108 protein-coding genes, 1 tRNA gene and 1 other annotated feature (1 of these 110 running past the window's edge) are annotated in these 115,343 nt (G+C 54.1%); of the genes, 53 read left to right on the forward strand and 56 right to left on the reverse strand.

Features of this window, described 5'->3' with window-relative positions; genetic code table 11:
- The first annotated feature begins 464 nt into the window (after positions 1–464).
- The gene (mdtD, locus tag QMZ30_RS19745; RefSeq protein ID WP_283228673.1) at positions 465–1,868 is read left to right on the forward strand and encodes a multidrug transporter subunit MdtD; all 1,404 of its coding nucleotides are present in this window, start codon (positions 465–467) and stop codon (positions 1,866–1,868) included.
- On the opposite strand, the gene rbsR is transcribed toward mdtD, so the two are convergent.
- From rbsR to QMZ30_RS19780, 7 genes are all read right to left on the reverse strand, one after another.
- Positions 1,865–2,848: a ribose operon transcriptional repressor RbsR gene (gene rbsR / locus QMZ30_RS19750; protein WP_283228753.1), complete on the reverse strand. Its 984-nt coding sequence runs from the start codon at positions 2,846–2,848 to the stop codon at positions 1,865–1,867. The genes mdtD and rbsR overlap by 4 nt on opposite strands.
- A gap of 13 nt (positions 2,849–2,861) precedes the next feature.
- Complete coding sequence (gene rbsK, locus QMZ30_RS19755; protein ID WP_283228674.1) at positions 2,862–3,791, reverse strand: ribokinase; 930 nt, start codon at positions 3,789–3,791, stop codon at positions 2,862–2,864.
- Between the two features lie 65 nt (positions 3,792–3,856).
- The gene (rbsB, locus tag QMZ30_RS19760) at positions 3,857–4,732 is read right to left on the reverse strand and encodes a ribose ABC transporter substrate-binding protein RbsB (protein WP_039332952.1); all 876 of its coding nucleotides are present in this window, start codon (positions 4,730–4,732) and stop codon (positions 3,857–3,859) included.
- Between the two features lie 27 nt (positions 4,733–4,759).
- Entirely contained in the window at positions 4,760–5,731 is a 972-nt protein-coding gene (gene rbsC / locus QMZ30_RS19765; protein WP_283228675.1) for a ribose ABC transporter permease, read from the reverse strand.
- Positions 5,728–7,236, reverse strand: coding sequence for a ribose ABC transporter ATP-binding protein RbsA (gene rbsA / locus QMZ30_RS19770; protein WP_283228676.1), 1,509 nt, complete (start codon positions 7,234–7,236; stop codon positions 5,728–5,730). The genes rbsC and rbsA overlap by 4 nt, the downstream gene beginning before the upstream one ends.
- A gap of 7 nt (positions 7,237–7,243) precedes the next feature.
- Entirely contained in the window at positions 7,244–7,663 is a 420-nt protein-coding gene (gene rbsD / locus QMZ30_RS19775; protein ID WP_039332955.1) for a D-ribose pyranase, read from the reverse strand.
- Positions 7,664–7,833: 170 nt separating this feature from the next.
- Positions 7,834–8,229 (reverse strand): YgiW/YdeI family stress tolerance OB fold protein, encoded by a 396-nt coding sequence (locus QMZ30_RS19780; RefSeq protein WP_283228677.1) that lies wholly within the window; start codon positions 8,227–8,229, stop codon positions 7,834–7,836.
- A 160-nt stretch (positions 8,230–8,389) separates the two neighbouring features.
- Here QMZ30_RS19780 and qseB point away from each other — a divergent pair, with 160 nt between their 5' ends.
- Together qseB and qseC are read left to right on the forward strand one after the other, a co-directional pair.
- Complete coding sequence (gene qseB / locus QMZ30_RS19785) at positions 8,390–9,052, forward strand: quorum sensing response regulator transcription factor QseB (protein WP_283228678.1); 663 nt, start codon at positions 8,390–8,392, stop codon at positions 9,050–9,052.
- Positions 9,049–10,380 (forward strand): quorum sensing histidine kinase QseC, encoded by a 1,332-nt coding sequence (qseC, locus tag QMZ30_RS19790; RefSeq protein WP_283228679.1) that lies wholly within the window; start codon positions 9,049–9,051, stop codon positions 10,378–10,380. The genes qseB and qseC overlap by 4 nt, the downstream gene beginning before the upstream one ends.
- A gap of 12 nt (positions 10,381–10,392) precedes the next feature.
- Here qseC and kup read toward each other — a convergent pair whose 3' ends face one another.
- The gene (gene kup, locus QMZ30_RS19795) at positions 10,393–12,261 is read right to left on the reverse strand and encodes a low affinity potassium transporter Kup (protein WP_058973924.1); all 1,869 of its coding nucleotides are present in this window, start codon (positions 12,259–12,261) and stop codon (positions 10,393–10,395) included.
- 299 nt (positions 12,262–12,560) lie between these two features.
- On the opposite strand from kup, the gene ravA reads away from it, so the two are divergent.
- From ravA to QMZ30_RS19915, 24 genes are all read left to right on the forward strand, one after another.
- Positions 12,561–14,057 (forward strand): ATPase RavA, encoded by a 1,497-nt coding sequence (gene ravA / locus QMZ30_RS19800; protein ID WP_283228680.1) that lies wholly within the window; start codon positions 12,561–12,563, stop codon positions 14,055–14,057.
- Positions 14,054–15,514: an ATPase RavA stimulator ViaA gene (viaA, locus tag QMZ30_RS19805; RefSeq protein ID WP_283228681.1), complete on the forward strand. Its 1,461-nt coding sequence runs from the start codon at positions 14,054–14,056 to the stop codon at positions 15,512–15,514. Before ravA ends, viaA begins: the two co-directional genes overlap by 4 nt.
- Before the next feature lie 66 nt (positions 15,515–15,580).
- On the forward strand, positions 15,581–17,707 hold the full coding sequence (ovoA, locus tag QMZ30_RS19810; protein WP_283228682.1) for a 5-histidylcysteine sulfoxide synthase: 2,127 nt from the start codon (positions 15,581–15,583) through the stop codon (positions 17,705–17,707).
- Between the two features lie 108 nt (positions 17,708–17,815).
- Positions 17,816–18,277, forward strand: coding sequence for a transcriptional regulator AsnC (asnC, locus tag QMZ30_RS19815; RefSeq protein ID WP_034830053.1), 462 nt, complete (start codon positions 17,816–17,818; stop codon positions 18,275–18,277).
- A gap of 154 nt (positions 18,278–18,431) precedes the next feature.
- A complete protein-coding gene (mioC, locus tag QMZ30_RS19820; protein ID WP_039332970.1) occupies positions 18,432–18,872 on the forward strand; it encodes an FMN-binding protein MioC in 441 nt (146 codons plus the stop codon).
- A 441-nt stretch (positions 18,873–19,313) separates the two neighbouring features.
- The gene (mnmG, locus tag QMZ30_RS19825; protein WP_058973701.1) at positions 19,314–21,203 is read left to right on the forward strand and encodes a tRNA uridine-5-carboxymethylaminomethyl(34) synthesis enzyme MnmG; all 1,890 of its coding nucleotides are present in this window, start codon (positions 19,314–19,316) and stop codon (positions 21,201–21,203) included.
- Between the two features lie 47 nt (positions 21,204–21,250).
- Complete coding sequence (rsmG, locus tag QMZ30_RS19830; protein WP_039332975.1) at positions 21,251–21,868, forward strand: 16S rRNA (guanine(527)-N(7))-methyltransferase RsmG; 618 nt, start codon at positions 21,251–21,253, stop codon at positions 21,866–21,868.
- 713 nt (positions 21,869–22,581) lie between these two features.
- A complete protein-coding gene (gene atpI, locus QMZ30_RS19835; RefSeq protein ID WP_039332977.1) occupies positions 22,582–22,962 on the forward strand; it encodes a F0F1 ATP synthase subunit I in 381 nt (126 codons plus the stop codon).
- Between the two features lie 8 nt (positions 22,963–22,970).
- Positions 22,971–23,789 (forward strand): F0F1 ATP synthase subunit A, encoded by an 819-nt coding sequence (gene atpB / locus QMZ30_RS19840; protein WP_039332979.1) that lies wholly within the window; start codon positions 22,971–22,973, stop codon positions 23,787–23,789.
- Between the two features lie 48 nt (positions 23,790–23,837).
- Positions 23,838–24,077 carry a F0F1 ATP synthase subunit C gene (gene atpE / locus QMZ30_RS19845; protein WP_003849523.1) on the forward strand — a complete coding sequence of 80 codons (240 nt, stop codon included), beginning with the start codon at positions 23,838–23,840 and terminating at the stop codon, positions 24,075–24,077.
- Positions 24,078–24,184: 107 nt separating this feature from the next.
- Positions 24,185–24,655 (forward strand): F0F1 ATP synthase subunit B, encoded by a 471-nt coding sequence (atpF, locus tag QMZ30_RS19850; RefSeq protein WP_007893603.1) that lies wholly within the window; start codon positions 24,185–24,187, stop codon positions 24,653–24,655.
- 14 nt (positions 24,656–24,669) lie between these two features.
- Entirely contained in the window at positions 24,670–25,203 is a 534-nt protein-coding gene (atpH, locus tag QMZ30_RS19855) for a F0F1 ATP synthase subunit delta (RefSeq protein ID WP_039332998.1), read from the forward strand.
- A gap of 14 nt (positions 25,204–25,217) precedes the next feature.
- Entirely contained in the window at positions 25,218–26,759 is a 1,542-nt protein-coding gene (gene atpA / locus QMZ30_RS19860; RefSeq protein ID WP_039333000.1) for a F0F1 ATP synthase subunit alpha, read from the forward strand.
- Positions 26,760–26,811: 52 nt separating this feature from the next.
- On the forward strand, positions 26,812–27,678 hold the full coding sequence (atpG, locus tag QMZ30_RS19865) for a F0F1 ATP synthase subunit gamma (RefSeq protein WP_283228683.1): 867 nt from the start codon (positions 26,812–26,814) through the stop codon (positions 27,676–27,678).
- 63 nt (positions 27,679–27,741) lie between these two features.
- Entirely contained in the window at positions 27,742–29,139 is a 1,398-nt protein-coding gene (atpD, locus tag QMZ30_RS19870) for a F0F1 ATP synthase subunit beta (protein ID WP_039333004.1), read from the forward strand.
- Between the two features lie 24 nt (positions 29,140–29,163).
- The gene (locus tag QMZ30_RS19875) at positions 29,164–29,583 is read left to right on the forward strand and encodes a F0F1 ATP synthase subunit epsilon (RefSeq protein WP_034830038.1); all 420 of its coding nucleotides are present in this window, start codon (positions 29,164–29,166) and stop codon (positions 29,581–29,583) included.
- 270 nt (positions 29,584–29,853) lie between these two features.
- Positions 29,854–31,224 carry a bifunctional UDP-N-acetylglucosamine diphosphorylase/glucosamine-1-phosphate N-acetyltransferase GlmU gene (gene glmU, locus QMZ30_RS19880; RefSeq protein WP_283228684.1) on the forward strand — a complete coding sequence of 457 codons (1,371 nt, stop codon included), beginning with the start codon at positions 29,854–29,856 and terminating at the stop codon, positions 31,222–31,224.
- Between the two features lie 270 nt (positions 31,225–31,494).
- Entirely contained in the window at positions 31,495–33,324 is a 1,830-nt protein-coding gene (gene glmS / locus QMZ30_RS19885; protein ID WP_283228685.1) for a glutamine--fructose-6-phosphate transaminase (isomerizing), read from the forward strand.
- A 178-nt stretch (positions 33,325–33,502) separates the two neighbouring features.
- Positions 33,503–34,546, forward strand: coding sequence for a phosphate ABC transporter substrate-binding protein PstS (gene pstS, locus QMZ30_RS19890; RefSeq protein ID WP_283228686.1), 1,044 nt, complete (start codon positions 33,503–33,505; stop codon positions 34,544–34,546).
- A 90-nt stretch (positions 34,547–34,636) separates the two neighbouring features.
- Positions 34,637–35,599 (forward strand): phosphate ABC transporter permease PstC, encoded by a 963-nt coding sequence (gene pstC / locus QMZ30_RS19895; RefSeq protein WP_283228687.1) that lies wholly within the window; start codon positions 34,637–34,639, stop codon positions 35,597–35,599.
- Positions 35,596–36,483: a phosphate ABC transporter permease PstA gene (gene pstA / locus QMZ30_RS19900; RefSeq protein ID WP_283228688.1), complete on the forward strand. Its 888-nt coding sequence runs from the start codon at positions 35,596–35,598 to the stop codon at positions 36,481–36,483. Before pstC ends, pstA begins: the two co-directional genes overlap by 4 nt.
- Before the next feature lie 44 nt (positions 36,484–36,527).
- Positions 36,528–37,301, forward strand: a complete 774-nt coding sequence (pstB, locus tag QMZ30_RS19905; protein WP_034830029.1) for a phosphate ABC transporter ATP-binding protein PstB — start codon at positions 36,528–36,530, stop codon at positions 37,299–37,301.
- Between the two features lie 14 nt (positions 37,302–37,315).
- Positions 37,316–38,050 (forward strand): phosphate signaling complex protein PhoU, encoded by a 735-nt coding sequence (gene phoU / locus QMZ30_RS19910; protein ID WP_038643963.1) that lies wholly within the window; start codon positions 37,316–37,318, stop codon positions 38,048–38,050.
- A gap of 119 nt (positions 38,051–38,169) precedes the next feature.
- Positions 38,170–39,408 (forward strand): MFS transporter, encoded by a 1,239-nt coding sequence (locus QMZ30_RS19915; RefSeq protein WP_283228689.1) that lies wholly within the window; start codon positions 38,170–38,172, stop codon positions 39,406–39,408.
- A 114-nt stretch (positions 39,409–39,522) separates the two neighbouring features.
- On the opposite strand, the gene yieH is transcribed toward QMZ30_RS19915, so the two are convergent.
- Positions 39,523–40,182: a 6-phosphogluconate phosphatase gene (gene yieH, locus QMZ30_RS19920; RefSeq protein ID WP_283228690.1), complete on the reverse strand. Its 660-nt coding sequence runs from the start codon at positions 40,180–40,182 to the stop codon at positions 39,523–39,525.
- A 151-nt stretch (positions 40,183–40,333) separates the two neighbouring features.
- On the opposite strand from yieH, the gene QMZ30_RS19925 reads away from it, so the two are divergent.
- Positions 40,334–41,647, forward strand: a complete 1,314-nt coding sequence (locus tag QMZ30_RS19925; RefSeq protein WP_039331991.1) for an NCS2 family permease — start codon at positions 40,334–40,336, stop codon at positions 41,645–41,647.
- Positions 41,648–41,678: 31 nt separating this feature from the next.
- Here the strand turns inward: QMZ30_RS19925 and QMZ30_RS19930 are convergent, their stop codons facing one another.
- Positions 41,679–42,428 (reverse strand): 4'-phosphopantetheinyl transferase family protein, encoded by a 750-nt coding sequence (locus QMZ30_RS19930; protein ID WP_058973185.1) that lies wholly within the window; start codon positions 42,426–42,428, stop codon positions 41,679–41,681.
- Between the two features lie 291 nt (positions 42,429–42,719).
- Here QMZ30_RS19930 and QMZ30_RS19935 point away from each other — a divergent pair, with 291 nt between their 5' ends.
- Positions 42,720–43,232 (forward strand): flavin reductase family protein, encoded by a 513-nt coding sequence (locus QMZ30_RS19935; protein WP_283228691.1) that lies wholly within the window; start codon positions 42,720–42,722, stop codon positions 43,230–43,232.
- On the opposite strand, the gene QMZ30_RS19940 is transcribed toward QMZ30_RS19935, so the two are convergent.
- The 8 genes from QMZ30_RS19940 to QMZ30_RS19975 all read right to left on the reverse strand — a co-directional run bounded on the left by QMZ30_RS19940 (position 43,214) and on the right by QMZ30_RS19975 (position 49,700).
- Positions 43,214–44,263 (reverse strand): methyl-accepting chemotaxis protein, encoded by a 1,050-nt coding sequence (locus QMZ30_RS19940; protein WP_283228692.1) that lies wholly within the window; start codon positions 44,261–44,263, stop codon positions 43,214–43,216. The two genes, QMZ30_RS19935 and QMZ30_RS19940, sit on opposite strands and share 19 nt — an antisense overlap.
- A 412-nt stretch (positions 44,264–44,675) precedes the next feature.
- Positions 44,676–45,266, reverse strand: coding sequence for a malonic semialdehyde reductase (locus QMZ30_RS19945; RefSeq protein WP_283228693.1), 591 nt, complete (start codon positions 45,264–45,266; stop codon positions 44,676–44,678).
- Between the two features lie 226 nt (positions 45,267–45,492).
- Positions 45,493–46,863 carry a tRNA uridine-5-carboxymethylaminomethyl(34) synthesis GTPase MnmE gene (gene mnmE / locus QMZ30_RS19950; RefSeq protein WP_283228694.1) on the reverse strand — a complete coding sequence of 457 codons (1,371 nt, stop codon included), beginning with the start codon at positions 46,861–46,863 and terminating at the stop codon, positions 45,493–45,495.
- Between the two features lie 83 nt (positions 46,864–46,946).
- Positions 46,947–48,593 (reverse strand): membrane protein insertase YidC, encoded by a 1,647-nt coding sequence (gene yidC / locus QMZ30_RS19955; protein WP_039332001.1) that lies wholly within the window; start codon positions 48,591–48,593, stop codon positions 46,947–46,949.
- Positions 48,594–48,595: 2 nt separating this feature from the next.
- Entirely contained in the window at positions 48,596–48,853 is a 258-nt protein-coding gene (yidD, locus tag QMZ30_RS19960) for a membrane protein insertion efficiency factor YidD (RefSeq protein ID WP_007893564.1), read from the reverse strand.
- Entirely contained in the window at positions 48,817–49,176 is a 360-nt protein-coding gene (rnpA, locus tag QMZ30_RS19965) for a ribonuclease P protein component (protein WP_034830013.1), read from the reverse strand. Before rnpA ends, yidD begins: the two co-directional genes overlap by 37 nt.
- Before the next feature lie 14 nt (positions 49,177–49,190).
- Complete coding sequence (rpmH, locus tag QMZ30_RS19970; RefSeq protein WP_000831330.1) at positions 49,191–49,331, reverse strand: 50S ribosomal protein L34; 141 nt, start codon at positions 49,329–49,331, stop codon at positions 49,191–49,193.
- 192 nt (positions 49,332–49,523) lie between these two features.
- Complete coding sequence (locus QMZ30_RS19975; protein WP_167347684.1) at positions 49,524–49,700, reverse strand: hypothetical protein; 177 nt, start codon at positions 49,698–49,700, stop codon at positions 49,524–49,526.
- Positions 49,701–49,933: 233 nt separating this feature from the next.
- Here QMZ30_RS19975 and dnaA point away from each other — a divergent pair, with 233 nt between their 5' ends.
- The 4 genes from dnaA (at position 49,934) to gyrB (ending at position 56,124) form a co-directional block, all read left to right on the forward strand.
- Positions 49,934–51,334, forward strand: a complete 1,401-nt coding sequence (gene dnaA, locus QMZ30_RS19980; protein ID WP_058973181.1) for a chromosomal replication initiator protein DnaA — start codon at positions 49,934–49,936, stop codon at positions 51,332–51,334.
- A gap of 5 nt (positions 51,335–51,339) precedes the next feature.
- On the forward strand, positions 51,340–52,440 hold the full coding sequence (gene dnaN / locus QMZ30_RS19985) for a DNA polymerase III subunit beta (RefSeq protein ID WP_039332006.1): 1,101 nt from the start codon (positions 51,340–51,342) through the stop codon (positions 52,438–52,440).
- 172 nt (positions 52,441–52,612) lie between these two features.
- A complete protein-coding gene (gene recF, locus QMZ30_RS19990) occupies positions 52,613–53,698 on the forward strand; it encodes a DNA replication/repair protein RecF (protein WP_283228695.1) in 1,086 nt (361 codons plus the stop codon).
- Positions 53,699–53,715: 17 nt separating this feature from the next.
- Positions 53,716–56,124 (forward strand): DNA topoisomerase (ATP-hydrolyzing) subunit B, encoded by a 2,409-nt coding sequence (gene gyrB / locus QMZ30_RS19995; RefSeq protein WP_283228696.1) that lies wholly within the window; start codon positions 53,716–53,718, stop codon positions 56,122–56,124.
- A gap of 48 nt (positions 56,125–56,172) precedes the next feature.
- Here the strand turns inward: gyrB and QMZ30_RS20000 are convergent, their stop codons facing one another.
- Positions 56,173–56,478, reverse strand: coding sequence for a helix-turn-helix domain-containing protein (locus QMZ30_RS20000; protein WP_058973180.1), 306 nt, complete (start codon positions 56,476–56,478; stop codon positions 56,173–56,175).
- A 227-nt stretch (positions 56,479–56,705) separates the two neighbouring features.
- Between QMZ30_RS20000 and yidA the strand changes: the two genes are divergently transcribed.
- The 7 genes from yidA (at position 56,706) to QMZ30_RS20035 (ending at position 64,100) form a co-directional block, all read left to right on the forward strand.
- Positions 56,706–57,515, forward strand: coding sequence for a sugar-phosphatase (gene yidA, locus QMZ30_RS20005; RefSeq protein WP_283228697.1), 810 nt, complete (start codon positions 56,706–56,708; stop codon positions 57,513–57,515).
- Between the two features lie 257 nt (positions 57,516–57,772).
- Entirely contained in the window at positions 57,773–58,471 is a 699-nt protein-coding gene (locus tag QMZ30_RS20010) for a FadR/GntR family transcriptional regulator (protein WP_039332021.1), read from the forward strand.
- On the forward strand, positions 58,468–59,343 hold the full coding sequence (locus tag QMZ30_RS20015) for a 2-dehydro-3-deoxygalactonokinase (protein WP_283228698.1): 876 nt from the start codon (positions 58,468–58,470) through the stop codon (positions 59,341–59,343). Before QMZ30_RS20010 ends, QMZ30_RS20015 begins: the two co-directional genes overlap by 4 nt.
- Positions 59,327–59,944: a 2-dehydro-3-deoxy-6-phosphogalactonate aldolase gene (locus QMZ30_RS20020; protein WP_283228699.1), complete on the forward strand. Its 618-nt coding sequence runs from the start codon at positions 59,327–59,329 to the stop codon at positions 59,942–59,944. The genes QMZ30_RS20015 and QMZ30_RS20020 overlap by 17 nt, the downstream gene beginning before the upstream one ends.
- Complete coding sequence (gene dgoD, locus QMZ30_RS20025) at positions 59,941–61,089, forward strand: galactonate dehydratase (protein ID WP_039332030.1); 1,149 nt, start codon at positions 59,941–59,943, stop codon at positions 61,087–61,089. Before QMZ30_RS20020 ends, dgoD begins: the two co-directional genes overlap by 4 nt.
- Before the next feature lie 237 nt (positions 61,090–61,326).
- Positions 61,327–62,619, forward strand: coding sequence for an MFS transporter (locus tag QMZ30_RS20030; RefSeq protein ID WP_058973176.1), 1,293 nt, complete (start codon positions 61,327–61,329; stop codon positions 62,617–62,619).
- A 218-nt stretch (positions 62,620–62,837) separates the two neighbouring features.
- Entirely contained in the window at positions 62,838–64,100 is a 1,263-nt protein-coding gene (locus QMZ30_RS20035; protein WP_283228700.1) for a YidR family protein, read from the forward strand.
- Here the strand turns inward: QMZ30_RS20035 and QMZ30_RS20040 are convergent.
- Entirely contained in the window at positions 64,078–64,425 is a 348-nt protein-coding gene (locus tag QMZ30_RS20040; protein WP_039332087.1) for a YceK/YidQ family lipoprotein, read from the reverse strand. The two genes, QMZ30_RS20035 and QMZ30_RS20040, sit on opposite strands and share 23 nt — an antisense overlap.
- 213 nt (positions 64,426–64,638) lie before the next feature.
- Positions 64,639–64,710, forward strand: a sequence feature (ROSE (Repression Of Heat Shock gene Expression) occurs in the 5'-region of heat shock genes and acts as an RNA thermometer to modulate expression.).
- Here QMZ30_RS20040 and ibpA point away from each other — a divergent pair.
- Positions 64,704–65,120 (forward strand): small heat shock chaperone IbpA, encoded by a 417-nt coding sequence (gene ibpA, locus QMZ30_RS20045; RefSeq protein ID WP_039332036.1) that lies wholly within the window; start codon positions 64,704–64,706, stop codon positions 65,118–65,120. Its footprint overlaps the feature before it by 7 nt.
- 48 nt (positions 65,121–65,168) lie before the next feature.
- Here the strand turns inward: ibpA and QMZ30_RS20050 are convergent, their stop codons facing one another.
- Genes QMZ30_RS20050 through QMZ30_RS20075 form a run of 6 tightly spaced genes read right to left on the reverse strand, consistent with a single transcriptional unit; the run spans position 65,169 to position 70,888 of the window.
- Positions 65,169–66,074, reverse strand: a complete 906-nt coding sequence (locus QMZ30_RS20050; protein ID WP_039332039.1) for an EamA family transporter — start codon at positions 66,072–66,074, stop codon at positions 65,169–65,171.
- A gap of 20 nt (positions 66,075–66,094) precedes the next feature.
- A complete protein-coding gene (locus tag QMZ30_RS20055; RefSeq protein WP_283228701.1) occupies positions 66,095–66,595 on the reverse strand; it encodes a YbaK/EbsC family protein in 501 nt (166 codons plus the stop codon).
- Positions 66,596–66,622: 27 nt separating this feature from the next.
- Positions 66,623–67,423 carry a 2OG-Fe(II)-dependent halogenase WelO5 family protein gene (locus QMZ30_RS20060; protein WP_039332088.1) on the reverse strand — a complete coding sequence of 267 codons (801 nt, stop codon included), beginning with the start codon at positions 67,421–67,423 and terminating at the stop codon, positions 66,623–66,625.
- 5 nt (positions 67,424–67,428) lie between these two features.
- Positions 67,429–68,139 carry a class II glutamine amidotransferase gene (locus QMZ30_RS20065; protein ID WP_283228702.1) on the reverse strand — a complete coding sequence of 237 codons (711 nt, stop codon included), beginning with the start codon at positions 68,137–68,139 and terminating at the stop codon, positions 67,429–67,431.
- Positions 68,127–69,404 (reverse strand): ATP-grasp domain-containing protein, encoded by a 1,278-nt coding sequence (locus QMZ30_RS20070; RefSeq protein ID WP_283228703.1) that lies wholly within the window; start codon positions 69,402–69,404, stop codon positions 68,127–68,129. The genes QMZ30_RS20065 and QMZ30_RS20070 overlap by 13 nt, the downstream gene beginning before the upstream one ends.
- A gap of 17 nt (positions 69,405–69,421) precedes the next feature.
- The gene (locus tag QMZ30_RS20075) at positions 69,422–70,888 is read right to left on the reverse strand and encodes a hypothetical protein (RefSeq protein ID WP_283228704.1); all 1,467 of its coding nucleotides are present in this window, start codon (positions 70,886–70,888) and stop codon (positions 69,422–69,424) included.
- Between the two features lie 170 nt (positions 70,889–71,058).
- Here QMZ30_RS20075 and QMZ30_RS20080 point away from each other — a divergent pair, with 170 nt between their 5' ends.
- Positions 71,059–72,507, forward strand: coding sequence for an aminotransferase-like domain-containing protein (locus tag QMZ30_RS20080; RefSeq protein ID WP_283228705.1), 1,449 nt, complete (start codon positions 71,059–71,061; stop codon positions 72,505–72,507).
- Positions 72,508–72,514: 7 nt separating this feature from the next.
- Here QMZ30_RS20080 and QMZ30_RS20085 read toward each other — a convergent pair whose 3' ends face one another.
- The 9 genes from QMZ30_RS20085 to QMZ30_RS20125 all read right to left on the reverse strand — a co-directional run bounded on the left by QMZ30_RS20085 (position 72,515) and on the right by QMZ30_RS20125 (position 81,941).
- Entirely contained in the window at positions 72,515–73,753 is a 1,239-nt protein-coding gene (locus QMZ30_RS20085) for a valine--pyruvate transaminase (protein ID WP_283228706.1), read from the reverse strand.
- An 82-nt stretch (positions 73,754–73,835) separates the two neighbouring features.
- The gene (gene ghrB / locus QMZ30_RS20090; RefSeq protein ID WP_283228707.1) at positions 73,836–74,810 is read right to left on the reverse strand and encodes a glyoxylate/hydroxypyruvate reductase GhrB; all 975 of its coding nucleotides are present in this window, start codon (positions 74,808–74,810) and stop codon (positions 73,836–73,838) included.
- A 71-nt stretch (positions 74,811–74,881) separates the two neighbouring features.
- Positions 74,882–76,162: an MFS transporter gene (locus QMZ30_RS20095; protein WP_058973190.1), complete on the reverse strand. Its 1,281-nt coding sequence runs from the start codon at positions 76,160–76,162 to the stop codon at positions 74,882–74,884.
- A 354-nt stretch (positions 76,163–76,516) separates the two neighbouring features.
- A complete protein-coding gene (locus QMZ30_RS20100; RefSeq protein ID WP_283228708.1) occupies positions 76,517–77,455 on the reverse strand; it encodes a sugar kinase in 939 nt (312 codons plus the stop codon).
- A 10-nt stretch (positions 77,456–77,465) separates the two neighbouring features.
- A complete protein-coding gene (locus QMZ30_RS20105; protein ID WP_283228709.1) occupies positions 77,466–78,215 on the reverse strand; it encodes a sugar phosphate isomerase/epimerase family protein in 750 nt (249 codons plus the stop codon).
- A gap of 143 nt (positions 78,216–78,358) precedes the next feature.
- On the reverse strand, positions 78,359–79,384 hold the full coding sequence (locus QMZ30_RS20110) for a LacI family DNA-binding transcriptional regulator (protein WP_283228710.1): 1,026 nt from the start codon (positions 79,382–79,384) through the stop codon (positions 78,359–78,361).
- 58 nt (positions 79,385–79,442) lie between these two features.
- Positions 79,443–80,447, reverse strand: coding sequence for a LacI family DNA-binding transcriptional regulator (locus QMZ30_RS20115; protein ID WP_283228711.1), 1,005 nt, complete (start codon positions 80,445–80,447; stop codon positions 79,443–79,445).
- Positions 80,448–80,607: 160 nt separating this feature from the next.
- Entirely contained in the window at positions 80,608–81,270 is a 663-nt protein-coding gene (locus QMZ30_RS20120; protein WP_283228712.1) for an OmpA family lipoprotein, read from the reverse strand.
- 110 nt (positions 81,271–81,380) lie between these two features.
- Entirely contained in the window at positions 81,381–81,941 is a 561-nt protein-coding gene (locus QMZ30_RS20125; protein WP_283228713.1) for a DNA-3-methyladenine glycosylase I, read from the reverse strand.
- A 195-nt stretch (positions 81,942–82,136) separates the two neighbouring features.
- Here QMZ30_RS20125 and QMZ30_RS20130 point away from each other — a divergent pair, with 195 nt between their 5' ends.
- The 4 genes from QMZ30_RS20130 (at position 82,137) to QMZ30_RS20145 (ending at position 85,437) form a co-directional block, all read left to right on the forward strand.
- Entirely contained in the window at positions 82,137–82,829 is a 693-nt protein-coding gene (locus tag QMZ30_RS20130) for an autotransporter domain-containing protein (protein WP_283228714.1), read from the forward strand.
- Between the two features lie 182 nt (positions 82,830–83,011).
- Positions 83,012–83,548: a primosomal protein DnaT gene (dnaT, locus tag QMZ30_RS20135; protein ID WP_283228715.1), complete on the forward strand. Its 537-nt coding sequence runs from the start codon at positions 83,012–83,014 to the stop codon at positions 83,546–83,548.
- Entirely contained in the window at positions 83,548–84,288 is a 741-nt protein-coding gene (gene dnaC, locus QMZ30_RS20140; protein WP_034829969.1) for a replicative helicase loader DnaC, read from the forward strand. Before dnaT ends, dnaC begins: the two co-directional genes overlap by 1 nt.
- Positions 84,289–84,303: 15 nt before the next feature.
- A complete protein-coding gene (locus tag QMZ30_RS20145; protein WP_283228716.1) occupies positions 84,304–85,437 on the forward strand; it encodes an ROK family protein in 1,134 nt (377 codons plus the stop codon).
- A gap of 298 nt (positions 85,438–85,735) precedes the next feature.
- On the opposite strand, the gene QMZ30_RS20150 is transcribed toward QMZ30_RS20145, so the two are convergent.
- Positions 85,736–87,199 carry a sugar porter family MFS transporter gene (locus QMZ30_RS20150; protein WP_283228717.1) on the reverse strand — a complete coding sequence of 488 codons (1,464 nt, stop codon included), beginning with the start codon at positions 87,197–87,199 and terminating at the stop codon, positions 85,736–85,738.
- Between the two features lie 403 nt (positions 87,200–87,602).
- Between QMZ30_RS20150 and QMZ30_RS20155 the strand changes: the two genes are divergently transcribed.
- Positions 87,603–88,595, forward strand: a complete 993-nt coding sequence (locus tag QMZ30_RS20155; protein ID WP_283228718.1) for a LacI family DNA-binding transcriptional regulator — start codon at positions 87,603–87,605, stop codon at positions 88,593–88,595.
- Positions 88,596–88,683: 88 nt separating this feature from the next.
- Here the strand turns inward: QMZ30_RS20155 and QMZ30_RS20160 are convergent, their stop codons facing one another.
- The 3 genes from QMZ30_RS20160 to QMZ30_RS20170 form a co-directional block, all read right to left on the reverse strand.
- Complete coding sequence (locus tag QMZ30_RS20160; RefSeq protein WP_283228719.1) at positions 88,684–88,848, reverse strand: hypothetical protein; 165 nt, start codon at positions 88,846–88,848, stop codon at positions 88,684–88,686.
- 108 nt (positions 88,849–88,956) lie between these two features.
- Complete coding sequence (locus QMZ30_RS20165; protein ID WP_283228720.1) at positions 88,957–89,997, reverse strand: acyltransferase family protein; 1,041 nt, start codon at positions 89,995–89,997, stop codon at positions 88,957–88,959.
- Positions 89,998–90,237: 240 nt separating this feature from the next.
- Positions 90,238–91,365 carry an EpsG family protein gene (locus QMZ30_RS20170; protein WP_283228754.1) on the reverse strand — a complete coding sequence of 376 codons (1,128 nt, stop codon included), beginning with the start codon at positions 91,363–91,365 and terminating at the stop codon, positions 90,238–90,240.
- 423 nt (positions 91,366–91,788) lie between these two features.
- Between QMZ30_RS20170 and QMZ30_RS20175 the strand changes: the two genes are divergently transcribed.
- A complete protein-coding gene (locus QMZ30_RS20175; RefSeq protein ID WP_349306837.1) occupies positions 91,789–92,538 on the forward strand; it encodes an alpha/beta hydrolase in 750 nt (249 codons plus the stop codon).
- 55 nt (positions 92,539–92,593) lie between these two features.
- Entirely contained in the window at positions 92,594–93,058 is a 465-nt protein-coding gene (locus tag QMZ30_RS20180) for an Rrf2 family transcriptional regulator (protein WP_283228721.1), read from the forward strand.
- A 3-nt stretch (positions 93,059–93,061) separates the two neighbouring features.
- Here the strand turns inward: QMZ30_RS20180 and QMZ30_RS20185 are convergent, their stop codons facing one another.
- Positions 93,062–93,439: a DUF1360 domain-containing protein gene (locus QMZ30_RS20185; RefSeq protein WP_283228722.1), complete on the reverse strand. Its 378-nt coding sequence runs from the start codon at positions 93,437–93,439 to the stop codon at positions 93,062–93,064.
- 192 nt (positions 93,440–93,631) lie between these two features.
- On the opposite strand from QMZ30_RS20185, the gene QMZ30_RS20190 reads away from it, so the two are divergent.
- Positions 93,632–94,030 (forward strand): helix-turn-helix domain-containing protein, encoded by a 399-nt coding sequence (locus QMZ30_RS20190; RefSeq protein WP_283228723.1) that lies wholly within the window; start codon positions 93,632–93,634, stop codon positions 94,028–94,030.
- On the opposite strand, the gene QMZ30_RS20195 is transcribed toward QMZ30_RS20190, so the two are convergent.
- The 9 genes from QMZ30_RS20195 to xylF all read right to left on the reverse strand — a co-directional run bounded on the left by QMZ30_RS20195 (position 93,984) and on the right by xylF (position 103,811).
- The gene (locus QMZ30_RS20195; protein WP_283228724.1) at positions 93,984–94,835 is read right to left on the reverse strand and encodes an AraC family transcriptional regulator; all 852 of its coding nucleotides are present in this window, start codon (positions 94,833–94,835) and stop codon (positions 93,984–93,986) included. The genes QMZ30_RS20190 and QMZ30_RS20195 overlap by 47 nt on opposite strands.
- A gap of 6 nt (positions 94,836–94,841) precedes the next feature.
- Positions 94,842–95,879, reverse strand: a complete 1,038-nt coding sequence (locus QMZ30_RS20200) for a virulence RhuM family protein (RefSeq protein WP_283228725.1) — start codon at positions 95,877–95,879, stop codon at positions 94,842–94,844.
- A gap of 286 nt (positions 95,880–96,165) precedes the next feature.
- Positions 96,166–96,906, reverse strand: coding sequence for a hypothetical protein (locus QMZ30_RS20205; protein ID WP_283228726.1), 741 nt, complete (start codon positions 96,904–96,906; stop codon positions 96,166–96,168).
- Positions 96,893–98,107 (reverse strand): AAA family ATPase, encoded by a 1,215-nt coding sequence (locus QMZ30_RS20210; protein ID WP_283228727.1) that lies wholly within the window; start codon positions 98,105–98,107, stop codon positions 96,893–96,895. The genes QMZ30_RS20205 and QMZ30_RS20210 overlap by 14 nt, the downstream gene beginning before the upstream one ends.
- Positions 98,108–98,680: 573 nt before the next feature.
- Positions 98,681–98,775, reverse strand: a tRNA-Sec gene (locus QMZ30_RS20215).
- 61 nt (positions 98,776–98,836) lie between these two features.
- The gene (xylR, locus tag QMZ30_RS20220; protein WP_283228728.1) at positions 98,837–100,015 is read right to left on the reverse strand and encodes a D-xylose utilization transcriptional activator XylR; all 1,179 of its coding nucleotides are present in this window, start codon (positions 100,013–100,015) and stop codon (positions 98,837–98,839) included.
- Positions 100,016–100,108: 93 nt separating this feature from the next.
- The gene (gene xylH / locus QMZ30_RS20225) at positions 100,109–101,281 is read right to left on the reverse strand and encodes a xylose ABC transporter permease XylH (protein WP_283228729.1); all 1,173 of its coding nucleotides are present in this window, start codon (positions 101,279–101,281) and stop codon (positions 100,109–100,111) included.
- Entirely contained in the window at positions 101,274–102,794 is a 1,521-nt protein-coding gene (locus QMZ30_RS20230) for a xylose ABC transporter ATP-binding protein (protein ID WP_283228730.1), read from the reverse strand. The genes xylH and QMZ30_RS20230 overlap by 8 nt, the downstream gene beginning before the upstream one ends.
- Before the next feature lie 24 nt (positions 102,795–102,818).
- On the reverse strand, positions 102,819–103,811 hold the full coding sequence (gene xylF, locus QMZ30_RS20235; protein WP_283228756.1) for a D-xylose ABC transporter substrate-binding protein: 993 nt from the start codon (positions 103,809–103,811) through the stop codon (positions 102,819–102,821).
- A gap of 296 nt (positions 103,812–104,107) precedes the next feature.
- Here xylF and xylA point away from each other — a divergent pair, with 296 nt between their 5' ends.
- The 3 genes from xylA to QMZ30_RS20250 all read left to right on the forward strand — a co-directional run bounded on the left by xylA (position 104,108) and on the right by QMZ30_RS20250 (position 108,134).
- Positions 104,108–105,430, forward strand: a complete 1,323-nt coding sequence (gene xylA, locus QMZ30_RS20240) for a xylose isomerase (protein ID WP_283228731.1) — start codon at positions 104,108–104,110, stop codon at positions 105,428–105,430.
- Between the two features lie 18 nt (positions 105,431–105,448).
- Positions 105,449–106,891 carry a xylulokinase gene (gene xylB, locus QMZ30_RS20245; protein WP_283228732.1) on the forward strand — a complete coding sequence of 481 codons (1,443 nt, stop codon included), beginning with the start codon at positions 105,449–105,451 and terminating at the stop codon, positions 106,889–106,891.
- A gap of 310 nt (positions 106,892–107,201) precedes the next feature.
- Positions 107,202–108,134, forward strand: a complete 933-nt coding sequence (locus QMZ30_RS20250; protein ID WP_283228733.1) for a GlxA family transcriptional regulator — start codon at positions 107,202–107,204, stop codon at positions 108,132–108,134.
- Here the strand turns inward: QMZ30_RS20250 and QMZ30_RS20255 are convergent.
- From QMZ30_RS20255 to QMZ30_RS20285, 7 genes are all read right to left on the reverse strand, one after another.
- Positions 108,119–109,114, reverse strand: coding sequence for an acyltransferase (locus QMZ30_RS20255; RefSeq protein ID WP_283228734.1), 996 nt, complete (start codon positions 109,112–109,114; stop codon positions 108,119–108,121). The two genes, QMZ30_RS20250 and QMZ30_RS20255, sit on opposite strands and share 16 nt — an antisense overlap.
- Before the next feature lie 165 nt (positions 109,115–109,279).
- Positions 109,280–110,395 (reverse strand): mandelate racemase/muconate lactonizing enzyme family protein, encoded by a 1,116-nt coding sequence (locus QMZ30_RS20260; RefSeq protein WP_283228735.1) that lies wholly within the window; start codon positions 110,393–110,395, stop codon positions 109,280–109,282.
- Between the two features lie 36 nt (positions 110,396–110,431).
- On the reverse strand, positions 110,432–111,193 hold the full coding sequence (locus QMZ30_RS20265; RefSeq protein ID WP_283228736.1) for a GntR family transcriptional regulator: 762 nt from the start codon (positions 111,191–111,193) through the stop codon (positions 110,432–110,434).
- A gap of 2 nt (positions 111,194–111,195) precedes the next feature.
- Positions 111,196–112,584, reverse strand: coding sequence for a dihydroorotase (locus tag QMZ30_RS20270; protein WP_283228737.1), 1,389 nt, complete (start codon positions 112,582–112,584; stop codon positions 111,196–111,198).
- Positions 112,584–113,507 (reverse strand): ABC transporter substrate-binding protein, encoded by a 924-nt coding sequence (locus QMZ30_RS20275; protein ID WP_283228738.1) that lies wholly within the window; start codon positions 113,505–113,507, stop codon positions 112,584–112,586. Before QMZ30_RS20275 ends, QMZ30_RS20270 begins: the two co-directional genes overlap by 1 nt.
- Entirely contained in the window at positions 113,507–114,547 is a 1,041-nt protein-coding gene (locus QMZ30_RS20280) for an alpha-hydroxy acid oxidase (protein ID WP_283228739.1), read from the reverse strand. Before QMZ30_RS20280 ends, QMZ30_RS20275 begins: the two co-directional genes overlap by 1 nt.
- A protein-coding gene (locus QMZ30_RS20285; protein WP_283228740.1) for an amino acid ABC transporter permease/ATP-binding protein crosses the window boundary here: on the reverse strand, positions 114,534–115,343 show its 3' portion. 717 nt of this gene lie beyond the right edge of the window; only the last 810 of its 1,527 coding nucleotides appear in the window; its start codon lies beyond the right edge, outside the window — the gene reads right to left on this strand; the stop codon is at positions 114,534–114,536. Before QMZ30_RS20285 ends, QMZ30_RS20280 begins: the two co-directional genes overlap by 14 nt.

Consider the following 115,343-nt stretch of genomic DNA (forward strand, 5'->3'; position numbering starts at 1 on the left):
TTTTACGTCCGGAGACGTTGATATCAATCCTGCGAGTGCCCACACAGATTGTCTGATAAATTGTTAAAGAGCGGTGCAATCAGCGCCTTAAGCTGCTGTTGCGAGGTGGCGTATATTACGCTTTCCTCCTTCAGAGTCAAACACTTTTTTCAGCGTTTTTTCTCCGGCGGGGTGAATCACTTCACTCCCTGCTGAGCCGTCTGCGTTGCCGCTTTGCCGTCTCAGTGGTGGCGCATTATAGGGAGTTAATTCTGGCTGACAAGGGTTTATTGCAAAAAATTGACTGAGCGCTACTTTTTTATACGAACAGGCTAAAAACAGACATTTCTCGATCAATAATCAGTCAAAAGCGCCGCTTTGGCGGCACAAATCAGCGCCACCGGCTCAAACAGCAATGCTATTCTGTTGGCTAAACGCCGCTCTCTTTGTTGCAGACTGAACAAATTATTAAAGAAGGACTTTCAATGATTCGCTCCGCGCGCAGTATGGCCGGCTTGCCCTGGATCGCCGCCATGGCGTTTTTCATGCAAGCCCTCGACGCTACCATCCTGAATACTGCGCTCCCTGCTATCGCCACCAGCCTTGAACGTTCCCCCCTTGCTATGCAGTCTGCCGTTATCAGCTATACGCTGACCGTGGCGATGCTGATCCCCGTCAGCGGCTGGCTGGCCGATCGCTTTGGCACGCGTAAAGTGTTCATTGTGGCGGTTTCCCTGTTTACCTTAGGCTCGCTGGCTTGCGCCCTGTCCGGCTCATTGAGCATGTTGGTTGTCTCACGCGTGATACAAGGTGTGGGTGGCGCGATGATGATGCCAGTGGCACGTCTGGCACTGTTGCGCGCTTATCCGCGCAGCGAGTTACTGCCCGTACTCAATTTTGTCACTATGCCGGGATTGGTGGGACCGATTCTTGGACCGATGCTGGGCGGCCTGCTGGTGACCTACGCCAGCTGGCACTGGATATTCCTCATCAACATTCCCATTGGTATCGCGGGTATCTTCTATGCACGTAAGTTCATGCCGGATTTCACCACCCCCAAGCGTCGCTTTGATTTTGCCGGCTTCATTCTGTTCGGATTGGGCCTGGTACTGATATCTATCGGCATTGAGCTTTTCGGCGAACGCATTGTGTCGCCGTGGCAGGCTGTGCTGGTGCTGATGACCGGTGTCGCGTTACTGCTTCTTTATATAGTGCATGCGCGCCGTCACCCTGCACCACTCATTAACTTGCCGATGTTTAAAACCCGCACCTTCTCGGTAGGCATCATCGGGAATATCGCGGCTCGTCTCGGCACAGGCTGTATTCCGTTCCTGATGCCGTTGATGCTGCAGGTCGGTTTTGGTTACCCCGCGCTGATCGCCGGTTGCATGATGGGGCCAACAGCAATTGGCTCGCTGCTGGCCAAATCCACCGTGACGCAAGTCCTGCGTCGTTTCGGCTATCGCAAAACGTTGGTCGGCATCACCATCATCATTGGGATTTTGGTGGCCAGCTTCTCGCTGCAAACACCAGGTGAAAGTGTATTAATGCTGCTGGCAGCGCTGTTTGTACTAGGAATGGCGATGTCGACGCAATTCACCGCGATGAATACCATCACGTTGGCCGACTTGAATGATGAGAATGCCAGCGGCGGAAACAGCGTGCTGGCGGTGACCCAACAGGTGTCGATCAGTTTTGGGGTGGCCGTGAGCGCCGCCGTGCTGCGCTTCTGGCAGGATATTGAGAGCACCACCGTACAACAATTTCACGCCACCTTCCTGACGATGGGGATAATCACGGTGCTATCTGCGTTTGCCTTCTTAATGTTGCGTCCTGGCGATGGCCGCAATCTGATTGCCAATCGCGAGAAAAAGAAGAAAACCGCTTAAACCGAGCCGCGATCCACCAGCTCCGGCGTCAATACCAGCGTTTGCTGGCTGGCGTCGGGGTCACGCATGCGATGAATCAGCGTATCAATCGCCAGTTCGCCCAGTTCATCTTTCGGTTGATGAATGGTGCTGAGCGGTGGCGTGAGATAACGAGCCAGTTCGATATTGTCATAACCCATCACGGCAATATCTTGCGGCACACGCAATCCCGCCTGAAATAGCGCATGGTAAACCCCCACCGCCATGGCATCGTTGCTGGTGAATACTGCATCTGGCAGCGAATCTAATGTCAGTAACTGATTCATCGCGTTGAAACCGCCCTGAAACTCGAAATCACCGTCAACCACATAACCCGGCAATACCGGCAATCCACTGCTGGCCATCGCTTTGTGGAAACCCTCCAGACGCAAACGCGCCGGGGTTTTATCTTGTGGCCCAGCAATACAGGCAATCCGCGTGTAGCCACGATCGATAAGATGCTGTGTCGCCAGTTCCCCCCCCAGCAGCGCATTGTCCTGAATAATGTCGCCACGCCCTTCAAACGGAGCCCAGTCCATCATCACCATCGGTACCGAGGGATAACGATTGAGGATCTCGGCAGAGGGAAGATGCGTTTCAGTGCACATCATCAGCAAGCCATCGACGCGCTTTTGCATCAGCGTTTCGAGGCTGCGATTCATACGCTCCTCGTCACCTTCGGTATTGCACAGAATCAGGCTATAACCGCGTTCGTAGCAGCTATTCTCCACGCCGCGTACCACTTCGGAGTAGAACGGGTTACTGCTGGCTGTCAGAAGCATGCCAATGGTGCGGGTTTGATTGATCTTCAGGCTACGTGCCAGCGCCGACGGCGCGTAGTTCAGTTCACGAATCGCCTGATCGACCTTTTCCCGCACCTGTTCGCTGACAAAGCGATTGTTATTAATGACGTGGGATACGGTCGAGGTAGAGACGCCCGCCAGGCGGGCGACATCTTTCATGGTCGCCAAAGGCTTAACCCTGTTGTTGCAGGAAGGTATCGATCTCAGTGCGCCACGGCACTGAGGGCTGCGCACCCGGACGCGTTACCGCAATGGCGGCAGCGGCATGGGCAAAACGCACTGCATCATGCATCGCAACCCCTTCCAGACGCGCGGTAATAAAGGCACCGTTGAAGGTATCGCCAGCGGCAATGGTATCAATCGCCTGCACGCTAAAGCCCGGAATGCGTACACCCTTGCCTTGCTCACTCAGCCACACACCACGGCGACCCAAGGTGATCAGTACCGTGTGAATCCCTTTGTCATGCAACGCCTGCGCGGCACGCGCCGCGTCTTCATCACTCTTCACCGCGATACCGGTCAAAATTTCGGCCTCGGTTTCATTCGGTGTAATGATGTCAATCAACGCCAGCAACTCATCAGACAAATGCGTTGCCGGTGCGGGATTCAAAATGACCTGCGTGGCGTTGGCACGCGCAATTTTTGCCGCTGCGAATACGCTTTCCAGCGGAGACTCCAGCTGCATCAACAGCGCTTCTGCCTGGGCAATCACCTGCTGATGACGATCCACACACTCCGGAGTGAGTGCTGCGTTGGCACCAGAATAGATGCCGATATTATTTTCACCTTCGCCATTCACGAAGATCATCGCCACACCGGTGGCTTCATCGGCAACGGTTTCAACCGGTGCCGTATCAATGCGGTCCTGCTGCAACTGCTGACGGATACGTTCGCCGATATCATCAGCGCCAACACAGGCAATAAAAGCAATGTCAGCACCGGCACGACCGGCTGCCACGGCCTGGTTCGCCCCTTTCCCCCCAAAAGCAATCTGATACTGTTTTCCGATCACCGTTTCACCGGGACGAGGAAAATGGGTGAGGTTTAGGATGTGGTCAGCATTAATGCTGCCAAGTACCGCCAGTTTTGCGTTTGTGTTCATCGGGTTTGATCCAGAAAATTGCGCCACCGGGAAGGTGGCGCGTTGCCATGCTTTTCTTTGCTTTTTTATTTGGTAACCAGCTTCAGGTCTACTGGGTTAACCGCCTGCACTTTCTCGCCTTTCAGCACTTTATCTGCAGTATCAACGCCAATCACGCCAATTTTATCAGGCATCTGCGCGACAGTAGCGGTCAGTTTACCGGATTCTACTGCTTTCACACCGTCAGCGGTGCCGTCGAAGCCGACCACCAGCACATCGGTTTTACCTGCAGTCTGCAGTGCACGCAGTGCGCCCAGCGCCATCTCATCGTTCTGTGCAAATACCGCCTGCACGTCTGGATGCGCTTGCAGCAGGTTCTGCATCACGTTCAGACCTTTAGTACGGTCGAAGTCTGCAGGCTGGCTCGCCAGGATGTTAAATTTGTGTGCATCAGCGGCCTGTTTGAAACCTTCACCACGCTCACGCGCCGCGGAAGTACCGGCAATGCCCTGCAGTTCAATGATTTTAGCGCCATCGCCCAGTTTCTTCGCGATGAAGTCACCGGCCATTTTGCCGCCGAAGCGGTTGTCAGACGCCACGTGGCTCACCACGGTACCTTGAGCAGCCACACGGTCCAGGGTGATCACCGGAATGTTCGCCTGGTTTGCCATTTTCACGGCGTTACCCACGGCATCAGAGTCCGTTGGGTTGATCAGCATCAGCTTGGTGCCGCGCACAGTCAGATCCTGCACGTTCGCCAGCTCTTTTGCCGGGTTGTTCTGTGAATCCAACACCACCAGGTTATAACCCAGTTTGTCGGCTTCTTTCTGTGCGCCATCTTTCAGTGACACAAAGAACGGATTATTCAGAGTCGATACCACCAACGCAATGGTGTCCTTTGCCATCGCGCCAGCACTGAGGGTGGCGCCAAGGATGACGGCCAATGCAGTTAACTTTTTCATTTATATAATCCTGTGTGAAGGTCAGAGTTACTTACTGCTTTTGTTATCCACCAGCACCGCCAGCAGAATGACTACGGCTTTAACAATCATTTGGTAGTAAGAAGACACACCCATCAGATTCAGGCCGTTGTTCAGGAAGCCAAGGATCAGCGCACCAATCAACGTGCCCATAATGCGACCCTTACCGCCTGCCAGACTGGTTCCGCCCAATACAACGGCAGCAATCGCATCCAGTTCATAGCCAGTGCCCGCCGTCGGTTGGGCAGACGAGAGGCGCGCCACTTCAATGGTGCCGGCCAACGCTGCCAGCAAACCACATAATGAATAAACGATGATTTTTACGCGGTTAACGTTGATGCCTGACAGGCGCGTTGCCGCTTCGTTACCACCCAACGCATAGATGTAGCGACCCAGACGTGTGTGATGCAGCATGTACCACGCCAGCGCGAACACCACCGCCATCAGCCATACCGGTGTTGGGATCCCCAGCGGACGCCCAATCCCGAACCAGCCAAAGACATCAGCGTTATCACTGAAGCCGGTGTTAATCGGGCTGCCGTTGGTGTACACCATGGTGACACCGCGCAGCAGCAGCATCATGACTAAGGTGGCGATAAAAGCCTGCACCTTGCCACGCGCGACAATCACGCCGGTAATACCGCCAATCGCCGCACCCAATGCCAGTGAAGCGGCGACCGCCACCAGCGCATTCACTTCCAGACCCACAATCGAGGCTGCGACCGCTCCGGTCAGCGCCAGCAGCGACCCCACGGACAGATCGATACCCGAGGTCAAAATCACCAGCGTCATGCCAACCGCCATAATGGCGTTGACCGACGTCTGCTGCAGGATGTTGAACATATTGGCGACGGTGAAGAAGTTTGGACTTTGACTCGCCACCACGGCAATCAGCACGATCAGCGCAATCAGCGATTTCTGCTCCAGCAGCCAGGCTTTGCTGAACCAGCGACGGCTGGCGGGTAAGGTTTGGGTGCTCATACAACTAATTCCTCGCTGTGTTGCTTACCGACTGCCGCCGCCATCAGGGATTCCTGGGTAGCCTGCTCACGGGAAAATTCGCCACTCAGGTGGCCTTCATGCATTACCAGGATGCGATCGCTCATGCCCAACACTTCCGGCATTTCCGACGACACCAAAATGATGCTTAGCCCTTCGGCTTTGAACTGGTTAATTAACTGATAAATCTCTTTTTTTGCGCCTACGTCTACCCCACGCGTTGGTTCATCAAGAATCAACACGTCTGGACGCGTCATCAATCCGCGCGCAATCGCCACTTTCTGTTGGTTTCCGCCAGACAGCAGGCCAATCGGCTGCTCCATCGAAGGGGTTTTGACGTTGAACAGGCGGATAAAATCACCCACCGCTAACTGTTCTTCGCTGTGTTTGAGGTTGCCCGCAGCCCGGCTGAAATAGCGCAGTGCCGTCAGCGACATGTTCTCTTTCACCGACATGCCGAGTACCAGGCCATCACGCTTGCGGTCTTCTGAGATATAAACGATGCCGTTGGCCAAACCGTCCTGCGGGGAGCGGGTGATAATTTCGCGCCCGTTCAGCGTGACCTTACCGTGCGTGCGCGGCAGCGCGCCGTAGAGCACTTTCATCAGTTCAGTACGTCCCGCGCCCATCAGGCCGGAAATACCCAGAATTTCGCCTTTACGTAAAGTGAAGCTGACGTCATCCACACCCGGACCGCTGAGGTGCTCCACCTTCAGGCGAACCTCCCCCGGGGCTTGATCGATATGCGGATATTGATCTTCCAGCTTACGGCCAACCATCATCTCGATCAGACTCTCTTCACTGAGATCGTTGACCGCGCGCTCGGCAATAAACTGGCCGTCACGGAAGACGGTCACGTCATCGCAAATTTCGAAGATCTCTTTCATGCGGTGCGAGATGTACACGATGCCGCAGCCTTGCGCTTTCAGCTCGTTGATCACGCGGAACAGCGACAAGGTCTCGGTATCGGTCAGGGCATCGGTGGGTTCATCCATAATGATGACCTGTGACTCGAAGCTCAGCACTTTGGCAATCTCAACCATTTGCTGATCGCCAATCGATAAATCGCCCACCAGCTTATGGCTGTTGAAGCGTAAGTTGAGGCGATGTAATAAAGCATCCGCCTCGGCATACATCCGTTGCCACTGGATACGGCCAAAGCGGTTAACAAATTCGCGACCGAGGAAAATATTCTCCGCCACGGTCAATTGCGGAATCAGGTTCAGTTCCTGATGGATGATACCAATGCCCGCTTCCTGCGACGCTTTCGGTCCAGAAAAAGCCACATCCTTACCCAGCCACTGCAGCGAACCGGCATCCATGCTGTAAATGCCAGTCAGCACTTTCATCATGGTGGATTTACCCGCACCGTTTTCCCCGACCAGTGCCATCACGCGGCCCGGATAAACGGCCAGCGAGGCACCATTCAGCGCTTTTACACCAGGAAACGACTTTTCAATCCCTTTGAGTTGCAATAACGGTTGCATAACGGCCTCAGAAGGTCACGCCAGCGCTCAGGATGACATTCGCATACGGAGAGCACTCTCCGCTGCGAATGACCGCCTGACTACGCTGAGTCTGTTGTTTGAACTGTTCATGGCTGGTGTAACGAATGGTGATGATATTCCCCTGGTGCTGTTGCAAGGCATCGAGCACGGCGAGCAGTGCGCTGTGAAGCTGCGGATTGTGCTGCTTGATCTCCTCCGCCATCAGGGCGCTTTCGACTTGCATCTCCTGCGTGACAACATCAACCACCTGCAAAAATTCGGGGGTTCCCGGCGTCAACGCCAGATCGATACGCTGCGGACCGGCCGGGATCGGCAAGCCTGCATCAGCAATCGTCAGCGTGTCGGTGTGCCCCAGGCGGGCAATCACATGAGAGACTTCAGCGTTTAACAAGCGACCTTTTTTCATTTCTTCCACTCCACAGCGAAACGTTTCGCTGATCGGGAGTGTATTAAATGCGCAGGGCAACTCAATGGAGATATCACGGAAATGTGATCGCCATCGAAACGTTTCGCTTGTACCGGATAAAATTTGAGTTTGGAAATAGAAAAGAGCCGCTGAAGCGGCTCTGGAGGGTGTTATGGCAGTTTGCGAACCTGTTTAACGTCCAACTCAATGGAGTTGAAGTCTTTATCCAGTTCACCCGTCAGTTCGACCTGATCTTTCGGCGTGATGGTCTGACCATGCCAGCGCTTGTGGTCGATCTCCACCTTCATCGTGCCGCTGCTGTCACGGAACAAATAGTCCTCATCACCAATTTGCTTATCAAGATTACCGCGCACGGTGATCCAGCTATCGTCTTTCATCTCTTCGGCTTGTTTCACCGTCACTACGCTGGTGTTGTCAGCCTGGAATCCACCGGCGTGAACCTGGGTTTTCGGCGCATTGGGGTCCACAAACCCACCTTGTTGCGCGGCCAGAACGGGCGTGGCGGCCAACATCACAATGGCTAAGATCGCTGCACTCTTTTTCATTTTTCACCTCTTTTCCATGAATGTGCGGAAGTCAGGGGCCATTTCACCATAAGGTTCTTAACAGGATCTTAAAGAGAAAAAATAGGTAATTTGCAGCGATTTGCGCTGTACAAGCGGGGTTCTGCTTCGTATAACCACCCAAGCAGAAGAGGAGAAGGGCATGCGCATTTTATTGATAGAGGATGACACGCTGATCGGTGATGGCCTGAAAGTGGGCTTAACTAAACTCGGTTTCAGCGTGGACTGGTTCGTGTCCGGCGAAGCAGGTTATCAGGCGCTGGCGGCCGCGCCGTGGGATGCGGTGGTGTTGGATCTTTCGCTGCCGGAACGTGATGGGCTGGAGATCCTGCGTCAGTGGCGTGAGCAAGGTGCAGATGTGCCGGTACTGATCCTCACCGCTCGTGACGCCCTCGATCAACGTGTTCAGGGGTTACAGCTTGGCGCAGACGACTATCTCTGCAAACCCTTTGCCCTCAGCGAAGTCGCCGCACGTTTGCAGGCGCTGATTCGCCGCCGCCATGGGCAGCTGCAGCCTGAATTGAAACACGGCAAAGTGGTGCTGGCGCCTGCCAGCCACAGTGTCTGGCTTGAGGGTGAAGCCATCAGTTTGAAAAGTCGCGAACTGGCGTTGCTTGAGCTGTTTATGCGTAACCCTGGCCGGGTGTTAACGCGCAGTCAGCTGGAGGAAAAACTCTACAATTGGGATGACGATGTCTCCAGCAATGCGGTGGAAGTGCATATTCATCATCTACGTAAAAAGCTGGGCAGTGCATTTATCCGCACCGTACATGGCGTGGGTTATATGCTTGGTACGGCAGAATGAGCCTGTTTATTCGGCTGGCGATCGGCTTTGTGCTGCTGATCGTGCTGTGTGGTGGTGTCGCTAGCTACAGCGCCTGGTATCAGACCCGCGACACCGTGAATGAGTTATTCGATACCCAGCAAATGCTGTTTGCTAAACGCCTGCTGGCACTGGATCCCACCAGCTTGCACGCCGCTTCACTACCCAAAACGAAATCCATTCTGCGACATCATCGTGGCGATCAAGATGATGACGCGCTGGCTTTCGCCATCTTCCGTGCAGACGGTCAGCCACTGTTGAATGACGGTGAAAACGGGCGCGATTTGCAGTTTGATGATAAGCGCGACGGCTTCCGCGATGGCCGCTTACGTGGCGATAAGGACAGTTGGCGGCTGTTGTGGCTAACTTCTGAAGATAAAAGCTATCGCGTTGTCGTCGGCCAGGAGTGGGAATACCGTGACGACATGACGCGCGATCTGGCTCTGGCGAGTTTAATGCCATGGTTATACGCCATGCCTTTCATGCTTCTGATGCTGCTGGTGCTGGTTTGGTTTGAACTACGTCCGCTCAAGCGCCTCACCGCATCACTCAAGCAGCGAGCCCCCGATGACGCAACACCACTCGCCGATACGCGTTTACCCAAAGAGGTAAAGCCGCTGGTCATTGCATTGAATGGACTGTTTCGGCGCATGGCAGAGCTGGTGCAACGCGAGCGCCGTTTTACCTCTGATGCCGCACACGAGTTGCGCAGCCCGCTGGCCGCCTTGCGTGTGCAGAGCGAAGTGATTCAACTCGCTGATGATGACGAAGTGATGCGCCAACACGCTTTACAGCAACTCGACAGCGGCATCCTGCGCGCCACGCGGCTGGTGGATCAGCTGTTAACGCTATCCCGCGTGGAAGCTGACGATCTGCGCAGCGAATTTCAGCCGGTTGCACTGGCACCTTTGCTACAAAATTTACTCGCCGAACATTTCCCTCAGGCTGAGGCGCAGCAGATGGATGTGCAACTGCATACCGAGGCTGAACCGGTGATGAACGGTCATCCGCTGCTGTTGAGTTTGTTGGTGCGCAATCTACTGGATAACGCGCTGCGCTATGCACCGCCGGGGAGTCGGATTCAGTTCACCCTCCAGCCGCGCGCCATCATCATTGAAGATAATGGTCCAGGCGTTAGCGATGAACAGCTAGCCCGTCTCGGGGAACGCTTCTGGCGACCACCGGGGCAAGCGCAAACGGGGAGCGGGTTGGGCTTGTCGATAGTGAAGAATATTGCGCAGTTACATGGCATCCGCATTGCGTTTAGCCATGCCACGCCACAAGGCTTGCGCGTCACCCTGAGCTGGTGACGCGCGGTATCCTTAAATCTCGACCTGGGTGCCCAGCTCAATAACGCGGTTAGGTGGGATCTCAAACTGATCCGGCGCACGCAGCGCATTGCGTTGCAGTGCGAGGAACAGCTTGCCGCGCAAGCGCAGATACCAAGGGCGATCGCCGATTATCAGCGACTCATGCGACATGAAGAACGAGGTTTCCATCATGCGGCAATTCAGGCCTTCCAGACCGCAGCGGTGGAAGATCTCCTCCACGTTAGGGGTTTCGCGCCAGCCATAACTGGCCACCACACGCCAGAACGTTGGCGAGAGCTGCTCAATGGTCACACGTCGCACATTGTGCACGTACGGCGCATCTTCAGTACGCAACGTCAGCAGCACCACGCGTTCATGCAACACTTTGTTGTGCTTCAGGTTATGCAGCATAGCGAACGGGATCACGTTCAACGCTCGTGACATATACACCGCCGTACCCGGCACGCGCACTGGCGGAGATTTCTCCAGTGAGGCGATCATCGCTTCCAGCGAATTACCGTGCTCATGCATGCGACGCAGCAGACGGAAGCGCTCGCTTTTCCACGTGGTCATCACAATAAACATCATCAGCGCCAACGTCAGCGGCAACCAGCCACCGGAGAACACTTTTACCAGGTTGGCAGAGAACAGCGAGACGTCGATGCACAGCATGCCGATCAGGATCAGCACCACCAGATAGCGGTTCCAGTGCCAGTTCTGAATTGCCACTGTCGAGCAGAGGATGGCGGTCAACACCATGGTGCCGGTTACCGCAATGCCGTAGGCCGCCGCCAGGTTGCTGGAATGCTCGAAACCTACAATCACGATCACCACGGAGAAGTAGAGCAGCCAGTTAATCACCGGAATGTAGATCTGGCCCGACTCCTCTTCTGAGGTATGCACAATGCGCATTGGCGGCAGATAGCCTAAACGCACCGCCTGGCGCGTTAACGAGAACACGCCGGAAATCACCGCTTGTGAAGCGATTACCGTCGCCAGCGTCGCCAGAATCAGCATCGGAATAAGCATCCAGTCCGGCGCCAGCAGGAAGAAGGGGTTTTTGATCGCCTCAGGATTTTTCAGCAACAACGCACCCTGACCAAAGTAGTTGAGCACCAGTGAAGGCAGCACAACAATAAACCATGCCAGACGGATGGGGAATTTGCCGAAGTGACCCATATCGGCATACAGCGCTTCAACACCAGTGATGGCCAGCACTACCGCGCCCAGCGCGAAGAATGACACTGTTTTGTACTGGATAAAGAAGTGCATCGCCCAATACGGGTTCATGGCGTGAAGCACGTCAGGATTATTGATAATACTGCGCGCGCCCAGCACGGCCAGGATGATAAACCACAGCAGCATCACCGGCGCAAACAGCTTACCGACAATACCGGTACCGTGTTTTTGAATCACAAACAGCAGCGTCAGCACTGCAATCGCCAGGGGGACGATGTAGGTATCCAGACTCGGTGCGGCAATTTCCAGACCTTCAATCGCCGATAACACCGAAACCGCAGGCGTGATCACCACTTCACCGTAGAAGAAGCTGCCGCCAATCAGGCCCATAATGACGAGAATCGCCGTGGCGCGTGCGCCAGTATTGCGTCCGGCCAGAGACATTAATGTCAGGATACCGCCTTCACCGGCGTTATCGGCCCGCATCACGTAACTGATGTATTTCAGTGACACCACTAAAATCAGCAGCCAGAAGATCAGCGACAAAAAGCCAAATACCGCTTCACGTTCCACGCCAAAGCCGAACTGGCCAGAGAGACATTCACGCAAAGTATAGAGCGGGCTGGTACCGATATCGCCATACACCACGCCAATCGCGGCGAGTGTGACTGCGCCAAGGGACTGCTTCTTATCCGAGCTCATAAGTTGTCTTTTGTTGGAGCTGATAAGGCATCTGCCTACCGCTCAGGCCATCAAAAAGCGCACAGTATGCACATATTCCCAAAAAAAACTAATCTTACAAAGTGTCACCATCACGTCAGCGACACGGTTTTTCGCCGAAATTTGGCCAAAAAAACCGCCTGAAGCAGCGAGTTGCCTCGCTTCAACCTTCTGAAACAAAAAAGCTGACGGCTATCAACGCAATCCAGCATGATAATCAGTAGAGTATTGCGCTCGCCAAAATATGTCGGCACCAGGATCAAAAGGATAATGATGTGATTATGGCTCAACCCCATCTTTTGGCAGAAAGAATTTCTCGCCTGAGTAACGCCCTGGAAAAAGGGCTGTACGAGCGACACCACGCGATTCGTCTCTGCCTGCTGGCCGCGTTAAGTGGCGAAAGTGTGTTTTTGCTCGGTCCGCCAGGCATTGCCAAGAGCCTGATTGCCCGCCGCCTAAAATATGCCTTCCAGCACGCCCGCGCCTTTGAATACCTGATGACCCGCTTTTCGACGCCTGAAGAGGTGTTTGGCCCCTTATCGATTCAGGCGCTGAAAGATGAAGGGCGCTATCAGCGATTGACCAAAGGCTACCTGCCAGATGCTGAGATTGTTTTCCTCGATGAGATCTGGAAAGCCGGCCCGGCTATTTTGAACACGCTGCTGACCGCCATCAACGAGCGCCGCTTCCGCAACGGTGACAGCGAAGAAAAAATTCCGATGCGCTTGTTGGTCACCGCCTCTAACGAACTGCCCGAAACCGATAGCGGACTGGAAGCGTTGTATGACCGTATGCTGATCCGTCTGTGGCTGGATAACGTGCATGAGAAGCAAAACTTCCGCAGCATGCTGACCCACCAGCAGGATGAAAACGATAATCCCGTGACGGAAGCGCTGCGTATCAGCGATGAAGAGTATCATCAGTGGCAGAAAGGCATCAGTCAGGTCAGCTTGCCCGACCACGTTTTTGAACTGATTTATCAGCTGCGTCAGCAGCTGGAGAATTTACCCAGCGCGCCTTACATCTCTGACCGTCGCTGGAAAAAAGCCATTCATCTGCTGCAGGCCAGTGCGTTTTACAGCGGCCGCGTGAGCATCGCCCCGATCGATCTCATCCTGTTGAAGGATTGCCTGTGGCATGACGTAGCGTCGATGCAACTGCTGGATCGCGAAATTGACGCGCTGATGACCCAACACGCGTGGCAGCAGCAACCGATGTTGCATAAGCTCCAGCAAATCAAAGCTCGCCGCCTGGCGTTGCAACAGCAGCAGAGCGTGGCACAGGCACTGACGCTGGAAAAACACAGCGGCATGTTCAGCCGTAAACCGCATTACGAATTGCCCGCTTCGATTGGCGATGAACAACTCACCTTAATGCTGCAACAACCGCTGACGCTGCACGATATGCAGGTGACGCACGTCCTGATTGCGCGTGAAGCGCTGAATCAATGGTTGATGAAAGGTGGCGAAATTCGCGGCAAGTTGAATGGCATTGGCTTTGGGCAAACGCTTGATTTGCTGGTGGATGCGCATTATTGCCTGACACTGCGTGATGTCAGCCTGCAATCAACACGCCTGACGCTGCCCGGCGCCAGCAGCAGCAGTGAAATACCGCAGGAAATCGTCGAAGAGTATGACGCGCTGGATGCGCAATTACGTGCACAGCGTACGCTGTTTAGCCAACATCAACGTTGCTTGTTTATTAGTGATGACTGGCTGGCACGCATCGAGACCAGCTTGCAGGATGTGGCGGAACAGCTGAAACAGGCGAAAAAATGATTTCACTGGAGACGCTGAGCGCGCTGCTGTCGATTGGCGAAACAGAGTTAATCGAAGAATTGATTATCGCGCTGCTCGCGTCACCCCAACTGGCCCTGTTTTTTGAGAAATTCCCGCGCCTGAAGCAGGCAATGATGCGCGACTTGCCGCGCTGGCGCAGCGAAATCGCCGAACAGATGAAAACCACGCCGGTGCCCGAAGCGCTGGCGCAGGAGTTCCAGCTCTTCCAGCAAATGCAGTTACTCAGTACGCGGGATTTCACCCAACAGCTTCCCCATATCATCACGCAGCTTAAAAGCCTGCCATCGCCGTTTATCGAAGAAGCCAGCAAACTGCTGCTGCACAATGAAAATGAGCAGCTGAGCAATGCGCAACATACGTTGTTTTTACAACGCTGGCGTCTGAGTCTGACGCTGCAAACCCTGACGCTCAACGAAACCATCCTGGAAGAGCAGCGCGAACGCCTGATGGCCGAACTGCAACAGCGAATGGCGATCAGCGGCCAACTGGCACCGATTCTGACAGATGATGACGAAGCCGCCGCCGGACGTTTATGGGACATGAGCAAAGCGCCGCTGCAGCACGGTGATTACGAGCTGATCGTGCAATATGGCGATTTTCTCGCCCAGCAGCCGGAGTTAATGAAACTGGCGCAGCAGTTGGGGCGCAGCCGTGAGGCGAAATCGGTACCTTCTCAGGATGCCCCGCTGGAAGAATTTCACCAGTGGGTACGTGAGCCAGACAACGTACCGGAAGAAGTGAGCGGCATTCATCAAAGCGATGATGTGCTGCGCCTGCTGCCGCCCGAACTGGCGGCACTGAGCATCAGTGAACTGGAGCTGGAGTTCTATCGCCGCCTGGTTGAGAAACGTCTGCTGACTTACCAGTTGCAAGGCGATGCCTGGCACGAAAAAGTCACGCTGCGTCCCGTCAGCCACCAGCAGCATGAAGAACAACCGCGTGGGCCTTTTATCGTCTGCGTCGATACCTCCGGTTCCATGGGCGGATTCAATGAACGCTGTGCGAAAGCCTTCTGCCTGGCGCTGCTGAAAGTGGCATTAGCCGATAAACGCCGCTGCTATATCATGCTGTTCGCCCATGAGGTGATCGGCTACGAACTGACGGCCGATAGCGGTATTGAGCAGGCTATCCGTTTTCTCAGCCAACGTTTTCGTGGCGGTACCGATCTCGCCGCCTGCCTCGCCGCAGTGGTGAAACGTATGGAAGGCCCCATATGGGACGAAGCCGATGCGGTGATCGTGTCAGACTTTATCGCCCAACGTTTGCCCGATGAGACAATTAACGCCATCAAGCAACGTCAGCGCCAGCATCAACAACGTTTTCATGCGGTGGCGATGTCGCTCCATGGTAAGCCGGGTATTCTGCGCATCTTCGATCATATCTGGCGCTTTGATACCGGCCTGAAAAGCCGCCTGCTGCGCCGCTGGAAACGCTAATTCATCTGGCAGAAATGCTTATTTGCTATAGTGATTAATTCGCACACTGAGCATCTGGAGCATTTTGTGACTACCGCCCAACTTCCTGCACCCACCCGCACGTTGCAGCTCTCCGGTCAAAACACCGAACAAAAACGGAGCGAGTTGCTGACGTATTTCACCCAAACCTGGGATCTCTACGAAAGCCTGTTTGATTGCCTTGCTGACGATCGCGCCTTCTTCAATAAAGCCATCTCCTTGCGCCATCCACTGATCTTCTACTTTGGCCACACCGCCACTTTCTATATGAATAAGCTCATGGCGGGGCGCTATCTGGAGGATCGCGTAGACGATCGCATCGAATCGATGATGGCGATTGGCGTGGATGAGATGAGCTGGGATGACCTCAACGACAGCCATTATGCGTGGCCAACCATTGAAGAAGTCCGCGATTATCGTGGCAAAGTGAAAAGCCTGGTGAGTGAGTTTATTCGCACGATGCCGCTGGAACTGCCTATAACCTGGGATAGCCCAGCATGGGTGATTTTGATGGGCATCGAACACGAGCGTATTCACCTGGAAACCTCCAGCGTGCTAATCCGTCAGTTGCCGATTGACTGGGTAAAACCGCAGCCGCACTGGCCCGTTTGCCCGCAGGCACGGCACGATCGCAGCTCGGTTCCGGCGAATTCGCTGATCGCAATGCCCGGTGGTCACGTCCAGCAGGGAAAAACGGACGACACCTACGGTTGGGATAATGAATACGGCAACCAGGTGGTCGATCTCAAACCGTTTAAAGCCAGTAAGATGCTGGTCAGTAACGCCGAGTTTTACCGTTTTATCGCGGCGAATGGCTACAACGAGCGCCGCTGGTGGGATGACGAAGGCTGGGGCTGGCGCGAATTTTCTGGCGCACAGATGCCAACCTTTTGGGTTGGTGATATTTCACAACCCGATCAGCTAAAACTGCGTTTGATGACTGAAGAAGTGACCATGCCATGGGATTGGCCCGCTGAAGTTAATCAACTGGAAGCCGCTGCGTTCTGTCGGTGGTTAGCGGAAGAAACCGGCAAATCAATCCAGCTACCTTGCGAAGCTGAATGGGCACAACTGCGTGAACAAGTCAGCGGCGACCAACCTGACTGGCATGAGGCGCCGGGCAATATCAATCTCGCGTACTGGGCCTCCTCCAATCCGGTGGATGGTTTTGCTCAGGGCGAATTTTACGACATCGTCGGCAATGTCTGGCAATGGACCACCACACCCACCAACGGATTTGAAGGCTTTAAGGTTCATCCGCTGTACGATGATTTCTCTACGCCGACCTTTGATGGCAAACATGCACTGATTAAAGGTGGCAGTTGGATCTCCACCGGTAACGAGGCGTTGAAATCTGCGCGCTATGCGTTCCGCCGTCATTTCTTCCAGCATGCAGGTTTCCGCTATGTGGTGTCTTCACACCAGGAAACCATGGCACTCAATCCGTATGAAACTGACAGCATGGTGTCGCAGTACCTCGATTTTCAGTACGGTCCCAGCTATTACAATGTGCCTAATTATGCCACGGCGCTGGTGGAAAAACTGTTACCACACTGCCCGGTACGCGGTCAGGCGTTGGATATCGGCTGCGCCACCGGCCGTGCCAGTTTTGAGCTGGCGCGCCATTTTGATGCCGTAACGGGTATGGATTATTCCGCGCGCTTCATTGATGTGGCGCTGCAGCTAACATCCGGTGAAGATTTCCGCTACGTAGTGCCGGAAGAGGGGGATCTGGTGGAGTATCGTCAGGTGCGCCTGAAAGATTTCAACCTCGATAGCGAGCAGGCACAACGTATTCAGTTTGTGCAGGGTGATGCCTGTAACCTTAAACCTCAGCCGGATCGTTACGATCTGGTATTGGCGTCCAACTTGATTGATCGTCTGCGCCAACCCCAACGTTTCCTGCAAGACATTACCCCGATGATCCGTTCTGGCGGACTGCTGGTGCTCTCTTCGCCCTACACGTGGTTAGAAGAGTTTACGCCAAAAGAAAATTGGCTGGGTGGCGTCCGCGAGAACGGCGAGGCACTGACAACCTACCAGGCTCTACAGCGTTTATTGCGTGATAAGTTCGAAGAAGTGGGCACGCCACAGGATGTGCCTTTCGTTATCCGCGAGACAGCGCGTAAGTTTCAACATACTCAAGCGCAGCTAACAATCTGGCGTAAGCGTTAAAAAAAGCGTGCAGACTGCGTCACGTGCGTGGTCTGCATCTTGCCTGCACTGCTAATTTGCTGCACATTCTCCACTGTTCATAGAAGAAGAACTCAAAGAGGATGGATGATGGCGGAACAACTGCAACTGGATAACCTTGATCGCGGCATTCTCAATGCGCTACTTGAGAACGCGCGTACCGCTTATGCCGAACTCGCCAAGCAGTTCAACGTCAGCCCCGGCACCATTCATGTGCGCGTAGAGAAAATGCGACAAGCGGGAATTATTTTGGGCACGCGCGTGGAAATCGATCCGCGTCAGCTTGGCTTTGATGTGTGCTGCTTTATCGGCATTATTTTGAAGAGTGCGCGTGATTATCCCGCCGCCCTGAGCAAACTGGAAGCGCTGGATGAAGTCGTCGAAGCCTGGTACACCACCGGCCACTACAGCATCTTTATTAAAGTGATGTGTCGATCCATCGATGCCTTACAACAGGTGCTGATCAATAAGATCCAGACCATTGATGAAATCCAGTCCACTGAAACGCTGATCTCGCTGCAAAACCCGATCATGCGCACCATCAAGCCTTAAAATCCCTTTTTATTGTGCACAACCTTATCCCAGGCGGATCGCACGCGTGATGCGCCTTGTCGCCTGATGCTTTCTGGTATTAACCCTGTTTTCCACAGGTGGATCACGGCTTGATCACAGCGTACAATGCTCGCCTTTAGTGCGGGAGATCATCATGGCCGATATTACCTTAATCAGTGGAAGTACCCTTGGCAGCGCCGAATATGTTGCCGAACATCTGGAAGAAAAACTGCAGGAAGCGGGCTTCTCAACCGAGGTGCTGCATGGCCCAGAGCTGGATGAACTGCCGCAGGAAGGGATTTGGCTGATTGTCACCTCGACGCACGGTGCAGGGGAACTGCCTGACAACTTGCTTCCTTTATATGAAGCACTGCAAGAGACACAACCGGATCTGTCTGGCGTCCGATATGGCGCAGTGGGTATCGGTAATCATGAATATGATCTTTTCTGCGGCGCGATCAAGCTACTGGAAGAGCAGTTAAACCAACTCGGTGCCACTCGCATTGGCGATCGCCTGGAGATCGACGTGCTGGAGCATGAGATTCCAGAAGATCCGGCAGAAGTGTGGGTCACCACCTGGAAAACGCAGATTTAAGACAATCTCAGACGGTTGGGGATCGGGAAAAAAGAACGATCCCCAGATTAATGCACTGTTTTATCCTTTTTTTTACGCCACAGACTGTGGATAACATAGCCTTAATCTTGCGTATAACCGGTAGTTATCCCAAGAACAACCGATGATGCTTTTTTAATCTGTGCATAAGTGGCCTATTTGATCCCAGCTTATACGGATCAGGATCACCGATCATTAACAGCAAGTGATCCTCTCTAATTCTCTGTAAAAGATAGGCTTTTCTGTGTTATCAACAGCCAGCCGCGATCCTAATAAGAGATCTAACAGAGAGATCATATAAAAGAATAAAGATCCTTTCTTTTAAACCGCAGGATCCCGCGGCTTTCGCAGCAGACAGAATTTCAGTAGAATCCACCGCCCAGGGCTACGATCCCTGTCCGAACACTAACGAGGACCCACTTCATGTTTTATCCAGAACCCTTTGACGTCATCGTAATCGGTGGTGGTCATGCGGGCACAGAAGCCGCGATGGCCGCTGCCCGAATGGGTCAGCAAACGCTGTTACTCACCCATAACATTGATACGCTTGGACAAATGTCCTGCAACCCAGCGATCGGTGGTATCGGAAAGGGACATCTGGTGAAGGAAGTGGATGCCTTAGGCGGTTTGATGGCCACAGCAATTGACCAGGCCGGCATCCAGTTTAGGATACTAAACGCGAGCAAAGGTCCTGCGGTACGTGCTACACGTGCTCAGGCAGACCGTGTACTGTATCGTCAGGCCGTTCGTACCGCACTGGAAAACCAACCGAACCTGATGATCTTCCAGCAGGCGGTTGATGATCTGATCGTCGAGAACGATCGGGTGGTCGGTGCCGTGACGCAAATGGGATTAAAATTCCGGGCGAAGAGCGTGGTGCTGACTGTCGGAACATTCCTCGACGGCAAAATTCATATTGGTCTGGATAATTACAGCGGTGGCCGTGCAGGCGACCCGCCATCCATCCCATTGGCTAAACGTCTGCGTGCATTACCGCTGCGTGTTAATCGCCTGAAAACCGGTACGCCACCGCGTATTGACGCGCGTACTATCGATTTTTCCGTGCTGACCCCTCAGCATGGTGATACACCGATGCCGGTGTTCTCGTTTATGGGCAACGTTTCTCAGCATCCACAGCAAGTACCGTGCTGGATCACCTACACCAACGAACAGACCCATGATGTGATCCGTAACAACCTCGATCGTAGCCCGATGTATGCAGGGATCATCGAAGGGATCGGCCCACGTTACTGCCCATCGATCGAAGACAAAGTGATGCGCTTTGCCGATCGTAACGCCCATCAGATCTTCCTTGAGCCGGAAGGCCTGACCAGCAACGAAATCTATCCGAACGGTATCTCGACCAGCCTGCCATTTGATGTGCAGATGCAGATCGTCCGCTCGATGAAAGGATTGGAGAATGCGAAGATCGTACGTCCTGGCTATGCCATTGAGTACGATTTCTTCGATCCGCGTGATTTGAAGCCGACGCTGGAAAGCAAATTTATTCACGGCTTGTTCTTTGCCGGCCAAATCAACGGCACGACCGGTTATGAAGAGGCCGCAGCGCAAGGTCTGCTGGCGGGCTTGAACGCCGCACGTGCATCAGCAGACAAAGAGGGCTGGGCGCCACGCCGCGATCAGGCTTACCTTGGCGTGTTGGTCGACGATCTTTGCACTTTGGGTACCAAAGAGCCGTACCGCATGTTCACCTCGCGCGCGGAATACCGCTTGATGCTGCGCGAAGATAACGCCGACCTGCGCCTGACCGAGGCGGGCCGTGAACTGGGCTTAGTTGATGACGCGCGTTGGGCACGCTTCAACCAGAAGCTGGAGACGATTGAACAAGAACGTCAGCGTCTGCGCGATCTGTGGGTACACCCAAAATCTGACAACGTGGCTGAAGTAAATACGGTGATCAGCGCGCCACTGACCAAAGAGGCCAGCGGTGAAGACCTGCTTCGTCGTCCGGAAATGACCTACGATGTGCTGATGACGTTACCGAGCTATGGCCCGGCGCTGACCGACGTTCAGGCGGCAGAGCAGGTTGAGATTCAGGTGAAGTACGAAGGCTATATTGCGCGCCAGCAGGAAGAGATTGATCGCCAGCAGCGCAATGAAAACACTTTGCTGCCAGTCGATCTCGATTATCGTCAGGTCAATGGCCTGTCAAATGAAGTGATCGCGAAACTGAACGATCATAAGCCAACCTCAATTGGCCAGGCTTCGCGCATTTCAGGTATTACACCAGCGGCCATCTCCATTCTGCTGATCTACCTGAAAAAACAAGGCCTGCTGCGTAAAAGCGCCTGACAGACTTCGGGGCGAGATGACTCGCCCCCGTTAATGGAATTATCCTTGTGATTAACAAACTCTCCCAGCTGCTTGCTGCAGCAAACATTTCCCTTACCGATCAACAAAAACAGCAACTGGTTGGCTACGTTGAGTTGCTGCATAAGTGGAACAAAGCCTACAACCTGACATCGGTACGCGACCCGCAGCAGATGCTGGTGCGCCATATTCTCGACAGCGTGGTGGTCGAACCGCATTTACAGGGTGAGCGCTTTATTGATGTGGGAACCGGTCCTGGGCTACCGGGCATTCCTTTGGCCATTGTGCGCCCGCAAGCGCATTTCACCTTACTGGATAGCTTAGGTAAGCGAATCCGTTTCCTGCGTCAGGTGCAGCATGAGTTAGGGCTTACTAACATCACCCCTGTACAGAGCCGTGTGGAGGAGTTCCCCGCTGAGCCACCGTTTGATGGCGTGATCAGCCGGGCGTTTGCTTCGCTGGAAGATATGTTGACCTGGTGTCACCATCTGCCAGGCCCTTCAGGTTGTTTCTACGCGCTGAAGGGTGTGCGTCCTGATGATGAAATAGCGGCCTTACCTGCGGGCTTTACGGTCGAGAAAATCGAGTCGCTGCGCGTACCTGAACTGGATGGTGAACGCCATCTGGTGGTGATTAAACGCCAATAGCCTTAAAAAGGGTACGGATTTAAGACAATCAGTACCCTTTGTCTTCGAAAACCGGCTGAATAAAAAAACAGCATTTAAACACTTTCAGTCAAAAGCTTTTATTCGGTAGGGCAGGGGATAGCCGTTAACATCCGCCACGGAAATTATCTGAAAAAACTTGTTACATTTAACGAATAATTCACATTTCATTATCAGATAGATCACTTTATTGCCTGTATTTACCTGGCCAAATAGTCACGCTTGAAAATATAACTCTGCAATAAATCGGCGTGCGTAATATCAGTTTTACGTTTTTATTGCGGCCTATGATGTCAATAGAGTGTTTTTATCGTAAATCATAGCGTGATGTTGGATGAATTATTCTATGTTTATGAATTATAAAAATATTTAGTGTCTTTGAAATCTTGGAATTCACGTTTAATACAAATTAAATCGCTGGTGTTTTGCTTATAATGTGATCTAAAGCACGCTTTAAAAGCAAGCAATCACGGCAATTTCAGACTTTTGGCCGAGTCATCGCGGAAGGTGATGTTTTGAAAAATAGCCCTCCAGAAAGAAATTTAAATAATTGTTCACCTTTTCGCTACTTACCGATTGAAATCGCAGGTGGCGCCCGTATAATTTGCACGGCTTTTGCTGCTTGACTCAAATGAGTAAAGGCAGTCTTATACGACACGCGACATACCCCGTTCGGGGCAGGAGAGTTCAACGCCATGTCAGTGTCACTTTACAGTGTGAAATTAGCCCGGACCGTGCTGGTCATCCAGCTGGTGACTTTTGTCATTATCGGCGCACTCTTTACTCTGAAAGATGTCACCTGGGGCGCCTCCGCCATCGCGGGTGGAGCGGCAGCCTGGCTGCCGAATGTGTTGTTTATGTTTTTAGCCTGGCGCCTGCAGGATCAAACGCCTGCCAAAGGTCGTGTGGCCTGGAGCTTCGCCCTTGGTGAAGTGTTGAAGGTGTTCACGACGGTCATTCTTCTCATGGTGGCGTTAGGTGTGTTTGGAGCGGTCTTCTGGCCACTCGCAATCACTTGGTTATCGGTGCTGGTGGTGCAGATCGTCGCGCCGGCTGTAATTAACAACAAAGGGTAAGAGGCATCATGGCTGCTGGAGAAATCTCTACTCCGCAAGAATACATAGGTCACCACCTGAATAACCTTCAGTTGGACCTGCGTACTTTCGAGTTGGTGAATCCGCACGACGCTCCTGCGACGTTCTGGGTATTAAATATCGATTCCATGTTTTTCTCTGTGGTACTGGGACTGATTTTCCTGGTGTTGTTCCGTAAAGTGGCAAAAAGCGCCACCAGCGGTGTTCCAGGGAAATTACAAGCGGCTATCGAGCTGGTTGTCGGTTTCGTTGATAACAACGTGCGCGACATGTACCACGGCAAAAGCAAACTTATCGCCCCGCTGGCTCTGACGATTTTTGTCTGGGTCTTCCTGATGAACTTCATGGATCTGCTGCCTATCGACCTGCTGCCGTTTATCGGTGAGCACTATTTAGGCCTGCCAGCGCTGCGCGTTGTGCCGTCTGCAGATGTGAACATCACGCTGTCTATGGCGTTGGGCGTCTTTATTTTGATTCTGTTCTACAGCATCAAAATGAAAGGCATTGGCGGCTTCACCAAAGAACTGACGCTGCAGCCTTTTAATCACCCGATCTTCATCCCAATCAACCTGATTCTCGAAGGTGTTAGCCTGCTGTCTAAACCGGTTTCACTCGGTCTGCGACTGTTCGGCAACATGTATGCGGGTGAGCTGATCTTTATCCTGATTGCCGGCTTGCTGCCGTGGTGGTCGCAGTGGGTGTTGAATGTGCCATGGGCCATTTTCCACATCCTGATCATTTCGCTGCAGGCTTTCATTTTCATGGTCCTCACGATTGTCTATCTGTCGATGGCATCTGAAGAACATTGATTTTTATCTCAACACTAAGCTTTTAACTGAAACAAACTGGAGACTGTCATGGAAAACCTGAATATGGATCTGCTGTACATGGCTGCCGCTGTGATGATGGGCCTGGCGGCAATCGGTGCTGCGATCGGTATCGGCATCCTCGGGGGCAAATTCCTGGAAGGCGCAGCGCGTCAGCCGGATCTGATTCCTCTGCTGCGTACGCAGTTCTTTGTTGTAATGGGTCTGGTGGATGCAATCCCAATGATCGCTGTAGGTCTGGGTCTCTACGTGATGTTTGCTGTCGCCTAAACCTGGTAGCCTTGTTCACTCATGGCACCCGGTGTGATGAGGAACGGATTCTGCCGTCTATCGCCGATAGCGGCAGAGCAAGTTAACTTAATAAGAGGCATTGTGCTGTGAACATTAATGCAACAATCCTCGGCCAGGCCATCGCGTTCATTCTGTTTGTCGCGTTCTGCATGAAGTACGTATGGCCGCCGATTATGGCTGCCATCGAAAAGCGCCAGAAAGAAATTGCTGAAGGCCTTGCTTCTGCTGAGCGCGCGAAGAAAGATTTAGATCTCGCGCAGGCCAATGCGACCGACCAGCTGAAGAAAGCGAAAGAAGACGCTCAAGTCATTATCGAGCAGGCGAACAAACGCCGTGCCCAGATTCTGGATGAAGCGAAAACCGAAGCTGAGACTGAACGTAACCGCATCGTGGCACAAGCGCAGGCAGAAATTGATGCCGAGCGTTCACGTGCCCGTGAAGAGCTGCGTAAGCAAGTCGCGTTGCTGGCATTAGCTGGCGCCGAGAAAATCATCGAACGTTCCGTGGATGAAGCTGCTAACAGCGACATCGTTGATAAACTGGTCGCTGAACTGTAAGGAGGGAGGGGCTGATGTCTGATCTGATTACTGTAGCTCGCCCCTACGCCAAAGCAGCTTTTGACTTTGCTGTTGAGCATCAAAGCATCGATCGCTGGCAGACTATGCTGGCGTTTGCCGCAGAAGTGGCTCGCAACGAACAGATGGCAGATCTTCTTTCCGGTGCAATCGCGCCGGAAGCTTTGTCTGCATCTTTCAATGCAGTGTGTGGCGATCAACTTGATGAACCCGCTCAGAACCTGATTAAGGTGATGGCGGAAAACGGACGTTTGACAGCACTTCCAGCGGTACTGGAACAGTACATTCAACTGCGCGACGCTTATGAAGCGACCGCCGAAGTTGATGTGATTTCTGCCAGTACCCTGAGTGACAGCCAGCTGACGAAAATCAGCGCCGCGATGGAAAAACGTCTGTCACGCAAAGTTAAGCTGAATTGCAAAATTGACAAGTCTGTAATGGCAGGTGTGGTTATCCGTGCGGGTGACCTGGTCATTGATGGTAGCGTACGCGGCCGTCTTGATCGTCTGGCAGACGTCTTGCAGTCTTAAGGGGACTGGAGCATATGCAACTGAATTCCACCGAAATCAGCGAACTGATCAAGCAGCGCATTGCTCAGTTCAATGTAGTGAGCGAAGCTCACAACGAAGGTACTATTGTTTCTGTAAGTGACGGTATCATCCGCGTACACGGCTTGGCCGATGTGATGCAGGGTGAGATGATTGCCCTGCCGGGTAACCGTTACGCTATCGCACTGAACCTCGAGCGTGACTCGGTTGGTGCAGTAGTGATGGGCCCGTACGCTGACCTCGCCGAAGGCATGAAGGTTAAATGTACTGGCCGTATTCTTGAAGTTCCAGTTGGCCGTGGCCTGCTGGGCCGTGTGGTGAACACCCTGGGTGCACCGATCGACGGTAAAGGCGCAATCGACAACGACGGCTTCTCGCCTGTTGAAGTGATTGCACCGGGCGTTATCGACCGTCAATCAGTAGATCAGCCTGTTCAGACCGGTTACAAATCTGTCGATGCGATGATTCCAATCGGCCGTGGCCAGCGTGAGCTGATCATCGGTGACCGTCAGACCGGTAAAACCGCAATGGCAATCGACGCCATCATCAACCAGCGCGATTCAGGCATCAAGTGTGTCTACGTTGCGATTGGTCAGAAAGCGTCAACCATTTCTAACGTGGTACGTAAGCTGGAAGAGCACGGTGCGCTGTCTAACACCATCGTGGTTGTCGCTTCTGCTTCTGAATCCGCTGCACTGCAATACCTGGCGCCATACGCCGGTTGCGCAATGGGTGAATACTTCCGTGACCGCGGTGAAGATGCACTGATCGTGTACGATGACCTGTCTAAGCAGGCTGTTGCTTACCGTCAGATTTCTCTGCTGCTGCGCCGTCCACCAGGCCGTGAAGCATTCCCAGGCGACGTGTTCTATCTCCACTCACGTCTGCTGGAGCGTGCATCACGCGTGAGCGCTGACTACGTTGAGCGTTTCACTAACGGTGCGGTGAAAGGCCAGACCGGTTCTCTGACCGCATTGCCGATCATTGAAACCCAGGCGGGTGATGTTTCTGCGTTCGTTCCGACTAACGTAATCTCGATTACCGATGGTCAGATCTTCCTGGAATCAAACCTGTTCAACTCCGGTATTCGTCCGGCCGTTAACCCGGGTATCTCTGTATCCCGTGTTGGTGGTGCTGCACAGACCAAGATCATCAAGAAACTGTCCGGTGGTATCCGTACCGCTCTGGCACAGTATCGTGAACTGGCTGCGTTCTCTCAGTTCGCATCTGATCTGGATGATGCAACGCGTAAACAGCTGAGCCACGGTCAGAAAGTGACCGAGCTGCTGAAACAGAAACAGTATGCGCCGATGTCTGTCGCGCAACAGGGTCTGGTGCTGTTTGCTGCTGAGCGCGGCTTCCTGAACGACGTTGAACTGGCGAAAATCGGTAGCTTCGAAGCCGCTCTGCTGGCGTTCGCGGATCGCGATCACGCTGAGCTGATGGCTGAAATCAACCAAGCGGGCAACTTTAATAACGAAATCGAAGAGAAGCTGAAAGGCCTCCTCGAAACGTTTAAAGCAACCCAGTCCTGGTAATGTCTGGCGGCTTGTCTGAAAAGGCAGGCCGCAAGGCTTTGAGGAGAAGCTAATGGCCGGTGCAAAAGAAATACGTACCAAGATTGGAAGCGTAAAAAATACGCAGAAGATCACCAAAGCGATGGAAATGGTCGCCGCCTCCAAAATGCGTAAAACGCAGGAACGCATGGCGGCCAGCCGTCCGTATGCAGATACTATGCGCAAAGTGATTGGTCACCTTGCGTTGGGTAATCTGGAATACAAGCACCCTTACCTGGATGAGCGTGACGTTAAGCGCGTCGGCTACCTGGTCGTTTCGACTGACCGCGGGCTTTGTGGTGGTTTGAACATTAACCTGTTCAAAAAATTGCTGGCAGATATGAAGAGCTGGACGGATAAAGGTGTACAGAGCGATCTGGCCGTTATCGGTTCTAAAGGCAATTCATTCTTCGGCTCTGTCGGTGGCAACATCGTGGCACAGGTCACTGGTATGGGCGACAAGCCTGCACTGTCTGATCTTATCGGCCCAGTAAAAGTGATGTTGCAGGCCTATGATGAAGGTCGCATCGACAAGCTGTATATCGTCGGCAACAAGTTTAATAACACCATGTCTCAGACTCCGACCATTACCCAACTGCTGCCGTTACCGCCAGCGGAAGGTGAAGAAGAGATGAAGGCGAAGACCTGGGATTACCTGTACGAACCCGATCCGAAAGCGCTGCTGGATACTCTGCTGCGCCGTTATGTCGAATCGCAGGTTTATCAGGGTGTGGTGGAAAACCTGGCCAGTGAGCAGGCCGCACGTATGGTGGCAATGAAAGCTGCAACCGATAACGGCGGAAACCTGATCAAAGAGCTGCAGTTGGTTTACAACAAAGCTCGTCAGGCCAGCATCACCCAGGAACTTACCGAGATCGTCTCGGGAGCCTCCGCGGTTTAACCAGGCATATATCCTGTCGCGCGAGCGCGGCCGGATATTCTCGTATTAGGTAGAGGATTCAAGATGGCAGCTGGAAAGATTGTCCAGATTATCGGCGCCGTAGTTGACGTCGAATTCCCTCAGGACGCAGTACCGCAGGTATATAGCGCTCTTGAGGTTCAAAATGGTGACGCTCGTCTGGTGCTGGAAGTTCAGCAGCAGCTGGGTGGTGGCGTGGTGCGTACCATCGCCATGGGTACTTCTGATGGCCTGAAGCGCGGCCTGCAAGTAACCGACCTGAAAAAACCGATCCAGGTACCGGTTGGTAAAGCAACCCTCGGCCGTATCATGAACGTATTGGGTGAACCAATCGACATGAAAGGCGACCTGCAGAATGAAGACGGCACCACTGTAGAGGTTTCCTCTATTCACCGTGCTGCGCCTTCTTATGAAGATCAGTCTAACTCGCAAGAGCTGCTGGAAACCGGCATCAAGGTTATCGACCTGATGTGTCCGTTCGCTAAGGGCGGTAAAGTCGGTCTGTTCGGTGGTGCGGGTGTAGGTAAAACCGTAAACATGATGGAGCTGATCCGTAACATCGCGGCTGAGCACTCAGGTTATTCGGTATTTGCTGGTGTGGGTGAGCGTACTCGTGAGGGTAACGACTTCTACCACGAAATGACTGACTCCAACGTTATCGACAAAGTAGCGCTGGTGTATGGCCAGATGAACGAGCCGCCGGGTAACCGTCTGCGCGTAGCACTGACCGGCTTGACCATGGCGGAAAAATTCCGTGATGAAGGCCGTGACGTTCTGCTGTTCATCGACAACATCTATCGTTACACCCTGGCCGGTACTGAAGTATCAGCACTGCTGGGTCGTATGCCATCTGCGGTAGGCTACCAGCCAACGCTGGCAGAAGAGATGGGTGTGTTGCAGGAGCGTATTACCTCCACTAAGACCGGTTCAATCACCTCTGTGCAGGCCGTTTACGTTCCTGCGGATGACTTGACTGACCCGTCACCAGCAACCACCTTTGCTCACCTGGACTCAACCGTTACGCTGAGCCGTCAGATCGCCTCTCTGGGTATCTACCCAGCCGTTGACCCGCTGGATTCAACCAGCCGTCAGCTGGATCCACTGATCGTGGGTCAGGAGCACTATGATGTTGCGCGTGGCGTGCAGTCTCTGTTGCAGCGTTACCAGGAACTGAAAGACATCATCGCCATCCTGGGTATGGACGAGCTGTCTGAAGAAGACAAACTGTTGGTGGCACGTGCGCGTAAGATTCAGCGCTTCCTGTCTCAGCCGTTCTTCGTTGCTGAAGTCTTCACCGGTTCTCCAGGTAAGTACGTGACCCTGAAAGACACTATCCGTGGCTTCAAAGGCATCATGGAAGGCGAATTCGACCACCTGCCAGAGCAGGCGTTCTACATGGTCGGCGCTATCGACGAAGCTGTAGAAAAAGCGAAGAAACTGTAATAACGGTTTCCCAGGAGGAAGAGTATGGCTATGACTTATCATCTGGACGTTGTCAGCGCGGAGCAGCAAATGTTCTCCGGTCTGGTAGAGCGTATCCAGGTGTCAGGTAGCGAAGGTGAGCTGGGTATTTACCCTGGTCACGCCCCGCTGCTGACAGCCATCAAGCCTGGTATGATTCGCATCGTGAAACAGCACGGCGAAGAGGAGTATATCTACCTCTCTGGCGGCGTGCTGGAAGTACAGCCGGGTAGCACGACCGTTCTGGCCGACACTGCGATTCGCGGTGAAGACCTCGACGAAGCGCGCGCGCTGGAAGCGAAACGTAAAGCAGAAGAGCACATGAACAGCAGCCACGGTGACGTGGACTATGCTCAGGCTTCTGCGGAACTGGCGAAAGCCATCGCAAAACTGCGTGTCATCGAGCTGACCAAAAAAGCGATGTAATCAGGCTTTATGCGTCACGAAATGCCAGCCCAATGGGCTGGCATTTTTTTTGCCCGCTGCGCCGCACGACAAATTGCACTGAGTAAGTATCGGCTCGGGCATTTAACCCTACAAAGATCGTGCAACAGTGTTGTCGGATTGCCCTTTTGGGCAACCACCAGCACGGACTCGCCCCTTTCATCTTTATCCGCTAATTTCGCCCCGAGAAAAATGTAGTAATCTCAGAGGTAAACCTTACACTTTCGAAAGATAAATTGAGTCTGGATAGTTATGTCTACAAGCGCAATGAGTGTGGTGATCCTGGCCGCTGGCAAAGGCACCCGAATGTATTCCGATCTGCCAAAAGTGTTGCATACCCTGGCAGGTAAACCGATGGTTCAGCACGTGATCGATGCAGCAACCGGCCTTGGCGCTCAGCATGTGCATCTGGTCTATGGCCACGGTGGCGATCTGCTACAAGAGAAACTGGCACACAACAGCCTGAACTGGGTACTGCAGGCAGAGCAACTCGGTACGGGCCATGCGATGCAACAGGCGGCTCCGTTCTTTGCCGATGACGAAGATATCCTGATGTTGTATGGCGATGTGCCGCTGATCTCCCAGCCGACATTACAGCGCCTGCGCGAGGCTAAACCGGAAGGCGGTATTGGTCTGCTGACGGTGGTGCTGGATAACCCAACGGGCTATGGCCGCATCGTGCGTGAAAACGGCACCGTCACCGGGATTGTCGAGCAGAAAGATGCTTCAGCCGAACAGCTGAAAATCCCTGAGATCAACACCGGCATCCTGATTGCCAATGGCGGGGATCTCAAGCGCTGGTTGGCCAAGCTCGATAATAATAATGCACAGGGTGAATTCTACATCACCGATATCATTGCCATGGCGCACCACGAAGGTCGCGTGATCAATGCGGTCCATCCGGCTCGCATCAGTGAAACCGATGGCGTGAATAACCGCCTGCAACTGGCGACGCTGGAACGCGCCTACCAAAGCGAGCAGGCAGAAAAACTGCTGCTGGCGGGCGTGATGCTGCGCGATCCAGCCCGTTTCGATTTGCGTGGCACCCTGCAACATGGTCGTGATGTGGAGATCGATACCAACGTCATCATTGAAGGCCGTGTCACGCTGGGCAACCGCGTCAAGATAGGCGCTGGGTGCATCATCAAAAACAGCACGCTCGCTGATGACTGCGAAATCAGCCCCTATTCCGTCATCGAAGATGCCACGCTGGCCGCCGCTTGTACGGTTGGACCCTTTGCGCGTCTGCGCCCTGGCTGCGAGTTGGCGGAAGAGGCACACGTCGGCAATTTCGTTGAGATGAAAAAAGCCACCTTGGGCAAAGGCTCTAAAGCGGGTCATCTTTCTTATCTCGGTGACGCTGAGATCGGCGCGGGCGTGAATATCGGGGCGGGCACCATTACCTGCAACTACGATGGCGCGAACAAATCGAAAACCATTATCGGCGACAACGTGTTTGTGGGTTCTGATACTCAGCTGGTGGCACCGGTCACGGTGGCGGCGGGCGCGACTATCGCAGCGGGCACCACCGTCATGAAAGACGTGTTAGCGGATGATCTGGTCTACAACCGCAAAGAACAGAACCAAAAATCGGGCTGGCAGCGCCCGGTTAAGAAAAAATAAATTTAAAAGGGCCGGCAAAGATCGGCCCAATAGCAATAAATACCCAAAATAATTCGAGTCCCCTCATGGGGCCTACTTTTGGTTCAGGAAGGCGGCAAGTGCATGAATCCTCAGGAGCTTACTGAAGTAAGTGACTGAGGTGAATGCACGTAGCCAACGCACCTGCAACTCGAAGTATGAAGGGTATATCCCCAACTCTCTACAAGGCTCGGGGAACGTCAGCTCAAAAGACAACGCAATGGCCGAAAGCCATGAAGTCAGGAAATTATTATGTGTGGAATTGTTGGTGCAGTAGCGCAGCGTGACATCGCAGAAATTCTGCTGGAAGGTCTGCGTCGTCTTGAATATCGCGGTTATGACTCTGCTGGTCTGGCAGTGGTTGACCGCCAGGGCCATATGACGCGTCTGCGTCGTCTGGGTAAAGTGGCGAATCTGGCGGAAGCGGCTGAACAGCAACCGCTGATTGGTGGAACCGGTATCGCGCACACGCGTTGGGCAACCCACGGTGAGCCGTCAGAGGCCAATGCGCATCCGCATATCTCTGAGCACATCATCATTGTTCATAACGGCATCATTGAGAACCATGAGCCACTGCGCGCCCAGATGATCGAACGTGGCTACAGCTTCGCTTCAGAAACCGATACCGAAGTGGTCGCGCATCTGGTGCATTGGGAGCAGAAGCAGGGCGGCACACTGCGCGAAGTGGTGTTGCGCGTTATCCCGCAACTGCGCGGTGCTTATGGCATGGTGATCATGGACAGCCGCGATCCCTCCGTGCTGGTGGCCGCCCGTTCCGGCAGCCCGCTGGTCATTGGCCGCGGCGTGGGTGAAAACTTTATCGCTTCCGATCAGCTGGCCCTGCTACCGGTGACCCGCCGCTTTATGTATCTGGAAGAGGGCGATATCGCCGAGATTACCCGTCGCGAGGTCACCATTATCGATCGTGATGGTAAACCCGCTAAGCGCGCGGAAATCGAATCCACCGCGCAGTACGATGCCGGTGATAAAGGTGCCTATCGCCACTACATGCAGAAAGAGATCTACGAGCAACCAAACGCGATTAAAAACACCATCACCGGTCGTTTTAATCACGGGCAAATCGATCTCAGCGAGCTGGGTGCCAATGCCGAAGCGTTGCTGAGCCAGGTCGAGCACATCCAGATTATCGCCTGCGGCACCTCGTATAACTCCGGAATGGTGTCACGCTACTGGTTTGAGTCGCTGGCCAACATTCCTTGCGACGTGGAAATCGCCTCTGAATTCCGCTATCGCAAATCTGCCGTGCGTAAAAACAGCCTGCTGATCACCCTGTCGCAATCGGGTGAGACGGCTGACACGCTGGCTGCACTGCGCCTGTCAAAAGAGCTGGGTTATCTTGGCTCGCTGGCTATCTGTAACGTTGCCGGTTCTTCCCTGGTGCGTGAATCGGATCTGGCGCTGATGACCAAAGCCGGTACTGAAATCGGTGTCGCCTCGACCAAAGCGTTCACCACGCAGTTAGCGGTATTGCTGATGCTGGTGGCGAAACTCGGCCGTCTGCACGGCATGAAGCCAGAAACCGAGCATGAGATTGTGCATGCGCTGCAGGCATTGCCGAGCCGTATCGAGCAGATGCTGGCACAGGATAAGGTGATTGAGAGCCTGGCTGAAGGGTTCTCCGACAAGCATCACGCACTGTTCCTTGGCCGTGGCGATCAGTACCCAATCGCCATGGAGGGCGCGCTGAAGCTGAAAGAGATCTCCTATATTCATGCTGAAGCCTACGCGGCCGGAGAGCTGAAACACGGCCCGCTGGCGCTGATTGATGCCGATATGCCGGTGATCGTCGTTGCGCCTAACAACGAACTGCTGGAGAAGCTGAAATCCAACATCGAAGAGGTACGCGCACGCGGCGGTCTGCTGTATGTGTTTGCCGATCAGGATGCCGGCTTTACGGACAGTGATGGCATGAAAATTATCTCTCTGCCGCACGTTGAAGAAGTGATTGCTCCGATCTTCTATACTGTTCCTTTACAGCTGCTTTCATACCATGTTGCGCTGATTAAAGGCACCGACGTTGATCAGCCGCGTAACCTGGCGAAATCGGTTACCGTTGAATAATCAGTAAAAATAGCGGGTCTGCAATGGGCCCGCTTGAATTTTCAACGCTGTCACATAACTGTCATATTTCGTACATTTCACTGTCATCAAACTGTCCTATTTTCCCTCCAGCAGCAATCACTGACTCCTACTAAAAAAGGCATTGAGCCTGATTTTTTTTAAATCCCCTGGAGGGAACATGACACTGATGCGTACATCCGTAGCCCGAATCCTCGCCGCCACCTTCGCAGTAAGCGCGGTATCTGCTTTTGCAGCCACCGATCTGACTGGCGCTGGCGGTACATTCCCGGCACCGGTTTATGCCAAGTGGGCAGCAGAATACCAGCAAGCCACCGGTAGCAAAATCAACTATCAGGGTATTGGTTCTTCAGGCGGCGTGAAGCAAATCATCGCTAAAACCGTTGATTTCGGTGCGTCTGATGCGCCGATGGCTGATGCCGATCTGGAAAAAAATGGTCTGTTCCAGTTCCCTACCGTTATCGGTGGTGTGGTGCTGGCCGTTAACATCCCAGGCGTGAAATCAGGTGAATTGACCCTCGACGGCAAAACCGTCGGTGACATCTACCTGGGCAACATCAAAAAGTGGAACGACCCGGCGATCACTAAACTGAACCCAGGCGTAAAACTGCCAGACACCAACATCAACGTGGTTCGCCGTGCTGATGGTTCAGGTACCTCTTTCGTGTTCACCAGCTACCTGTCTAAAGTCAACGCAGACTGGAACAGCAAAATTGGTAAAGGCAACACCGTTAACTGGCCTACCGGTCTGGGCGGCAAAGGTAATGATGGCGTTGCCGCCTTCGTACAGCGTCTGCCGGGTTCAATTGGCTACGTTGAGTATGCTTACGCGAAGCAAAACAACCTGACTTACACCAAACTGGTTGATGCAGACGGTAAAGCTGTTGCACCAAGCGAAGCCAGCTTTGCGAATGCTGCGAAAGGCGCAAACTGGAGCGAATCTTTCGCTCAAGACCTGACCTTCCAGAAAGGCAACGACGCATGGCCGATCACCTCAACCACGTTCATCCTGATTTACAAAGATCAGGCGAATGCTGAGAAGGGTGCTGAAGTGCTGAAGTTCTTCGACTGGGCTTACAAAGGCGGCAGCAAAACTGCAACCTCACTGGACTACGCTGCACTGCCAGAAAGCGTGGCTAACCAGATTCGTACTGCCTGGAAAGCGAACATCAAAGACAGCGCCGGCAAAGCGATTTACAAGTAAGCGAATGACCCGGTCAGCCCACCAGGCTGGCCCACCCCGATGGGCGGCATAACATGCCGCCCTGAACTTCCTCTGAGAACCGAGAAACTTATGGCTGCCACTAAGCCGACGTTCAAAGCCCCAGGTAAACAAGGTGACATGATTTTTGGCGCGCTGGTGAAACTTTCCGCGCTAATCGTCTTGTTGTTGATGGGTGGCATTATCGTCTCCCTGATTTTCTCCTCTTGGCCAAGCATCCAGAAATTTGGTTTTTCCTTCTTATGGACCAAAACCTGGGATGCGCCAAATGAACAATTTGGTGCGCTGGTACCGATTTACGGCACCCTCGTCACCTCTCTTATTGCCCTGATCATCGCTGTCCCGGTGAGCTTCGGCATTGCGCTGTTCCTGACGGAACTGGCGCCCAACTGGTTGCGTCGCCCGCTGGGCACGGCGATTGAGCTGCTGGCCGCGATCCCCAGTATCGTTTACGGCATGTGGGGCCTGTTTATCTTCGCCCCGCTGTTCGCAGAGTACTTCCAGACGCCGGTCGGCAATATCATGTCGAACATTCCGATTGTGGGGACCCTGTTCTCAGGCCCGGCGTTCGGTATCGGTATTCTGGCTGCTGGCGTGATCCTCGCCATCATGATCATCCCGTACATCGCATCGGTGATGCGTGATGTGTTTGAGCAGACGCCGGTGATGATGAAAGAGTCCGCCTACGGCATTGGTTGCACCACCTGGGAAGTGATCTGGCGCATCGTGCTGCCGTTCACCAAAAACGGGGTCATCGGTGGCGTGATGTTGGGTCTGGGTCGTGCACTGGGTGAAACCATGGCCGTGACCTTTATCATCGGTAACACCTACCAGCTCGACAGCGCCTCGCTGTTTATGCCGGGCAACAGTATTACTTCCGCGCTGGCGAACGAGTTTGCAGAAGCCGAATCGGGCGTGCACGTGGCGGCACTGATGGAACTGGGTCTGATCCTGTTCGTGATTACCTTTATCGTGCTGGCGATCTCCAAACTGATGATCCTGCGTCTGGCGAAGAGTGAAGGAGCCCGTTCATGACAGCGATTGAAATGCAGTCTCGTGCTGAGCTGGAAGCGTCTCGCCGCAAAATGCAGGCGTGGCGGAGCACCAAAAACAAAATCGCGTTGACGTTATCCATGCTGACCATGGCCTTTGGCCTGTTCTGGCTGATTTGGATTCTGTTCACCACCGTCACCAAAGGTATTGATGGCCTGAGCTGGTCGCTGTTTACAGAATCAACGCCGCCACCGAACACCGCAGGCGGTGGTTTAGCCAACGCCCTGGCCGGCAGTGGATTACTGATTCTGTGGTCAACGGTGATTGGTACGCCACTGGGCATTATGGCGGGTATCTATCTGGCCGAATATGGCCGCAAGCACTGGTTAGCAGAAGTGATTCGCTTCATTAACGACATCCTGTTGTCAGCGCCCTCGATTGTGGTTGGTTTGTTCGTTTACACCATCGTCGTCGCGCAGATGCAGCACTTCTCTGGTTGGGCGGGCGTGGTGGCATTGGCACTGTTGCAGATTCCAATCGTTATCCGTACGTCAGAAAACATGCTGCGTCTGGTGCCAGACAGCATGCGTGAAGCGGCTTATGCGCTGGGTACGCCAAAGTGGAAGATGATTTCCGCCATTACGCTGAAAGCCTCGGTATCCGGCATCATTACCGGTGTCCTGCTGGCCGTCGCGCGTATTGCGGGTGAAACGGCACCGCTGCTGTTTACCGCGCTGTCGAACCAGTTCTGGAGCACCGACATGATGCAGCCCATCGCGAACTTGCCGGTGACCATCTTCAAATTCGCCATGAGCCCGTTTGCCGAATGGCAAAGTCTGGCGTGGGCGGGTGTGTTGATTATCACCCTGTGCGTGCTGCTGCTGAACATTGTCGCGCGTGTTGTTTTCGCCAAGGGCAAACATTAATTCCCCGGCGCGGCTTCGGCGGCGCTGCACAAGAGAGATGAGCAATGAGTATGGCAACGACTTCTGCCGGTAAAATTCAGGTTCGCAATCTGAACTTCTATTACGGTAAGTTTCACGCTCTGAAGAACATTAACCTGGATATCGCGAAGAACCAGGTCACCGCCTTCATTGGACCGTCAGGCTGTGGTAAATCGACCCTGCTGCGCACCTTCAACAAAATGTACTCGCTCTATCCAGAGCAGCGTGCGGAAGGTGACATTCTGTTGGATGGCGACAACATTCTGGCTTCCCATCAGGACATCGCCCTGCTGCGTGCACGTGTGGGTATGGTGTTCCAGAAGCCCACGCCGTTCCCGATGTCGATTTATGACAACATCGCCTTCGGTGTGCGTCTGTTTGAAAAACTGTCACGTGCCGATATGGACGAACGCGTGCAGTGGGCGCTGACCAAAGCCGCACTGTGGAATGAAACCAAAGACAAGCTGCATCAGAGCGGTTACAGTCTCTCCGGCGGCCAGCAGCAGCGTCTGTGTATTGCACGCGGCATCGCGATTCGCCCGGAAGTGCTGTTGCTGGATGAGCCATGCTCGGCACTTGACCCAATCTCAACCGGTCGTATTGAAGAGCTGATAACTGAGCTGAAGCAGGATTACACCGTGGTGATCGTGACGCACAACATGCAGCAAGCCGCGCGTTGTTCTGACCATACCGCTTTCATGTATCTGGGCGAACTGATTGAGTTCAGCGACACCGATACACTGTTTACCAAGCCCGCACAGAAGCAGACCGAAGATTACATCACCGGTCGTTACGGCTGATTCAGGAGACGCACATGGACAATTTGAATCTGAACAAACACATCTCCGGTCAGTTCAACGCGGAGCTGGAACACATTCGCACTCAGGTGATGATCATGGGTGGCATGGTGGAGCAGCAGCTCACCGATGCCATTACCGCGATGCATAATCAGGATGGCGAGCTGGCACGTCGCGTGATCGACGGTGACCAGAAGGTCAACATGATGGAAGTGGAGATTGATGAAGCCTGCGTGCGCATCATCGCCAAACGTCAGCCTACCGCCAGCGATTTACGCCTGGTGATGGCGATCATCAAGACCATCTCTGAGCTGGAGCGTATTGGTGACGTGGCTGAAAAAATCAGCCGCACGGCGCTGGAGAAGTTCAGCCAGCAGCATCTGCCGTTGCTGGTCAGCCTGGAGTCTCTGGGCCGCCACACCGTGCAAATGCTGCATGACGTGCTGGATGCGTTTGCGCGTATGGATCTGAATGAAGCCATTAAGATCTACCGCGAAGACAAGAAAGTGGATAAAGAGTATGAAGGCATCGTGCGCCAGCTGATGACCTACATGATGGAAGACCCACGCACCATCCCCAGCGTACTCACAGCTCTGTTCTGCGCCCGTGCGATTGAGCGTATCGGCGACCGTTGCCAGAACATCTGCGAAATTATCTTCTATTTCGTGAAAGGTCAGGATTTCCGTCACGTGGGCGGCGACAAGCTGGATGAACTGCTGTCCGGCGATGACGGCAGCAACAAACCCTCTTAATTGCCGTTTCGGCTGCCTGTTGCCACTGTGGCACTCAGGCAGCTATCTTCATTTCTGATTGGTCTCCGCGATTTCCTCTCTTTATACTTGGCGCACTTTTCTCTGCCAGGTGCTGTTACATGTCTTCCGCAAAACCAAAAAAAAATGCCGTCACACCGGCTAAAGCGATGCTGGCCGCCATCAGTGGCTACGCGATGGACGGATTTGATCTGCTTATTCTGGGCTTTATGTTACCGGCGATCAGCGTTTCGCTGGCGCTCGATCCTTCTCAGGCCGGTTCGCTGGTCACCTGGACACTGATTGGTGCGGTGATAGGCGGCATTGTGTTTGGCCATCTCAGCGATCGCTATGGCCGCATTCGCATCCTCACCGTCACGATTCTGATGTTCTCCGTATTTACCGGACTCTGTGCGGTGGCGCAGGGGTACTGGGATTTACTGGCTTACCGCACGCTGGCGGGCGTGGGCTTGGGCGGTGAGTTTGGTATCGGCATGGCTTTGATTGCCGAAGCCTGGCCGAAAGAGAAGCGCAACCGCGCCTCCGCCTGGGTGGGCATTGGCTGGCAGCTCGGCGTGTTGCTGGCGGCGTTTATCACTCCGCCGCTGTTGAGCGTGATTGGCTGGCGCGGCATGTTCCTGGTGGGCTTGCTGCCTGCGCTGGTGTCATTTGTGATTCGTCGCAGCATGGGCGAGCCTGAGGGCTTTACTCAACACGTAGAGAAAACCCCACAGCTGTCGTTTGCTGCGCGCATCAAACTGCTGTTTGCCGATCGCGCCACCAGCAAAGCCAGCCTTGGCATCTTTATTCTTTGCTCGGTGCAAAACTTTGGTTATTACGGCTTGATGATTTGGATGCCAAGCTATCTGTCATCCAGCTTTGGCTTTAGCCTGACCAAATCGGGTCTCTGGACAGCGGTCACCGTGGTCGGCATGACCTTTGGTATCTGGCTGTTTGGCGTGCTGGCCGATCGCTTTGCGCGCTGGAAAATTTTCCTGCTGTATCAGTTCGGTGCGGTGGCCATGGTGGTAGTGTATGCGCAACTGCGTGACCCGACGGTGATGCTGTTTACCGGGGCCATCATGGGGATGTTTGTGAATGGCATGATTGGCGGCTACGGTGCCCTGATCTCTGACACCTTCCCGCCACAGGCACGCGCCACTGCGCAGAACGTTTTGTTCAATCTGGGACGCGGTGTGGGTGGCTTTGGCCCGTTAGTTATCGGCTTGCTGGCGGCAAAAATCTCGTTTACCGCCGCCATCACGCTGCTGGCGCTGATTTATCTGCTGGATATTGTCGCCACACTGTTCCTGTTGCCGAAGAAGCAGAGTAACGAAGATTCGCTGGGCGCGATTGGTTAAAATTTCCTGGTGCGCATGAATGCGCACCCTACGAAATCATGTGTGGATCTTACCTGTGCACTGATAAAAATCGTACGTCGGTTTCTGTAGGGGTGGCATTCATGCCGCCCTGGTTTACACCAAATCCCATCCTCTGGCGCGCCACAGATCTGGCAATTGCGCCATATCCTCGAAGCGCGTCACCAGCGGGTGGTCCAGTTCAGGATTGTGCGCATCAGCGCAGTAGTAAAACACCGGAATACCCGCCGCAATGCCGGCTCGCGCACCCGCTTCTGAATCATCCACCAGAATGCATTTCTCAATCGGCACCTGCATCTGTTCCGCGGCGTGGTACATCAGTTCGGGATCGGGCTTCCAGTGATTGATGTCATAACCGCTATACAGGCGGCCATCGAGATACGGCAGCATGCCGGTTAAACCCAGTGAATGCTGCATCTTTTTCACCGTGCCGTTCGACACCACGCACATCGGCACTTTTACCTGCTCAATAAGCGGTTTTGCGCCGGCAATCGGCTGCAAATCGAGGTCAAACAGACGCGCCACTTCAGCGCGATAAGCGGTTTCAAACTCGTCGATGGGTACCGCTTTCTGATGCTGTGCGAGCACGTCACGCACGATGTCGTAAAGCTTCACGCCTTTGTACTGCTCAAACATCTGCTGCAAAGAGAGTTCAATACCGTAGCGGGCAAAGGTGTTGACGTAAGACTGCGTACAGATCACTTCACTATCGACCAGCGTACCGTCGCAATCGAAAAAAACACATTCAACTGACATCGCACATCATCCTTTTAGTAAACAACCAGCTGACACTGTATCGCACTGAGCGCAGAAAGCGACCCTGAGCCAACCGGTTGCGAATAATCAGTGTTTTGCCGGGCTAAAATCTATAGGATACGCGGCGATTAATTTTTTTCGGGACAGTTGAATGAACAATCAGGGCTTGTTGCAGCGCATGTTTAAGCTGCAGGAACACGGCACAACCGCGCGCACGGAAGTGATCGCCGGTTTCACGACTTTCCTGACGATGGTGTACATCGTCTTCGTTAACCCACAGATCCTTGGCGCAGCGGGCATGGATACCCAGGCGGTGTTCGTTACCACCTGTTTGATTGCTGCGTTTGGCAGCATCCTAATGGGGCTGGTGGCAAACCTGCCCGTCGCGTTGGCACCGGCGATGGGCCTAAATGCGTTTTTCGCCTTTGTGGTGGTTGGCGCCATGGGATATTCATGGCAGGTCGGCATGGGCGCGATTTTCTGGGGCGCACTGGGCTTGCTGATCCTGACGCTGCTGCGCGTACGCTACTGGATGATTGCTAACATCCCGATGAGCCTGCGTGTGGGTATCACAGCCGGTATTGGGCTGTTTATTGCGATGATGGGGCTGAAAAACGCCGGAATCATCGTGCCGAATGCCGACACCATTGTGACGGTCGGCAATCTGACCTCACACAGCGTGCTACTCGGCGCACTCGGCTTCTTCATCATTGCGATTTTGGCCTCACGCAATATTCATGCGGCGGTGCTGGTTTCGATTGTGGTGACCACGGTGATTGGCTTGGTGATTGGCGATGTGAAGTTCAGCGGTGTGTTTGCCGCGCCTCCAGCCGTGACGTCCGTGGTGGGCCAGGTCGATATCAAAGGCGCGTTTAACATCGGTATGGCGGGCGTGATCTTCTCCTTTATGTTGGTCAACCTGTTCGACTCTTCCGGTACGCTGATTGGCGTGACCGATAAAGCCGGACTTACCGATGAGAAAGGCACCTTCCCGCGTATGAAGCAGGCGCTGTATGTGGATAGCATCAGCTCGGTCACCGGCTCGTTGATTGGCACCTCTTCCGTGACTGCCTACATTGAGAGTTCATCGGGTGTGGCGATTGGCGGCCGCACGGGCTTGATGGCGGTGATCACCGGGATTCTGTTCCTGCTGGTGATGTTCCTGTCGCCGCTGGCCGCGATGGTGCCGTCCTATGCCGCTGCAGGTGCGTTGATCTATGTCGGCGTGCTGATGACTGCGTCGTTGTCGCGTGTGCGCTGGGATGACCTCACCGAAGCGGTGCCGGCATTTGTTACCGCCGCCATGATGCCGTTTAGCTTCTCGATCACCGAAGGTATCGCGCTGGGCTTCATCTCGTACTGTGTGATGAAGCTTGGCACAGGACGCTGGCGTGAAATTAGCCCGTGCGTGGTGATTGTTGCCCTGCTGTTTGTGCTGAAAATCGCGTTTATCGACGCGCATTAAAAGAAACAGGCCGCGATTGCGGCCTGTTTTGTTATGGATGGCTGATTTCTTGTGGCGTGCTCACCAAACTGGTGAGGCGCAGTGATCGCGGACCGATATTCGGTTTGTTCATTTCCACGTCTCGCAGCGGCTGCCACTGGTGCTGGGCATCAATTTCCCACAGACACAGACGCTCGGTGCCGGGAGAAAGCGCGCACGACCACACCAGCATCGGTTCGGCATCACACACCGCCTGAATATCGGGGAATACGCTGGAACGCAGGCGGCCCGCAGCCGGATGTAACTGCAAGGTACCGATGCCGCTCTCCGCTTCTCCGGTCAACTTGAGAATACTTTGGCGCAGGGTCCAGATTTGCGTCACCGCTTCCATAAAATCCTGCTGCGCATTAATCCAGGCTTTCTCACCCGAGGAGAGATCCTGTGTTAAGGCATCCTGCGTCTGGCGGCTGTGAGCGCGCACAATCTCCATATCCAACCCGGCACGTCCACCTTCCTCTGCCAGTAGCACGCCAACCATATTGCCCGCATAGGCAATACTAAAGTCAGGAAGGTTGGGATCGGCAAAACAGGGGCGGCCACTGCTGGTGGTGGTGAGCAGCGGCAGTTCACGAATGCCATAAACGCGTAGCATCAGCTGCGCCAGCAATTCGCGTGCGGCAAGAAAGCGGCTGCGGCGCTTATCAGGGAAGCGCTCAGCGCTGTTAATCACATCCTGTGGAACTCGCAGTCGCTCTGAAGAGAGCGGCGAATTTCCCATCCAACGTACAAAATGACTAGCCATCTGTCGCTCCGTGAAAATGGTCAGATAATCATCAAATCTATTGTAAGAATTTTCTCATGGGTTTGCATCCGGCATAACATCTAATGACCAAAAATTCAGATAACACCGAAGCGGCAGCTAATCCCAATCTACGACTTTGTATATAACGCTTTTGCTGATTCTGTCCGTAAAGGATGCCGTACAGCCTGATGTGGTGTAGGATTTGGACAGCAAAACAGCACATCGAAGTGCGCAAACAATCCACCTTAAGTAATCGTGCTCATCGCAGCCGCACGCACGTTGGAGTTTTTTATGTCACTAGCCTCACTTACTCGCCAGGAATCGATCTCTCTGGATGAATTTCGTCATGGTATGCGTCGCTTAACCGCGGGCGTGTCATTGGTTACCACCGAGTTTGAGGGCGAAAAGCTGGGGCTGATTGCCACGTCAGTTAGCTCACTGGCTGCCGAGCCACCAAGTTTGCTGGTGTGCGTTAATCGTAGCGCATCCAGCCACGATGCATTCGTCAATGCGGGCCACTTTGCCGTGAACGTATTGCGTGAGCAGCACGACGATTTATGCGCCCAGTTCAGTCAGTCTGCACGTCGTGCTGAACGCTTCCAGAGCGGCGAATGGCAAACGCTGAATACCGGTGCACCGGTATTGGCTGATGCGCTGGTGAGTTTTGACTGTCAGCTGGAAAAAGTGGTGGAGTGGAACACGCATAGCGTACTGCTGGCGCGTATCGTCGGCATCTCGCTGCCGGGCGAAGCGGCAGAGCCAATGATTTACTTCAACAGCGGTTTTCATCGCTTGGGTGATTGAGCCTCACGCTGTTCAATCACGCCGTACCAACCTAATCCCTGATAGCTCTCGTAACCGGGCGTCAGGGCAAAAGCGACCTGGCGTCCATTTTCAGGCTGCCAGCTGCCTGAGTTTTGCCCCTGTGTGTTCAAGCGAAAAGCCTCGCCAGGCTGCGCGTTTGCATCGGAACTGGCGATGACGCGATGTTTTGAATCAAGAATCATACAGCGTGAGCGTGTCCACTCCTCTTTGCTCAGGCGGACATTATTCACTACGGCGGCGGCTTGTGGCGCCCAGTCAAAGAATATCAGTAGACTGCCCAGCACGCGTCCTGTGTTGCTTCCACCCTCTCGGATCGCAGTGCCATAGGTCGCCACTGCGGCATGATGCAATTGCGGTAGTGTCATGATGTCTGCGGCGACATAATCAGCACCGCTGCGGGTGTTAATGGCCTGGCGGAAGGCGTCAAGGTGACGAACATTCTGTTGGCGCAGTGGATAACGGTCACCACGCCCGTTGGCGAGAATATTGCCTTGTGCATCGGTTATCCAGATATCGAGATAAACCGTATAGCTATCCAGAATCACCGATAACCGCTCGGCCGCATGTTGGCATGCATCCACATCGCCGTTCAGTGCACAATTAACTACCGCGGCATCTGTCGCCCACCAGCGCACATCGCAAGAACGTTCATAGAGATTGCGATCAATAATGTCGATCATATTGAGCGCCAAATCGATACAGCGTTGACTTTCATGGCGCTGGATCTGCTGAATCATCACATCTCCAAGCGAGGTCAGCTCTGACAGCGAACCAGATAACTCTTTGGTCAGACTTTGCGTGATGTCCCCAATATTGGTTGATACTTGTTTGACTTGATTTGCCACTACGGCAAAGCCGCGGCCCGCCTCTCCCGCTCGTGCGGCTTCAATTAACGCATTAAGAGCCAGTATGGTGGTTTCTCGATTAATATCATTAATGTCTTCAATTTTGGCATCCGCCATTTTTCGAATGGCATAGCTGAGTTCAACAATTTCACGCGGATCAGTCATGGGATATTCAGCCCTCGAAGTCATAAGAGGAATGCAGCCGAATCTATGGCGTGGGTAATAGGATTACAACGCCACAGGCAGTTTGTTTGTCATTTATTGTAAGCATGGAAATTTAATGCTGTCATTATTATGAAATAAGCTGAATATGCCATTTGGCTTAAGTTTCAATGAGTTTGTTTTAATTTGTTCAGTATCAATAAATTAACTGTCATATGAAAATCATATGATGGAAGAGGTAAAGGTGATGTATGCGCTGCAGGTTTAAAAGGTAAGAATAATTAATTTTGGTGTATCGTGGGAAATTCGTGGTGAAGAGAAATACGATATGTGGCAATTTGCCCTAAGAACACGATATTAAATATCGATACTCAAACTTAATTTGCGCCGAAATTTATCCCGGCGCGGCACTTTATCAGGCAAATTTGCTGGCTTCATCAAAGCCCAAACGCGGTAAACGCGAATGTAATTTACTGGCTTCGCCGTAGCCGAGATTGATCAGTAAATTCACCTGCCATTTGCTTTCGCTGAAGAAGGCTTCGTTCACTTTTGCGGGATCAAATCCAGACATTGGACCGGCATCCAGCCCTAGCGAGCGCGCGGCCATAATCAAGTAGCCAGCCTGCAGGCTGCTATTACGGAATGCGGTCTCTTTGGCCAGATCTGGGCTGCTGGTGAACCAGCTACGCGCATCGCCGTGCGGGAAGAGCTTGGGTAACGCTTCGTAGAACTCAGGATCCCACGCCACAATTACCGTTGCCGGTGCCGCCATGGTTTTATCCACATTGCCAGAGGAGAGTGCGGGCTTCAGCTTCTCTTTGCCTTCCTGAGACGTGACAAACACGAAACGACCCGGCGAGCAGTTGGCCGACGTCGGGCCAAGCGCGGTCAGACTGTACAGCTGCTGCAACACATCGTGAGAGATCGGTTTGTCCTGCCAGTAGCTGTGCGTGCGGGCTTCATTGAACAGCGCGTTTAGCGCCACGCTGTCGAGCGGTGTACTCATGTTTCTCTCCTGTTCAGGTCGCATCCGCGCCTGATTTTTAGCATGAATAGTCGATAGAACGGGTGCGCTTTAGCGCAGACCCGCGATCGTTATACTGCAAAGGAGAGGGGGAGCCAAATAACAAAGATGCATGTTTACCGAGATCCCAGTGCGCATAAATGCGCACTCTACAGAATCTCGTAAACTGATTGTTGGCTCGCCATTTATAGCGACCGAACGGCAGGAATTACTTACCAATACAGAAACTGGAGAAAATTCGGCCCAACAGATCGTCGGAGGTGAATTCCCCGGTGATTTCGCTCAATGACTGCTGTGCCAGGCGCAACTCTTCCGCCAGCAGTTCGCCTGCTCGGGCACCCAACAGCTGATCCTGACCCTGCTGTAAGTGAGTGGCGGCTAACTCCAGCGCCTGCAAGTGGCGGCGGCGCGCCAGGAATCCACCTTCCATATTGCCCGAGAAGCCCATGCTCTGTTTAAGATGGTCACGCAGCGCATCAACACCCTCGCCAGTACGCGCGGAGAGGCGAATCAGTGAGTGGTCATTCACTTCGGTTAAACCCAGCACTTCACCGGTCATATCGGCTTTGTTACGCACGACGGTAATCGGCAGCTGCGCAGGCAAACGCGCGACGAAATCGGGCCAGATTGCGGCCGCTTCCGTGGCATCGGTGGTGGTGCCATCGACCATAAACAGCACGCGGTCAGCCTGCTCGATTTCCTGCCACGCACGCTCAATACCGATGCGTTCAACTTCATCGCTGGCTTCACGCAATCCGGCGGTATCAATGATGTGCAGCGGCATGCCGTCGATATGGATATGCTCGCGCAGGACATCGCGTGTAGTGCCGGCGATATCCGTCACGATTGCTGCTTCGCGGCCAGCCAGCGCGTTGAGCAAGCTGGATTTACCGGCATTGGGACGACCGGCAATCACCACTTTCATCCCTTCACGCAGCAGGCTGCCCTGACGCGCTTCGGCGCGCACGCCATTCAGATCGCCGATCACCGCATTCAACTGCGCTTCAATTTTGCCGTCAGAGAGGAAGTCGATCTCCTCGTCAGGGAAATCAATGGCCGCTTCCACGTAGATGCGCAGGTGAGTAAGTGCTTCCACAAGTGCATTAACACGCAGGGAAAATGCGCCTTGCAGTGAGTTTACGGCAGAACGTGCCGCCTGCTCTGAGCTGGCATCGATTAAGTCAGCGATGGCTTCTGCCTGCGCCAGATCGAGTTTGTCGTTCAGGAACGCGCGCTCTGAGAATTCACCAGGTTGTGCGATACGCACGCCGGGTAGCGCCACGATGCGTTTCAGCAGCAGGTCGAGGATGACCGGGCCGCCGTGGCCTTGCAATTCCAGCACATCTTCGCCGGTAAAAGAGTTCGGGCCGGGAAACCACAGCGCAATACCCTGATCCAGCACACTGCCATCCGCATCATTAAACGGCAGATAGTCGGCGTAACGCGGTTTCGGCAGCTTGCCCAACACGGCTTGCGCAATGTCAGCGGCTTTCGCGCCAGAAATACGCAAAATACCCACGCCGCCACGGCCGGGAGGCGTGGCCTGGGCAACGATGGTGTCGCTGTGGCTATGGCTCATGATTGACCTTCTTTTTAAACAAAAAAACAGGGCGACATAAATGCCGCCCTTTGAGTATACGCTGCTGCTGTTGCAGTCAGACGTTACGCTTTCTTCTTGTCGCGGCTGTGCAGACCACGTTTTTCCAGGCCGCGATAAATCAGCTGCTGCTGGAGGATGGTGACCAGGTTACTGACGATGTAGTACAGCACCAGACCAGCAGGGAACCACAGGAAGAACACGGTAAAGATGACCGGCATGTACGTCATGATCTTCTGCTGCATCGGATCGGTCACGGTGGTCGGTGACATCTTCTGAATGAAGAACATGGTGATACCCATGATGACCGGCAGAATGTAGTACGGGTCCTGCGCTGAGAGGTCATGAATCCACAGAATGAACGGTGCATGACGCAGCTCAATCGAACCTGACAGCATGTAGTACAAGGCCAGGAAGATAGGCATCTGGATAACCAGCGGCAGGCAGCCACCCAGCGGGTTCACTTTCTCTGCTTTGTACAGCGCCATCATTTCCTGGCTCTGCTTCTGCTTGTCATCGCCCAGACGCTCACGCATTGCCTGAATCTTCGGCTGCAGCATGCGCATCTTCGCCATGGAGGTGTACTGCGCTTTAGTCAGCGGGTACATGATGCCACGAACGATGAAGGTGATAACGATAATGGAGAAGCCCCAGTTACCGATAAAGCTGTGGATGAACTTCAGCAGCTTAAACAGTGGCTGCGAGATGAACCACAACCAGCCGTAATCCACGGTCAAGTCCAGGTGTGGCGCGATAGCGGCCATCTTGTCCTGGATTTCTGGTCCTAACCACAGGGTTGCGCCGAGGTCTTGCTGTGCGCCTGCTGCAATGGTGACCGGTGCAGATTTATAACCGATGGCTGCAATGCCGTTGCCGAGGTTGCTGGTATACAGGGTGTTGTTACCCTGGGTACGTGGCACCCAAGCGGTGGCAAAGTACTGCTGCAGCATGGCTACCCAACCATTGCTGGTGGTGGTGTTCAGGTTCTCGTTATCCGCGATGGTATCGAATTTGTATTTTTCGTATTTCGCATCACTGGTCGAGTACGCTGCGCCACGGAAGGTATGCAGTGCAAAGTTATTGCTGCCGGTATCACGGTGCTTAGGCAGATCAATAGTCTGCTTCAACTGACCAAACATCGACACTTCCAGCGGCTGCTGTGAGGCGTTGTGGATGTTGTAGTCGACATTCACCGCAAAGTCGCCGCGCTTGAAGACGAAGGTTTTGGTGTAAACCACACCTTTCTCATCGGTCCAGGTCAGCGGCACGCGCAGTTCGCTCTGGCCATCGGCCATTTCGAAGTGATCTTGTGTCGTGGTGAACAGCGGACGTGCGCCATTGTTCGGGTTATCCGGACCGTTACGGCCGGTTAAGCCACTCTGTGCCTGATAAGTGAAGGCTGGCGTGGTTTCCAGCAGCTGGAACGGCGCGTCTGAACCCAGTTTATCCGGGTAAGTCAGCAGCTGTGCCTGCTCAATATCGCCACCGCGAGTATTGATGCTGAGTGACAGGACATCAGTCTTAACGGTGATCGTTTGGCCCTGACCGCTAGCCGGCACGCCGGAAGAGGCGGCATCACCCGCTGCGCTGCTTGTGTTCTGCGTGGTCTGAGTCTGCTGTGGCTGCGGAGCGTGGTCCGTCTGCCAGGCTTGCCAGATCATAAAAGACACGAACAGAAAAGCGATGAGAAAGAGATTGCGTTGCGAATCCATCGTTAATGTTCTCTGGTATCAAAGGTTTTTGGCGGCACAGGATCGTCACCACCCGGGTTCAAAGGGTGGCATTTTAATACGCGTTTAATCGTCAACCAACTGCCTTTTACAACACCAAAGCGCCGTAAGGCCTCAATCCCATACTGCGAACAGGTGGGATGGAACCGACAATGAGGTCCCAGCAGTGGGCTGATGGCGCGTTGATAAACGCGTATCAGGGCGATCAGGAGCCGCGAGCCAGGCGACAGTGACGACGCCATAATTTCTCCAACGCTTCCGTTAACGCACGGTTATCGAGGTCAGCAATCCCTTTTTTCGCCACGATGACAAAATCCATCGCGGGCAGTTCATGTTGACGCAGACGAAAGCTTTCGCGGGTCAATCGCTTGATCCGGTTGCGTTCATGGGCGCGTTTAACATGTTTTTTAGCGACGGTAAGACCGATGCGGGGATGCCCCAGCGAGTTAAGTCGGCCGAGGATGGTAATTTGCGGCGTACCGGCTCTTTGTGGCTGCTGGAAGACGAAAGTGAAATGAGTGGGAGTTAACAAACGTAACTCCCTGGGAAATGCGAGCTTAACCACTAGGGTTAGCTTTATTACTTAGAAACGGTCAAACGAGCACGGCCTTTAGCACGACGACGTGCCAGAACCTGACGACCATTTTTTGTTGCCATACGAGCACGGAAACCGTGTGAACGGTTGCGCTTCAGTACGGACGGTTGAAAAGTGCGTTTCATGGCGATTTCTACCTAAACTTGAAAATTTTCACTGGGTGACGCGTTTTCGGGCCAGTAAATCGACCAACGCCTCAATGTGTCTTTAATAAAGAGGCGGGATTGTAATAATTGTACAGTCCAGAGTCAATTTACTTCGCTGGTCGCGGCACCTGGAAACCCAGATACAGCCCGCTGATTCCGGGCATCAAGGCTTCACGCAATAATGCCGGGTGGGGAATTATACGGGCTATAGGGTAAAGCGCAAGGATCGCGCAGGATCTTCTTGCGATCAATTTGCAGATTTATTGCGCGGAAACGAGAGGCGACCAGAAAAATTGCAGCTTTCAGCCAGATCCCCGCTCGTTTTTTCCGCAGAAAGCGTAAACTCATTAGCGCTTCTGTAGCCTGTGGATAAATTGGATCAAAACTGTGTAGAAAGGGAAGATCTCTGTGTCGCTTTACGCTATGATCCGCCCTTCCGCTGACGATCCTCAAATGCGATCGCCAGGGATGACTACCGCGGATAGCGGTCGCAGGCGCTTTCTGATCGCCTGTGTCAAAAAAGACAGTTTCTATTATTAGCGCCTGAAATTCTTATCGATTTTGTACGAGTGGAGTCCGCCGTGTCACTTACGCTTTGGCAACAGTGTCTTGCCCGTTTGCAGGATGAGCTTCCTGCCACCGAATTCAGCATGTGGATTCGTCCGCTGCAGGCTGAATTAAACGACAATACGCTGACCTTGTATGCACCAAATCGGTTTGTACTCGACTGGGTTCGGGATAAATATCTCAATAGTATCAATGGGCTGCTGAATGAATTCTGCGGTGCGAATGTGCCGTTGCTGCGTTTTGAAGTAGGCACTCGCCCGGCTGCTCAGGTGGCAGCCAGCCAGCCCGCGATGGCGACGTACAGCACCCCGGCGCCGGTTGAAAGCCGTCCCGCTCCGGCGCAAATTCTGCGCCCAAGTTGGGATTCCGTGCCTGCGCCAGCGGATGTCACCTACCGTTCCAATGTGAATAACCGCCATAACTTCGACAACTTCGTTGAAGGTAAATCTAACCAACTGGCGCGCGCGGCGGCACGTCAGGTGGCGGATAACCCAGGCGGCGCTTACAACCCGCTTTTCCTTTATGGCGGCACTGGTTTAGGTAAAACCCACCTTTTACATGCGGTTGGTAATGGCATTATTGCGCGCAAGCCCAATGCCAAAGTGGTTTACATGCACTCTGAGCGTTTTGTGCAGGACATGGTTAAAGCACTGCAAAATAACGCGATTGAAGAGTTTAAGCGCTATTACCGCTCTGTCGATGCGTTGCTGATCGATGACATCCAATTCTTTGCCAACAAAGAGCGCTCACAGGAAGAGTTTTTCCATACCTTCAATGCGCTGTTGGAAGGTAATCAACAGATCATTCTGACGTCGGATCGCTATCCTAAAGAGATCAACGGCGTAGAAGATCGTCTGAAATCGCGCTTTGGCTGGGGATTGACCGTCGCGATCGAGCCTCCCGAGCTGGAAACACGCGTTGCGATCCTGATGAAGAAAGCGGACGAAAATGATATTCGCCTGCCAGGTGAAGTCGCCTTCTTTATTGCTAAGCGTCTGCGTTCGAATGTGCGTGAGTTAGAAGGGGCGCTGAACCGCGTCATCGCCAATGCCAATTTTACTGGCCGCGCGATTACCATCGATTTCGTCCGTGAAGCGCTGCGTGATTTATTAGCGCTGCAGGAAAAGCTGGTCACCATCGACAACATTCAGAAGACGGTGGCCGAGTACTACAAAATTAAAGTGGCGGATTTACTGTCGAAGCGCCGTTCGCGCTCGGTGGCACGTCCGCGTCAGATGGCGATGGCAATGGCGAAAGAGCTGACTAACCATAGCCTGCCAGAAATTGGTGATGCGTTTGGTGGGCGTGACCATACCACCGTGCTCCACGCCTGCCGTAAAATCGAGCAGTTGCGTGAAGAGAGCCACGACATCAAAGAAGATTTCTCTAACCTAATTCGAACCCTATCTTCCTGACGCATATGAAATTTATTGTAGAACGTGAGCAGTTGCTGAAACCACTGCAACAGGTTAGCGGCCCACTGGGTGGACGCCCGACCTTACCGATCCTCGGAAATTTACTGTTGCAGGTGAGTGAAGGCGTACTGCGTCTGACCGGCACCGATTTAGAAATGGAGATGGTGGCTCGCGTTGCCCTGACGCAGCCCCACGAGCCCGGCGCCACTACGGTGCCAGCGCGTAAATTCCTCGATATTTGCCGCGGTTTGCCGGAAGGGGCTGAAATCAGCCTGACGCTGGAAGGTGACAGAATGCTGGTGCGTTCTGGCCGCAGCCGTTTCTCTTTATCGACGCTGCCCGCCAGTGACTTCCCGAATCTGGATGACTGGCAGAGTGAGGTGGAATTCACCTTACCGCAGGCGACGTTGAAACGTTTGATCGAAGCCACTCAGTTCTCGATGGCGCATCAGGATGTGCGTTACTACCTTAACGGCATGCTGTTTGAAACCGAAGGTGAAGAGCTGCGCACGGTCGCCACTGATGGTCACCGTTTGGCGGTATGTTCGATGCCGATTGGTCAGGCGTTGCCGAACCATTCGGTTATCGTCCCACGTAAGGGTGTGATTGAGCTGGTGCGTTTGCTGGACGGTGGCGAAACGCCACTGCAAGTGCAGATTGGTAGCAGCAACATTCGTGCTCACGTGGGTGACTTTATCTTCACATCCAAGCTGGTTGATGGCCGTTTCCCGGATTATCGCCGCGTATTGCCGAAGAATCCGGATAAAGTGCTGGAAGCGGGCTGCGATCTGTTGAAGCAGGCATTCGCTCGCGCGGCGATTCTCTCCAATGAGAAATTCCGCGGTGTTCGCATCTATATCACCGAAAATCAACTCAAAATCACCGCGAATAACCCTGAACAGGAAGAAGCGGAAGAGATGCTGGATGTGTCATACAGCGGCACCGAGCTGGAGATTGGTTTTAACGTCAGTTACGTGCTGGATGTGCTGAATGCATTGAAGTGCGAGAACGTGCGTTTGCTGCTGACGGATGGGGTTTCGAGCGTGCAGATTGAAGATGTCGCCAGCCCAGCCGCGGCATACGTAGTCATGCCCATGCGCTTGTAGTAGAACATATCGGCCTGGCTTGCTTGCCATTCTGGTCCCGGGCAGTGCTCGTCCCTGGTCACATACTTCAGTATGCTCCCAGGGCCTGCGCGCTGGCCGTGACCAGACTGCCTGCGCCGCCGACGGCCTGGATTGTTAATGTTAGGCAACCCCCTTCTGGTTGGAATGATTCATGGCTTTAACCCGCCTCCTTATTAAAGATTTCCGAAATATTGAGCAGGCCGATCTGACGTTGGCGCCGGGCTTTAATTTTCTCGTGGGCGCTAACGGCAGTGGAAAAACCAGCGTGCTGGAGGCGATCTATACCTTGGGGCATGGCCGAGCGTTTCGCAGTTTGCAGGCCGGGCGTGTGATTCGTCACGATCAGGATGCGTTTGTCCTGCATGGTCGAATCGAAGGCAGTGAGCGTGAGTTGGCGGTGGGGCTGACCAAAAATCGTGCCGGTGACAGCAAGGTGCGTATCGACGGCAGTGATGGCCACAAAGTCGCTGAACTGGCGCAGTTACTGCCGATGCAGTTGATTACGCCCGAAGGGTTTACTTTGCTCAACGGCGGCCCCAAATACCGTAGAGCCTACATTGACTGGGGTTGCTTCCACTCTGCGCCCGGTTTTTTCAATGCGTGGAACAACTTGCGACGCTTGATGAAACAGCGCAATGCGGCGCTGCGTCAGGCCTCTCGCTACAGCCAGATTCGCCCGTGGGATCAAGAATTAGTGCCATTGGCCGAGCAAATCAGCCAATGGCGCGCCGAATACAGTGCGGCGATCGCTAAAGAGATCATCGCCACCTGTGGTCAGTTTTTACCGGAGTTTGAGCTGTCGTTTTCGTTCCAGCGCGGCTGGGATAAAGAGAGCGATTACGCCGAACTCCTGGAACGCAATTTCGAGCGCGATCGTGCGCTCACCTATACCGCCAGCGGCCCGCACAAAGCGGATTTTCGCATTCGTGCAGAGGGTACGCCGGTAGAAGATTTACTCTCACGCGGTCAATTAAAGCTGCTGATGTGTGCACTGCGCCTGGCGCAGGGGGAATATCTGACGCGCAGCAGCGGACGTCGTTGTTTGTACCTGATTGATGACTTTGCCTCGGAGCTGGATGACACCCGTCGTCGTTTGCTGGCCGAGCGCCTGAAAGCCACGCAGGCTCAGGTATTTGTCAGTGCCATTGGTGTCGAACATGTAATCGACATGAGTGACGAAAAGGGCAAGATGTTCCGCGTGGAACAGGGTAAAATAGCGGTTCAACCTGAAGATTAAATGAGCGAGAAACGTTGATGTCGAATTCTTATGACTCCTCAAGTATCAAAGTTCTTAAAGGGCTTGATGCGGTACGCAAACGCCCGGGCATGTACATCGGCGATACGGATGACGGCACCGGTCTGCATCACATGGTATTCGAGGTCGTGGATAACGCAATCGACGAAGCGCTCGCCGGTCACTGTAGTGACATCGTTGTCACCATCCATGCAGATAATTCCGTTTCTGTTCAGGATGATGGCCGTGGTATTCCGACAGGCATTCACCCGGAAGAGGGGGTGTCTGCGGCGGAAGTGATCATGACCGTCCTGCACGCCGGCGGTAAGTTCGACGACAACTCGTACAAAGTATCCGGTGGTCTGCACGGCGTAGGCGTCTCAGTGGTCAACGCCCTGTCCCAGAAGCTGGAGCTGACCATCCGTCGCGAAGGCAAAGTGCATCAGCAAATTTATCAGCACGGCGTGCCACAGGCACCGCTGGCCGTATCCGGTGATACTGACGCAACCGGTACCCGTGTACGCTTCTGGCCGAGCTACGAAACCTTCACCAACGTGGTGGAGTTTGAGTACGACATCCTGGCGAAACGCCTGCGCGAATTGTCGTTCCTGAACTCTGGCGTTTCAATTCGTCTGGAAGACAAGCGTGACGGCAAGGCTGACCACTTCCATTACGAAGGTGGTATCAAGGCATTCGTTGAGTATCTCAACAAGAACAAAACCCCGATTCACCCCACTGTGTTCTATTTCTCTAACGAGAAAGATGGCATTGGCGTGGAAGTGGCGTTGCAGTGGAATGATGGCTTCCAGGAAAACATTTACTGCTTCACCAACAACATTCCACAGCGTGATGGCGGTACGCACCTGGCCGGTTTCCGTGCTGCGATGACGCGTACGTTGAACGCTTACATGGATAAAGAAGGCTACAGCAAAAAAGCCAAAGTCAGCGCAACCGGCGATGATGCGCGTGAAGGTCTGATTGCTGTGGTATCGGTGAAAGTGCCAGATCCGAAGTTCTCCTCACAGACCAAGGACAAGCTGGTTTCTTCTGAAGTGAAATCTGCAGTTGAACAGCAGATGAACGAGCTGTTGAGCGAATACCTGCTGGAGAACCCATCAGACGCTAAAATCGTGGTCGGCAAAATTATCGATGCCGCACGTGCGCGTGAAGCGGCACGCCGTGCGCGTGAAATGACACGTCGTAAAGGCGCGCTGGATCTGGCAGGTCTGCCAGGCAAACTGGCTGATTGCCAGGAACGCGACCCTGCACTGTCTGAAATCTACTTAGTGGAAGGGGACTCAGCGGGCGGCTCTGCGAAGCAGGGACGTAACCGTAAGAACCAGGCGATTCTTCCGCTGAAGGGTAAAATCCTGAACGTGGAGAAAGCGCGTTTCGACAAGATGCTCTCTTCACAGGAAGTGGCGACCCTGATCACCGCACTCGGTTGTGGTATCGGTCGTGACGAATACAACCCGGACAAACTGCGTTATCACAGCATTATCATCATGACCGATGCGGACGTCGATGGCTCGCACATCCGTACGCTGCTGTTGACCTTCTTCTATCGTCAGATGCCGGAAATTGTCGAGCGTGGTCATGTCTACATTGCTCAGCCTCCACTGTATAAAGTGAAGAAAGGCAAGCAAGAACAGTACATTAAAGATGATGAAGCGATGGACCAGTACCAGATCGCTATCGCACTGGACGGTGCAACGCTGCACACCAATGCCAGCGCACCGGCACTGGGCGGCCAGCCGCTGGAAAACCTGGTGGGTGATTTCAACAGCAACCAGCGCATGATTAAACGCATGGAGCGCCGTTTCCCATCGGCGATGCTGCGCGGCCTGATCTATCATCCAACCTTGAGCGACCTCAGTGATGAAGCCGCCGTTAAAAGTTGGATTGATGGTTTAGTTGCTTACCTGACTGAACGTGAAGCGCATGGCAGCAGCTATATGGCCCACGTGCGTGCTAATCGCGAGCAGAACCTGTTCGAGCCGGTGTTGCGTGTGCGTACTCACGGTGTGGATACAGATTACCCAATGGACAGCGAGTTCATTGATGGACCGGAATATCGCAAAATCTGTGGTCTGGGCGAGCAACTGCGCGGCCTGATCGAAGAAGATGCGTTTATTGAACGTGGCGATCGCCGTCAGCCAGTCACCAGCTTCGAGCAGGCGATTGAGTGGCTGGTGAAAGAGTCGCGCCGTGGTCTGTCAGTACAGCGCTATAAAGGACTGGGCGAGATGAACCCAGAGCAGCTATGGGAAACCACCATGGACCCTGACAGCCGCCGCATGCTGCGCGTCACCATTAAAGACGCCATCGCTGCTGACCAGCTGTTCACCACGCTGATGGGCGATGCGGTTGAACCGCGCCGCGCCTTCATTGAAGAGAATGCGCTGAAAGCGGCCAATATCGATATCTGATGTGACTCAACCCTTCCCAAGCGGGAAGGGTTTTTTTATTCGTTCTGTTTATACCCGAATAGTCCTACCCACGGATCCATCTGGCATTTCAATCAGTAAACTCAGTTTGCCACCCATCGCCTCAATGTAACGTTTGATGGTGATTAGGCGTTGGTCAGCGCCACCTTGTTCAATCTGCGTGATACGGGGTTGCTTCACTCCCATCGCTTCAGCAACTGTCTTTTGAGAGAGTTCAAGCTCCTCACGCAACAGCTGAAGCCCGGTTTCGAGGATCAGTTCATCTGCCATTTGCTGGATATCAGCACGTTCAGAGGCCGAGAATTCATCCTTCAAGAAATCATTTAATTCAGTCATTTTTTTTACCTTCCAGAGATGAATTTTCTCAGTTTGACCGTTTTCATCATGCAATATATTTATAAGCAATAGCTTATATAATCAAGCCGACAGCTTTTTGTAAAACACCAAACTGTCTAACTGGAAGCGACTTAGCATAGGTTCAGTGCCGTCCTCTGTCGATTAACTGGTCAATGTGAGCTGAATCGCGCTAGCATTAAACAAACTCTGACTTAACCGAGGATGTTATGGCGATAAAATTGATTGCGATCGATATGGACGGCACGCTGCTCAACCCGCAGCACGAGGTCACGGCAGCAGTGAAATCAGCGATTAGCCGCGCGCGCGACAAAGGGGTGTCCATTGTGCTGGCGACCGGTCGTCCGTTCGTGGGCGTCGAGCGCTATCTGATGGAACTTGATATGCAGCAGCCCGGCCAGTATTGCATCAGCAACAACGGTGCGCTGGTGCACAGTGCGGATAACGGCGATGTGGTCGCGGAAAAGACCTTAAATTTTGATGACTTCCTCTACCTGGAACAGCTGGCGCGTGACCTCGGCGTGCATTTCCAGGCATTCGATAAATCCTTCCTTTATACGCCGAACAAAGACATCAGCGAATACACCATCCATGAAGCCAGCCTGACCGGTATTCCGGTGCGTTACCGCGCGGTAGAAGAGATGGACCCGGCCACGCGTTTCCCGAAACTGATGATGATCGACAAGCCACACTTGCTGGATAAAGCGATTGCGGGTCTGCCGTCGCGTGCTCGTGACAGCTACACCATTCTGAAAAGCGCGCCTTACTACCTGGAAATCCTCAATCCGCTGGTTAACAAAGGCTACGGCGTGAAAATGCTGGCGGACAAACTGGGCCTGCAGCAGTCGGAAGTGATGGCGATTGGCGATCAGGAGAATGACCTGGCGATGATCGAATATGCCGGAACCGGTGTGGCGATGGGCAATGCCATTGATTCGGTTAAAAATATCGCGCAGTTTATCACCAAAACCAATATGGAAGATGGCGTAGCGCACGCCATCGAAGAGTTAGTGCTGTAATCCTTTCCTTTGCGGACGGCGTGCTGCTGTCCGCACTTCTGCCTGAACCTTCCTTCGCTCCTGGTCGCCATAAATGGCAATCCTACATTGATCGCGCACTCGTTCATGCGCTTGAATTGTCTGTTTTGTGATCCAGATTGTAGTACAACTTTAGTTGTTAGTACTACAATCTGCGTCGCAGACCCAGGCGTTTGTTAGGTTTCACACCGCGAAAGCAGTAATCTGATGGGCTACCGCCTTTCATTGAATGGAACATCATGACGCAAGAACAATTAAGTAAAACCGAGCGCATCATCCTGACGCTGGGTGAAGAGATTGTCGCAGGGAAGTTTGTGCCGGGGGCCGCGTTGCCTGCCGAAGCGGAGTTGTGTGAGCGCTTTGGCACCTCACGCAACATTATTCGCGAGGTGTTTCGCTCGCTAATGGCCAAGCGGTTAATGGAGATGAAACGCTATCGTGGCGCGTTTGTTACCCCGCGCAATCAGTGGAATTACCTGGATAGCGATGTACTGCAATGGGCACTGGCGCACGATCAGGACCCGCGTCTGATTGCTGCCATGAGTGAAGTGCGTGTGCTGGTGGAGCCACAGATTGCGCGCTGGTCGGCGGAACGCGCCACCTCAACCGATTTGGCGGCGATTGAGCAGGCCTACAACGATATGGTTGCCCATCATCTCGATCGAGAAGCTTTTAATGAGGCGGATATTCGTTATCACGAAGCGGTACTGGCTTCGGTGCACAATCCGGTATTGCAGCAGCTTAACGTAGCGATCAGCCAGTTACAGAAAGCGGTGTTTGCGAAAACCTACATGGCGGATGCTGGCAACATGCCGCGCACCCTGGCCGAACATAAAGCGCTATTTGATGCCATCCGACATCAGGATGGTGATGCAGCGGAGCAAGCGGCAAAAGCGATGATCGCTAGCTCCACGGCTCGACTCAAGGAGATTTTGTGAGCAGCTATATCGCGATTGACTGGGGTTCAACCAACTTGCGTGCCTGGCATTATCAGCAAGGCAGCTGTGTGGATGAACGTCGCTCGGAAGCGGGTGTGACACGCCTTGGCGGACGCACGCCGGCTGAAGTCTTTGCCCAGATTACCGACGGTTGGCCCGTCAACGATGTGCCGGTGGTGATGGCTGGGATGGTTGGCAGCAATGCCGGATGGCTTTCCGTTCCTTATCTGGCTTGTCCGGTAGCGCTGGATCAACTGAGTAGCCGCCTGACGCGCGTCGAAGATAAAGCGTGGATCGTGCCGGGATTGAGCGTCGAACGTGATGACAACTACAACGTGATGCGCGGTGAAGAGACGCAGCTGTTAGGCGCAATGGCGCTGCAACCTGCGCAACGCTATGTGATGCCAGGCACGCACGCCAAATGGGTCGAGGTCGAGCAAAACGGCGTGCGTGATTTTCGCACCGTCATGACGGGTGAGCTTCATCATTTGCTGTTGAACCAGTCCCTGATTGGCGCCGGTTTACCTGAGCAGGAAGCCAGCCCGGTTGCCTTCAATGAAGGGTTGCAGGTGGGCAGTCACGACGCATCGATTCTCGCCAGACTGTTTGAGGTGCGTGCATCTCATGTGCTGGGCGCGCGCGATCGTCGCCATATCAGCGACTTTTTGTCTGGCTTGTTGATTGGTCACGAGGTCGCGTTGATGACGCAGAAAGCAGCCAGCAGTCAACCGGTCATCATTATTGCCAGCAGTGGGCTGGCGCAGCGATATCAACAGGCGTTGCAGTTTATCGGCGTGGATTCAGTCACCCTGGAAGGCGACCGCGCGTTCCAGCATGGAATAAGGAGTATTGCAGATGACCTGGCAAACTAAATTACCGTTGATAGCCATTCTGCGCGGCATCACCCCGGATGAAGCCGAAGCCCATGTGGGGGCGCTGATTGAATCCGGATTCGACGCCATCGAAATCCCGCTCAATTCCCCGCAATGGGAAAAAAGTATCGGCGCGATGGTGCAGACCTTCGGTGATAAAGCGCTAATTGGTGCCGGAACGGTGCTGAATCCGGCTCAGGTCGATGTCCTGAGCACGCTGAACAGCAAGCTGGTGGTGACACCCAATACCGATGCGGCGGTGATCCGCCAGGCCGTCGCCAAAGGCATGACGGTGGCCGCCGGTTGTGCCACTGCCACCGAAGCTTTCGCGGCACTGCAAGCCGGTGCGCAGGCGCTGAAAATCTTCCCGTCATCCGCCTTTGGCCCCGCTTACATCAAGGCGTTAAAAGCGGTGCTTCCGCCAGAGGTACCGGTGTTTGCGGTAGGTGGCGTGACGCCGGAAAACCTACATGAATTTATCGCCGCAGGGTGCATTGGTGCAGGGTTAGGCAGCGATCTCTATCGCGCGGGCCAACCGCTGTCGCGCACTGTGGAGCAGGCTCGCGCATTTATTGCTGCATATAAGGACGCTGTTAAATGAAAATTACCAAACTGACCACCTATCGGCTGCCGCCGCGCTGGATGTTCCTGAAAATTGAGACCGATGAAGGCATTGTCGGTTGGGGCGAGCCGGTGATTGAAGGGCGCGCACGCAGTGTGGAAGCGGCGGTGCATGAACTGTCGGAATATTTGATTGGCCAAGACCCGGCGCGCATCAACGATTTATGGCAGGTGATGTATCGTGGTGGCTTCTATCGCGGCGGCCCGATTCTGATGAGTGCTATCGCCGGAATTGACCAGGCATTGTGGGATATTAAAGGCAAAGCGCTGGGTGTGCCGGTGTATCAGTTGCTGGGTGGTCTGGTGCGTGACAGCATCAAAGCTTACAGCTGGGTGGGGGGCGATCGACCTGAAGAGGTGGTGGACGGCATCAAAAAGCTGCGTTCCATTGGCTTCGACACCTTCAAACTCAATGGCTGTGAAGAGATGGGTATCATCGATAACTCACGCAAAGTCGATGCCGCAGTGAACACCGTGGCGCAGATCCGCGAAGCCTTCGGTAACCAGATTGAGTTCGGCCTCGATTTCCACGGGCGTGTCAGTGCGCCAATGGCCAAAGTGCTGATCAAAGAGCTGGAACCTTATCGCCCGCTGTTTATTGAAGAGCCGGTGCTGGCGGAACAAGCGGAATATTATCCGCGTCTGGCGGCGCAAACCCATATCCCGATTGCGGCGGGCGAACGTATGTTCTCGCGCTTCGAGTTTAAACGCGTGCTGGAAGCGGGTGGCCTGGCGATTCTGCAACCGGATCTGTCGCATGCCGGGGGTATTACCGAGTGCTACAAGATTGCCGCGATGGCCGAATCCTACGATGTCGCGCTGGCTCCGCACTGCCCATTAGGTCCGATTGCGCTGGCGGCCTGCCTGCATGTGGATTTCGTGTCTCGCAATGCGGTGTTCCAGGAGCAGAGCATGGGCATTCACTATAATCAGGGTGCTGAGTTGCTGGATTACGTCATCAATAAAGATGACTTCAAAATGGACGATGGTCACTTCTATCCTCTGAATAAACCAGGCCTCGGCGTGGAAATTAATGAAGAGCTGGTGATTGAACGCAGTAAAAATGCGCCAGACTGGCGTAACCCATTATGGCGTTTCCCAGATGGCTCGGTGGCTGAATGGTAATACCCGTCATGCTTAACGCTGAAGGTTGAATTATTTAGAGTATAAGAATTTATAAAATCTTTTAGATAAAGATATGCCATTGAAATAAAGCATAGGGCCTCGCTCACCCTTTTTTCTGGCACCAACATTAACCGCTAACACGGTTTTACTTACCCCTATACCCGTCGCGGCGCGATTTATCGCGCATCATTCAAGGATGTGCAATGTATTGCGCCGCGACATTAACGGAGAAACACCATGGATCTCTCTGCTGTTCAGGCTAAACCGACGCGGCGTCGCTATATTACGTTGCTGATGATTTTTATTACGGTGGTGATTTGCTACGTCGATCGTGCCAATTTAGCCGTTGCCTCTGCGCATATTCAGGAAGAGTTTGGCATCAGCAAAGCGGAAATGGGTTATGTGTTTTCTGCCTTTGCCTGGTTATATACCTTGTGCCAGATTCCCGGCGGTTGGTTCCTCGATCGCGTGGGTTCACGCTTGACCTATTTTATTGCCATTTTCGGTTGGTCTGTTGCGACCTTATTCCAGGGCTTTGCCAGCGGATTATTATCGCTGATTGGATTACGTGCCATTACCGGCGTATTTGAGGCCCCGGCTTTCCCGACCAATAACCGTCTGGTCACCAGCTGGTTCCCGGAGCAGGAGCGCGCATCAGCAGTAGGTTTTTACACCTCAGGACAGTTTGTCGGCCTCGCGTTTTTAACGCCGTTGCTGATCTGGATTCAGGAGTTGCTGAGCTGGCACTGGGTATTCATTATCACGGGTGGCATCGGCATTATCTGGTCACTGGTGTGGATCAAGGTGTATCAGGCACCCAGTCAAAGTAAAGGCATCAACCAGGCTGAAATGGATTACATCCGTGAAGGTGGGGCGATGGTGGATGGCGATGCGCCCGCAGCGAAAAAAACGCGCACCAAACTGACGGCCGCTGACTGGAAACTGGTGTTTCACCGTAAGCTGTGTGGTGTATACCTCGGCCAGTTCGCCGTAACCTCCACGCTGTGGTTCTTCCTGACCTGGTTCCCGAACTACCTGACGCAGGAAAAACACATTTCTGCCCTGACAGCCGGCTTTATGACCACCGTGCCGTTCCTGGCTGCCTTTGTCGGTGTGATTCTGTCTGGCATCGTGGCGGACCGGCTGGTGCGCAGTGGTCGTTCGCTCGGCTTTGCACGTAAAACCCCAATCATCTGCGGATTGCTGATCTCCACCTGCATCATGGGTGCGAACTACACCAACGATCCGGTATGGATTATGACGCTGATGGCGATCGCCTTCTTCGGTAACGGCTTTGCTTCCATCACCTGGTCGCTGGTGTCATCGCTCGCTCCGGTGCGGCTGATTGGGTTAACCGGGGGGATGTTCAACTTTATCGGCGGATTGGGTGGCATCACGGTGCCGCTGGTAGTGGGTTATCTGGCGCAGGATTACGGCTTTGCGCCTGCACTGGTGTACATCTCTGCTGTCGCATTGATCGGTGCGCTGTCGTACATTCTGCTGGTGGGGGATGTGAAGCGCGTGGGTTAATAACGCGCGATGAATCGCGCCGCTACGGCGGGAGTAGCGGCGCGCCTGATGACGACCGATGGTGAAGGCCGCACCCTACAAGATATTGGCGTACGTGAGCGATTTGTAGCGGCGCAATTCATTGCGCGGTCTGTTAGCAAATTATTGCGCTATGCCTGCTGCACCTCATCCCATATTCGCGTACTTTGTTCGGCAACAGTTGGATGTAAGGTTGCCTCATGTCAGAAAAACAACTCACCTTTGCACAGCGTCATCATCAGCTCACCAATATCAACGTCTGGACTGCCGACAGCCAGTGGCTGGCCTTTGACGTACGGCCCTCCGGTGCATCATTTACCAGCTTAACCATCGAGCGCGTCAACGTAGTGAATGGCGCGGTAGAAGTGCTGTATCAGGCACGCAATGGGGCACACGTCGGTGTGGTGACGGTCAGCCCGGATCTGCCACCGCGCTATGTCTGCATTCATGGCCCTGAACATCCCGATGCGCACTGGCACTACGATTTCCATCATCGCCGAGGCGTCATTGTGCAGCAGGGCAATGCCGAAAATCTCGATGCCTGTGATATCACCGCACCCTTCACGCCAGGCGCTTTGCGCGGCGGTTCCCATGTTCATGTGTTTAGCCCTGATGGATCGCGCCTCAGCTTCACTTACAACGATCACGTGATGCATGAGAAAGATGCGCGTGAAGACCTGCGCAACGTGGGCGTTGCCGTGCCGCTGCATCCGGTATGCCCACCCAAACAGCACCCACGTGAATATGATGGCAGTCATTACTGCGTGCTGGTGAGCCAGACCACGCGCGATCCCCTGCCGGGCAGCGATCACATCGATCGTGCTTATGAAGAGTGCTGGATTGGCGATCGCGGCTATCAGAAAGCGGATGGCAGCTGGCAGCGCTGGGCGCTGGCCTTTATTGGCGATACGCGTGCCGCTAATGGCGACAAAGTGCCAGAGGTGTTTGTGGTGGATCTGCCAGAGGCATCAGGCGATTACGCTAAAGCAGGCTCGGCGCCGTTGCAGGGCACCACAGACACGCTACCTGCGCCACCGGCGGGGGTGCAGCAGCGGCGCATCACTCACAGCAAAGGGCTGGCATTACAGCCACGCCACTGGCTGCGTGCCGCTCCCGATGGCAGTGCGATTGCCTTCTTGCTGGCAGACGATGCGGGCGTTGTGCAGCTGTGGAGTGTGTCACCCAATGGCGGCACACCGCGCCAAATCACGCAGTTGAGCAGCAGCATTCAGTCTGCTTTTAGCTGGCAACCCTCTGGTGAAGCTATCACTTTTATCTGTGATAACAGCGTCATGCGTTGTGAAGTGGCGACAGGCCAGTGCACACGCTTAACCGCACGCAGCGCGCAGCCGCCATCAGGTGATGCTGTGGTCTGGTCACCCGATGGGAAGCAGATCGCGTATATGCGAGAAGTTGAAGGCTGGCGACAGCTGTTCTGCGTCAGTGCGACGTCGGCGGCATAGACGCTGCCGTCGCCAGGCTGGCCTCGGTGCCAGCCATTTTTTCACTCTGCAGCACACGCTCATGCGCTGAATCATGGTCAGTGCGGAAGTAATCCCACGGCAAAAGGACGGTATCCAGCACGGCGGAGAAGGGCAGATCGATGGCGGCCAGTGGCTTGATCACCCAACTGGTATTGTCATCGGCAATTAAGTCCGCACTGGCACGTGTGCCGGGATAATAGCCCTGACTGGCGCCCGTGTGAGACATGACGCTGGAGCAACCTGAGGTAGTCAAAACACCGCAGACCAGCAAGCCTGTCAGTGGAAAGCATTTCATCATTTTCATCATCATCATCCCTACAGCCAGGTCTCTGGCTGGAGTGTGTCTCTTGTTGGCAGCATGGCTCTATGGCGATGTCGTGTCAGACAAGGGAAGAACTCCTGAGTGTATGCTATTTCGACAGAATTGCTGCAAAAAAATACCGATGCCCCTTGAAAGCTCCCTCAGCGCACCCATTTTTACACTACGGTCGTGCTGCTGTCGCCGATAGGGACAGCCGCAGGCCACACAACCTGTCCATGGTGGAAGGTTGCCAAAACTTGCTGATTTTCAGGAGTCTTTTTATGCGTAACTTTGATCTCTCTCCGCTTTATCGTTCGGCTATTGGTTTCGACCGTTTGTTTAGCCTGCTTGAGTCCAATCAAAACCAGGCCAATGGTGGCTATCCTCCGTATAACGTCGAGTTGGTGGATGAAAACCACTACCGCATCACCATTGCCGTCGCGGGCTTTGCTCAGAGTGAACTGGACATCACGGCGCACGATAATGTGCTGGTGATCCGCGGGGCACATGCAGAAGAGCAACAGGAACGTAAGTACCTGTATCAGGGCATCGCTGAGCGTAACTTTGAGCGTAAATTCCAGCTGGCAGACCACATTGTAGTGCGCGATGCGCGCCTCGAACTGGGTCTTTTAAGCATCGATCTGGAACGCATCGTCCCGGAAGAGGCGAAACCGCGTCGGATTGAAATCCTGAATTAATCACCGATAACGCGAAGGGCGGCCCTCAGGCCGCCCACATGTTTTCCGTCAGGTCCGCACCCATAATCGTTGACTTACCATCCCGCCAAATACGTTCACCAGCAGGCCGAGAATGATCACTAATGCCCCGATGATCTCCTGCGGGGAGAGGGTTTCGTCGAGCACCAACGCCGCACTGAGAATGCCCACCACTGGCACAAGCAATGAGAGCGGTGCAACGCGCCAGGTTTCATAACGGCTGAGCAGGTTACCCCAAATCGCATAACCAACAATGGTGGCCACAAAAGCGAGATAAATCAGCGCCAGCACCGTCTGCAATGAGATGTTGAGCAGGCTGGTGACGATCTCCGCTTCTCCATCAAACCACCAGGAGCAGGCGAAAAAGGGCACTACCGGCACCAGCGCACTCCATACCACCAGAGACATCACCGGTACATTGCGATTACGCAAAATGATTTTGTTGGTGATATTGCCCAAACCCCATGAGAGCGCCGCCGCTAAGGTCAGCATCATGGTGGTCAGGGTAATGCCCGCCGTGGTTTGCCCCTCCATGCCTGCGGTTGCCAGCATAAACATGCCGAGTGTCGCCACGAAAATGCCGGCGATATGGTTCCAGCGCAGCTTTTCTGCCAGAAACAGCGCCCCAAGCAGCAGAGTAAAGAACGCTTGCGCTTGCAACACCAGTGAGGCCAGGCCCGCAGGCATGCCGAGTTTAATGGCGAGGAACAGGAAGGCGAACTGACCAAAGCTGATGGTCATGCCGTACACCACCAGCCAGCGCAGCGGGATCTGCGGCCGCTTAACAAAGAAGATCGCCGGGAAGGCCACTAAGGCAAAGCGCAGCCCCGCCAGCAAGAACGGCGGCATATCGTGCAGACCCAGCTTGATCACCACAAAATTCACCCCCCATGCCACCACCACACACAGCGCTAACATCATATCTTTTACTGACATACAGGTTCCTTACAGCCGCTTCAGGCGGTCGCCGTCACCGGAGTGGCGATGTCTGCACAACAGTCATCACCAACAACACCAAAGAAATCATTCACATTCAGCGCCACAGAGCGCTCCAGCGCCCCGGCGTTAAACCACAAGGTGCCGACATCGCGCAGGCGCGTATCAACCCGCAGCGCCAGTCGGTCATCAAAACTAAACGGAGGGACCGCGCCCATTACACACTCTGTCAGTGCCTGCGCCTGTTCTGGCGCGGCGAAAGTGGATTTCTTGCCGCCAATGGCACGCGCGGCACTTTTGAAATTGATTTTGCAGTCACCCGGCACGATTGCCAGCAGGTAGCGTGCTTCCGCCCCCTCTGGCATGGTGACCTCCAGCACCATCGCTTTGGCCGCTTGATTAAGATCGTTACCGCGAATCGCACTGATCACGTCGGTCTGGCCGATGGCTTCATGCTCCACCACGCGGTAATCGGCGCGATGCTCATCCAGTAGGGCAATCACTTTCTCATAGGTATTCATACTCTTTTCCTCGTCGAAGGCCTGGCGTTAACTCCAGGCAATGGCGTGCTTCATTTTTTTGTCGGTCAGGCCAAAGAAGAAGCCCATGGTGATTCGCGTGTCGCCTTCCACGCGATCAATCTCGTGATAAAACGCCGGGTTAAACAGATAGATATCGCCGCTGCGCGGAGAGAATTCGCACACTTCGCTGTCTTCTACCACGCCGCTTTGATAGCCAAGTTCGCCCTGGGTTTTGAAACGTTCATCAACCGGCTGCCACTTCTTGTTGAAGATGCGCAGTTCACCGCCCGCGTTGCACTCCTGCAAACAGACCACACAGCTCAGCTGATGCAGAATCTGCGTCACCGCCAGACCACTGCCAGCGGCATCGCGCACGATGTTGTCGTTATGCAGTGGATTGGCGACGCCGTTGGCGTGGAAGCGCACGATGGAACCGGCATAGTGGCCCAGATCGGGTTCGCTGGCGGTTTGCAGGCTATCCAGGCGCAATGAATGCTTAACCCAGTTGTAAACCTGGTCGCGCAGGCAGTGCAGTGATGGCGGCAACGCAGGCTGAATATCGCGTAGCTCGGTGAAGTAGTTTTCCGGCTCGCGGGTGTGTTTGGCCAGATAAGGGCCAAGTGTGGTCAGCGCGCCGTTGGGATAGTGCGATACGCGAACCTGCTCGCGGCACTGCTGCAAATCATCCACTACCGCTTCACGCACGTCTGGCGTGAGAAAATTGCGCAACACCAGCAGTGGCACACGAGCGGTGACGATGTCATCCAGCCAGGCGCTTTCGACAAACATCTTCGGATTGATAACGCGTATCTGATTGAAAATGGCCATGCTGATCACTCCCCCAATGGAAATTCATAAAGTTCATGGTTGTGCATACGACGCCAGTCAGACGCCGCGCCCAGTGCTGGAATAGGTTCAGAAGCGATAATTGTGGTGTTGTTGTGATGCAGGTGGTGCAGCGTGAAATAGTTGGGATAAGGCGTATCTTCAGGATGCCACTGCCACGCCCAGGCTTTCTCTCGCGTAACGAAAATCGCATTGGCGGCGCTGCCACCTGGTGCGACGCGCGCCATTTTTTCGCGCAGGTAGTCGCGGGTGAAATCGGCTGGCGTGGCCTGTTCGACCATGTACTCAAGGTATTCGGCGGAGTCGAAGCGGGATTCCGCCATGCCAAGCTGGGCATACACCGTGGGCAAAAAACCGTTATGCATCATGTACCACTGTGTGGCGCCACTGGTTCGCCACAGCGGATGAGAGAACTCGATGCCCTGATTTTTGCTCAACGTGGCATGGCGCACATGCACCGCCAGAAAACGGCAGTGGCGCAGGCGATCAACATCAATGCCCGGTAAGGCATCGGCGAAGGTGCCGGTGCCGTGCAGGGTGCGAATGTGCCCCTGTTCCAGCCATAAACAGCCCCAGCCGTTGGGATGCTGCTTAATCGGGCCTTCATGCGTGGCGGTTTCCCCACAACTCATGGCGCGCGCGGCATCCAGCACTGCGGCGGCGTCAAACTGGCCGTGAGCCACAATCATTCTGCACATAGTAAATCTCTCCGTGTGGCTAAGGTCGGCACCGCGAGAATATGGTTGAACACTGCCAACACCTCATCACGGCTGCTGGCGGCGAGACGGAAGGTGGCAAGAATTCCGGCATGGCGGGTGAGATCGGCATACAGCGAAGAGCGGGGCGACACCTCCAGCACCGGCAGATTCAATGGCGGCAGGAGTTGACCGCGCTGATGCTGTGCGATCCAGCGCTCGGCGGCGTCATGCTGGAGACGCTGGCGCAAACGCAAACGTCCAATCGCTAGCGGCTGTGGCGGGAAGTGCAAAGCAGGTAAACCGCGCCCGGCTTCAATCTGGAACGCCACTTCTGCCCAGTTGATGCCGGTAACCTCTTCCACCAGATTCACCACCCCCATGCCCGATAAGCGGAAGCCCATTTCGAGGAAGTGCGGCTCACCGTTCACCATGATGAAGTCGATGTGGAATGCGCCCTGGCGATAGCCAAAGGTTTCGCAGCAGAAACTCATCAGGCTGGCAAACGCGGCAGGCAGCTGTTGCGCTGCCATAGCAACATGGCCGGATTCGTAGAAGCTGATACTGCCTTCCTCATCAATCTGGTGCTCGATCACCTTCTGACAGCAGGTCAGCGCCACCGCATGGCCGTTATCCACCACACCCTGTAGCGAGTATTCATCGCCCGCCAGCCAGCTCTCGACAATAAAGCCGCTAAAGCCGCGTCCGCCGTAGTTCATGGTTTCCACCAGCTTGGCGACGGCGGCATCCAGCTGGCAGGGTTCTTCTACTAACCAGATACCCAGCCCGCCGCCCCCATCAACCGGTTTGATCACGCAGGGGTAGAGCAACGCATCACGCGCGTCACGGATACTGAGCGGCGAGGCGAAGAAGCGGAACTCCGGCTGGGGAAAGCGCGGCCAGGCTTTGCGTAACGCCATGCGCTGCGCATATTTGTCCGGTGGAATAAAACAGGGACCGGCATCCGGCCCGGCCAGCAACTCACGCACGCGACCAGCGCTGGCGTTGTAGGCTTCGAAGCCTGCCAGCACCACCTGAGGGTGTTCCAGTAACCCGGCCCGCAGGCATGCCTGTAACACATCCCACGGATTTTCCGGGCGATCGAGACGCACAATCAGATCGAACGGAAGCTGAAGGCTAAGGCTTTGGTAGTCGACGAAGTCGCCCATCTCTGCCAGCACGGTAAAATAGCCTTCACGTTTCGCCACCGCGCAATAGGGATTTTGTCCGTCACGGGTGGCACCAAGCTGCAGGAAAATCTTTCTCATCGCGTCGCCTTACCGGGTTAACGCCCGGAGATCACTTCCGTAACGATGTCTTGCAAGGCACCGTTGTTGACCTGAATCACGGCTTTATGCGGATCGAAACGCAGCACGCGCGACAGCGCATCACCACGCGTTCCGTCCAGCAAGGTGTTGACCTGTGCGCTGCGCCAGCACTGGCGCATTTGCGCAATCGTCAGACCCGAAAGCCGTTCCAACTGCTGAGCCAGCAGCACGTCATCACTGTCACTGCTGAGCAGCGCACGTACCGCCTGCTCATCTGGTGCATCGGTTAACTGCTGTAACCAGGTGTTGAGCTGGTGGCCCTGCGCGATAAACGGCGAATAGATCATGCACACCAACTGTGTCTCATTCAGACCAAAAGCCTGTTCAGCAAAGCGGGCGGCATGCTCACGTGCCCGTTCTATCGCTGTATCGTCTTGATAACGCGCGGCCATTTCGCTGATCAGCTGCGGTGGGAAATCTTTTTTCTCCATCAAGCCGAGGGCAAAGCGCACATATTCGCGAATGCCTTCGGCGTAGCTGCGCTGCATCAGCGTCTCCGCACGCAGACCGCGAATATGTGCCATTAACGTCGGGTTGCCGCAGTCCGATTCGGAGAAGCTGAACATCAGTTCATCAAAGCGGAAATGCATGAATTCAGTGAGCAGTGCCCAGTGCGCACCGGCTTCATAGGCGGTGTCCTGGTAGATATTGAAGAACAGGGGATCGCGCTCAAGCTGCCAGGTAATGCGATGCGCTGGCGTGACCTGATCGGCACCGTAGATATCGGCAAAATAGCGCTCTGCCACGCCATCCAGCGTTTGCAGGAAACCGCTAAAGCCGCGTGATTTATCCGCCACAGGCGCATCAAAAAGGCGTGACAGGTGGCGTGCCCAGGCGAGGTAGGCGGTCTGCTCCTGTGGGGAATCACCGGTGATGATCACATCGACGCCGCCCGCGTAGTGCGCCGCCAGGCCAAAGGAGTTCACCATGCTGAGGTTGCAGGCGTTGCAGAAGGTGGAACGTGCATCGGCGCGAAAACGGTGGCCATTCATCAGCACATCGTTGCGATTCTGCTGGCGCACGCTGTCGGGCATCGGTAAGTGGCGATCAAAAGCGCGGATCTGCAAGCCATCGGTCACCAGGCACTCGGTAAAATCATCGTTGTGGATGCGCAAAGCGCGGTACACGCGGTCAATATTCTCCATCACGCTGTCATTCATCGCCGCGTGACGGTTAGTGCTGATACGGAGCTGGAAGGTGCTGCCCTGCTGTTGCCAGATCAGCCCCTGAATGTAACGCACATAGGCCACCATGTAGCTGCTGTCTTTTCCGCCGCCATACGCAAGCAGCACGCGGTTGCGAGCAGGATTTTCACTATCGGGTAGGGCATCGAGTAAACGGCGAGAGCAGCGTTGAGCAGAGTCGATAATGGCGGGTGTCAGGTAGCCTTCTATTTCTCTCATCATGGTGGACAGATTATTCATTTTTTGACTTCATCCTTTGGCGATTAAAAACGCGTTTGCCGTGCTGGCGGCAAACCACGGGAAAAGGAAACGCAATGAATGTCTGAAGCTGAATTAACAGATGCAACCTAAAGTACTTTGAATGTAATCTGAGGGATACGCACAGATGTGCACGATATGGGGTGGAACAGATGGCGGCTGGAGCGAGTGAACAGGAGAGTCAGAGTAGTCGTTACCGTCAGATTGCAGAGCAGATAAAACAAGCCATTCACAGCGGATCGCTGCCGCCGGATAGCCGTTTACCTTCAGTGCGTACGCTGGCCACACAGTACAGTGTCAGCATGACCACCGCGTTGAAAACATTACGCACACTGGAGGATGAGCACTACGCTGTGGCGCGTCCTAAGTCCGGTTTTTTTGTCGCGCCGCGTAAGGTGGAAAAGTCACTGCCTGTGCCACTTAACAGCGAACAGCCGCGCGAAGTGGCGCCGCTGGATGAGCAGACCGAACTGCATCTGGCGATGCTGGGCTCCGATTGTCGCGTCAGGCTGGATCTGGCGAACGGCGATATTTCCCTCTATCCGGTGAAGAAAATTGGCCTGCTGATGCGTCAGATGGGTTACAGCAAACCGGCACTGTTGGGTAACACGGTGAAAGGCACCGGCTATGCGCCACTCAAGGCAGAAATTGCCCGACGCGCAGTGGATTATGGCTGCAATATCAGCGCGGATGACATCCTGATCACCAATGGCTGCATCGAAGCCATTTCACTCGCTTTGCGCGCCACCACGCGTCCTGGTGACATCGTGGCGGTGGAGTCACCTTGCTACTTTGTGCTGTTACAGATGCTGCACAACCTCAACCTGCGGGTGATTGAAGTTGAGGCGGGTCCTGAGGGCTACGTTAACGTCGCCAAGCTCACCGCGCTGTTCCAGCGCAAAGCGGTGCAGGCGTATCTCACCATCAACAACATCAATAATCCGCTGGGCAAAAGCATTCCCAACGAGCAGAAGGCCTACATCGCGCGTCAGGCTGATGAAAACGATGTGGTGATTATCGAGGACGATATCTTTGGTGACACCGCGTTTGGCGAGCGGCGTCCGTTCCCGATGCGCGCCTTCAGCCCAAATGCCATTCTGTGTAGCGGCTTTTCAAAAACCGTGGCGCCCGGCATTCGCATTGGCTGGGTGCACAGCAGCAACTACATGCGCAAGATTGCCTCACTGAAGTACACCACCAGCATGGGCACCTCGGTACTTTCACAGGCGGCGATTGCCGAACTGCTGCGCAGTGGCGGCTACGATGCGCACCTGCGCAAACTGCGCCGTGAGCTGAAGAATCAAATCCACCATATGCGCCAGGCAGTACTGCGCTATTTCCCGGCGGGTACGCGCGTGTCGGAACCGGAGGGGGGTTACGTGTTGTGGGTGGAGATGCCGATGCAGGCGTTAAACGTGCGCGCCCTGTTTCTTCAGGCGCGCAATGCGGGGATCGGCATTGCGCCCGGTCACATCTTCGCCACTGACCACCGCTACGATCACTGTTTCCGACTCAACGCCGGCTTCGGCTGGAATGCCGAAGTGGAGGAAGCAATTAAACAGCTGGCACAGTGGTGCCAGCTGTCGTTAACGGCGGATTAGGCAGCCTTCAAATCTTATCCAGCTCTTCCGCCAGAATCTGTACCGCGCGTTCAATCTTCTCCGCATCCGGCACATAGTTCATGCGCATACACTGATGGGTATGCGGCCACTCTTGCTCCAGACCAGGGAAGAAGAAGTGACCTGGCACCATCAACACGCCGCGTGCCTTCAGGCGTTGATACAGCGCTTCGGTGCTGATCGGCAAATCGCGGAACCACAGCCAGAGGAAAATTGCCCCTTCGGGTTTGTGGATCAGGCAACGGTCTTCTGGCAGATAGCGACGCAGAATCGCAATCGTCTCGCTCACCTTGGCGTGATAGAACGGCTTGATCACCTCTTCTGACAGACGCAGCAAATCACCACGCGCAATCATCTCATTAGCGATCGCCGGACCAATGCTGCCTGGCGCCAGGCTGATAATGCCGTTCATGTTGCCAATGGCGCTGATGGTGTTCTCATCGGCGACGATAATGCCGCAACGTGCGCCAGGCAGGCCGAGTTTTGACAGGCTCATGCACAGAATGGTATTTGGGTTCCACAGCGGACGCGCTTCACTGAAGATGATGCCGGGGAAAGGCACACCGTAGGCGTTATCAATCAGTAGCGGCACGCCGTGCTGCTGCGCCAGCGCATCCAGTTGCATCAGTTCGTCATCGGTGATCACGTTGCCGGTCGGGTTGGTCGGACGCGACACGCAAATCAAGCCCACATCATCATTCAGCGGCAGGTGCTCGAAATCAACGTGATACTTAAACTGGCCTTCTGGCAACAGCTCAATATTCGGTTTGGCGGAAACGAACAGGTCCTCTTCTAACCCGGCATCGGCATATCCGAGATATTCCGGCGCCAATGGGAACAGCACGCGCTTCTTACTGCCGTCAGCGCGACGCCCCGCGAACAGGTTAAACAGGTAGAAAAATGCACTCTGGCTGCCGTTGGTGAGCGCAATGTTCTGTGCCGTAATCGGCCAGCCCAGCTCTTCCCGCAGCATCTTCGCCAGTGAATCCAGCAGCAACGCTTTGCCACGCGGGCCATCGTAATTGCACAGCGCTTCGCTCAGCTTGCCGTCCTGATGCATCTGCTGGAGCAGCTGATTAAAGTAGTCATTGATGGCCGGGATCTGCGCCGGGTTGCCGCCGCCAAGCATGATGGTGCCAGGCGTGCGCAGGCCTTCACCCATGTCTTCCATCAGACGTGAGATGCCGGAATGTTGAGTAAATTTGTCGCCGAACTGAGAAAAGGACATAGGAAGTTAAAACATTGTGATCGGGAATGGGCAACCACCATAGCGCCCGCAGCGGGCAGGCGCAATGGCTAAAGCAGCGGGCTTAACCTTGGATCTGTGGGTTAACGCAGTTTTTCTCGACTTTGCCGCTCAGTGCGGCAATCAGGTTATCCACCGCATCACGTGCCATACCGTAGCGCGTTTCATGGGTGGCAGAACCGATGTGCGGCAGGGCCACCACGTTCGGCAGCTTGAGCAGTTCCGCATTGGCGGGAACCGGCTCCACTTCAAACACGTCCAGACCCGCAGCATGAATGGTGCCGTCCTTCAGTGCGGCGGTCAGCGCCTGTTCATCCACCACTGGACCACGACCTGCGTTAATCAGAATCGCGCTGGATTTCATCTGCTTAAGCTGTGCTGCGCCGATCATGTGGTGTGTCTGTTCGGTCAGCGGCAGGCTGATGCAGACAAAATCGCTCTCTTTCAGTAGCGTGTCCAGGTCGCAGGCGCGCGCGCCGAAACGCGTTTCCGCCTCTTCATGCTGACGGCGGGCGTTGTAGAGAATCTTCATGCCGAAGCCGAAGTGCGCACGCTGTGCCAGCGCCAGACCGATTCGGCCCATGCCGAGAATGCCGAGGGTTTTATGATGCACATCGGTGCCGTAATATTCCGGGCCAATGCTCTTCTTCCACTCACCCGCTTTGACCCATGAGTCCAACTCTGTCACACGGCGGGCGGTGCTCAGCACCAGCGCCATCATGGTATCGGCCACGGTTTCGGTCAGCACGGTCGGGGTGTGCATCAGCAGAACTTTACGTTGGTTCAGTGCCTCGACGTCAAAGTTGTCGTAGCCTACGGACACCGTCGAGCAGGCACGCAGCGCGGGCATCGCCGCCAGCAGGTCGCCATTCACTTTCCCGCCGGAACCCAACAAACCCTGCGCTTCAGCAAACTGTGCCGCGTGTTGCTGCACGGTTTCAGGCGCAACGTTATTCACTTCGGTCACGGTAAAATGGGCATCGAGCTTCGCGCGCAGATCATCGGGCAGGCTCTTATACAGAATCACAGCAGGTTTCATCGTATCTCCCTTAAAATGTGTCGGGGAGGCTTTCAGGCCTCCCGTGTCAATGGACGCGCTCAGGCACATCCCTACGCGTGCTTTGCGCCGTGAATCGGCGATGTTTTGTTCTCAGCTGGTTTGACAATCAACGTCAGCCATACCGAAACCAGCAGCGCGGCACCCATGAAAATGTAGGAAGCGGCAGGGCTGCCGGTCGCGCCATTAAGATAGCCCACAATCCAGGAACCGATGAAGGAACCGAGCGCACCCATGCTGTTGATCAGGGCCATGGCACCGCCTGAGACGTTACGTGGCAGCATCTCAGGAATGATGGCAAAGAACGGACCGTAAGGCGCGTACATGGCACCCCCGGCAATCACCAGTAGAGTATAGGAGAGCCAGAAGTTGCTGGAACCCACCAGATACGAACCGAGGAACGCCAGCGCACCAATCAGCAGCAGCGGCCAGACAAACAGCTTACGATTTTGTGTTTTATCCGATGCCCAGGACACCACCACCATCGCGACAGTGGCGACCAGATACGGCACCGCAGAAAGCCAACCAGCTTCCACCATACCCATCTGCGTACCGTTACGCAAAATGGACGGCAGCCACAGCACGAAACCGTACACGCCGATGCTCCAGGCAAAATATTGCATGCACAGAATAATCACGTTGCGATTACGGAACGCTTCACCATAGTTGCGGACCGCTTTGATGTTCTCCTGCTCTTTCTGCAACTGCGCCTGCAGGGCAGATTTCTCTTCGTCGCTCATCCATTTGGCTTGTGCGGGTTTGTCCTGCACCAGGAACCACCAGGCCACCGCCCAAATCACCGCGGGAATGCCCTCGAAGATGAACATCTCGCGCCAACCGAAAGAATTGATCAGATAGCCAGACACCACCGACATCCACAGTACGGTGACGGGGTTGCCGAGGATCAGGAAAGTATTGGCGCGTGAACGTTCCGATTTAGTGAACCAGTTGCTGATGTAAATCAGCATCGCCGGCATCACCGCCGCCTCGACTACACCAAGCACAAAACGGATGGCAGCCAGCATCGGGATATTACTCACCACGCCAGTTAATGAGGCGCAGCCGCCCCACAAAATCAGGCACCAGAAGATCAGCTTCTTCACGCTGCGGCGTTCGGCATACATCGCGCCGGGGATTTGGAAGAAGAAGTAGCCAAGGAAGAACAGGGCACCCAGCAGCGATGACATGCCTTTGGTGATGCCGAGATCGTCATTAATCCCTGCGGCAGAGGCGAAACTAAAGTTCGCCCGGTCCAGATACGCCAGACTGTAGGTGATAAACACGATGGGCATGATAAACCACCAGCGTTTTGGCGCGATTGTCTGCGATTTCATGGGTGACTCCTCTGTTTTGAGGCGGGCATATTCAGTGGATATGCCTCGGAATAGTGTTGTATACCCTTCATACTTCAAATTTCAGGTGCGTTGGCTACGTGCATTCACCTCAGTCACTTACTTGAGTAAGCTCCTGAGGATTCATGCACTTGCCGCCTTCCTGAAACTCGAATTATTTTGGGTATACCCTTCATACCTCAAATTGCAGGTGCGTTGGCTACGTGTATTCACCTCAGTCACTTACTTCAGTAAGCTCCTGAGGATTCATGCACTTGCCGCCTTCCTGAAATTCGAATTATTTTGGGTATAGAGACAGGAGGATTAGCCAGGTACGCACTTATGGCGACCGATGATTTAATAATCCCCCAGAGCCGCGCGCGTGGGCAGCCCTTCGCTGTCGCCCGCGACCTGAATCGCCAGCGAGCCGATTTTATTGCCACGCAGAATCGCCTGCGGCAGTGATTGACCTTCCAGCAATGCGCTAATTAGCCCGACGGCAAAACCATCGCCCGCACCGACGGTATCCACCACGTTCTCGACCAGAATTGGCGCGACCTTGCCTTTCTCGCCCTCAGCGGTTTTATACCAGGCACCGTCACAGCCGGTTTTGATCACCACGGCACGCACGCCTTTATCCAGATAGAAATCAGCAATGGCTTCTGGCTGGCGATAACCGGTGAGGATCAGTCCCTCTTTCTCGCCCGGTAGCACCCAATCCGCGTACTCTGCCAGCCCATTCAGCTGCTTGCGCATCTCCTCTTCACTGCGCCACAGCACCGGGCGCAGATTGGGATCAAAGGAGATGGTTTTGCCGCGTACGCGCATCTCCTTGGCAGCATGTTTGATCAGTTCCAGTGAACTGGCGGAGATTGCGGCGGCTACGCCACTCAGATGCAGATGGCGTGCACCCCCGAAGTAATCGGCGTTGAAATCATCGGGTGACAGATGGCTGGCGGCAGAGCCCTGGCGGAAATACTCCACTTCAGGGTCTGAACCGTCATCGACGCGCGACTTGAGCTGAAAACCGGTGCGGTAGCGCGCATCCGTGGTCACACAGTGATGATCGACATTCTCTTTCGCCAACTGCTGCAAGGTAAAGCGTCCGAAGCTGTCGTCGCCGACGCGGCTGACCCAACCGACCTGCAAGCCCAATCGCGCAAGCCCGATCGCGACATTCAATTCAGCGCCGGCAATGCGTTTAACGAAGTGGTCAGCCGCCGCGAGATCGCCCGCCTGTTGCGCGATAAACATCGCCATCGCTTCGCCTATCGTCACCACATCAAGTCGCTTCATGGTCGACTCCTTACACCGCACGCAGCAGATCAACGTAGTGACGGGTTACCGCCAGCAGATCTGCGCCTTCCAGCGGGAATTCAATGCCACGCGGCGCATCTTTTGGCAGCGCGCTGAGCAGCGGGCGCCAGCTTCCATCGGTTTCATCCAGCGCGATGGCGCGGAACGTCTCACCGTGCGGTACGGCGGCCTTAACATGGATGTAGCTGACGTAGCGGCTCAGCTGTTCTGCGGCTTGCAGAGCGTCTTCACCGGTCCACACCCAGTTAGCCATGTCGAAAGTCATATCCAGCGGTAACGCCGCATCACAGGCGCGATGGAAGAAGTTCACCATCGGCGCGAGTTTGCTGTCAGGCGTTTGATCATTCTCGACCACCAGCGTCACCGGCGACGCCGCCAGCACCTCAACCAACTGCGGATCAGAGAGGTCAACGAAATGGCCGAGGGCGATTTTAAGCCGTTTGGCACCGATCTGTTCGGCTTCTAACAAGAACTGGGCCAGGCGCGGGTTCAACGTGCCATCTTCTAACCACAACGCCTCGGGTACCGAGTAACTGGCGCTGAGCTGCTGCTCAGCCAGTGCCTTGTTCAGCGAGTGCAAACGCAGCAAATCGTCTTCGCTAAACAGTTCGCGACGGATTTCTACGCCATCTGCGCCCGCGGCTTTAATCATCGGCAGTAGCGCCATTTGCCCGCCCAGTTCCGCGACTTTCTGTGTGCCGTAAGCGGCGGTGACCACGATAATTTCCGGATGTGCCATTTTCGATTCTCCTTGAGGCCGTTGCGTATGAACACGCACCCAACAAACATCATGATAAAAACCTAAATGGAACCGGTTCCAAAAGAAAGCCACAGAGTGTGGATTTATGATCCTGCTCACGAAGTGAGCCAAAGGGAGGGGATTTAGCGTAACGGCTGGCTGGAGCCGCGCACAATCAATTCGCCGGAGAAAACCTGCTCGCTAATCGGCTTTTCGTTGCCATCAATACGCGCAATCACTTGTTCCAGCGCAGCATAGCCAATTTGCCAGGTGGGCTGTTTCAGGGTGGTAATCCCGACACCCGCCAGTGCGGCCCACTCCAGCTCATCAAAGCCCAGCAGCCCGATGGTTTCGCCCCAGCGCAGTTCAAGGCGCTGTAAAGCGCGCGCCACCTGCAGCGTCAATGCGCCGTTGGCGGCAATGACGGCGCAGCGCTTCTCTTGATTACGTTGCTGGAAGGCGCGCAATACGCTTTCCATTTGTTCTGGTTGATGTAACGGAACTTCAGCGTTTTCAGCCAGCACGTGCGCGCGTGTTTTGCAGGTGTCATGAAAAGCGGCCAGACGTTCACGACGGGTGTTAACGCTACCGAGTGGTTCGCTGAGGAACAGCAGAGCATCATAGCCATTATCCAACAGATGCTGCGTGGCAATATGCGACGCTTCAGGGTTATTCAGGCCCACCACATCGCAGGCAAAGTCTGGGATTTTGCGGTCAATCAGCACCATGGGTAGCATCGACTGCTGCAGGCGTTTCAGCACTTCTTCGTGCATACCGACGGCATTCACCACAATCCCCTCGACCTGATAGCTGCTCAGCAGTTGCAGGTAATACTGCTCGCGATCGACTTCGTTGTTGGTGTTACACATCAGCAGGGTGAAGCCCTGCGCACGGCAGGCTGCTTCAATGCCGCTCAACACATCCACCGAGTAAGGATTAGTGATATCCGCAATGATCAGGCCGATCAGACGCGTGCGTCCGCGCTTCAGGCCGCGTGCCATCTGGCTTGGACGATAATCAAGATCGGCGATGGCCTGTTCAATACGTGCTTTGAGATCGGGCGAGAGCACATTCACTTCGCCATTGAGGTAGCGGGAAACGCTGGTTTTACCGGTTTTTGCCGTACGGGCAACGTCACTGATTGTGGCTCGTGGCGGCCTGGTTTTCATTGCGGATACCTGAATAATTCAATCAGGCGAAGACTACCACAGCGCAGGCGTCACGCAATCATTGTGCGTCAGAAGTGAGGCGCAGCATCGGTTGCCACAGTGTTTGCAGGGTCTCGAGAGGCGCACCTTCGAGCAGTTGCAGCACCATCTCTGCCACGCGTTCGCCAATGCGCTGTTGCGATAATTGCAGAATGGCATTCACGGGCTCGTCAATAATCGAGTCGTGCGGCAGGCCATCATAAACAAACAGTGGAATCGCTCGTGAGCCGCTCAGGCGTCCGGCCTGTTGAAGCGCAATCGCCGCGCCTTCGCCAAGAGGCGCACAATCGGTGATGATCGCTTGCGGTGCGATGTCCTGCGACAGCCAGCGCTGCGTTTGCTGATAACCAGATCGTCGGGTGACGGGCAGCGCCGCCAGCATGGTGGGCGCAATGGAGGGCTGGTGCTGGGTGAGCGCATCCACAAAGCCCTGGCGACGATCGATAATGTAGGTACAGGGTTCGTCGCCCCCGAGATAGGCGAGACGCGTCCATCCCTGCTGCAGGCAGTGTTCGGCAGCTAACAGGGTGCCTGCATGGTTGTCGTAATCGAACCATGCGTAAGGCTGTGGGAGTTGGCTACGGCCCAACGTCAGAAAGCGAAATCCTTTCTGCTGCAGGCGTTGTAAGCGAAGATCGTGCGGCAAGGTATGCGTCAAAATCAGCGCATCCAGCGAGCCGGTGCGCAGCATACGCATGACAGTTCGGTGCTGATCGTGCGGCTTGTCCGGCAGAATCATCAGGTCGATTTCATGCATTGCCAGGCGCTGATCGAGCGTTTGCAGCATTTCGCTGTAGTAGCTGTCATTGAGGGAGGCGGTGCTGACGGGAAAGACCAGGCCAATGGCATTGGCTCGGCCAGTTTTTAAGCGACGGGCAGCATCATTAGGGCGATAGCCGCGCGAGGTGGCTTCATCTTCAATCCGTTTGCGCGTGGCTTCCGCCACATCATCATAGCCATTTAGCGCACGACTCACGGTAGTAACAGAGAGGCCGAGGGCCGCAGCAATGGCTTTTAGCGACATGATGAGATGTTCCACTGATCAATTTTTGATCACGCTAGCATAAAGTATTTTTCGGCTCTATCGGTTGACGATTATTGAGCGTTTTCTTACACAAAAAGCGCTAAATACCGCGCAAAAAAGTGCACAAACGCCGATCTGCAGTAGCAGACCGGCGACAGAATTAGCTCAGCGGACTGAGCGTAATCTCTACACGACGGTTTTGTGCTTTACCGGCTTCGGTGCTGTTGCTGGCAACTGGATTATCCGGGCCCATGCCTTGCGTACGCAGACGGTTCTGCGCCACACCTTGCAGAATCAGACCGCTGGCCACGCTTTCCGCACGCTGCTGTGACAGTTTCATATTCAGCGCACGTGTGCCGGTGCTGTCGGTGAAGCCCACCACATTCACGGCGGTTTTTGGATACTCTTTTAGGACCATCGCCACGCCCGTCAGGGTGTTGGCGCCTGCCGGTTTTAAGTTGCTGCTGTTCGAGTCAAAAGTCACGTTGTTCGGCATATTCAGCACGATATTATCGCCCTGGCGCGTCACGCTGACGCCAGTACCGCGCATTTTATCGCGCAGTTTCGCTTCCTGCACATCCATGTAATAGCCGACACCGCCGCCTAATGCTGCACCGGATGCGGCACCAATCAGTGCCCCTTTACCGCGATCTTTCTTCGAGGATGACAACACACCCACGCCCGCACCCAGCACAGCGCCTAAGCCCGCGCCGATGCCCGATTTACCGGCCTGTGATTCGCCGGTATAAGGATTGGTGGTACAACCCGACAGCGCCACGCTGCCGCTCAGTAACAAGGCCAGCGCCAAAACACGCTTATTCATTGGAAATCCCTCACAAAGTCACACGGGGAAAATGCCCCCAAACGGAACTATTATGCCGTTCAATAATGGGGAAATGCGTGAGGGTCAGTCTTAAAATGTAAAGATTTGCGTTAAAGATTATCGGGATGGCAGAAACAGCTGGTTTGATGATCGTTGATCAAGCCACAGGCCTGTAAAAAAGAGTGGCAGGTTGTGGGACCGACGAATTTAAAACCTCGCTTCTTTAGCGCTTTAGACAGCGCAATGGCAGGCTCAGAGGTGGTCGGAGCCAGTTTATAATCCGCGAAACGGTGTAAAATCGGCTGGTTATCGACAAATCCCCAGATAAAGCCGGAAAAGTCTACGCCCTCTGCCTCCAGCGCCAGCATTGCACGCGCATTATTGATTATCGCTTCCAGTTTGCCGCGATGGCGAATCAACCCGCTATCCTGCAGCAAACGTTGCATGTCAGCCTCATCCATCCGGGCGACAGCATGAGGATCAAACTCATGGAAGGCGCGGCGGTAGTTTTCACGTTTTTTCAGCACGGTGATCCAGGACAATCCAGCCTGTTGTCCCTCAAGGCAGATCATCTCAAATAAGGCACGCTTATCAGTTTGCGGTACGCCCCACTCGTTATCGTGGTACGCCAGATAGAGCGGATCCTGTGTTACCCAGCCACAACGTTGCATTGCATCACTCCTTTAGCATGAGGAAAAAGCCGTTAATCCCTTGACGTATTGTGGAATCGATTAATAGTTAATCAAAGGGTGCCGATAATATACCTGTCATCTTTCGTGCAGCAGCTGCGTTAGCTGCATGGCAGAGAGTGTCAGGTATCCATAACCTTAAAACCCGATCCCTTTCTGGCTCGTCAGGAGTCTTTCATGTTGCAGAAAAGTCAGCGGACAGGCCAGCACATTCGCATGCTGGCTTTTGGCGGTGTGTGGCTGTTATTTACGGCCATGTCGGCCAACGCCTGGGGCCAGGCCAGCGGGGATAATGTGCCGGATTACAACGCGATACTGGCGGAAAAGATTTCCAGTAATCGCCTGATGTTGACAGAAAATAACGACATCAGCTTGATGGATGCCGTGCTGAATTCACCGGATGAGGGCGCAATGGTGCTGCACAGTGAAACGGCCAGCGTCGGTAATGCGCCTTTGGCTAATCGCTATTCAGCGGGCTGGCAAATGCCGATGAGCCAGACGGTCAGCACCGGACCGGTGGCGCAATTTGCTGTGGACGACTCCCATTTGAGTTGCCCGAAGTGCGAATTTGTTGATGGCAATAACGCCGGGCATGTGGCGTCACTGGGCTGGCGCGTTGATTCCACACTTGGCTGGATTTCACCCTGGGCACAGGTTAGCTATAGCCATCAATTGAACTACGATAGCCCGCTAGCCACGCGCGATCGCCCTGAAGAAATCAATCAGGAGAGCCGCTGGGTGGATGTGAGCGTGGGCGCGAATGTCCCGTTAGGGCAAAATCTGGCGGCCTTTGCCTCTTTCTCTCAGACCGGTGCGGTGATCAGCGGTGAACAGTTTATTTACAGCCTCGGCGTCAGCGCCAGCTTCTAATTCCTGCGCGATCCGTCGCATTAAAACAGGTACACTGGCCGCTTAGTGCCGAAGCTATACACTAAATATTTCGAGTCCCCTCATGGGGCCTACTCTTGGTGCAGGAAGGCAGCCAACGCCCTTGCGGCTTGAAGTATGACGGGTATATCGGCGCATCGGGTTAGTCAACGTCAGGTTTCTTCATGTCAGTTAAAATCTTATCTTCAACGCTGGTGGGGCTGGATGGCTTTTGCCAGGATCCACTTGCCGTGTTGCAGCAGGCCGATAGCGGCGTGCTGGCGGTGTTGCACAACAATACGCCGGCATTTTATGCCATTACGCCGCAGCGCCTGGCGCACTTGCTGGCGCTGGAAGCCGCCGCGCAGCAGCCGAATGATGTCACCCTGGATGACAGCCTGTTCCATACCGATGCCGCGCCGATCAGCACGCCGGTGGGGAAATTCGCCTTGTATCAGGGTTGGCAGCCCGATCAGGATTTTCAGCGCCAGGCCGCCATTTGGGGCATCGCACTCAGCGAACCGGTGACCGCTGCCGAGTTGGCGACTTTTGTTGCTTACTGGCAGGCGGAAGGCCGACTGTTTCATCATGTGCAGTGGCAGCAGAAACTGGCGCGCAGCGTGCAGATGAACCGTGCGGCCAACGGCGGACAGCCGAAGCGTGACGTAACTCAGGTCAGCAATACCAATTACGATATTCCCGATGGATTCCGAGGTGAGTGATGAAAACGCCGAACGATCTTTTCAGTCGCCTGAAAAAATTTATGCCTGCGGATGTGCAACCGAAATTTAAAAACGGTGAAGAGCTGCTGGCGTGGAATCAGGAGCAAGGCCGTCTGCGATCTGAAGCCATCGTGCGGGAAAACCGCGCCATGAAAATGCAGCGTATCATGGGGCGTTCCGGTATCCGTGAACTGCATATGAACTGCTCGTTCGACAACTACCGCGTTGAGAACGATGGTCAGCGTAAGGCGCTGGCTTTGGCGCGTGAGTATGCCGCCGGATTCGACAACAGCATCGCCAGCTTTGTGTTCTCTGGCCGCCCTGGCACCGGTAAAAACCATCTGGCGGCGGCCATTGGTAACGATCTCATCCTGCGTGGCAAAAGCGTGCTGATTGTTACCGTGGCCGATTTGATGTCGAGCATGAAAGGCACCTTCAGTGGCGGCAGTGATATTACTGAAGAGCGTCTGCTGCAGGATCTCAGCCATGTGGATCTGCTGGTGATCGATGAGATCGGCATGCAGAGTGAATCACGCTATGAAAAAGTGATCATCAACCAGATTGTTGATCGCCGCTCCTCTTCAAAACGACCCACCGGCATGCTGTCCAACCTGGATCCTGCTGGGATGAACGGATTACTGGGCGAACGCGTGATGGACCGTATGCGCCTTGGCACCAGTTTGTGGGTACGTTTCGACTGGGAAAGCTACCGTAGCCGCGTGCGCGGCGATGAGTATTGATTAGGTAAGCGCGCAATGAAAGCAGCCGGTAAAGGTCCCGCGTTACTACGACTCAACAATCTCAAGCGGGTGATGACGCAACTGCGTACCACCCGCATCACCTCTCGCCAGGATCTGGCTCTCGCGCTCCAGCTCAGCAAAAACACGGTTTCCCTGATTGTCGATGATTTATTGGCGCAAGGACTGATCAATGAGCTCGGTCCGGTGAGCGTGGCTGCCGCCGGGCGGCCAAAAATCGAGATAGAGCTGCGTGCTGACAAGCTGAAAAATGCCGGCATCATGGTGGAACGCAACGCCATTCACTGGCGGGTTTGCGATTACTACTCTCAGGTGATTGCCGAACAGACCTGGCACACCAACACGGCCGACCCCGCGCTGCTGCTGCAGGAGCTGGTGGAAGTGTGCCAGACACTGCACGCTGCCCATCCCGAGTTGTTGGGTATCGCCGTGGGTTTTCCCGGCATCATCGACCCACAGCGTGGCTGGGTGCATTTCTCGGCCCACCTTGGCTGGCAGGATGTTGATGTCCTCACTCCGCTGAGCAGTGCCACCCCTTTGCCGCTGCGCATTATGCACAACGTGAAAGCTGCTGCGCTGCTCTCGGTGCAACAGCTTGATCTGGATAAATCACAAAGCCATTTCTACCTGCGCATTGGCGAAGGTGTCGGTGGCGCATTGGTTGAGCAAGGGGAAGTGTTTGTCGGTGGCAGCTGGACCGCCGGAGAGATTGGCCACATGCAGGTGCAGCCACAAGGTCTGCGTTGTAGCTGTGGTCGGTTAGGCTGTCTGGAAACGCTGGTCAGCCATCCGGCGATCCAGCAGCAGTTGGGGCAACGTAAAACCGGTTTGCGCTGGCAAAACGCGGCGAGTGAACCGCAGATCGTTAATGAGGTGATGGCGTTAACCGGTCATCATGTGGGTCACGCACTCAGCCATGTGATGCAACTGGTGAATCCGGCCAGCATCATTATTGATGGGCCGTGGAATGCGCATCCTGCTTTTGTGCAGGCGGTGCAGCAAGCGGCACAGAATGGCACATTGGCATTTACCTTTAGCCATACTCAGCTGCATTTCCTGCCGCAGCGTATTGATCCCGCCAACGGTTTAGCGCTGGCGGTGATCGAGCAGTATGAGCGCGCGGTGAATTAAGCGGATTGCGCAATACATCGCACCACTACCGATGAACAAACCTTCGTAGGGTGCGCATTGATGCGCACTTTTTGCAGGGGTTGCTGTGAATCTCGTGCATGGCCCCATAAAGGCCAGCCCGATCGCAAAGAAATCTCGCATCCATGCAGATCGGCCGCCGCATCCCAGCGGCGGACGCTTTGCTCTTCGGGCTGGCCTTTACGGGGCTTTAAGCATGATCGCTGCTGTTGTCCGTGATGGCATCAATATTCCCTTCAGGATTCGCTTCCTTCGTGAACATCAAGCCGTCACGGCGCAATCAATGCCGTGGGATATCAAACGACTCGCTGGCCTTGCTGCTGGTGGTGCTCTGCGGCAACTCCGCATCGACGTTAAACTTCTCCAGCACTAAACCATGGATTTTCTCCAGCGATACACCGGCTGTTTCTGGCAGATAGCGGAAGGTGAAGAAGTACATACCCAGCGAGAAAATCGCGAACAGCAGCAGCGGGAAGCCGCCGTGGAACAGATCCAGTAACATCGGGCTGCTGTTCATGATTGGGAAGGTGCTGCTGATGACAAAGTTCGCCAGCGACATCGCACAGATGGAAATTCCCACGCAAATCGAACGAATCTCCGTTGGGAATATTTCGCCCAGCACCGTCCAGACAATCTGGCCCCACGTCATGCCAAAGAAAATCATGTAAGCGAACAGACCCACCACCGCCAGTAATCCCGGCAGATGATAGAAGAAGGCGATAAACGAGTAAGCAAGGCAGACACAAGAGGTGATCGCGCCCAACAACAGCAGTTTACGACGACCTATCTTATCAATCAGCATCATGCCCGCCAGCACGCCAATAAACTGACAAATCGACAGCCAGAAGGTTTGCAGCAGGGCCGAATCAGTACTGCCCGCGACGTTTTTCAGCAGCGTTGGACCAAAATACTGAATCACGTTGATGCCGCTGATCTGGTTACCCACGGCCAGACCAATTCCGATCACCAGTAATGGGATGGTGGTTTTATCCAGACGCAGGCGCGCTTTATGCTGCTGCGCGGTCTTCTCAGAGAAGGAGTGTTTAATTTCATTGAACACGCTTTCGGCATGTTCGCGGTTGGAGATTTTGGTCAGGGTATCCAGTGCTTCATTGTATTTTCCCTTCAGCACGTTCCAGCGTGGTGACTCTGGAATAAAAGCGATGAAGAAAATAAACAGCGCACAAGGTACCAATGCTGTGGCGAGGATGTAACGCCAGCCCATGGCGATCATCGCTTCTGGCAGCATGGACTTGGTGATGAAGTAGTTCGTCAGCAACACTACCGACTGGCCACCCACACAGCACACCGCATAGAGCGCGGTGGTGCGGCCACGAAATTTCGACGGTGACAGCTCAGCCAGATAGATGGGGGAGATCACCGAAGCCAGACCAATGGCTAATCCACCGATTATTCGGAATAGCACGAACACGGTGAAGTTGTGCGCGATAGCGGTGCCGATCACCGAAACGGTAAACAGTAATGCGGTGATAGCGAGGGACTTTTTACGGCCTAATTTATCGCTCAGGCGCGGGGCGATAAAACAGCCCACCAAACTGCCGAGCAGAATGTTCGAAACGGCCCAACCGGTCTCTGCAGGCGTCAGCTGGAAGTATTCACTTAATGGTTCAATTGCACCGGAGATGATGGAAGAGTCATAGCCCATTAGCAGTCCGCCAAATGCCGCGACGGTACAGCAAAGAATGACGTACTTCATGTTGTAGCGTTTTTGCCTGGTATCCATTGTTATAGCCCCTTGTCTCTACAGCCTGAACGTTACGTGTCCAGAAAGAGGAGTGGTGTAGGTTATCGATGTTCAGCGTTATTCACTCGAGGTAATCATCATGGAATATATGTTCTAAATGATGGTTTTTGGATCATTTTTTCCAGAAAGTGTGAAGGAGGTTGCGAAAATTGCTGTTGGCCGTAATCTCAATAGGGCCATAAATGGCTGAAATGATGGGTTTCTTATCAAGTCGCCATAAAACAACATTGCATTTTTTGTTTTCTATTGAAAATGTCTGAAATTTTCATTCTGCAATTTCACGATGATTTTTCCTCATCATTGATACTGTGTGTTCGTTTCATTTTTTGGCGGGCAACGGGCATAATACGTTGATTGACAGGCCATCTTTGCGGACGTCGCAATGAAAACGCAGCGCATCACTCTGGACGATATTGCTACCCTGGCGGGCGTCACCAAAATGACGGTTAGCCGCTATTTACGCACGCCGGAAAAGGTCAAAACGGAAACGGCGGAGAAAATCGCTGGCGTGATTGCCGAAATCGGCTACATCCCCGATCCTGAGAACGCCGCCGTGGCGAACCAAAGCCAGCCGCGCATCGGTGTATTGATCCCTTCATTTAATAACCAAATCTTTGCCGATTTGCTGGCAGGCATTGAGTCCGTAACCAGTGCGCACGGTTATCAGACACTGGTGGTCAACTACGACTACAACGCTCAACGCGAAGAAGAGCAGATCGCTACCGTGCTGGCGTTCAATATTAAAGGGCTGATTCTGACGGAATCGGTGCACACCGTGCGCGCTGAGAAATACCTCAATGCCGCCAACATCCCAGTGGCAGAAGTGATGGGCCTTACCGAGGCAACCGGGCGCATTAACGTGGGGTTTGATAATTATCGCGCAGGCTATGACATGACATCTATGTTGCTGGCCAGCGGCAAGCAGCGCGTCATCTACTTTGGTTCAATGTCCGATCGCCGTGATGAGCAGCGCTATGCGGGTTATCGTGATGCGGTAGAAGCGGCAGGTTTCCCGGCAGGGCGCATTGTGCCGAACAAGGTCTCTTCAGTATCGATTGGTACGGGCATGATGACGCTGGCGCGCCAGCTCTATCCGGAGATGGATGCCATTCTGTGTACCAATGACGATCTGGCGGTTGGGGTATTGCAGGAGTGCCAGGCTTCAGGTATTGCGGTCCCTCAGGCCATGGCGATTGCCGGTTTCCATGGACTCGATATCGGTCAGGCGACCACGCCACGCTTAGCCAGCGTCATCACCCCGCGATTTGAGATGGGAAAAGTGGCGACCGAAATCGTGTTGAAAAAGATTAATCAGCAACCCACCATCGAACAGGTCAACCTGCATTACCGGCTTTCCATGGGTGCGACCATCTGAAATGAAACCGATGCGCATTAATGCGCACCCTACAAAAACCGCGCAGCATCATCGTAGAGTCGCCATTTATGGCGTAATGCTCGTCAGCTCAGCGACTGACGATAACGCCGTCTGGGGCCGCACCGGGGCAGGCGGTCCTCGCGCCGCTACGCGGTGCCTTCACTTCATTCGTCTGCCTTAACGGACCGGTGCCGATGGAACATCCATGTTCCAGCGCCACCTTTCGCCCGCGTCCTGCGGGCTCTCCTGGCATACTCACTCCGTTCAGCGCTGCGGATGCCTGCCCCGGTGCGGCCCCAGCCGGCTCATTAGCTTCAGTGCGGGTTGTCAAAAAGGGCACATTGCCCAAGGCCTCGCGGGATTAATCCCGCGCAATATTGGTCGGTGGCGCAATCGAAGGCTGTTTGTGATGCGCACGCTTCAGGAAGCGGCTCTCCAGCACATTCCAAGAGGTGTAAGCCAGTGCCAGCGTGATCACGATGGTTAACCCGAGGCCGATAAAGGCGTTGGTGGCAAACAAACCAAAGTGCTGCAGCACCTGGATAATCGGCCAGTGATACAGATACATGCCGTAAGACAGGTCACCGTATTGGCTGATCTTGACCTCTTTGCACAGGTTGGTGCAGAACAGAATCACCACGGACGAGAAGGCGATCGGCTCAATAATGAAGGAATACTGGGTATTCTTGAACAGCAGGAACACCACCAGAGACACAATCGTAATCTCCTTCAGGCGATCGAAGGTCGGCTGATGTATCGCCAACAGACTGCCAAAGAAGAAGAAAGAAGAGAGTGAAACAAACTGTTTTGCCAGCGTGTCAGCTTTCGGCCCGGTATACAGCGAGGTGAAGTAGAAGAACCACGCGCAGGAGATAATGAAAATGATACTCCAGACTTTAAGCGGGCTTTTCTTCATCAGCGGAACGATAAACGGCAGCAGCACGTAGAGCGTCAGCTCCGCTTTGATCGTCCATAGTGAGCCATCCATCGGCTGGTTGGGGTTGCTGGTAAACACACCTGGCAGTGAAGGCTGAATGAAGTTCAGGAAAGAGAAGTTAGCGATCAGATATTTGATGGTCTCTTTATTTTTCAGGAAATCCATCAGCGGCAGCGTCGTCAGACACATGCCAATTACGAAGCAGAGAACAATGACGAATATATAAGCGGGCAGAATACGTTGAGCACGCTTAATAAAATAGGACGTGAGTGATTTACTTCTTAAGTAACTTTTCGCAATAAGGAATCCACTTATTGCGAAAAACCCTCGTACGGCAAAGTCACTATTTAAAAATTGAGACAGGAACCGAATATCGGCACTTCTGGTGACTTCAGCGGCATGCACCAGCATGACGATAAAGGCGAGAGAGAACCTGACGATATCAAAATTATTTTTTTCGTTCATATCTGCATTCTTTCATTGAGTGACTTGGCGCCAGTGAGTCTTGAATAGTCTGGTTTAAAATTGCTAAGAATATTCCTAACTCTGTTGGCACAGATGTGAGTCTATTAGAGGTTCAAGGAAAGAAAAATGCAAGCGATGACCAGTACCACTAAAACATTCAGAATTTCCTTATGCGTCTATCGGCTTTATCTGAGAAATAAAAAAACGCTAGCCCGGAGGCTAGCGTTTAGGTGTTGGGTATTACAGCTTAAATGTTTGCGAAACTTCGTAACCGGTTATCGACTGTTTACTGGAAATGGTATTGTAATAAAGATAATAGAGTACCATTAAAACGGTAATCGCGACGGCCGCAACTTTCTTGAGTTTTTTGGTTTCCCAAATACAGAGGGAAATAAGCACCGGTTCAACTTGCAGCAAGTAGTTCGCCAGTCGGCCACCGGAGGCGTAGTCCTGCAGCGCCATCCTGATACCTGCACCAATCGCGAACGTGATGACCAGGATGTAATAAGTATTAAACTTCACCGGGTCGAAGTTTTTGATTCTGTCGCTCAACAGCATAAAGCTAAAGATAAATACAAAGCCGATATTCTTCAGGTTTGAGAGCGTCAGGATACCCTGATCCTGGGTCGATTCCTGGTTAGCGTAACCCATTGCCCTGTCACCCAATCCACCAAGGTGGCTGGAAAGCACAGCAATCAACGCCGAGCTGCCCATAAAGGCGAGGGGCAAGCTGGCCACCACTATCAAAATAGGAATATATTTGTTTTTCCTCACAATCATCGCCATGGGAATGAGCAGGGCAATAATCCCGGTTGCGTGGCTGATAAAGGAGAGAATAAAGGTGGTGATCATCCCGGATTTACTGCGGCGGGACATATGATAAACAAAGCCCATTAAGAACGCGGAACATAAACCAAATCGAATCTGGTTCATGTCTTTGTTAATAAACAGGTGAGCAGAGTAGACGGCCAGAGCCACAATCGGCAGCGGTGTCAGCTTGCGGAAATACCAGGCATTGACGCAGACCGCGATCACCGTAAAGAAATAGATAAAGATATCGGGATTGGCGGTAAATACACGTGTGAGACCTGCTATGGCGTAGATCGCGGGTTCGTAGCGGAATTCTTCTGCGGTACGCCAGAATCCTTCAATAACAATTTTATCGACGAAGTGAACAAAGAAATCACGATACTGGAAATCATCCAGACCTGTTCCCAGACCACGAATTCCGCCGAAAGTAAATAACACGACAACGGCAACAAAATAAACGTATGATCTGATTTGTGCTGTGTTTTCATTTTTACTTAACATGACTTCGACAAGCGCGACAAAAGTCAGGCTAAGACTTATGATCCAGTAAATTCCCATGGTCACAGATTCTTATAGTTTAAAATTTACTTATAACATATGGCCTTGTTAACGTAAACATGAGAAAAGTCTAATTTTTCTTGGCCCAGTATTATAGTGGGTGCAGGTGAGTAATATTATTTGTTACTTTATCAGGGTTATTCATTTGATTTGATTCTCTCTGGGACAGGCGTTGGGCAGCGAAGCCTTATGGAAACTTTTGGTTTTGTCATTTGTTACTGATTTTACTCAGAATTTGGAGTCATAGAGATGAAGTTCCCTCATTTATCGGCTGTGCTTTTCTTGTTGTATCTTCCGGCTGCTTTTGCCAATAAGGAAATTCCTATCTGGCCAAATGAAGTGTCAGGAAATAATAAATTCATTAATTTTAGTAAAAACCCAGCCAACAATAATCGCGCTGTCACAAATGTCGATTCTCCAGAAATGATTTATGTTCCACCGGTCGGGAAAAATAATCACTCGGCTGTGCTAATCATTCCCGGTGGGGGTTTTTCTTATATTATGCAGGACGCTGAAGGACTCGATGTGGCAAAGGTGCTGAGCCAAAAAGGGTATTCCTCGTTTGTATTAATTTATCGTATGCCGCGCGGGGGGTCAGAGGTTAACCGGAATAATGCATTTTCTGATGTGCAGCGCGCGATGCGCATGATTCGCGGCCATGCGGCAGACTATCGCATTGCCTCCAATCAGATTGGCGTGATGGGGTTTTCAGCCGGAGCATTCCTGGCGGCCAACATCAGTAACAGCCCAGATGCCAACAACTACCCCGCAGCAGATACGCAAGATCAGGTTTCTGCACGGCCCGATTTCACCGCACTGATCTATCCAGTGCTGTCGCTGAAAAATGGCGTGACGCATGTGGGCACACGCACGGCGATGTACGGCAAAGATATCAGCCAGGCTGACATTGATCAGTATTCACAGGAAGACCGTGTTAGCGGCAACACTCCGCCGACGTTTCTGGCACAAGCGCTGGATGATGGCACGGCTTCGCCCAGAAACACGTTACAGATGTTTGATGCCCTGCGTAAAAACCATGTGAAGGTGGAGATGCATCTTTTCCAGCAGGGTGGGCACGGTTTCGGCACCGCGCTGAAAAAGAATATTCCGGCCAAAAACTGGCTGACTCTGTTCAGTGACTGGCAAGCGAGTCTGGTGCAGAAAGCGGGATAAATTGTTGCAGCCTGGCGCGTTTGCTAGAGTGTCGTGAACTTTAGAGGAACCCTCCATGCCCCGCGACAACCGAATGTCCCGCTCCCTGCACGCGCTGATTCATCTCGATCGGCATGTAAAACGCGCCACGTCTGAAGCCATGGCCAAAATGTTGGGCACCAATCCGGTGGTGGTACGCCGCATGATGTCCGGGCTGCGCGAAAAAGGCTATGTGGTGTCGGAGAAAGGACACGGCGGTGGCTGGGAGCTACGAGTTGAGCTAAACGCGATAACGCTGCTCGATGTTTATCAGGCCATTGGTTCACCGGCGCTGTTCAGCATCGGGCCTGCTGCCGATCCCTCGCCGTGTCTGGTGGAGCATGCGGTTGATGAGCGTCTCGACCAGGCACTCAACGAAGCGGAAGTGATGCTGCTCAATCGCTTTAGCCAAATCACCGTGGCCGATATCGCTGATGATTACCTCAACAAAATGGCAAAACTGGGGCTGGAATCCGAGCCCCATCCGCTGTGCAGCGAGTAATTTTTAATCCTGCTTCTGTAAGGTGATCTGCGCGTTATGTTTCATCACGTGCGTGGTCACTGCTGCCTGGAATACCTTGAACATCAGACCGTTGATAAAGGTGGTCAGGGTTAAGGTAATAAACGCCGTCATCACCCAATCAATCACCGCCATATCGCTGTGCAGCAGATAAGGGCGATAAATCAGCATGCCGACCAGCACTGTCCAGTGACTCATGCAGTAAAAGCAGTGAAACAAGTGGCCAAGTAGCGCGTGCTTTTTGGCCGTCCAGGCACGTAGTCCGGCAAACAATTCGGTTTGGGTGATGGTCATCGCGATGCTGGCCGCCGCCAGTGCAATCGCTACACATGTCCATACGTCCGGGGTGATCACGCTGTTCATTATCTCTCCTGCTATAGGTTATTCATGTAACTTACAATATTACATGAAAGGTAAAGTCGCAAGCATCCAACTTTGGCAACCTGTGCGCCACATTGGCGAGATTTCGTTATTTATTGGCTTTAACACTAAACATAGCCAGAGGCGGCTTTTTTATAATGCTGCTGACGTGTTTAACCGCCCGCAGGAGGAAAGATGGATATTCACGCAGCCTGTATGCATCAACTGATGCAGTGGATCGAAGACAACATTGAACAGCGATTGATTCTGGAAACCGTGGCGCGACGCGTCGGCTATTCGCAGTGGCACTTGCAGCGTTTGTTCCGCAGCCACACCGGCATTGCGTTAGGGACTTATATTCGAGAGCGCAAACTCACGGCCTCGGCGATAGCCTTAGTGAATAGCAACATGCCGCTGATGGAGATAGCGATCAAATATGGTTTTGAGTCGCAGCAGACGTGGTGTCGCACCTTCCGCCGCATGTACCATCTGCCGCCCGGCGCGTTTCGCCGCAAATATCAGCAAAGTCTGCCGGAGATTAATGGGCCTACGAGTCTTCTGGTGCTGCAAGCGCAGACGCGGCAGGCGGCGTAAGGTATTTGCCCGGCGTCGAACCAAATGCGCTGCGAAATGCGCTGATATAACTGCTGACGCTATCAAAGCCAACCTGCCAGGCCACCTGCTGCACGCTTTTACCCGCAGCCAGCCCTTCCAGTGATTTCAGTAGCCGCGAGACCTGGCGATAACGCGACAAGCTCATGCCCACCGCACTGGCCCAGTGGCGACTCAGGCTGCGCGGACTGAGCCCAGCCCACTGTGCCAGTTCCGGCCCGGTGCGCGCATCTCCGGGATCGTCCATTAACAGACGTGCAATCTGCCGTAGTCGCGGCTCTTCAGGCAGCGGCAGCGTTAAGGCGTGCTCGGTAGATTCGTATAGTTCATCCAGGAACACATCGCACAGGCGGTTATAGCGCTCGCTGCCCCAGCCATCAGGGGATAAGCTAGCCAGCCGCTCGGCCAAGGGTTCCAGCACCGATGGGCAGGAGAGTAGCACCGGACGCTTGGGCAGCGGTGCGGTCAGCGCTTCATCCACCAACACCGTCCAGCCCAGTACCCGGCCAGGCCCGATAATCGCGTGTTCAAAGTGCGGCGGAATCCAACCCACCAGACGCGGCGGATTGGCAAAAATCCCCGACGGCGTGTTCACCGTCATCATCCCCTGTTTCAGGCAGTAAAGCTGGCCCGCCGCGTGGCGATGGGTGCGGCTTTCCCGATCCAACTGCTTGGATAACGACGCCGCAATCACTTTGGGCGCGTCCGGCTGTTGCAACCGCTGGCGCAACTCTTCCGCACGCGGATCGCCGCAGAAGGTGAGCTTATCGTTGGGATGGATGAGCATGGGGGATTAGCCTTTGGTGTCCTGTTGCCACTTTAGCAACGTCATAATGTTCTTTTCACCCTCTGTTTCTTTAAGGCGACGTTGCTGCTCGGCGAACTGGCTGTATTCGTTATGGGCTTTTTCATCGGCCATTTTCTTGCTGACCGACCCTGTGCCCTGAAGTACATCGCGATCGTTAAACTGGAGAAACTGGTCGAGTTTGTCTTGCCAGTCATGCAGGAATATCTGCTGGCGTCGGCGCGCCTGATCCTCGGCAAAATCCAGCCACATGTTGACCACGCGGTTGAGTTCGCTGACTTCCTCCGTGCTGAGGTAGTTCTTCGCCACGGTCACATCGCTTTTGCGCACTTCTTCATTTTTAAAGCTTGTCAAACCCATATTGGGTTGGGCTGCATCAGCGCGTTGATGAATAAGCTCGGCGGCAGTGTGCCCGGTGCAGGCGAAATGCAGTTTGTTCTGGATGGTTTGAAAAAATTGCGTGGTCTCTTTCAGCGACGGGAGGTAGTCCGCAGCAAGAGCGAAAATCTCACGAACACGTAAGTAAACGCGGCGTTCGCTGGCACGGATATCACGGATGCGTTCCAGCATCTCGTCGAAGTAATCCGGCACCGATGATGTCCCAACCGGCGGATTTTTCAGCCGCTGGTCATCCATCACAAAACCTTTCAGCAGAAATTCCTGCAGCGTCTGCGTTGCCCACTGGCGGAACTGCGTGCCGCGCGGGGAGCGGACGCGGTAGCCGATGGCGAGAATGACGGGCAGGCTATAGTGAAGCGTATTTCGGTTAACCTGCCGAGAACCTTCTAAACGAACCTGTAAGTAAGCCTTACAGGTTGCGTTTTGTTCGATTTCGTCTTCTTCATAAATGGCTTTGATGTGCTGAGTGATAGCTTGAGGCGTGACTTGATAGAGTCCGGCGATAGTGGCCTGAGGCAACCATAGCGTTTCATTTTCAAAGCGGCATTCAATACGCACGGCTCCATCATCACTGGCAAACATAATGAATTCACCCGCCGGGGATGGGATGGCGTGATCTTCTGACATGCTTCCTCCGCTTTGCTCTGCCTCAGGATTGATGACTTAGTATGCCAGAGGTGGGCTGGGTGGTTCATTAGCGAAATGGGTAAGGGGAGGGAAGGGGCGGAAGATCCCAGGAGGTGGACTCGTTAGTAAAGTATATACTTATGTTGAATTCACCCCCAACATATCCCCATGCTACAAGTTCAAAGTAAGTCGTTGCTTAAGTTATCAAGTTCTGGCGGCATAGGTAAAAACGAACAATTCCCTGATGGTCTGATGAAGGTTATCTAACGTGTTGATTTTGTTGTTTTTATTTTTCAAGGAATGAGCAGAAGTTTTCGCATTCAACACACCGCTGCCTAACGATGTCAATTTTTTCAATAATTTTTTCACTATAATTTTTATATAGCTTGGGCTCTTTTCTCAACCGAGGTTTTCCTTTAATGTTTTTCTTTGAATAGCCAAGAGATATCAATCTATCTTCAACATCTTGAATATCTTCGTAATTAACGCAAATCGCTGGTTCATGTGTGGCTAATAACCAAACTTCACTAGAATAAGTCGAAAGTAGGTAATATATTTCTTCAGGAGCAGATTGCTCGTTTAACCAAATATTTACAGCACTTTCACAAAAAGCTTTACGATCATCATTTACAGGATCGAAAGCTAGATGGTTCATCTCTTCTGCAATATCTGTATCAATCTGTAGAATTATACCATCGGCTCCGGAAAACTTTATTAAGGTATCCCATCGAAAAGATTGTTTGGCTTGCAAAAGTTTTTTTTGCCAATCCTGTAAAGCAGGGTCTATAACGATCCCTTTATCTAGTGAATATTTTTCGCACCATGATTTTACTGCTGTCCATCCATGACTAGGATAATTACCAGTGGTCATGTCTTTCGTTGGGCTAAGCTCTCTTATATCTATCTCAGCTCCGATTTTTTCGGAGATATGGTTGGATATACCTCTTATTATCTCAATGTCAGTTGGCCCTTCACAAACTAACAAGTATATTTTTTTCTTTTTTTCAACTTGTTCAGGCAAATCCATGCGGTATACCTCCTATTGCACCAGATAACCAAATTTCAGAGAGCTTCATTCCAAAGTATTTTTCTTCCCATTCTTTTTTTGTTGTTCCAGAGGGTGGGTTAATTCTCCTGACTTTCGTTAATCCTTCCCTGTCACGTTCAACAACAAAAAGACGATGCTCGTCGTTAAATAAGTCAATGCCATCAAGTGTAATTGGGTTGTGTGTTGTTAAGAAAATTTGTTTTTGCTTTTTTTCTTCAACAATTTCAACAATTTGAGACATTAGGGTTCTTATTAACCCAGGGTTCAAAGCACTATCTATATTATCTATGGCAACTATATCCGGTGAATCTTCATGAATAAGTAATAGGAGTGTAAATAGTATATAGAGTGCTCCCTCACTGACATCATAAGCATAAAGACTATTAAAATTTTTCTTCATGTACTTATCAGTATATTCAAGGACACTGCGACCCAAGCTGATATGTTCAGATGCCAGTTTTTCATCAATGTCAGATGTTGAGGATATGTACTGAAACCAATCCATTAATTTAAAAAATCTTCTTAACTCATCAATATGTCGCTTACGCTTATCAACATTCATCAGAATTTCTTTTAAAGCCTCTGCCAATCTTCCACCATACAGCCCTAATGGTGCTTTGTTACTACCATCAGAACTCACACCTCTCAAAATGGGAGTAGAAGGAGAATAGATTGCAAAGTTTTTTATGCCATCAAGTTCATTAAATTCATTATGTAAAGTATTGTATAAAGAAACTATACTTGATTCTCGATCAATTTTAGCTGGAACAGCAATGCCATCTAAACGTGCCCCATTATTAGATCTTCCAGCTAATTGCTTTTCGGTTTTTTTTTCTTTCAAAGATTCTGAATGATATGCAAAACCTTCTTTAGGGCTAATTCCCATTGAGTATAAATATGATTCAGTCTCAATTGCTATCCTAAATAGAGCTTTTCTTGTTTTATTTTTAAAAGAACTGCGAAATATCTCAGGCGCAGATAGTCTTGCTCCTCTGCGCGCTAGCCTTTCATAATCCACACTACCTTCAATAGAGGCAGATGCTACGGCTATAGACTCAAGAAGATTGCTTTTGCCTGCACCATTATTACCAATAAATACATTAATACGGCCAAACTCGATATCTTCCTCGAGTATTGATTTAAAACCACTAATTTTTATACTTTTTAAGATTGAACTCATAACATTCCTCAAATGTTCATACCCATCCACTGGAATTCTTGAAACGGCCAAGTGAACTCACATTCCCTACAGTACTCTATTATAAATAAAATTTTTTTCAATTTGATGTTATCTCTCATATCAATAGGCTTTGCGCGTAATGCTATCCCTGCCACGCCTGCCCGATTTAAGTATGATGATGCTCAGGCCGCGCCAGTTGGGCTGCTAAGTATGTTTCTACCCGGTAAAATCCTCACGCAAACACATACATATTGTGAATCAAAACCTATTTATATTCTCCAACGTGCTAAAAATTTTTAGATTTGAGACAAAATAATTCCCGCCAGCTGGCAAGGATTGCACAGGATTTGTGACCAGTGTTTGAAGGCTTGACCTAACGCCCAAGTGTCTGTGCTTGCCGTTGGGGTGTTGGCGGCGGCGGGGCGGTGATCTGTTCTGGCTCCTTTGAGCGGGTGATCACCTTTACTAGGTTTAATGCGTTTTGAATGTGCTGGAACACTCCAGATTCAATCACTGATGATAAGTTTATTGAATCATATTAGTTAGATGTCGGAGATTTACAGCATCAGTAAGTGGCGGAAGATCACAGGAGTCGAACCTGCCCAGGACCGCTGGCGGCCCCAACCGGATTTGAAATCCGGCCGCCTCACCGGAGACGACGATCTTCCTTTAAAGAAGCAGCGGAAGTATAGCGAGAATGCGCCACGAAATCTTGATCTAAGCCGTGCGCTACAGCACGTTCTCGCCGTGAAGTTGCCGATACTCCTTGGGCGTGCTGGCGTAGCTCTTCTTGAACACCGAATAGAAATATTGCAGTGATGGATAGCCGCACATCTGGGATATCTCGTTAATATTTAATGAAGAAGAGGCCAGCAGCTCGCGCGCTTTCTCCAGCTTTTCGCGATGAATCATGGCATGGATGGTGTCGCCAGTCTCATCACGAAAACGCTTCTCCAGGTTTGAACGGGACATGCCAATCGCATCCAACACCTGTTCGACTTTAATCCCTTTGCAGGCATTAAAGCGGATGTAGTGCATGGCCTGAATCACAGCAGGGTCGTTCAGCGAACGAAAATCCGTGGAGCGGCGGGCAATTACTTTAACCGGCGGCACCAGAATGCGTTGCAGCGGCAGGGATTGTTTATCCAGTAAACGGTGCAGCAATTTCGCGGCTTGATAGCCCATCTGCCGCGTGCCTTGGGCGACGGAGGAGAGGGCAACGCGGGACAGATAGCGCGTCAGCTCTTCGTTATCGATACCAATCACCGTAAGCTTCTCTGGCACCGGGATTTTAAGATGTTCGCACGCCTGTAACAGATGGCGCGCTCGCGCATCGGTGACGGCAATAATACCGGTTTGCGGCGGCAGCGTTTGCAGCCAGTCTGCGAGGCGGTTCTGGGCGTGCTGCCAGTTTTCCGGTGCGGTCTCCATGCCCTGATACACCACGCCCTGATAGCGTTCGCGCATCACCAGCTGACGAAACGCTTGCTCACGCTCTTGCGACCAACGCTTGCCGCTGGAAGCGGGCAAACCGTAGAAGGCAAAACGGTTGATGCCTTTCTCTTTCAGATGCAGGAAGGCACTCTGCACCAATGCCGCGTTATCGGTGGCGATGTAATGCACCGGCGGATAATCTTGCGGCTGATGATACGAGCCGCCGACACCAACAATCGGCACCTGGACATTGGCGAGCAGAGTTTCGATGGAACTGTCGTCGTAATCGGCAATCACGCCATCGCCCAGCCACTCGCGGATATTCTCAATACGGCAGCGAAAATCCTCTTCAATGAAGATATCCCAGTCGGTTTGCGATGCCTGTAAATACTCGCCGACTCCTTCCACAACCTGTCGGTCATACACCTTGTTGGCGTTAAATAACAAGGTAATGCGGTAACGTTTCTCATGCATGGTGGCGCGTTCCCTTAAACCCTCAGCGCATTGCATAGCACGGCTGCAAGGACAGCAGAAATGGTTTGCGCCACAATGTGATCGCCCACGCGATTACACCCGGCGACGCGTGGCGGTATCCATCCACACCGCCAGCAGCAAGATCGCGCCTTTCACGATGTACTGCCAGAAGGTCGGGACATCCATCATGCTCATGCCGTTATCCAGTGAGGCCATGATAAACGCACCCATCACCGCACCGGCGACCGAACCCACGCCGCCCGCGAGGCTGGTGCCGCCAATCACGCAGGCGGCAATCGCATCCAGCTCCGCAATGTTACCGGCAGAGGGGGAACCCGCACCCAGGCGGGAGCTGAGGATCAGCCCGGCAATCGCCACCATCACGCCATTGATCGCAAACACCGCCAGCTTGGTGCGGGCCACATTAATCCCGGAAAGACGAGCGGCATCAAGATTGCCACCTATGGCATAAATCCGGCGACCAAAGGCGGTGCGCGTCGCCATAAACATGCCCGCCAGCAACAGCAGTGCCAGCAGCAAGACGGGCGTCGGCACCCCGCGATAATCATTCAGCAGCCAGATGGCCCCCAGCACCAGAACAGCCGTGATCGCCTGACGCACCACGGTACTGGTTGCGGCGGGTTGGTTCAGACCTAACTGCTGGCGGCGCAGGCGTAAGCGCCATTGCCAGAGAATAAACAGCGCCAGGCCGACAAAACCAAAGCCGAACCCCACGCCGCCAGGCAGATAACTTTGCCCAATCTGCGACATCGCCGGGCTGGTAGGGGCGACTGTGGTGCCATCAGTGATGCCGACTAAGATGCCACGAAACGCCAGCATGCCTGCCAGCGTCACGATGAATGATGGTACTTTGCGATACGCCACCCACCAACCGTTCCAGGTCCCCAGCAGCAGACCCAGCACCAGGGTTACGACGATGGTGAGCGGCAGCGGCCAGCCAAGCCAGACATCGAAAATCGCGGCGGCACCGCCCAACAGGCCCATCATGGAACCCACTGACAGATCGATTTCCGCAGAGATGATCACAAACACCATCCCCACCGCCAGGATGCCGGTAATCGCCGTCTGGCGTAGCAGATTGGAGACATTGCGTGCGCTCAGCCAGGCACCGTCGGTGGTCCTGGTGAAGAACAGCGCAATCAGTAAAATCGCGCCCAGCATCACTAACACTTGCAGATTCGGTCGCGGAAGTTTGCCCGGTGTGGGCGTGCCCGGCAGGCTCTGTGTGCTCTCGGTTTTAAGCATAATGTTCACTCCGCAGAGCGGCTTCCATCACCTGCTCCTGAGTTAGATTGTTGTTAATCAGATCGGCTTTGATTTGCCCTTCATGCATCACCAAAACGCGATCGCTCAGGCCCAGTACTTCGGGCAGCTCGGACGAAATGACAATCACCGCGATGCCTTGTTGCACCAGCGCGTTGATCAGCAGATAGATCTCCTGGCGTGCACCTACATCAATGCCGCGCGTAGGCTCATCCAGAATCAGGATTTTGGGATTGAGCAGCAGGCACTTCGCCAGAATGGCTTTTTGCTGATTGCCGCCACTCAGCCGTCCAATCGCCAAATCGGGAGAGGAGGTTTTGACGCGCAGGCGACGAATCGCATCGTTGATGGCCTGCTGTTCGGCGGCTTCATCCAGCGTGGAAAGGCGATGACTAAACTGATCGAGTGCCGCCAGCGTGATGTTTTTCCCCACGCCCATCAGCGGCACGATGCCATCTTTTTTGCGATCCTCCGGCACCATGGCGATGCCGTGCGCAATAGCATCGCGACAGTCATGGATTTTTACGGGCTTACCGTTGATGGCAATATCGCCATGCCAGCGGCCCGGCCAGACGCCAAACAAACACTGTACCGTTTCGGTGCGTCCGGCACCGACCAGCCCGGCAATCCCCAGGATTTCACCGCGCCGGAGGCTGAACGAAACATCGTTCACCCGGCGCACATGGCGATTGACCGGATGCCAGGCCGTGAGGTTTTTCACTTCCAGCAGCGTGTCACCGATATCGTGCGGTTGATGCGGATAGAGCGCGGTCAGTTCGCGTCCCACCATCATGGTGATGATGTCATCTTCACTCAAACCTGCCGCCGGACGCGTGGCGATGTGTTGCCCATCGCGGATCACGCAGATGGTGTCAGATATGGCTTTCACTTCATTGAGTTTGTGCGAGATGTAGATGCAGGCGATGCCGTGCTCACGCAGGTTGTTGATAATGCTCAGCAGCACCTCGGTTTCCTGCTCGGTGAGCGAGGAGGTCGGCTCATCCAGAATCAGCAGCCGAACCTGTTTATTAAGCGCTCGGGCGATCTCCACCAACTGCTGCTGACCAAGCCCCAGCTCACCGACTTTGGTGGTAGGCGACACATCCAGCTTCACCCGCGCCAGCAGCTGCTGGCAGCGCAGCGTCATGGTTTCATCATCGACCATGCCAAAACGGCCCAATTCGGCACCGAGGAAAATGTTCTCCATCACCGTGAGCTGGCGCACCAGCGCCAGTTCCTGATGAATGATCACAATGCCTTTGCGTTCGGTATCACGAATGGTCTGCGCCTGAATCGAATCGCCGGCAAAATGAATCTCACCGTCAAAATCACCGTGCGGATAGAGCCCGCACAGGATTTTCATCAAGGTCGATTTGCCAGATCCATTCTCACCGCACAGTGACATCACTTCACCTGCATCCAGCCGCAGACTGATATCATCCAGCGCTTTCACCGCGCCGAAACGTTTGGTGATGTGCTTCATTTCCAGCAGCATAGGGAGTCCTCCTCGCAGCGGTGCTTAGAGTTCGCTCTGTTTGTGGAAGCCGTCTTTCACCACGGTGCTTTCGATATTGTCTTTGTTGACGGGGATGGGCGTCAGCAGGCGTGAGGGCACCTCTTTCAGGCCATTATTGAGTTTGCCGTTGCTGGCGGGCGTTTGGTTATCGCCGAGTTCTACGGCAATTTTTGCGGCTTCGGTGGCGAGTTCGGTGATCGGTTTGTACACCGTCATGGTTTGCGTGCCATTCATGATGCGTTTGATAGCGGCCAGGTCGGCATCCTGACCTGAAATCGCGACTTTGCCTGCCAGACCTTGCGCACTCAGCGCCTGAATCGCACCGCCTGCGGTGGCATCATTGGAGGCGACGACCGCATCAATATGGTTGCCGTTAGCGGTCAGGGCGTTTTCCATGATTTTTAACGCGTTCTCAGGTAACCAGGCATCGACCCACTGATCGCCCACCACTTTGATGCTTCCGTTGTCGATGTACGGTTTTAACACCTTCATCTGTCCCGCGCGGAACAGGCGAGCATTATTATCGACTGGCGAGCCGCCCATCATGAAATAGTTACCTTTTGGCACCTGCTTCACAATGCTTTCGGCCTGCAGTTCGCCGACTTTTTCATTATCAAAGGAAATATAGAAATCAATGTCAGCATTATTAATCATACGGTCATAAGCCAGCACTTTAATGCCTTCGCGTTTAGCTTCGGCCACCACGTTGCTTAATACCTGGCCGTTATAAGGAATGATCACCAGTACATCGACACCACGGTTGATCATATTTTCAATTTGCGACATCTGCGTCTCTTCATTGCCGTTAGCAGACTGGACAAAAACGCTGGCACCTAAAGATTCGGCTTGTTTAACAAAAATGTCGCGGTCTTTTTGCCAGCGCTCCAGACGTAAGTCATCGATCGCCATACCGATTTTCACTTCTTTCGCCATACCCGTTTGGCTAAACAGAGCCAGCGCAGCGCAGGCAGCTAACAGCGTGTATTTCATTTTCATCATGGTCATCCTGTAGGTTGAGGCTATTGTCGTTGTAAGGCTATGAACCAAGCGGATGAATTGTTGCCTTGCGTTTCAGATAACATCAATTACTGATTTTTATCCGGCTATTACGTTTTTTTGTTTATTTGTGATTCTTTGAGCGCGATCTGAATTTGCGAGTATTTGCGAGCTGGCGCACAATTAATAATTATCTTAATTTGAGTGTGAAATATCGTAATTGAGTCTGTAGACAACCCCTTAGCAAAATAATGACTCACTGCTGACCATTCGGGTCTGATGCTAAGGAGCAAAACATGCACGCTTATTTCGACCAGCTCGATCGCGTTCGTTATGAAGGGGCCAAATCCACCAATCCGCTGGCGTTTCGCCACTACAATCCTGACGAAGTGATCCTCGGCAAAACCATGGCGCAACATCTGCGCTTTGCCGCGTGTTACTGGCACACCTTCTGCTGGAACGGTGCGGATATGTTTGGTGTGGGTGCCTTTGATCGCCCATGGCAGAAAAGTGGCGATGCATTGCAGCTGGCGAAACAGAAAGCGGATGTGGCGTTTGAGTTCTTCCACAAACTCAACGTGCCCTATTACTGCTTCCATGATGTGGATGTCTCACCAGAAGGGGATTCCCTGCGCAGCTACCGCGAGAATTTCGCGGCGATGACTGACAAGCTGCTGGAAAAACAGCAGGAAACAGGCGTGAAGTTACTGTGGGGCACGGCTAACTGCTTTACTCATCCGCGTTACGGTGCCGGTGCGGCAACCAGTCCAGACCCCGAAATCTTTGCCTGGGCCGCCAGCCAGGTGTGCAGTGCCATGCAGGCCACGCAGACGCTGGGCGGTGAAAACTACGTGCTGTGGGGCGGGCGTGAAGGTTATGAAACCTTGCTGAATACCGATCTGCGTCAGGAGCGGGAGCAGATTGGCCGTTTTATGCAGATGGTGGTGGAGCACAAACACAAAATTGGTTTCCAGGGCATGCTGCTGATTGAGCCGAAACCGCAGGAGCCGACCAAACACCAATATGACTACGACGTGGCAACGGTGTATGGCTTCCTGAAGCAGTTTGGTCTGGAGAAAGAGATCAAAGTTAACGTCGAAGCTAACCACGCCACGCTGGCGGGACACTCGTTCCATCATGAGATTGCTACGGCGATTGCGTTGGGGATTTTTGGATCGGTGGATGCCAACCGCGGTGATGTGCAGTGCGGCTGGGATACCGATCAGTTCCCCATCAGCGTCGAGGAAAATGCCCTGGTGATGTACGAGATCATCAAAGCGGGCGGATTCACCACCGGCGGCTTAAACTTTGATGCCAAAGTGCGCCGCCAAAGCACCGATAAATATGACCTGTTCTACGGTCACATTGGCGCTATGGATACCATGGCGCTGGCGCTGAAAGTCGCGGCACGCATGGTGCAGGAAGGCGAGCTGGATAAGCGCGTGGCACAGCGTTACAGCGGCTGGAATGGTGAGTTCGGCCAGCAAATTTTGAAAGGTGAGTTTTCACTGGCATCCCTGTCGGCGCATGCTCAGCAGCAACAATTGAACCCGCAGCACCGCAGCGGGCGCCAGGAACAACTGGAAAACCTGGTCAATCACTATCTGTATGATTTCTAACTGCTTCAGGAGCTAAACATGGTTATCGGGATCGATTTAGGCACCTCTGGCGTCAAAGTGGTGTTGCTGGATGCGCAAGGGCAGGTTGTTGCGATGGAAACGGCACCTTTGCAGGTGTCACGCCCGCAGCCGTTGTGGAGCGAGCAAGATCCCGAAAGCTGGTGGAACGCCACGGATACGGCGATGCAGGCGCTGGCGCAGCAGCAGGATCTTAGCCAGGTGAAGGCGATTGGCCTGAGCGGCCAGATGCATGGTGCGACGTTGCTGGATGCCCAGCATCAGGTGCTGCGCCCGGCGATTTTATGGAACGACGGGCGCAGCAGCGAGCAGTGCCGGGAGTTGGAGCAGCGCGTGCCAGATTCGCGTCAAATCACCGGCAACCTGATGATGCCGGGCTTTACCGCCCCCAAGTTACTGTGGGTGCAACAAAACGAACCCGACGTTTTCAGCAAGGTGGCGATGGTGCTGCTGCCGAAAGATTATCTGCGCTGGCGCATGAGCGGGGCGTTCGCCAGTGATATGTCAGACGCGGCTGGGACGATGTGGCTGGATGTCGCCAGGCGTGACTGGAGCGATGCCATGCTCAAGGCCTGCGATCTTAACCGTAGCCAGATGCCTGCGCTGTATGAGGGCAACCAGATCACCGGCACGTTATCACATGAGATTGCCGCGCGTTGGGGGATGAACCCTGTGCCGATCGTAGCGGGCGGTGGTGACAACGCCGCCGGTGCCGTGGGTGTCGGCATGGTCGCGCCGGGGCTGGGCATGCTGTCGCTGGGTACTTCGGGGGTCTATTTCCTGGTCAGCGACGGGTATCTCAGCAATCCGCAGCAGGCGGTCCACAGCTTTTGCCATGCGCTGCCAAACCGCTGGCATTTGATGTCGGTGATGTTAAGTGCCGCTTCCTGCCTCGACTGGGCTGCTGCCTTAACCGGCTGCGCGGATGTGCCAGAACTGCTGGCTGAGGCAGAAAAAGCGCGCGGTGATGTCGCGCCTGTGGTGTTCCTGCCGTATCTCTCCGGTGAGCGTACACCGCATAATAATCCGCAGGCGCAGGGCGCATTTTTTGGCTTAACCCATCAGCACGGGCGGCCTGAGCTGGCGCGAGCGGTGCTGGAAGGTGTGGGGTTTGCGCTGGCAGAAGGGATGGAAGCGGTGCATGCCTGTGGTGTGCAACCACAAACCGTGATGCTGATTGGCGGCGGGGCGCGCAGTGCTTACTGGCGGCAGATGCTGGCGGATATCAGCGGATTAACGCTCGATTACTGCCACGGCGGGGAAGTGGGTCCGGCGCTGGGGGCCGCACGGTTGGCGCAGTGGGCGATTGATCCACAGAGTGAGTGGCCGGAACCGGAGTTAGTTCAGCGTCATCAACCGGATAGCGCACGCTATCAGGCGTATCAGCCGCAGCGCGAGAAGTTTGCGCAGCTGTATCAGCAGCTCAAACCGTTGATGTCCTGATTTGGCTTGGTGATGGCCGGATTGGGTCGTGGATTTTGGTTTTATTAGGCTATGATGGACGAATCTTGTGTGTTGCTATGGCTTGAATTGGCCTTACCTTAGCCTTCTCCCCTCACCCCAACCCTCTCCCGCAAGCGGGAGAGGGGGCAGACCGAGCGCGGTGGTGGCTTTTCCTGCAAGCATGGGAGCAGCACAGCTTATGACGTCGAAGTTGTGCCTAACCCAAGTCAGTCCTCGATCGGTCCCCTCTCCCACTTGTGGGAGAGGGCCAGGGTGAGGGCAAAACTCATCACCAATCCTGGAGCCCAGTATGTCGCAGCCTGTCTATTTCCTGGTTCTACCCGGCGTGATGGCGCTCGATCTCACCGGGCCCGCCGAAACCTTGCAGTTGGCGGATGGCCACTTTGCCCTGCACTACATCGGCCCCAATCCCAGCGTACTGTGCTCCACGGGCATGACTATCGCCGAAATCGCCCCTTTACCCGATCGCTTACCTGACAATAGCTTGCTGGTGGTGCCCGGCGTGCACGACTCGAAAGTCTGGTTCGATACCCCAGCGGCCGCCGCTGCGCGTGACTGGTTACGCCTACAACAACCGGATATTCAATCCCATCGCATTACACTGGTGTGCATCTGTTCCGGGGCGCTGCTCTCAGCGCAAGCGGGCTTACTCAACGGTGTGCAGTGCACCACGCATCATGACGTGTTACCGCGCCTGAAAGCGGCGGCACCGGCTGCGTTAGTGAAAGATAACCGCGTTTTCGTCGAAGATTGCGGCATCTGGACCAGCGCGGGCATCACCGCCGGTATCGATTTGGCGCTGCATCTGATCAACCGACTATGCGGTGCGCCGCAGGCGCTTAAAGTGGCGCGGGAGATGGTGGTGTGGTTCCGCCGTTCCGGCGATGATCCGCAGCTTTCACCGTGGCTGCGCTATCGTAATCACCTGCATCCCGCCATTCATCGTGCGCAGGATGTGATGATTGCCCATCCCGAAAACGACTGGTCACTGACGGCACTGGCTGAGCGCGCGCACGTCAGCGAACGCCACCTGACGCGCCTGTTCCGCCAGCACCTCGGCATCAGCGTGCGCGAATACCATGAACAGCTGCGCCTGGTGATTGCGCGGCAGCGCCAGCAGCAGGGCGAAGCAGCAGAGAAAGCCGCGCTGGCGGCCGGATTCTCCTCTGCACGCCAACTGCGTCGCGCCCATCAGCGCTGGGACGATCAGCTCACCAGATGATGCTTATCCACGCGCTTAAGCACTATCGCCAGCAGTAAACTGCCGATTAATGTGACGCCAAACACCCAAGGCAAATCAAGCCACGGGCGTGACATATCGTCGTAATGGTGGGTACGCAAATAATGAATGAACAGTGCGTGGAAGCCATAAATCGGCAGCGAATAGCGTGAAATCGTCCCCAGTAACGGTAGCGTGCGGCTGTTGAGCACATTTTTAAACAGCACCAGCAAACTGATGGCCGCAATAAACACCAGTGGGCCGCAATACAGATACCAGGTGTCGTTGAACGCGCCGTTGATTTTCAGCATCTGTTTGGTACCGAGCGTGATGCCTATCCAGCAGGCGACAAACCCCAGTCCAGCCAGCCAGCTGATGCCACGTTTGTCAGTGTCCATACAGCCAATCGCTCGCCCTAACAGCGCATACAGCAGGTAGTAAATGCTGTCACCGCTCACGTAGAGATTCACCGGCAGCCAGTGAAACGGCCCCAGCGACTGACTGACGGTATTGGGATTGGCCAGCACCGCCAGTACCACTACCAACAGCGCGACGTAGCGTGGCTGTACGCTTTTCACCTGAATCAACGGAGAAAGCAGGTAAATACCGATGATGGCGAAGAAAAACCACAGGTGATAGAACACCGGTTTTTGCAGCAGCTTCAGCAGCGAACGCCCTTCACTGATCGGCGTTAACCAGGTGATATAGGCCAAGGCCACTGCGCTGTAGAACAGTAAACACAGCACGATGCGCAGCAGATGTCTCCCCTGCGCGCTGCGTTCGCCAAAGAACAGGTAGCCGGAGATCATAAAGAACAGCGGGACGCAGACACGCGACGCCGAGTTGAGCAGGTTGGCGACATCCCAACTGAAGCCCGTCACCGCCAGCGGGCCGGTGATATACCAGGTGGTGGTATGAATGACGATCACCATCAGGCAGGCGACCGCACGTAAGTTGTCGATCCAGTGTATTTTTTGCGACATGGCTTCCTCGTGCATGAACTGTGCAAAAGGGTAGCCAGTGAGCCGCGCGTCAACAACCTTTGGACCTGAAATTCGGATCACTCTTGGCTGGCTCAGCGCTGCTTTGTAGGGTGCGCACTGATGCGCAGCGGGTGAACAGGTCGCCATGAATGGCGACCTGACAACTCAGCCGCGCACCAAAAACTTCTCAATCACCGCTTCGTTCGGTTCGACGCCCAGGCCTGGCTCGCTGGGTAGCCATGCGTAACCTTCGGCGATACGTACCGGATTTTTCGCCAGTGAACGGCTGATCTCACCCGGCTCCACGCAATACTCCATCACCAGCGCATTCTCAATCGCACACAGGAAGTGCAGTGACGCGGCGGTGTTGATGTCAGTGGTGAAGTTGTGGTTACACACCTTGCGCCCACGGCTGTGCGCGTAGCTGGCAATTTCCATTGCCTGGGTAAAGCCGGTGCGCGTCAGGTCGATTTGCACGATGTCGATCCCGCCTTCATCAATCAGGCGCTGGAAACCGACCACCGAGCACTCTTGCTCACCGGCAGCGATATGTTGCTGGCAGGCGGAAGACACCTGACCGTAACCGGCGTAGTTATCCGGATGCAGCGGCTCTTCGATCCAGAACAGGTTGAGATGTTCATAGCGCTGGCTGCGGCGCACGGTGGTTTTGGCATCCCAGACATGGCCGACATCCAGCATCAAATCGACGCTGTCGCCCATCGCGGTGCGCAACGCTTCGAGGTAGCGCAGGTCCATGGCTTCATCGGTGCCAAACGGCTCCCAGCCAAATTTCACGCCGGTATGACCGGTGTCGATGGCGTGCTGTGCACGCGCCACGGTCTCTTCCACGCTGTACTGGAACATGTTGGAGGAGTAGACGCGCATCTTGTCGCGCATCGCCCCACCCAGCAGTTCTACAATCGGTTTGCCGAGCGCTTTGCCTTTGATATCCCACAGCGCGATATCAATGCCCGCCATTGCCTGTAATACCGCACCACTGCGACCGTAATAGATGGTGGCTTTGTGCATCTTCTTCCACAGACGACCGGTTTCCAGTGGGTTTTCGCCGATCAACAGCGATTTCAGGCCGGTGACCATGGTGTGTGAATAAGGTGCTTCAATAATGGCTTTGGTGACATACGGGCTGCCATCCACTTCACCCCAACCGGTAATGCCCGCATCGGTGGTGATTTTGATAAGCAGCGCGTCTTGAGAGCTATCTGTGCGCTGCTCAATAACCGGCAGGCGCAGATAAAACGCCTCAACGTTGGTAATCTTCATCGTGGTTTTCCTGGTGTAAAGGCAATCAACAAAGCATCAGCCCACAGCGGAACGCTGCTGTCGGCGCTGCATAATCAAAGTTTCGTAGTCCACATCCAGTGCCTGGATGCGAATATGGTTTTCAATCTCATCGGTCATCTGCGCGATATCGCCATCGGCGAACACGTTGATCAGCCGCTGGTGCTCTTCAATGATGTCGCTCATCGATTTGCCCATGGTGGAGAGGCCGAAAATCACCGTCAGCTGGCGCGCAATGGATTCCCACAAGTTGCTGAGTACCGGGTTGTGGGCAAAGCTGCACAGCGTGCGGTGGAAATCGGTATCCGCCGAGGCAAAACCGTAAACGTCATCGTTTTGCATCATGGTCTGCATTTGCGCCACGCCTTGGTACAGCTGCGTCAGCTGTTCGGCACCGTTGCGACCGGCTTCGATGGCACGGCGGCAGGCCAGCGTCTCCAGCGGGATGCGCACGTCGATAATCTGCTCCAGCCGCTGATGAGAAATCTCCATCAAGCGGATGCCCTTGTACGGCTCGCTGGTGACGATGCCCTGACTCTCCAGAATGCGCAGCGCTTCACGAATCGGCACGCGACTCATGCCGAGTTTGGCCACCAGATCCGGCTCAGCGATACGGTCGCCGGGCAGCACCAAACCGCGCGACGCCGCGCTGAGAATGGCATCGACCGCGTGATCGACCAGGGTGCGTGGTCGTGCTGCTTGCCAGCTCTCTTCGCTGGTGGATTCCTGCGCCAGCGGGGCGCTGTTTTTGCGGCGGATAGTTGACGATTTTCCTGCCATGATTATTGTCCTGTTGCTGCCTGTCGGGTCACGAACTGACCAAAGCCGGGTTCAACCTGCATCTGGTCATCCTGGTAAACCGTGACGCCACGAATAAGTGTGCGCACCACTTTACCCTGACAGCGCATCCCTTCAAATGCGCTCCACTTACCCAACCCCTGGAACGCCGCGCCTTCCACTGTCCAGCTCTGCTGCGCGTCGTAAAATACCAGGTCGGCATCAAAGCCCGGCGCAATCGCCCCTTTTTTGCCCCACAGCTGGAAGGCTTTAGCCGGGCCGCTGGCGGTCATACGGGCGAACTCCGTCAGTGCCAGGCCACGATCGATATGCGCGGCGCTAAAGAACATCGGGCTCAGCGTCTCTACGCCGGTTAATCCCATGCCGGCATCCCAGATGCTGGTTTCACCGGCCTGTTTTTGTGCAGGGGTATAGGGACAGTGGTCGGAGGCGATCATGTCGACATCGCCGCGCAGCAGCACTTGCCACAGCGCATCCACTACCGGACGTGGGCGAATCGGCGGGCCGCAGCGGGCATTGGGGCCGATGCGCACCAGATCGTCCTCATCCAGAATCAGATAGTGCGGACAGGTTTCGAAGCTGGCGCGCACCCGGCCTTTGGCGGCGACGATGGTTTCGGCGGCGCGTGCGGAGCTGACATGCACAATATGGCAACGCGCACCGGTCTCTTCGGCGACCGCCAGCACGCGGCCCACGGCTTCAATTTCGGCGATTTCCGGGCCAGCCAGCGCATGCGCACGGGTGTCTTTTCGTCCTGCACGGCGCAGTTCACTGCCTGCACCAATCAGGATGTCGTGGTTTTCCGCGTGCACGCCAATCAGGCCATCAAACGTGGCTAATTCACGCATTGCCCGCAGCAGGCCATCGTCATCAAGGCGTGGCAGCCCTTTTTCGTCGGTCGCTTCGCCGTTCGGCGCGCCACTACACAAGAAGGCTTTAAACGCCAGTGCACCCGCCTGATCCAGCGCCGCCAACTCGTGCACGTTGCGGCCATCCAGTCCGGCCCACATGGCGTAATCCACCGAGCAGTTGTCTGCCAGCCACTGTTGTTTGGCGGTGAAATTCTTCAGCGAGGTGGCGGGCGGCAGTGAGTGCGGCATTTCAACGATGGTGGTGACGCCATGTGCGGCGGCACCCTGTGTACCTTCGCGCAGTTCCTGCTGTGGGAAATCATGCGAGCCAGTGAAGTGGGTGTGCACATCAATAGCGCCGGGAACGATGATCAATCCCTGCGCATCAATGATTTCATCCACGCCTGCTGTCATCGCGCCAGGTGTCAGCAGACCGCTGATTATGCCATTCTCAATCAGCAAGTCGGCCGGTTCTGCGCGGGTTTCAGTTACGACCAAACCATTGATAATAAGCTGTTTCATCACTCTGCTCCTGCCTGCGTGACCAGTGCGGCATAGGGCACCGGTTGAGAAGGATCCAGCCAGCCGATAGCGCTCAACAGCTGGCTGAAGTGTTCAAATTCGTGCTGCGGGATAACGCAGCCTGGCGCGAAAACCTGGGCGTGCTGATAGGCCGCCAGGCCCGTCACCAGCGCTTCACGTGGGTAATCGGGATAGAAGTGCTGCACGCGGTCGGCCAGTGCGGTGGCATCATGAGTCGCGATCCATGTCAGCGCCTGTTCGATGGCCCGTGAGAACGCGTGGAACGCTGATGCCTTCTCCAGCAACACATCGGCACGCGCGATGTAGGCGCTCCAGGGGACATGGCCGCACAAGGTGGCGAGGCTGCTAATGCTGGTTAGCTGCCCGGCGGCAATGGCCGGTGCCAGCATGTGCATGGCGTGTAGCGCGTAATCGGCCTCGCCTGCGGCCACGGCAGCGAAATCGCGTGCCTGATCGCCGCTGCCGGAAATCAACTCCACCTGATCCTGCAATCCGTGCTGCGCCAGCAGCCAGCGGAAGGTCAGCGTGGCGGTGCCGACATTGCCGACATCCAGCACGCGTTTGCCGCGCAAATCACTGAGCTGAAAATCGGGTTGCGCCTGCGCCGCCGCCAGAAACCACGGGTTAGCCGCCACCGAGGCGCAAAAGCACTGCAGCTCTGTACCATGCTGTTGAAAATGCTTCATCACCACCATCGGGCCGCCGAGCGTGAGGTCGGCATCGCGGCTCAGAACGGCAGGTACCTGACCACCCTGCACGGTGTGACCGCCCGTGGCGCTGGTGGTAAAGGTGACCTGCAACTGCTCGGCGGCGAACAAGCCGAGGCTGTCGGCCAGGTAGTGGGCGCAGTAGTAGATGCGTGATTCGCTGGCATCGCCCTGATTGAAAATGAGTTGCTGCATCAGTTGCGTACCTCGCTAACAAAGCTGCCGTTGAGTGCCGCCATATCACTGACGCCGCACCAGTGGCTGATCGCGGTGATTTCATTGATCCAGCCGGAAAGCAGATCAAACACTGCGTCTTCACCACCGGCCACTAAGGCGCTGATGATCGGTCGCACGCTGAGTGACAGGGAGGCTCCGAGGCAACGCGCCACCACCGCATCGCTGCCGCAGCGCACTCCGCCGTCTAACAGCAGTGGCAAGCGCGTGACGGCTTGCAAATCGGGCAGTTGATCGACCGGCGTTGCCCAGCGTGCGCTTTGGCGCAGGCCAATGTTGGAGGCGATGATGCCACTGACGCCATGCTGGGTTGCCTGAGCGGCATCGTCATGATGCAAAATGCCTTTTAACCACAGCGGCAGTTGATGCGTGGCGCAGTGCGCCGCGACCTCATCAATCTGCTGCCAGCGCCACACCGGAAAAGCTGGTAACGCGGCAACGCCCGGTTCCGTTCCACCAATGGTGTGCCAGCCGCGCTGTTTTAGCGCCTCGCCAATCGAGAACCCGCCAGGCTGTAAACCCGCAACCGGATGCACCGGTGCGAGCACCGTCAGGACAATGTTTTTGAATCCGGCTTGAGCCGCCTGATCGATTAAATCTTTGATGCGGCCGACATCACCCGCGGCACGCAGTTGCAGCCAGCAGCGATCATACTCCGCGCCAATCAGCTCCAGCGGTGTGACGGTCTCTTCTGAGATCACCAGCGGCAATTGCAGGCGTTTGCAGGCGCGCGCAATCGGCAACAATCCCTCTTCATGGAAGATGCGGTCGCCGGCAAATGCGCCGACGCCCAGCGGTGCTGACCAGCGTTGATTCAGCAGCGTGGTTTCGGTGCTGATCCCCTCATTGCCCTGTAAGACGCGCGGCAGCAAACGAAAACGGCGCAGCGCCTGCTGATTGGCATCGGATTCGCCAGACAGTGCATCAGCTGGCTGGCCCTGCATATAGCGGAACAGCGCATCACCGAGACGCTCACGAGCAGCAAGTTCATGCGTTGGCATGCTGAGCCTCCGTGGCGTTTTCGTGTTCGAGGAACGTGGCAAAGGCCGGTGTTTTTGGGTTTTGCAAAATGGCCGGAGGACCTTCTTCAATCAACGCCCCGTCCTGCAAGAACACCACGCGATCCGCTACGCCTGCCGCAAAGGCAATGTCATGGGTGCTGATGATCATGGTGATGCCGGTTTGGGCCAGATTGCGCATCGTCTGGTTCACTTCACGCACCAGCTCTGGGTCGAGCGCCGAAGTGGGTTCATCGAACAGCAGGATTTGCGGTTCTGCCGCCAGCGCACGCGCAATGCCGACGCGCTGTTTCTGACCGCCCGATAATTCATGTGGCAACGAGGCGGCGAAATCCTGCAATCCCACCATTTTCAGTGCACGCATCGCTTTGGCGCGCGCGATTTCAGGCTGGGCGCCCTGTACGCGCAGCAGAATGCTCATCACGTTCTCTAACGCGGTCAGATGATCGAACAGCGCAAAGTGCTGAAACACGATACCAATACCTGACTTGGCACGGTTGGCCGGTAAATGGCGGGCGGCCAGTGCGCGACCGTTTTCATCGCTGCCCATAAAGTGGCCTTCGGTCTGGATGGTACCGTTGGTGCGTGGCGTTAACGCCAGAATCGATTTCAACAGGGTGCTTTTACCGGAGCCGGAGCGACCCAGCAGCACCACCACTTCACCACGACGCACGGTGAGCGACAGCGATTTCAGCACCGCTTTGCCAGCGTAATCGACGCACAGTTTGTCCACTTCCAGCACCGGTGCGGCGGTTTGTGTATCCCAACGGCGTTTCGG

The sequence above is a fragment of the Pantoea sp. EA-12 genome (assembly GCF_030053355.1).
Classification (GTDB): domain Bacteria; phylum Pseudomonadota; class Gammaproteobacteria; order Enterobacterales; family Enterobacteriaceae; genus Pantoea; species Pantoea vagans_C.

Coding starts and splice junctions, on each gene's coding strand:
- mdtD (WP_283228673.1), top strand. CDS start 465: ATGATTCGCTCCGCGCGCAGTATGGCCGGCTTGCCCTGGATCGCCGCC.
- rbsR (WP_283228753.1), bottom strand. CDS start 2,848: ATGAAAGATGTCGCCCGCCTGGCGGGCGTCTCTACCTCGACCGTATCC.
- rbsK (WP_283228674.1), bottom strand. CDS start 3,791: ATGAACACAAACGCAAAACTGGCGGTACTTGGCAGCATTAATGCTGAC.
- rbsB (WP_039332952.1), bottom strand. CDS start 4,732: ATGAAAAAGTTAACTGCATTGGCCGTCATCCTTGGCGCCACCCTCAGT.
- rbsC (WP_283228675.1), bottom strand. CDS start 5,731: ATGAGCACCCAAACCTTACCCGCCAGCCGTCGCTGGTTCAGCAAAGCC.
- rbsA (WP_283228676.1), bottom strand. CDS start 7,236: ATGCAACCGTTATTGCAACTCAAAGGGATTGAAAAGTCGTTTCCTGGT.
- rbsD (WP_039332955.1), bottom strand. CDS start 7,663: ATGAAAAAAGGTCGCTTGTTAAACGCTGAAGTCTCTCATGTGATTGCC.
- QMZ30_RS19780 (WP_283228677.1), bottom strand. CDS start 8,229: ATGAAAAAGAGTGCAGCGATCTTAGCCATTGTGATGTTGGCCGCCACG.
- qseB (WP_283228678.1), top strand. CDS start 8,390: ATGCGCATTTTATTGATAGAGGATGACACGCTGATCGGTGATGGCCTG.
- qseC (WP_283228679.1), top strand. CDS start 9,049: ATGAGCCTGTTTATTCGGCTGGCGATCGGCTTTGTGCTGCTGATCGTG.
- kup (WP_058973924.1), bottom strand. CDS start 12,261: ATGAGCTCGGATAAGAAGCAGTCCCTTGGCGCAGTCACACTCGCCGCG.
- ravA (WP_283228680.1), top strand. CDS start 12,561: ATGGCTCAACCCCATCTTTTGGCAGAAAGAATTTCTCGCCTGAGTAAC.
- viaA (WP_283228681.1), top strand. CDS start 14,054: ATGATTTCACTGGAGACGCTGAGCGCGCTGCTGTCGATTGGCGAAACA.
- asnC (WP_034830053.1), top strand. CDS start 17,816: ATGGCGGAACAACTGCAACTGGATAACCTTGATCGCGGCATTCTCAAT.
- mioC (WP_039332970.1), top strand. CDS start 18,432: ATGGCCGATATTACCTTAATCAGTGGAAGTACCCTTGGCAGCGCCGAA.
- mnmG (WP_058973701.1), top strand. CDS start 19,314: ATGTTTTATCCAGAACCCTTTGACGTCATCGTAATCGGTGGTGGTCAT.
- atpI (WP_039332977.1), top strand. CDS start 22,582: ATGTCAGTGTCACTTTACAGTGTGAAATTAGCCCGGACCGTGCTGGTC.
- atpB (WP_039332979.1), top strand. CDS start 22,971: ATGGCTGCTGGAGAAATCTCTACTCCGCAAGAATACATAGGTCACCAC.
- atpE (WP_003849523.1), top strand. CDS start 23,838: ATGGAAAACCTGAATATGGATCTGCTGTACATGGCTGCCGCTGTGATG.
- atpH (WP_039332998.1), top strand. CDS start 24,670: ATGTCTGATCTGATTACTGTAGCTCGCCCCTACGCCAAAGCAGCTTTT.
- atpA (WP_039333000.1), top strand. CDS start 25,218: ATGCAACTGAATTCCACCGAAATCAGCGAACTGATCAAGCAGCGCATT.
- atpG (WP_283228683.1), top strand. CDS start 26,812: ATGGCCGGTGCAAAAGAAATACGTACCAAGATTGGAAGCGTAAAAAAT.
- atpD (WP_039333004.1), top strand. CDS start 27,742: ATGGCAGCTGGAAAGATTGTCCAGATTATCGGCGCCGTAGTTGACGTC.
- QMZ30_RS19875 (WP_034830038.1), top strand. CDS start 29,164: ATGGCTATGACTTATCATCTGGACGTTGTCAGCGCGGAGCAGCAAATG.
- glmU (WP_283228684.1), top strand. CDS start 29,854: ATGTCTACAAGCGCAATGAGTGTGGTGATCCTGGCCGCTGGCAAAGGC.
- glmS (WP_283228685.1), top strand. CDS start 31,495: ATGTGTGGAATTGTTGGTGCAGTAGCGCAGCGTGACATCGCAGAAATT.
- pstS (WP_283228686.1), top strand. CDS start 33,503: ATGACACTGATGCGTACATCCGTAGCCCGAATCCTCGCCGCCACCTTC.
- pstC (WP_283228687.1), top strand. CDS start 34,637: ATGGCTGCCACTAAGCCGACGTTCAAAGCCCCAGGTAAACAAGGTGAC.
- pstA (WP_283228688.1), top strand. CDS start 35,596: ATGACAGCGATTGAAATGCAGTCTCGTGCTGAGCTGGAAGCGTCTCGC.
- pstB (WP_034830029.1), top strand. CDS start 36,528: ATGAGTATGGCAACGACTTCTGCCGGTAAAATTCAGGTTCGCAATCTG.
- phoU (WP_038643963.1), top strand. CDS start 37,316: ATGGACAATTTGAATCTGAACAAACACATCTCCGGTCAGTTCAACGCG.
- QMZ30_RS19915 (WP_283228689.1), top strand. CDS start 38,170: ATGTCTTCCGCAAAACCAAAAAAAAATGCCGTCACACCGGCTAAAGCG.
- yieH (WP_283228690.1), bottom strand. CDS start 40,182: ATGTCAGTTGAATGTGTTTTTTTCGATTGCGACGGTACGCTGGTCGAT.
- QMZ30_RS19925 (WP_039331991.1), top strand. CDS start 40,334: ATGAACAATCAGGGCTTGTTGCAGCGCATGTTTAAGCTGCAGGAACAC.
- QMZ30_RS19930 (WP_058973185.1), bottom strand. CDS start 42,428: ATGGCTAGTCATTTTGTACGTTGGATGGGAAATTCGCCGCTCTCTTCA.
- QMZ30_RS19935 (WP_283228691.1), top strand. CDS start 42,720: ATGTCACTAGCCTCACTTACTCGCCAGGAATCGATCTCTCTGGATGAA.
- QMZ30_RS19940 (WP_283228692.1), bottom strand. CDS start 44,263: ATGACTGATCCGCGTGAAATTGTTGAACTCAGCTATGCCATTCGAAAA.
- QMZ30_RS19945 (WP_283228693.1), bottom strand. CDS start 45,266: ATGAGTACACCGCTCGACAGCGTGGCGCTAAACGCGCTGTTCAATGAA.
- mnmE (WP_283228694.1), bottom strand. CDS start 46,863: ATGAGCCATAGCCACAGCGACACCATCGTTGCCCAGGCCACGCCTCCC.
- yidC (WP_039332001.1), bottom strand. CDS start 48,593: ATGGATTCGCAACGCAATCTCTTTCTCATCGCTTTTCTGTTCGTGTCT.
- yidD (WP_007893564.1), bottom strand. CDS start 48,853: ATGGCGTCGTCACTGTCGCCTGGCTCGCGGCTCCTGATCGCCCTGATA.
- rpmH (WP_000831330.1), bottom strand. CDS start 49,331: ATGAAACGCACTTTTCAACCGTCCGTACTGAAGCGCAACCGTTCACAC.
- QMZ30_RS19975 (WP_167347684.1), bottom strand. CDS start 49,700: ATGAGTTTACGCTTTCTGCGGAAAAAACGAGCGGGGATCTGGCTGAAA.
- dnaN (WP_039332006.1), top strand. CDS start 51,340: ATGAAATTTATTGTAGAACGTGAGCAGTTGCTGAAACCACTGCAACAG.
- recF (WP_283228695.1), top strand. CDS start 52,613: ATGGCTTTAACCCGCCTCCTTATTAAAGATTTCCGAAATATTGAGCAG.
- gyrB (WP_283228696.1), top strand. CDS start 53,716: ATGTCGAATTCTTATGACTCCTCAAGTATCAAAGTTCTTAAAGGGCTT.
- QMZ30_RS20000 (WP_058973180.1), bottom strand. CDS start 56,478: ATGACTGAATTAAATGATTTCTTGAAGGATGAATTCTCGGCCTCTGAA.
- yidA (WP_283228697.1), top strand. CDS start 56,706: ATGGCGATAAAATTGATTGCGATCGATATGGACGGCACGCTGCTCAAC.
- QMZ30_RS20010 (WP_039332021.1), top strand. CDS start 57,773: ATGACGCAAGAACAATTAAGTAAAACCGAGCGCATCATCCTGACGCTG.
- QMZ30_RS20020 (WP_283228699.1), top strand. CDS start 59,327: ATGACCTGGCAAACTAAATTACCGTTGATAGCCATTCTGCGCGGCATC.
- dgoD (WP_039332030.1), top strand. CDS start 59,941: ATGAAAATTACCAAACTGACCACCTATCGGCTGCCGCCGCGCTGGATG.
- QMZ30_RS20030 (WP_058973176.1), top strand. CDS start 61,327: ATGGATCTCTCTGCTGTTCAGGCTAAACCGACGCGGCGTCGCTATATT.
- QMZ30_RS20035 (WP_283228700.1), top strand. CDS start 62,838: ATGTCAGAAAAACAACTCACCTTTGCACAGCGTCATCATCAGCTCACC.
- QMZ30_RS20040 (WP_039332087.1), bottom strand. CDS start 64,425: ATGAAAATGATGAAATGCTTTCCACTGACAGGCTTGCTGGTCTGCGGT.
- ibpA (WP_039332036.1), top strand. CDS start 64,704: ATGCGTAACTTTGATCTCTCTCCGCTTTATCGTTCGGCTATTGGTTTC.
- QMZ30_RS20050 (WP_039332039.1), bottom strand. CDS start 66,074: ATGTCAGTAAAAGATATGATGTTAGCGCTGTGTGTGGTGGTGGCATGG.
- QMZ30_RS20055 (WP_283228701.1), bottom strand. CDS start 66,595: ATGAATACCTATGAGAAAGTGATTGCCCTACTGGATGAGCATCGCGCC.
- QMZ30_RS20060 (WP_039332088.1), bottom strand. CDS start 67,423: ATGGCCATTTTCAATCAGATACGCGTTATCAATCCGAAGATGTTTGTC.
- QMZ30_RS20065 (WP_283228702.1), bottom strand. CDS start 68,139: ATGTGCAGAATGATTGTGGCTCACGGCCAGTTTGACGCCGCCGCAGTG.
- QMZ30_RS20070 (WP_283228703.1), bottom strand. CDS start 69,404: ATGAGAAAGATTTTCCTGCAGCTTGGTGCCACCCGTGACGGACAAAAT.
- QMZ30_RS20075 (WP_283228704.1), bottom strand. CDS start 70,888: ATGAATAATCTGTCCACCATGATGAGAGAAATAGAAGGCTACCTGACA.
- QMZ30_RS20080 (WP_283228705.1), top strand. CDS start 71,059: ATGGCGGCTGGAGCGAGTGAACAGGAGAGTCAGAGTAGTCGTTACCGT.
- QMZ30_RS20085 (WP_283228706.1), bottom strand. CDS start 73,753: ATGTCCTTTTCTCAGTTCGGCGACAAATTTACTCAACATTCCGGCATC.
- ghrB (WP_283228707.1), bottom strand. CDS start 74,810: ATGAAACCTGCTGTGATTCTGTATAAGAGCCTGCCCGATGATCTGCGC.
- QMZ30_RS20095 (WP_058973190.1), bottom strand. CDS start 76,162: ATGAAATCGCAGACAATCGCGCCAAAACGCTGGTGGTTTATCATGCCC.
- QMZ30_RS20100 (WP_283228708.1), bottom strand. CDS start 77,455: ATGAAGCGACTTGATGTGGTGACGATAGGCGAAGCGATGGCGATGTTT.
- QMZ30_RS20105 (WP_283228709.1), bottom strand. CDS start 78,215: ATGGCACATCCGGAAATTATCGTGGTCACCGCCGCTTACGGCACACAG.
- QMZ30_RS20110 (WP_283228710.1), bottom strand. CDS start 79,384: ATGAAAACCAGGCCGCCACGAGCCACAATCAGTGACGTTGCCCGTACG.
- QMZ30_RS20115 (WP_283228711.1), bottom strand. CDS start 80,447: ATGTCGCTAAAAGCCATTGCTGCGGCCCTCGGCCTCTCTGTTACTACC.
- QMZ30_RS20120 (WP_283228712.1), bottom strand. CDS start 81,270: ATGAATAAGCGTGTTTTGGCGCTGGCCTTGTTACTGAGCGGCAGCGTG.
- QMZ30_RS20125 (WP_283228713.1), bottom strand. CDS start 81,941: ATGCAACGTTGTGGCTGGGTAACACAGGATCCGCTCTATCTGGCGTAC.
- QMZ30_RS20130 (WP_283228714.1), top strand. CDS start 82,137: ATGTTGCAGAAAAGTCAGCGGACAGGCCAGCACATTCGCATGCTGGCT.
- dnaT (WP_283228715.1), top strand. CDS start 83,012: ATGTCAGTTAAAATCTTATCTTCAACGCTGGTGGGGCTGGATGGCTTT.
- dnaC (WP_034829969.1), top strand. CDS start 83,548: ATGAAAACGCCGAACGATCTTTTCAGTCGCCTGAAAAAATTTATGCCT.
- QMZ30_RS20145 (WP_283228716.1), top strand. CDS start 84,304: ATGAAAGCAGCCGGTAAAGGTCCCGCGTTACTACGACTCAACAATCTC.
- QMZ30_RS20150 (WP_283228717.1), bottom strand. CDS start 87,199: ATGGATACCAGGCAAAAACGCTACAACATGAAGTACGTCATTCTTTGC.
- QMZ30_RS20155 (WP_283228718.1), top strand. CDS start 87,603: ATGAAAACGCAGCGCATCACTCTGGACGATATTGCTACCCTGGCGGGC.
- QMZ30_RS20160 (WP_283228719.1), bottom strand. CDS start 88,848: ATGCCAGGAGAGCCCGCAGGACGCGGGCGAAAGGTGGCGCTGGAACAT.
- QMZ30_RS20165 (WP_283228720.1), bottom strand. CDS start 89,997: ATGAACGAAAAAAATAATTTTGATATCGTCAGGTTCTCTCTCGCCTTT.
- QMZ30_RS20170 (WP_283228754.1), bottom strand. CDS start 91,365: ATGGGAATTTACTGGATCATAAGTCTTAGCCTGACTTTTGTCGCGCTT.
- QMZ30_RS20175 (WP_349306837.1), top strand. CDS start 91,789: ATGATTTATGTTCCACCGGTCGGGAAAAATAATCACTCGGCTGTGCTA.
- QMZ30_RS20180 (WP_283228721.1), top strand. CDS start 92,594: ATGCCCCGCGACAACCGAATGTCCCGCTCCCTGCACGCGCTGATTCAT.
- QMZ30_RS20185 (WP_283228722.1), bottom strand. CDS start 93,439: ATGAACAGCGTGATCACCCCGGACGTATGGACATGTGTAGCGATTGCA.
- QMZ30_RS20190 (WP_283228723.1), top strand. CDS start 93,632: ATGGATATTCACGCAGCCTGTATGCATCAACTGATGCAGTGGATCGAA.
- QMZ30_RS20195 (WP_283228724.1), bottom strand. CDS start 94,835: ATGCTCATCCATCCCAACGATAAGCTCACCTTCTGCGGCGATCCGCGT.
- QMZ30_RS20200 (WP_283228725.1), bottom strand. CDS start 95,879: ATGTCAGAAGATCACGCCATCCCATCCCCGGCGGGTGAATTCATTATG.
- QMZ30_RS20205 (WP_283228726.1), bottom strand. CDS start 96,906: ATGGATTTGCCTGAACAAGTTGAAAAAAAGAAAAAAATATACTTGTTA.
- QMZ30_RS20210 (WP_283228727.1), bottom strand. CDS start 98,107: ATGAGTTCAATCTTAAAAAGTATAAAAATTAGTGGTTTTAAATCAATA.
- xylR (WP_283228728.1), bottom strand. CDS start 100,015: ATGCATGAGAAACGTTACCGCATTACCTTGTTATTTAACGCCAACAAG.
- xylH (WP_283228729.1), bottom strand. CDS start 101,281: ATGCTTAAAACCGAGAGCACACAGAGCCTGCCGGGCACGCCCACACCG.
- QMZ30_RS20230 (WP_283228730.1), bottom strand. CDS start 102,794: ATGCTGCTGGAAATGAAGCACATCACCAAACGTTTCGGCGCGGTGAAA.
- xylF (WP_283228756.1), bottom strand. CDS start 103,811: ATGAAAATGAAATACACGCTGTTAGCTGCCTGCGCTGCGCTGGCTCTG.
- xylA (WP_283228731.1), top strand. CDS start 104,108: ATGCACGCTTATTTCGACCAGCTCGATCGCGTTCGTTATGAAGGGGCC.
- xylB (WP_283228732.1), top strand. CDS start 105,449: ATGGTTATCGGGATCGATTTAGGCACCTCTGGCGTCAAAGTGGTGTTG.
- QMZ30_RS20250 (WP_283228733.1), top strand. CDS start 107,202: ATGTCGCAGCCTGTCTATTTCCTGGTTCTACCCGGCGTGATGGCGCTC.
- QMZ30_RS20255 (WP_283228734.1), bottom strand. CDS start 109,114: ATGTCGCAAAAAATACACTGGATCGACAACTTACGTGCGGTCGCCTGC.
- QMZ30_RS20260 (WP_283228735.1), bottom strand. CDS start 110,395: ATGAAGATTACCAACGTTGAGGCGTTTTATCTGCGCCTGCCGGTTATT.
- QMZ30_RS20265 (WP_283228736.1), bottom strand. CDS start 111,193: ATGGCAGGAAAATCGTCAACTATCCGCCGCAAAAACAGCGCCCCGCTG.
- QMZ30_RS20270 (WP_283228737.1), bottom strand. CDS start 112,584: ATGAAACAGCTTATTATCAATGGTTTGGTCGTAACTGAAACCCGCGCA.
- QMZ30_RS20275 (WP_283228738.1), bottom strand. CDS start 113,507: ATGCAGCAACTCATTTTCAATCAGGGCGATGCCAGCGAATCACGCATC.
- QMZ30_RS20280 (WP_283228739.1), bottom strand. CDS start 114,547: ATGCCAACGCATGAACTTGCTGCTCGTGAGCGTCTCGGTGATGCGCTG.